Annotated in this window: 108 protein-coding genes and 1 tRNA gene (2 of these 109 cut by a window edge); 39 read left to right on the plus strand and 70 right to left on the minus strand. The window is 58.7% G+C overall.

The genetic code is table 11. The annotated features are described in order from the left end of the window. The 15 genes from HB633_RS20850 to HB633_RS20920 form a co-directional block, all read right to left on the minus strand. On the minus strand, positions 1-501 hold the 5' portion of the coding sequence (locus tag HB633_RS20850; protein ID WP_213780241.1) for a ParB/RepB/Spo0J family partition protein. It extends 429 nt beyond the left edge of the window; 501 of the gene's 930 nt are visible here — the first part of the coding sequence; the start codon lies at positions 499-501; its stop codon lies beyond the left edge, outside the window. Positions 502-538: 37 nt separating this feature from the next. After that, positions 539-1,309, minus strand: coding sequence for an AAA family ATPase (locus HB633_RS20855; protein ID WP_213780059.1), 771 nt, complete (start codon positions 1,307-1,309; stop codon positions 539-541). Between the two features lie 62 nt (positions 1,310-1,371). Continuing rightward, on the minus strand, positions 1,372-2,052 hold the full coding sequence (gene rsmG / locus HB633_RS20860) for a 16S rRNA (guanine(527)-N(7))-methyltransferase RsmG (protein WP_213780060.1): 681 nt from the start codon (positions 2,050-2,052) through the stop codon (positions 1,372-1,374). Further along, a complete protein-coding gene (gene mnmG, locus HB633_RS20865) occupies positions 2,052-4,016 on the minus strand; it encodes a tRNA uridine-5-carboxymethylaminomethyl(34) synthesis enzyme MnmG (RefSeq protein ID WP_213780061.1) in 1,965 nt (654 codons plus the stop codon). The genes rsmG and mnmG overlap by 1 nt, the downstream gene beginning before the upstream one ends. A gap of 150 nt (positions 4,017-4,166) precedes the next feature. Further along, the gene (locus HB633_RS20870) at positions 4,167-4,913 is read right to left on the minus strand and encodes an ABC transporter ATP-binding protein (RefSeq protein ID WP_213780062.1); all 747 of its coding nucleotides are present in this window, start codon (positions 4,911-4,913) and stop codon (positions 4,167-4,169) included. Continuing rightward, positions 4,913-6,697, minus strand: a complete 1,785-nt coding sequence (locus HB633_RS20875; RefSeq protein WP_213780063.1) for a branched-chain amino acid ABC transporter ATP-binding protein/permease — start codon at positions 6,695-6,697, stop codon at positions 4,913-4,915. Before HB633_RS20875 ends, HB633_RS20870 begins: the two co-directional genes overlap by 1 nt. A gap of 4 nt (positions 6,698-6,701) precedes the next feature. After that, entirely contained in the window at positions 6,702-7,757 is a 1,056-nt protein-coding gene (locus tag HB633_RS20880) for a branched-chain amino acid ABC transporter permease (protein ID WP_213780064.1), read from the minus strand. A gap of 111 nt (positions 7,758-7,868) precedes the next feature. Next, positions 7,869-9,032 carry an ABC transporter substrate-binding protein gene (locus tag HB633_RS20885; protein WP_213780065.1) on the minus strand — a complete coding sequence of 388 codons (1,164 nt, stop codon included), beginning with the start codon at positions 9,030-9,032 and terminating at the stop codon, positions 7,869-7,871. A 163-nt stretch (positions 9,033-9,195) separates the two neighbouring features. Further along, positions 9,196-10,362 (minus strand): ABC transporter substrate-binding protein, encoded by a 1,167-nt coding sequence (locus HB633_RS20890; protein WP_213780066.1) that lies wholly within the window; start codon positions 10,360-10,362, stop codon positions 9,196-9,198. A gap of 517 nt (positions 10,363-10,879) precedes the next feature. Further along, positions 10,880-11,851 carry a branched-chain amino acid ABC transporter permease gene (locus HB633_RS20895; protein WP_213780067.1) on the minus strand — a complete coding sequence of 324 codons (972 nt, stop codon included), beginning with the start codon at positions 11,849-11,851 and terminating at the stop codon, positions 10,880-10,882. Next, the gene (locus HB633_RS20900) at positions 11,851-12,735 is read right to left on the minus strand and encodes a branched-chain amino acid ABC transporter permease (protein ID WP_056356347.1); all 885 of its coding nucleotides are present in this window, start codon (positions 12,733-12,735) and stop codon (positions 11,851-11,853) included. The genes HB633_RS20895 and HB633_RS20900 overlap by 1 nt, the downstream gene beginning before the upstream one ends. A 114-nt stretch (positions 12,736-12,849) precedes the next feature. Beyond that, positions 12,850-14,073: an ABC transporter substrate-binding protein gene (locus tag HB633_RS20905; protein WP_213780068.1), complete on the minus strand. Its 1,224-nt coding sequence runs from the start codon at positions 14,071-14,073 to the stop codon at positions 12,850-12,852. A 53-nt stretch (positions 14,074-14,126) separates the two neighbouring features. Next, positions 14,127-14,888: an ABC transporter ATP-binding protein gene (locus HB633_RS20910; RefSeq protein WP_213780069.1), complete on the minus strand. Its 762-nt coding sequence runs from the start codon at positions 14,886-14,888 to the stop codon at positions 14,127-14,129. Continuing rightward, positions 14,885-15,664 carry an ABC transporter ATP-binding protein gene (locus HB633_RS20915; RefSeq protein ID WP_213780070.1) on the minus strand — a complete coding sequence of 260 codons (780 nt, stop codon included), beginning with the start codon at positions 15,662-15,664 and terminating at the stop codon, positions 14,885-14,887. Before HB633_RS20915 ends, HB633_RS20910 begins: the two co-directional genes overlap by 4 nt. A 345-nt stretch (positions 15,665-16,009) precedes the next feature. Continuing rightward, on the minus strand, positions 16,010-17,689 hold the full coding sequence (locus HB633_RS20920; protein ID WP_213780071.1) for a GMC family oxidoreductase N-terminal domain-containing protein: 1,680 nt from the start codon (positions 17,687-17,689) through the stop codon (positions 16,010-16,012). 145 nt (positions 17,690-17,834) lie between these two features. Between HB633_RS20920 and HB633_RS20925 the strand changes: the two genes are divergently transcribed. Both HB633_RS20925 and HB633_RS20930 read left to right on the plus strand, forming a co-directional pair. After that, entirely contained in the window at positions 17,835-18,755 is a 921-nt protein-coding gene (locus tag HB633_RS20925; protein ID WP_213780072.1) for a LysR family transcriptional regulator, read from the plus strand. Between the two features lie 85 nt (positions 18,756-18,840). Continuing rightward, positions 18,841-19,359, plus strand: a complete 519-nt coding sequence (locus tag HB633_RS20930) for a class IV adenylate cyclase (protein ID WP_213780073.1) — start codon at positions 18,841-18,843, stop codon at positions 19,357-19,359. Positions 19,360-19,365: 6 nt separating this feature from the next. On the opposite strand, the gene HB633_RS20935 is transcribed toward HB633_RS20930, so the two are convergent. Next, positions 19,366-19,854 (minus strand): Lrp/AsnC family transcriptional regulator, encoded by a 489-nt coding sequence (locus HB633_RS20935; RefSeq protein ID WP_213780074.1) that lies wholly within the window; start codon positions 19,852-19,854, stop codon positions 19,366-19,368. Positions 19,855-19,932: 78 nt separating this feature from the next. Between HB633_RS20935 and HB633_RS20940 the strand changes: the two genes are divergently transcribed. The 3 genes from HB633_RS20940 to HB633_RS20950 all read left to right on the plus strand — a co-directional run bounded on the left by HB633_RS20940 (position 19,933) and on the right by HB633_RS20950 (position 23,045). Further along, positions 19,933-20,238, plus strand: a complete 306-nt coding sequence (locus tag HB633_RS20940) for a 4a-hydroxytetrahydrobiopterin dehydratase (protein WP_213780075.1) — start codon at positions 19,933-19,935, stop codon at positions 20,236-20,238. Positions 20,239-20,805: 567 nt separating this feature from the next. Further along, positions 20,806-21,492: a response regulator transcription factor gene (locus tag HB633_RS20945; protein WP_056356328.1), complete on the plus strand. Its 687-nt coding sequence runs from the start codon at positions 20,806-20,808 to the stop codon at positions 21,490-21,492. 107 nt (positions 21,493-21,599) lie between these two features. Beyond that, on the plus strand, positions 21,600-23,045 hold the full coding sequence (locus HB633_RS20950; protein WP_255581053.1) for a sensor histidine kinase: 1,446 nt from the start codon (positions 21,600-21,602) through the stop codon (positions 23,043-23,045). Positions 23,046-23,097: 52 nt separating this feature from the next. Here HB633_RS20950 and HB633_RS20955 read toward each other — a convergent pair whose 3' ends face one another. From HB633_RS20955 to mnmC, 8 genes are all read right to left on the minus strand, one after another. Next, the gene (locus HB633_RS20955) at positions 23,098-23,547 is read right to left on the minus strand and encodes an SET domain-containing protein-lysine N-methyltransferase (protein ID WP_062168475.1); all 450 of its coding nucleotides are present in this window, start codon (positions 23,545-23,547) and stop codon (positions 23,098-23,100) included. Positions 23,548-23,769: 222 nt separating this feature from the next. Next, positions 23,770-24,882 (minus strand): NADH:flavin oxidoreductase/NADH oxidase, encoded by a 1,113-nt coding sequence (locus HB633_RS20960; RefSeq protein ID WP_213780077.1) that lies wholly within the window; start codon positions 24,880-24,882, stop codon positions 23,770-23,772. Between the two features lie 416 nt (positions 24,883-25,298). Beyond that, positions 25,299-26,024 (minus strand): MOSC domain-containing protein, encoded by a 726-nt coding sequence (locus HB633_RS20965; protein ID WP_213780078.1) that lies wholly within the window; start codon positions 26,022-26,024, stop codon positions 25,299-25,301. Between the two features lie 17 nt (positions 26,025-26,041). After that, a complete protein-coding gene (locus HB633_RS20970) occupies positions 26,042-26,761 on the minus strand; it encodes a glutamine amidotransferase (RefSeq protein ID WP_213780079.1) in 720 nt (239 codons plus the stop codon). 235 nt (positions 26,762-26,996) lie between these two features. Beyond that, positions 26,997-27,641 (minus strand): MarR family winged helix-turn-helix transcriptional regulator, encoded by a 645-nt coding sequence (locus tag HB633_RS20975; RefSeq protein ID WP_213780080.1) that lies wholly within the window; start codon positions 27,639-27,641, stop codon positions 26,997-26,999. A 706-nt stretch (positions 27,642-28,347) separates the two neighbouring features. After that, positions 28,348-29,463 (minus strand): YbdK family carboxylate-amine ligase, encoded by a 1,116-nt coding sequence (locus HB633_RS20980; protein WP_213780081.1) that lies wholly within the window; start codon positions 29,461-29,463, stop codon positions 28,348-28,350. 48 nt (positions 29,464-29,511) lie between these two features. Beyond that, positions 29,512-30,714 carry a cation:proton antiporter gene (locus HB633_RS20985; protein ID WP_213780082.1) on the minus strand — a complete coding sequence of 401 codons (1,203 nt, stop codon included), beginning with the start codon at positions 30,712-30,714 and terminating at the stop codon, positions 29,512-29,514. 704 nt (positions 30,715-31,418) lie between these two features. Then, entirely contained in the window at positions 31,419-33,233 is a 1,815-nt protein-coding gene (mnmC, locus tag HB633_RS20990; RefSeq protein WP_213780083.1) for a bifunctional tRNA (5-methylaminomethyl-2-thiouridine)(34)-methyltransferase MnmD/FAD-dependent 5-carboxymethylaminomethyl-2-thiouridine(34) oxidoreductase MnmC, read from the minus strand. Positions 33,234-33,697: 464 nt separating this feature from the next. Between mnmC and HB633_RS20995 the strand changes: the two genes are divergently transcribed. Then, a complete protein-coding gene (locus HB633_RS20995; RefSeq protein ID WP_031364544.1) occupies positions 33,698-33,976 on the plus strand; it encodes an HU family DNA-binding protein in 279 nt (92 codons plus the stop codon). Between the two features lie 97 nt (positions 33,977-34,073). On the opposite strand, the gene HB633_RS21000 is transcribed toward HB633_RS20995, so the two are convergent. Further along, positions 34,074-35,234 carry a GTP-binding protein gene (locus HB633_RS21000; RefSeq protein ID WP_213780084.1) on the minus strand — a complete coding sequence of 387 codons (1,161 nt, stop codon included), beginning with the start codon at positions 35,232-35,234 and terminating at the stop codon, positions 34,074-34,076. A gap of 180 nt (positions 35,235-35,414) precedes the next feature. Continuing rightward, complete coding sequence (locus tag HB633_RS21005) at positions 35,415-35,861, minus strand: lytic transglycosylase domain-containing protein (protein WP_056358949.1); 447 nt, start codon at positions 35,859-35,861, stop codon at positions 35,415-35,417. Positions 35,862-36,551: 690 nt separating this feature from the next. Between HB633_RS21005 and gspD the strand changes: the two genes are divergently transcribed. The 12 genes from gspD to HB633_RS21065 all read left to right on the plus strand — a co-directional run bounded on the left by gspD (position 36,552) and on the right by HB633_RS21065 (position 48,126). Further along, positions 36,552-38,963, plus strand: a complete 2,412-nt coding sequence (gene gspD / locus HB633_RS21010) for a type II secretion system secretin GspD (protein WP_213780085.1) — start codon at positions 36,552-36,554, stop codon at positions 38,961-38,963. Then, positions 38,960-40,447, plus strand: a complete 1,488-nt coding sequence (gene gspE, locus HB633_RS21015; RefSeq protein WP_346730344.1) for a type II secretion system ATPase GspE — start codon at positions 38,960-38,962, stop codon at positions 40,445-40,447. The genes gspD and gspE overlap by 4 nt, the downstream gene beginning before the upstream one ends. Before the next feature lie 6 nt (positions 40,448-40,453). Beyond that, positions 40,454-41,671, plus strand: coding sequence for a type II secretion system inner membrane protein GspF (gene gspF, locus HB633_RS21020; protein ID WP_213780086.1), 1,218 nt, complete (start codon positions 40,454-40,456; stop codon positions 41,669-41,671). Between the two features lie 13 nt (positions 41,672-41,684). Continuing rightward, positions 41,685-42,098, plus strand: a complete 414-nt coding sequence (locus tag HB633_RS21025; protein ID WP_056358771.1) for a type II secretion system protein N — start codon at positions 41,685-41,687, stop codon at positions 42,096-42,098. A 201-nt stretch (positions 42,099-42,299) separates the two neighbouring features. Further along, positions 42,300-42,761 carry a type II secretion system major pseudopilin GspG gene (gspG, locus tag HB633_RS21030; RefSeq protein WP_086380880.1) on the plus strand — a complete coding sequence of 154 codons (462 nt, stop codon included), beginning with the start codon at positions 42,300-42,302 and terminating at the stop codon, positions 42,759-42,761. Between the two features lie 114 nt (positions 42,762-42,875). Beyond that, positions 42,876-43,298, plus strand: a complete 423-nt coding sequence (locus HB633_RS21035; protein WP_235527560.1) for a GspH/FimT family pseudopilin — start codon at positions 42,876-42,878, stop codon at positions 43,296-43,298. Continuing rightward, complete coding sequence (gspI, locus tag HB633_RS21040; RefSeq protein WP_213780087.1) at positions 43,298-43,693, plus strand: type II secretion system minor pseudopilin GspI; 396 nt, start codon at positions 43,298-43,300, stop codon at positions 43,691-43,693. The genes HB633_RS21035 and gspI overlap by 1 nt, the downstream gene beginning before the upstream one ends. Beyond that, positions 43,671-44,357, plus strand: coding sequence for a prepilin-type N-terminal cleavage/methylation domain-containing protein (locus HB633_RS21045; RefSeq protein WP_213780088.1), 687 nt, complete (start codon positions 43,671-43,673; stop codon positions 44,355-44,357). Before gspI ends, HB633_RS21045 begins: the two co-directional genes overlap by 23 nt. A gap of 2 nt (positions 44,358-44,359) precedes the next feature. After that, positions 44,360-45,466 (plus strand): type II secretion system minor pseudopilin GspK, encoded by a 1,107-nt coding sequence (gene gspK, locus HB633_RS21050; RefSeq protein ID WP_346730345.1) that lies wholly within the window; start codon positions 44,360-44,362, stop codon positions 45,464-45,466. A gap of 64 nt (positions 45,467-45,530) precedes the next feature. Beyond that, positions 45,531-46,838 carry a type II secretion system protein GspL gene (gspL, locus tag HB633_RS21055; protein WP_213780090.1) on the plus strand — a complete coding sequence of 436 codons (1,308 nt, stop codon included), beginning with the start codon at positions 45,531-45,533 and terminating at the stop codon, positions 46,836-46,838. Continuing rightward, a complete protein-coding gene (locus HB633_RS21060; protein ID WP_213780091.1) occupies positions 46,835-47,338 on the plus strand; it encodes a type II secretion system protein M in 504 nt (167 codons plus the stop codon). Before gspL ends, HB633_RS21060 begins: the two co-directional genes overlap by 4 nt. Continuing rightward, positions 47,335-48,126 (plus strand): type II secretion system protein N, encoded by a 792-nt coding sequence (locus tag HB633_RS21065; RefSeq protein ID WP_213780092.1) that lies wholly within the window; start codon positions 47,335-47,337, stop codon positions 48,124-48,126. The genes HB633_RS21060 and HB633_RS21065 overlap by 4 nt, the downstream gene beginning before the upstream one ends. Here HB633_RS21065 and HB633_RS21070 read toward each other — a convergent pair whose 3' ends face one another. From HB633_RS21070 to ada, 6 genes are all read right to left on the minus strand, one after another. Continuing rightward, a complete protein-coding gene (locus HB633_RS21070) occupies positions 48,127-49,647 on the minus strand; it encodes an efflux transporter outer membrane subunit (RefSeq protein ID WP_213780093.1) in 1,521 nt (506 codons plus the stop codon). A 199-nt stretch (positions 49,648-49,846) separates the two neighbouring features. Further along, positions 49,847-50,107: a hypothetical protein gene (locus HB633_RS21075; protein WP_213780094.1), complete on the minus strand. Its 261-nt coding sequence runs from the start codon at positions 50,105-50,107 to the stop codon at positions 49,847-49,849. A 450-nt stretch (positions 50,108-50,557) separates the two neighbouring features. Beyond that, a complete protein-coding gene (locus HB633_RS21080; RefSeq protein WP_213780244.1) occupies positions 50,558-51,118 on the minus strand; it encodes a hypothetical protein in 561 nt (186 codons plus the stop codon). A 217-nt stretch (positions 51,119-51,335) separates the two neighbouring features. After that, a complete protein-coding gene (gshA, locus tag HB633_RS21085; RefSeq protein WP_213780095.1) occupies positions 51,336-52,955 on the minus strand; it encodes a glutamate--cysteine ligase in 1,620 nt (539 codons plus the stop codon). Positions 52,956-53,210: 255 nt separating this feature from the next. Then, positions 53,211-54,143 (minus strand): AlkA N-terminal domain-containing protein, encoded by a 933-nt coding sequence (locus HB633_RS21090; RefSeq protein ID WP_213780096.1) that lies wholly within the window; start codon positions 54,141-54,143, stop codon positions 53,211-53,213. Further along, entirely contained in the window at positions 54,144-55,244 is a 1,101-nt protein-coding gene (gene ada, locus HB633_RS21095; RefSeq protein ID WP_213780097.1) for a bifunctional DNA-binding transcriptional regulator/O6-methylguanine-DNA methyltransferase Ada, read from the minus strand. It lies immediately after the preceding gene. 336 nt (positions 55,245-55,580) lie between these two features. On the opposite strand from ada, the gene HB633_RS21100 reads away from it, so the two are divergent. Continuing rightward, a complete protein-coding gene (locus HB633_RS21100) occupies positions 55,581-55,988 on the plus strand; it encodes a VOC family protein (RefSeq protein WP_213780098.1) in 408 nt (135 codons plus the stop codon). A gap of 14 nt (positions 55,989-56,002) precedes the next feature. On the opposite strand, the gene HB633_RS21105 is transcribed toward HB633_RS21100, so the two are convergent. Next, complete coding sequence (locus HB633_RS21105; protein WP_213780099.1) at positions 56,003-56,554, minus strand: YaeQ family protein; 552 nt, start codon at positions 56,552-56,554, stop codon at positions 56,003-56,005. Between the two features lie 248 nt (positions 56,555-56,802). Further along, the gene (locus HB633_RS21110) at positions 56,803-57,147 is read right to left on the minus strand and encodes a hypothetical protein (protein WP_213780100.1); all 345 of its coding nucleotides are present in this window, start codon (positions 57,145-57,147) and stop codon (positions 56,803-56,805) included. A gap of 516 nt (positions 57,148-57,663) precedes the next feature. Between HB633_RS21110 and HB633_RS21115 the strand changes: the two genes are divergently transcribed. Further along, positions 57,664-58,290, plus strand: a complete 627-nt coding sequence (locus HB633_RS21115) for a LysE family translocator (protein ID WP_213780101.1) — start codon at positions 57,664-57,666, stop codon at positions 58,288-58,290. Between the two features lie 67 nt (positions 58,291-58,357). Here HB633_RS21115 and dinD read toward each other — a convergent pair whose 3' ends face one another. The 6 genes from dinD to HB633_RS21145 form a co-directional block, all read right to left on the minus strand. Then, positions 58,358-59,200: a DNA damage-inducible protein D gene (gene dinD, locus HB633_RS21120; RefSeq protein ID WP_213780102.1), complete on the minus strand. Its 843-nt coding sequence runs from the start codon at positions 59,198-59,200 to the stop codon at positions 58,358-58,360. A gap of 204 nt (positions 59,201-59,404) precedes the next feature. After that, entirely contained in the window at positions 59,405-60,307 is a 903-nt protein-coding gene (locus tag HB633_RS21125) for a hypothetical protein (protein ID WP_213780103.1), read from the minus strand. Continuing rightward, positions 60,294-60,965 carry a hypothetical protein gene (locus tag HB633_RS21130; RefSeq protein ID WP_213780104.1) on the minus strand — a complete coding sequence of 224 codons (672 nt, stop codon included), beginning with the start codon at positions 60,963-60,965 and terminating at the stop codon, positions 60,294-60,296. Before HB633_RS21130 ends, HB633_RS21125 begins: the two co-directional genes overlap by 14 nt. Beyond that, complete coding sequence (locus HB633_RS21135) at positions 60,955-61,776, minus strand: TIGR04255 family protein (RefSeq protein ID WP_213780105.1); 822 nt, start codon at positions 61,774-61,776, stop codon at positions 60,955-60,957. Before HB633_RS21135 ends, HB633_RS21130 begins: the two co-directional genes overlap by 11 nt. Positions 61,777-62,268: 492 nt before the next feature. After that, on the minus strand, positions 62,269-63,318 hold the full coding sequence (locus HB633_RS21140; protein ID WP_255581045.1) for an integrase domain-containing protein: 1,050 nt from the start codon (positions 63,316-63,318) through the stop codon (positions 62,269-62,271). A gap of 717 nt (positions 63,319-64,035) precedes the next feature. Further along, complete coding sequence (locus HB633_RS21145) at positions 64,036-64,572, minus strand: hypothetical protein (protein ID WP_213780106.1); 537 nt, start codon at positions 64,570-64,572, stop codon at positions 64,036-64,038. Positions 64,573-64,673: 101 nt separating this feature from the next. Here HB633_RS21145 and HB633_RS21150 point away from each other — a divergent pair, with 101 nt between their 5' ends. Then, complete coding sequence (locus HB633_RS21150; protein WP_213780107.1) at positions 64,674-65,579, plus strand: DUF2971 domain-containing protein; 906 nt, start codon at positions 64,674-64,676, stop codon at positions 65,577-65,579. Between the two features lie 206 nt (positions 65,580-65,785). After that, positions 65,786-66,277 carry a hypothetical protein gene (locus tag HB633_RS21155; protein ID WP_213780108.1) on the plus strand — a complete coding sequence of 164 codons (492 nt, stop codon included), beginning with the start codon at positions 65,786-65,788 and terminating at the stop codon, positions 66,275-66,277. 554 nt (positions 66,278-66,831) lie between these two features. On the opposite strand, the gene HB633_RS21160 is transcribed toward HB633_RS21155, so the two are convergent. From HB633_RS21160 to mnmE, 15 genes are all read right to left on the minus strand, one after another. Continuing rightward, positions 66,832-67,713, minus strand: coding sequence for a hypothetical protein (locus HB633_RS21160; protein WP_213780109.1), 882 nt, complete (start codon positions 67,711-67,713; stop codon positions 66,832-66,834). A 188-nt stretch (positions 67,714-67,901) separates the two neighbouring features. Then, positions 67,902-68,537, minus strand: coding sequence for a hypothetical protein (locus tag HB633_RS21165; RefSeq protein ID WP_213780110.1), 636 nt, complete (start codon positions 68,535-68,537; stop codon positions 67,902-67,904). A 1-nt stretch (position 68,538) separates the two neighbouring features. Further along, on the minus strand, positions 68,539-68,967 hold the full coding sequence (locus HB633_RS21170) for a single-stranded DNA-binding protein (protein ID WP_213780111.1): 429 nt from the start codon (positions 68,965-68,967) through the stop codon (positions 68,539-68,541). Positions 68,968-69,129: 162 nt separating this feature from the next. Then, a complete protein-coding gene (locus HB633_RS21175) occupies positions 69,130-70,263 on the minus strand; it encodes a helicase RepA family protein (protein WP_213780112.1) in 1,134 nt (377 codons plus the stop codon). Then, entirely contained in the window at positions 70,260-71,183 is a 924-nt protein-coding gene (locus HB633_RS21180) for a toprim domain-containing protein (protein ID WP_255581046.1), read from the minus strand. The genes HB633_RS21175 and HB633_RS21180 overlap by 4 nt, the downstream gene beginning before the upstream one ends. Then, positions 71,173-71,490, minus strand: a complete 318-nt coding sequence (locus tag HB633_RS21190) for a helix-turn-helix domain-containing protein (protein WP_213780113.1) — start codon at positions 71,488-71,490, stop codon at positions 71,173-71,175. Before HB633_RS21190 ends, HB633_RS21180 begins: the two co-directional genes overlap by 11 nt. A 12-nt stretch (positions 71,491-71,502) precedes the next feature. Next, positions 71,503-71,712, minus strand: coding sequence for an AlpA family phage regulatory protein (locus HB633_RS21195; RefSeq protein WP_213780114.1), 210 nt, complete (start codon positions 71,710-71,712; stop codon positions 71,503-71,505). Between the two features lie 95 nt (positions 71,713-71,807). Continuing rightward, positions 71,808-72,185 carry a hypothetical protein gene (locus HB633_RS21200; protein ID WP_213780115.1) on the minus strand — a complete coding sequence of 126 codons (378 nt, stop codon included), beginning with the start codon at positions 72,183-72,185 and terminating at the stop codon, positions 71,808-71,810. Between the two features lie 94 nt (positions 72,186-72,279). Continuing rightward, positions 72,280-72,684, minus strand: coding sequence for a hypothetical protein (locus HB633_RS21205; protein ID WP_213780116.1), 405 nt, complete (start codon positions 72,682-72,684; stop codon positions 72,280-72,282). Positions 72,685-72,693: 9 nt separating this feature from the next. Next, a complete protein-coding gene (locus HB633_RS21210; RefSeq protein ID WP_213780117.1) occupies positions 72,694-73,161 on the minus strand; it encodes a hypothetical protein in 468 nt (155 codons plus the stop codon). A gap of 51 nt (positions 73,162-73,212) precedes the next feature. Then, positions 73,213-73,467, minus strand: coding sequence for a hypothetical protein (locus HB633_RS21215; RefSeq protein WP_213780118.1), 255 nt, complete (start codon positions 73,465-73,467; stop codon positions 73,213-73,215). Continuing rightward, a complete protein-coding gene (locus tag HB633_RS21220) occupies positions 73,460-73,768 on the minus strand; it encodes a hypothetical protein (protein WP_213780119.1) in 309 nt (102 codons plus the stop codon). The genes HB633_RS21215 and HB633_RS21220 overlap by 8 nt, the downstream gene beginning before the upstream one ends. 76 nt (positions 73,769-73,844) lie before the next feature. Continuing rightward, entirely contained in the window at positions 73,845-74,123 is a 279-nt protein-coding gene (locus tag HB633_RS21225) for a hypothetical protein (RefSeq protein WP_213780120.1), read from the minus strand. A gap of 100 nt (positions 74,124-74,223) precedes the next feature. After that, entirely contained in the window at positions 74,224-75,459 is a 1,236-nt protein-coding gene (locus tag HB633_RS21230) for a tyrosine-type recombinase/integrase (protein ID WP_213780121.1), read from the minus strand. 166 nt (positions 75,460-75,625) lie between these two features. Then, entirely contained in the window at positions 75,626-77,014 is a 1,389-nt protein-coding gene (gene mnmE, locus HB633_RS21235; protein ID WP_213780122.1) for a tRNA uridine-5-carboxymethylaminomethyl(34) synthesis GTPase MnmE, read from the minus strand. A 315-nt stretch (positions 77,015-77,329) separates the two neighbouring features. Here mnmE and HB633_RS21240 point away from each other — a divergent pair, with 315 nt between their 5' ends. Beyond that, positions 77,330-77,749: a transcriptional regulator gene (locus HB633_RS21240; RefSeq protein ID WP_213780123.1), complete on the plus strand. Its 420-nt coding sequence runs from the start codon at positions 77,330-77,332 to the stop codon at positions 77,747-77,749. A gap of 81 nt (positions 77,750-77,830) precedes the next feature. Here the strand turns inward: HB633_RS21240 and yidC are convergent, their stop codons facing one another. The 4 genes from yidC to rpmH all read right to left on the minus strand — a co-directional run bounded on the left by yidC (position 77,831) and on the right by rpmH (position 80,706). Continuing rightward, positions 77,831-79,522 carry a membrane protein insertase YidC gene (gene yidC / locus HB633_RS21245; RefSeq protein WP_213780124.1) on the minus strand — a complete coding sequence of 564 codons (1,692 nt, stop codon included), beginning with the start codon at positions 79,520-79,522 and terminating at the stop codon, positions 77,831-77,833. A gap of 8 nt (positions 79,523-79,530) precedes the next feature. Continuing rightward, a complete protein-coding gene (gene yidD / locus HB633_RS21250) occupies positions 79,531-79,941 on the minus strand; it encodes a membrane protein insertion efficiency factor YidD (protein WP_213780125.1) in 411 nt (136 codons plus the stop codon). A 53-nt stretch (positions 79,942-79,994) separates the two neighbouring features. After that, complete coding sequence (gene rnpA / locus HB633_RS21255) at positions 79,995-80,492, minus strand: ribonuclease P protein component (RefSeq protein ID WP_213780247.1); 498 nt, start codon at positions 80,490-80,492, stop codon at positions 79,995-79,997. A gap of 79 nt (positions 80,493-80,571) precedes the next feature. Next, entirely contained in the window at positions 80,572-80,706 is a 135-nt protein-coding gene (gene rpmH, locus HB633_RS21260; protein WP_006998755.1) for a 50S ribosomal protein L34, read from the minus strand. Between the two features lie 418 nt (positions 80,707-81,124). Between rpmH and dnaA the strand changes: the two genes are divergently transcribed. The 4 genes from dnaA (at position 81,125) to HB633_RS21280 (ending at position 88,086) form a co-directional block, all read left to right on the plus strand. Then, positions 81,125-82,708 carry a chromosomal replication initiator protein DnaA gene (gene dnaA / locus HB633_RS21265; protein ID WP_213780126.1) on the plus strand — a complete coding sequence of 528 codons (1,584 nt, stop codon included), beginning with the start codon at positions 81,125-81,127 and terminating at the stop codon, positions 82,706-82,708. 270 nt (positions 82,709-82,978) lie between these two features. Further along, positions 82,979-84,085 (plus strand): DNA polymerase III subunit beta, encoded by a 1,107-nt coding sequence (dnaN, locus tag HB633_RS21270; RefSeq protein WP_062168517.1) that lies wholly within the window; start codon positions 82,979-82,981, stop codon positions 84,083-84,085. 170 nt (positions 84,086-84,255) lie between these two features. Continuing rightward, positions 84,256-86,727 carry a DNA topoisomerase (ATP-hydrolyzing) subunit B gene (gene gyrB / locus HB633_RS21275; RefSeq protein ID WP_213780127.1) on the plus strand — a complete coding sequence of 824 codons (2,472 nt, stop codon included), beginning with the start codon at positions 84,256-84,258 and terminating at the stop codon, positions 86,725-86,727. Between the two features lie 243 nt (positions 86,728-86,970). Further along, positions 86,971-88,086, plus strand: a complete 1,116-nt coding sequence (locus tag HB633_RS21280) for a type I restriction endonuclease (RefSeq protein ID WP_213780128.1) — start codon at positions 86,971-86,973, stop codon at positions 88,084-88,086. A 61-nt stretch (positions 88,087-88,147) separates the two neighbouring features. Here HB633_RS21280 and HB633_RS21285 read toward each other — a convergent pair whose 3' ends face one another. Beyond that, positions 88,148-89,677: a cryptochrome/photolyase family protein gene (locus tag HB633_RS21285; RefSeq protein WP_213780129.1), complete on the minus strand. Its 1,530-nt coding sequence runs from the start codon at positions 89,675-89,677 to the stop codon at positions 88,148-88,150. Positions 89,678-89,844: 167 nt separating this feature from the next. On the opposite strand from HB633_RS21285, the gene HB633_RS21290 reads away from it, so the two are divergent. Then, positions 89,845-91,134 carry a tetratricopeptide repeat protein gene (locus HB633_RS21290; RefSeq protein WP_213780130.1) on the plus strand — a complete coding sequence of 430 codons (1,290 nt, stop codon included), beginning with the start codon at positions 89,845-89,847 and terminating at the stop codon, positions 91,132-91,134. Here the strand turns inward: HB633_RS21290 and HB633_RS21295 are convergent. Both HB633_RS21295 and sbcD read right to left on the minus strand, forming a co-directional pair. Beyond that, positions 91,131-94,568: an AAA family ATPase gene (locus HB633_RS21295; RefSeq protein ID WP_213780131.1), complete on the minus strand. Its 3,438-nt coding sequence runs from the start codon at positions 94,566-94,568 to the stop codon at positions 91,131-91,133. The genes HB633_RS21290 and HB633_RS21295 overlap by 4 nt on opposite strands. Continuing rightward, on the minus strand, positions 94,565-95,785 hold the full coding sequence (sbcD, locus tag HB633_RS21300; protein ID WP_213780132.1) for an exonuclease subunit SbcD: 1,221 nt from the start codon (positions 95,783-95,785) through the stop codon (positions 94,565-94,567). The genes HB633_RS21295 and sbcD overlap by 4 nt, the downstream gene beginning before the upstream one ends. 210 nt (positions 95,786-95,995) lie before the next feature. Between sbcD and HB633_RS21305 the strand changes: the two genes are divergently transcribed. The 4 genes from HB633_RS21305 to HB633_RS21320 all read left to right on the plus strand — a co-directional run bounded on the left by HB633_RS21305 (position 95,996) and on the right by HB633_RS21320 (position 100,175). Next, positions 95,996-96,193 (plus strand): hypothetical protein, encoded by a 198-nt coding sequence (locus HB633_RS21305; RefSeq protein WP_047895277.1) that lies wholly within the window; start codon positions 95,996-95,998, stop codon positions 96,191-96,193. A gap of 12 nt (positions 96,194-96,205) precedes the next feature. Then, the gene (gene dbpA / locus HB633_RS21310; RefSeq protein ID WP_213780133.1) at positions 96,206-97,588 is read left to right on the plus strand and encodes an ATP-dependent RNA helicase DbpA; all 1,383 of its coding nucleotides are present in this window, start codon (positions 96,206-96,208) and stop codon (positions 97,586-97,588) included. A gap of 110 nt (positions 97,589-97,698) precedes the next feature. Further along, positions 97,699-98,301 (plus strand): lipocalin family protein, encoded by a 603-nt coding sequence (locus HB633_RS21315; protein WP_213780134.1) that lies wholly within the window; start codon positions 97,699-97,701, stop codon positions 98,299-98,301. A gap of 86 nt (positions 98,302-98,387) precedes the next feature. After that, positions 98,388-100,175 (plus strand): tetratricopeptide repeat protein, encoded by a 1,788-nt coding sequence (locus HB633_RS21320; RefSeq protein WP_213780135.1) that lies wholly within the window; start codon positions 98,388-98,390, stop codon positions 100,173-100,175. A 3-nt stretch (positions 100,176-100,178) separates the two neighbouring features. Here the strand turns inward: HB633_RS21320 and HB633_RS21325 are convergent, their stop codons facing one another. Together HB633_RS21325 and HB633_RS21330 are read right to left on the minus strand one after the other, a co-directional pair. After that, positions 100,179-101,543, minus strand: coding sequence for an MFS transporter (locus tag HB633_RS21325; protein WP_213780136.1), 1,365 nt, complete (start codon positions 101,541-101,543; stop codon positions 100,179-100,181). A gap of 121 nt (positions 101,544-101,664) precedes the next feature. Beyond that, positions 101,665-102,597 carry a 2-hydroxyacid dehydrogenase gene (locus tag HB633_RS21330; RefSeq protein ID WP_213780137.1) on the minus strand — a complete coding sequence of 311 codons (933 nt, stop codon included), beginning with the start codon at positions 102,595-102,597 and terminating at the stop codon, positions 101,665-101,667. Positions 102,598-102,883: 286 nt separating this feature from the next. On the opposite strand from HB633_RS21330, the gene HB633_RS21335 reads away from it, so the two are divergent. Then, the gene (locus tag HB633_RS21335) at positions 102,884-103,201 is read left to right on the plus strand and encodes a DUF4148 domain-containing protein (RefSeq protein WP_213780138.1); all 318 of its coding nucleotides are present in this window, start codon (positions 102,884-102,886) and stop codon (positions 103,199-103,201) included. 210 nt (positions 103,202-103,411) lie between these two features. Then, the gene (locus HB633_RS21340; RefSeq protein ID WP_213780139.1) at positions 103,412-103,582 is read left to right on the plus strand and encodes an LPXTG cell wall anchor domain-containing protein; all 171 of its coding nucleotides are present in this window, start codon (positions 103,412-103,414) and stop codon (positions 103,580-103,582) included. A gap of 52 nt (positions 103,583-103,634) precedes the next feature. On the opposite strand, the gene HB633_RS21345 is transcribed toward HB633_RS21340, so the two are convergent. Together HB633_RS21345 and HB633_RS21350 are read right to left on the minus strand one after the other, a co-directional pair. Then, positions 103,635-103,856, minus strand: a complete 222-nt coding sequence (locus HB633_RS21345; protein WP_213780140.1) for a hypothetical protein — start codon at positions 103,854-103,856, stop codon at positions 103,635-103,637. 182 nt (positions 103,857-104,038) lie between these two features. After that, a tRNA-Lys gene (locus HB633_RS21350) sits at positions 104,039-104,114 on the minus strand. 204 nt (positions 104,115-104,318) lie between these two features. Here HB633_RS21350 and HB633_RS21355 point away from each other — a divergent pair. From HB633_RS21355 to HB633_RS21365, 3 genes are read left to right on the plus strand one after another with little or no spacing between them, the layout of a single operon-like run. Then, entirely contained in the window at positions 104,319-104,723 is a 405-nt protein-coding gene (locus HB633_RS21355) for a PaaI family thioesterase (RefSeq protein WP_213780141.1), read from the plus strand. 7 nt (positions 104,724-104,730) lie between these two features. Then, on the plus strand, positions 104,731-105,606 hold the full coding sequence (locus HB633_RS21360; protein ID WP_213780142.1) for a patatin-like phospholipase family protein: 876 nt from the start codon (positions 104,731-104,733) through the stop codon (positions 105,604-105,606). A 16-nt stretch (positions 105,607-105,622) separates the two neighbouring features. Continuing rightward, a complete protein-coding gene (locus tag HB633_RS21365; protein ID WP_213780143.1) occupies positions 105,623-106,099 on the plus strand; it encodes an OsmC family protein in 477 nt (158 codons plus the stop codon). Between the two features lies 1 nt (position 106,100). Here HB633_RS21365 and HB633_RS21370 read toward each other — a convergent pair whose 3' ends face one another. After that, positions 106,101-107,114, minus strand: a complete 1,014-nt coding sequence (locus HB633_RS21370; protein ID WP_056358926.1) for a D-2-hydroxyacid dehydrogenase family protein — start codon at positions 107,112-107,114, stop codon at positions 106,101-106,103. Between the two features lie 510 nt (positions 107,115-107,624). Here HB633_RS21370 and HB633_RS21375 point away from each other — a divergent pair. After that, positions 107,625-109,475, plus strand: a complete 1,851-nt coding sequence (locus HB633_RS21375; protein WP_213780144.1) for a phosphoenolpyruvate carboxykinase (GTP) — start codon at positions 107,625-107,627, stop codon at positions 109,473-109,475. 326 nt (positions 109,476-109,801) lie between these two features. Further along, positions 109,802-110,923, plus strand: a complete 1,122-nt coding sequence (locus HB633_RS21380; RefSeq protein ID WP_213780145.1) for a LysR family transcriptional regulator — start codon at positions 109,802-109,804, stop codon at positions 110,921-110,923. An 89-nt stretch (positions 110,924-111,012) separates the two neighbouring features. Here the strand turns inward: HB633_RS21380 and HB633_RS21385 are convergent, their stop codons facing one another. From HB633_RS21385 to dprA, 3 genes are all read right to left on the minus strand, one after another. Beyond that, positions 111,013-113,658 (minus strand): DNA topoisomerase III, encoded by a 2,646-nt coding sequence (locus tag HB633_RS21385; RefSeq protein WP_213780146.1) that lies wholly within the window; start codon positions 113,656-113,658, stop codon positions 111,013-111,015. 214 nt (positions 113,659-113,872) lie between these two features. Further along, the gene (locus HB633_RS21390) at positions 113,873-114,250 is read right to left on the minus strand and encodes a thioredoxin family protein (protein WP_213780147.1); all 378 of its coding nucleotides are present in this window, start codon (positions 114,248-114,250) and stop codon (positions 113,873-113,875) included. Between the two features lie 92 nt (positions 114,251-114,342). Beyond that, on the minus strand, positions 114,343-115,343 hold the 3' portion of the coding sequence (dprA, locus tag HB633_RS21395; RefSeq protein ID WP_213780148.1) for a DNA-processing protein DprA. The gene runs 286 nt beyond the window's last position; 1,001 of the gene's 1,287 nt are visible here — the last part of the coding sequence; the start codon falls outside the window, past its right edge; its stop codon occupies positions 114,343-114,345.

Consider the following 115,343-nt stretch of genomic DNA (forward strand, 5'->3'; position numbering starts at 1 on the left):
CAGGTTCGATACTGCGCTACGTGAGCGCCCGACCGACTCAGCGGCCTGTTCGTGCGTGAAATTGAAGTCATCGAGAAGACGCTGTATGCCTTGCGCCTCTTCCAGCGGGTTCAAATCTTCGCGCTGGATGTTTTCGATCAAGGCCATGGCTGCGGCGGCCTGATCTGGCACGTTTTTCACGAGCACTGGCACTTCTTCTAATCCGGCCAGCTTCGCCGCGCGGAATCGTCTTTCGCCCGCGATGATTTCGTACCGGTCGTCCCCGATGGAACGCACGAGGATTGGCTGCATTACCCCCTGCGAGCGTATGCTCGACGCGAGTTCCTGCAGCGCGCCCTCGTCCATGCGCGTACGCGGCTGATACTTGCCGGCCTGCATGGAATCAAGGCGCAGCACGCTCGGCAGGCCCTCGCTGCGCACGGCTTCGGTAATGTCCGAACTGCCGCCCAGCAGAGCTTCAAGCCCGCGTCCCAGACCTTTCTTCTTCATCGTCGCGTTCATCTTGCTTCCTCGTTCTGCCATCTTGCCAATCCGTCCATTAAAGCGCGCGTACGCGCTCGATCATTTCCGTGCCGAACTGGATGTACGCCTGCGCACCGCGCGATGCCCGGTCGAATACAACGCCCGGCAACCCGTAGCTCGGCGCTTCGGCCAGACGAACATTTCGCGGGATGACAACGTCAAAAAGCTTGTCGCCGAAATGCTGTTTCAGTTGATCCGATACCTGTTGCTGCAACGTGATCCGCGGATCGAACATCACACGCAACAATCCGATGACTTTCAGATCACGATTCAGATTTGCGTGTACCTGTTTGATCGTATTGACCAGGTCCGACAATCCTTCGAGAGCGAAGTATTCGCATTGCATCGGGATGACGACACCGTGCGCCGCGCACAAACCGTTGAGCGTCAGCAACGACAAAGCCGGCGGGCAATCGATCAGGATGAAGTCGTAATCGGCTTCGACATCGGCCAGCGCGTGTCGCAGCACGCGTTCGCGATTTTCGACACCAACCAGCTCCACTTCCGCGCCCGCCAGTTCGCGATTCGCGGGCAAGACATCGTATTTGACGGCATCGGTACGCGTGCGCGCTTCTCGCACCGTGACGCCGTTCACGAGCACTTCGTAGACCGTGTTTTCCACTGCGGCTTTGTCGATTCCGCTCCCCATCGTGGCGTTACCCTGCGGATCGAGATCGATGAGCAAAACCCGCTGATCGAGCGCCGCCAGGCTTGCAGCGAGATTGACCGCAGTGGTCGTCTTTCCAACGCCGCCCTTCTGATTCGCGACGCAGAATATCTTCGCCATTGTGATATGTCCCTTCTTCTCTAACTGGACTTCGGGCTCACTTGAGATGTCGACAACAGTGTTCAATGTTGGGCCGCTCCGATTTCGATTTCGATCAAGTGGCGCTCGGCGTCGAGCATGGGCACGCGCAGGCGTTCAATACAGTGGACTGCGGCATCGGCAGGAAGACGCTCGATCTCGCCATCCGGACGGATGCCCTTCATCGCCCAGATGCGACCGTCGTCGGCCACGAGATGACGCGCAAGTGTAACGAAGTCGGAGAGCTCTGCGAACGCGCGCGACACGATTACATCGAAAAGACCTGAGACTTCGACTCCTGGCCGGAGGTTTTCCACGCGCCCCGTCACCACGGACAAGTTGTTAAGCCCGAGTTGAAGTTTGGCCTGTGATTGGAACGCGGTTTTTTTGTGCACGATGTCGTTCAGCGTGACTTGCCAGTCAGGCAGCACGATCGCCATCACGATACCCGGCAAACCGCCACCTGATCCAACATCCAGCGCCGTCTGCGCGACGCCGCGTTGCGTGATGTACGGAATGATCGCGAGCGAATCCAGAATGTGTTGAATCAACATCTGGCGCGGGTCCCGGATAGCGGTGAGGTTGTACACCGCATTCCATTTGCCGAGCAGCGCCACATAATCCAGTAACTTTTGACGTTGCGCTTCAGTGACGCTGATCGCGAGTTGCTCAATACCTTCGTTCAAAAGTGCGCTGAGTCCGGCTTCGCCGGTGTCTCGCTTCATCACGACGCGGAGCGGGCATCGCTCCGCCCTGCCCGGTTGTTTCCCGTGGAATCGTCTCGGCGCCCGAACGTGCGCTTCAAATGAACCATCAGTAAAGAGATAGTCGCGGGTGTGATTCCGGAGATGCGCGATGCCTGCCCGATCGTTTCCGGCCGATGCTGAATCAACTTCTGACGCGCCTCGAACGAAAGTCCACGCACCTCGGCGTAGTCAAATCCTTCTGGAAGACGCGTGTTTTCATGCGACCCGTTGCGCTCGATCTCGCCCGCTTGGCGATCGATGTAGCCTTGGTACTTCACCGCGATCTCAATTTGCTCTTCGATCTGACCCAGCAGGATCGGATCTTCGGCCAACGGCGTTTCCGGCCCTGAGGTGTTCCCACGCAGCGAACACACGTCGGCATACGAAACACCCGGACGACGTAGCAACTCCGCAAGGCTGTACTCGTGATCGATGGCTTTGCCCAGCAAGGCTGTGGCTTCGTCAATCGGCAGTGTTTTTGGCGTGACCCACGTTGTCTTCAGGCGCTGTGTTTCACGTGAAACAGCATCGCGCTTGGCATTGAAGACGTTCCAGCGGCGGTCATCGACAACACCAAGTGTCCGGCCAATCTCGGTCAGGCGCATATCAGCGTTGTCTTCGCGCAGCGAAAGGCGATATTCCGCACGGCTGGTGAACATCCGATATGGCTCAGACACGCCTTGCGTGACAAGGTCATCGACCAAGACACCGAGGTAGGCCTCGTCACGGCGTGGGCACCACGCGTCCCGCCCACTAACCTGCAGCGCGGCATTGATGCCCGCCAACAAGCCCTGTGCGCCCGCTTCTTCGTAACCTGTGGTGCCGTTGATCTGGCCGGCGAAGAACAAACCGCCTATCACCTTGGTTTCCAGCGACGCCTTTAATCCACGCGGATCAAAGTAGTCGTATTCAATCGCGTAACCCGGACGCAGAATGTGCGCGTGCTCAAGGCCTTTCATCGAACGGACGAGTTCCAGTTGGATATCGAAAGGCAAACTGGTCGAGATGCCATTCGGATAGAACTCGTTCGTTGTCAACCCTTCCGGTTCGAGGAAGATTTGATGCGAATCCTTCGATGCAAACCGATGGATCTTGTCCTCAATCGACGGGCAGTACCGCGGGCCAACGCCTTCGATCACGCCGGTGTACATCGGCGAACGGTCCAACCCTGAGCGAATGATGTCGTGCGTCCGCTCATTGGTATGTGTTACCCAGCAAGGCACTTGGCGTGGGTGTTGTTCTACGCGGCCGAGAAATGAGAACACCGGGACTGGATCAAGATCGCCCGGTTGTTCTTCGAGCTTGGAATAATCGATGGTCCGGCCGTCAATACGCGGCGGCGTCCCCGTTTTCAACCGTCCTTGGGGCAGCTTGAGTTCCTTCAATCGTGCCGACAACGACACAGCAGCCGGGTCGCCTGCCCGTCCGCCAGTGTAGTTGTTCAGTCCCACGTGAATCTTTCCATCGAGGAATGTACCGGCCGTCAATACCACCGCTTTCGCCCGGAACTTCACCCCAACCTGAGTCACGGCACCAACAACGCGATCACCTTCGACCATCAAGTCTTCCACCGCTTGCTGAAACAGCCACAAATTAGGCTGATTCTCAAGCCGATGCCGGATCGCTTGCTTATACAGCACCCGATCTGCCTGAGCACGCGTCGCGCGGACTGCCGGGCCTTTGGACGAGTTCAGGATCCGAAACTGAATGCCCGCCTCATCAGTCGCAGCGGCCATTGCGCCGCCAAGCGCATCGATTTCCTTGACCAAATGGCCCTTGCCAATCCCACCAATCGACGGATTGCAGCTCATCTGGCCGAGCGTTTCGATGTTATGAGTAAGCAAAAGCGTGCTCGCGCCCATGCGGGCTGAGGCCAAAGCCGCTTCAGTTCCAGCGTGACCGCCGCCAACGACGATCACATCGAATTCAGTTGGATAAAGCATGGATTCCCGCGCGAGGTGGCGGACCTTCGAAAGAGATATCGAAGAATTATACCGGTTAGCTTTTGTCTCGATTCGGCCCTAAACGATGTAGGCAAAAAAATGGCGTGTTTCACGTGAAACACGCCGCTTCCAACTGGCAAAAAACGACAGCTACGCCACCTTCTTCGTCAGGCCAAGGTAGGTCTCGACGACTTTTGGATCGTGCGCTAATGCCGTTGCCGCTCCTTCCATCGCGAACTCACCGGTTTCGAGCACGTATCCGTAGTCCGAGATTTGAAGAGCCGCGCGCGCGTTTTGCTCGATAAGCAACGTCGCGACGCCGGTCTGACGAAGCGCACTGATGATGTGGAAAATCTCCTTCACGATCAACGGCGCCAGGCCAAGGCTCGGTTCATCGAGCATGAGCAAGTCGGGTTTTCCCATCAAAGCACGGCCGACTGCCAACATTTGCCGCTCGCCGCCAGACAAGGTTCCCGCCGCCTGCTTGCGTCTCTCCTTCAGGCGTGGAAATAAATCGAATACGTGATCGAGCTGGTCGAGAAAATTGCGCTCGCCCGCCCGCTTCCGCCGGTAAGCTCCTAGCACCAAATTGTCCTCAACCGTCATGCTGGCGAAGAGTTCGCGCTTCTCAGGGACGAGGCACATTCCACGTGAAACACGCTTTTCGATGGGAAGCGTTGAAACATCCTCATCGCGATACCGAATCATGCCGTTGGCATAACCCGTTGATGGCAACGCACCCATGATCGCGTTGAGCAATGTCGACTTGCCGGCGCCATTTGGCCCGATCACCGATACGATCTGCCCGGCACCGACCGTCAGTTTTCCGTCGTGCAGTGCTTCGACTTTGCCGTATCGGACGGAGAGCCCTTTTACTTCAAGAATTGCATCGGCCATCAATCCACCCCGCCCAAGTAAGCTTCCAACACTGCTGGATCCTTCTGTACGTCCTGCGGCAAACCTTCCGCGATTCGCGTGCCGAACTCCATCACAACAAGCCGATCCGTGAGGTTCATCACGAAATCCATGTCGTGCTCAACAAGCAGAATGCTCATGCCCTCGCCTTTCAAGCGCCGCAGGAGTTCGGCGAGCTGCTGCTTCTCTTGATAGCGCAAACCAGCAGCGGGTTCATCGAGCAATAGCAAATTCGGATCGCAGCACAACGCACGTGCGATTTCGAGAATCCGTTGCTGACCGAGCGCCAAGCTGCCGGCTTCATCGTAGAGATGCTTTTCCAGCCCGACTCGTTTGATTTGCTTCGCTGCTTCGCCCATCAGCCGGGCCTCTTCCGCTGCGTTCAGTCGAACCACGCTACGCCACACGCCCGTCTTGCCGCGCAAATGCGCACCAATCGCGACGTTCTCCAACACCGTCATACCCGATAGCAATCTCACGTGCTGGAACGTCCGCCCGATACCCCGTTTGACGATTTCACGTGAAGTCAGTGTATCGATGCGCTCGCCCTGGAACGTGATCGATCCGCTCGTGGCTTGCAGCACGCCGGTCACAAGATTGAATGTCGTGGATTTCCCCGCGCCGTTCGGCCCGATCAGGCCAATGATCTCGCCTGCCTTCACCTGAAAACTGACATCGTTGACGGCAACTAGGCCGCCGAACTGCTTGCGGGCTTTATCGACGATAAGCAACGGCTCGCCCGCCACCGGCCTTGCGCGCTGGGGCAATGCATCGGCATGATCGGGAACGCGGGCGCGCGGACCGCTCGGAAACAGCCGCGCCACAAATGGCCAGACGCCTTGCCGCGCATATTGCAGCAACAGGACCATCAGCACGCCGAAGACGATGATTTCAAAGTTCCCGTTCGATCCCAGCAACTTCGGTAGCAGCGTCTGCAAATAGTCTTGCAGAACGGTGAGGATAGTCGCGCCCAGAACCGCACCCCAGACGTGCGATACGCCGCCCACGACTGCCATGAACAGGAACTCGATGCCGTGGTTCAAGCCGAACGGCGTCGGGTTCACCGCGCGCTGCAAATGTGCATAGAGGAAGCCCGAAATGGCCGCGAGCACGGCGGCGTAGACGAAGATCACCACGCGCATCCACGCGGTATTCACGCCCATGGCTTCGGCCATTGTGCCGCCGCCGCGCAACGCCCTGATTGCCCGACCCGGACGGCTGTTGAGCAGGTTCTGAACGGAGATAACCGCCAGCAGCACCACAACCCAGATTAGGTAATAGATCGAGCGGCCCGACTCCAGATGCCAGCCGAAAAGATTGAGGATGGGAATGCCGTTGATGCCGTCGTACTTGCCGAGGAATTCGAGATTCCCGAACAGGAAGAACAACGACAAACCCCACGCAATGGTCCCAAGTGGCAGGAAGTGCCCGGACAGCCGCATGGTCACCATGCCGAGCAGCAATGCGATCAACGCGGTCAACACGACGCCCACGATCAACGCCAGCCACGGCGAGACACCGAACTGCGTGGTGAGATACGCAGTCGAGTACGCGCCTACGCCAACAAACGCCGCCTGCCCGAAGCTCGTCATCCCGCCAATGCCCGTCAGCAACACGAGCCCGATAGCAACGATCGAATACAAGCCGATGTAGTTCAGCAGCGTGATCCAGTACTCAGGCATGCGAACCGGCTGCGGCAGTACAGGCAACGCAAATACCAGCACCAGGAACACGACGAACACTTTTTTATGCATCAGGAATTTCATCGCGTCACTCCTCTTCTTCATCCGAATGCGGGCTTGCGAGACTCCGCCACAACAGCACCGGAATGATCAGCGTGAACACGATCACCTCTTTATAAGCGCTCGCCCAGAACGACGAATACGATTCCAGCAATCCAACCAGCAGCGACCCGGCTGCCGCGAGCGGATAACTCACCAGCCCGCCCACGATTGCACCCACGAACCCCTTCAGGCCGATGAGAAACCCCGAGTCGTAATAGATGGTCGTAATGGGCGCAACGAGGATGCCGCAAAGCGCGCCCAGGCCGGCCGCGAGCGTGAAGGCAAGCCTTCCAGCCTGGGTCGTGCCGATGCCCACCAGGCGGGCGCCAAGGCGGTTCACGGAGGTTGCGCGCAGCGCCTTGCCGGAGATGGTTTTATCGAAGTAAAAGTACAGCGCGACGATCAGCACGAATGCCGTGCCGACTACCCAGACGCTCTGCCCGGAGACGGAAACGCTGCCGAGATTGAAGGTGGCATCGGAAAAAGCGGTCGTGCGCGAACCTTCCGCGCCGAACATGACGAGGCCCAGGCCGACCATCGCGAAATGCACGGCGACCGCCACGATCAACAGCAACAACGTGCTGGCTTCGGCGATCGGCTCATAGGCCAGCCGATACACAAACGGTCCCATCGGAATCACGATCAGCAAGGTCAACACGATTTGCGCCAACATGGGCAAGGGCTGGGCCGCGACGCTTCGCGTGAGCGCATACACGGCGATCGGAAACAACAAGTACTTGCCCGCGAGAATCGCAAGCGTGCGCGCGATCCGCCTGTGCCGGGAAGGATGCCGCGCAATACCCGCGATCTCCGCGACGAAGCACCCCACGCCCACTGCGATAAGCAACCAGCACGTGGCCGGCAGCTTCTGCGTTTGCAATGCCGCGAGCGTCAACGCGCCGTACGCGACGAACTCGCCTTGCGGGATGAAGATGACACGCGTCACCGAAAACACCAGGACCAGCGCGAGCGCGAGCAACGCGTAGATTGCGCCCGTGGTGATGCCGTCTTGCGCGAGGATCGCCGCAATCGATAAGTCCATACTTCCTCTTTGAGAACATTCTTAAATCAGGCCACCGGGTCGACCCATTGAACCGTAAAAACTCCGGAACGCTAACGCGCCAAATTACCGGCGCGCAAGCCCTCGACGGCGTCAGTCGTTCTGCACTTTCCACTTGCCATCGACGATCTGCACCATCACGCGCGCGCGATTGTCGAGGCCGTTGTGATCGGCAGGCGTGGTGTTCATCACGCCATGCGCGAGCGGCAAATCCTTGAGGTTTTCCAGCGCATTGCGCAACGCCACCCGGAACGCCTCGGTGCCCGGCTGAGCGGTCTTGAGCGCTTCGCCGATAGCCCGTTGCAGCATCTGCCCGGCGTCCCACGCATGACCGCCAAACGTCGATACCGACCCCACGCCATAGGCCTTTTCATAAGCCGCCTTGTACGCAAGCGCGGACTTCTTCACGGGGTTGCTATCGGGCAACTGATCAGCCACGAGAATCGGCCCGGCGGGCAGCAGTTCGCCATCGCAATCCTTGCCGCACACACGCAGGAAGTCGTTGTTCGCCACGCCATGCGTCTGATAAACCTTGCCCTTGTAGCCGCGCTCTTTCAGCGCTTTCGCCGGCAACGCCGACGGCGTTCCCGCACCCGCGATCAGGACCGCGTCGGGATTCGCGCTGAGCGTCTTGAGCACCTGTCCCGTGACAGAAGTATCGGTACGGGCGAAGCGCTCGTTCGCGACGATCTTCAATTTATGCGCGGCCGCAGCCGTGTTGAACACGCTGTACCAGCCGTCGCCATAAGCATCCGCGAAGCCGATGAAACCCACCGTCTTCACCCCGTGCTTTTCCATATAGTCGGCGATGGCATCGGCCATCAGGCTATCGTTTTGCGGCGTCTTGAATGCCCATGTGCGCTTGGCGTCCATCGGCGAAATGATCGCAGCCGATGCCGCCATTGAGATCATCGGCGTCTTGCTCTGGCTCGCGGGATCGAGCATGGCGAGCGAGTTCGGCGTGACTGTCGAACCGACGATCGCATCGACATGATCTTCATCGATCAGCTTGCGCGTGTTCTGCACGGCACGGCTGGTATCCGATCCATCATCGAGAATGATGTACTCCACCGACTTGCCGCCAATCTCCTTCGGCCACAACGCGACGGTATTTTTCTCCGGAATTCCGAGCGATGCCGCCGGCCCCGTCGCCGATAACGTCACGCCGATCTTCACCTGCGCGACGGCCGCGTTTGCGCCCAACGCGAACGCAACACTGAGCGCCGCGCTCGTGAGCTGACCTTTGAACTTTTTCATTGCATCGTCTCCAGACGCTATGCCGTCGCGCACGCCTTGTGCGTCCTGGCGAGTTGTTATCAATCGTTGAGCGATCTTTGACTAACCGCCGCTCAATCCACAAAAAAAGGCGCGTTCGAAGCAACGCGCCTTTAATCGGTTCTTATGGTCGTGTTGGCTACCGTCAGTCTTTGACGAGCTTCCACTGACCACCCACGATCTCGACCATCACGCGCGCGCGTTGATCGAGTCCCGAGTGATCCGCTGCGCTCATGTTGAAGATACCGTGCGATCCGGCCAGGTCCTTCGTGCTTTCGATTGCCGCGCGCAATGCTTCACGGAAGGCTTGCGAACCCGGCCGCCCCGCTTTCAACGCGATAGGAATAGCCCGCTGCAACAACAGGCCGGCGTCCCACGCGTGACCGCCGAACGTGGATACAGACCCCGCGCCATTAGCGCCTTCATACGCTTGCTTATAAGTCAGCGCGGACTTCTTCACGGGGTTCGAATCAGGCAATTGCGATGCAACCAGCAAAGGCCCGGCAGGCAGGAACGTGCCTTCGCAATCCTTGCCGCACACACGCAGGAAATCATTGTTCGCCACGCCGTGCGTCTGATAAATCTTGCCCTTGTAGCCCCGCTCTTTCAGCGTCTTTTGCGGCAATGCGGCCGGCGTACCCGCGCCCGCAATCAACACCGCATCCGGGTTCTGCGACATCGCCTTCAGGACCTGTCCTGTCACCGATGCGTCGTTGCGAGCAAACCGTTCATTCGCCACGACCTTGATCTTCGCGAGATCAGCGGCCTTCGTGAATTCCTTGAACCAGCTTTCGCCATAAGCGTCGCTAAAACCAATGAACGCGACGGACTTCACGCCGTGATTCGACATATGCGTGGCAATCGCGGTCGCCATCAGGATGTCGTTTTGCGGCGTCTTGAATACCCATGCGCGCTTGGCGTCCATGGGTTCCACGATGGTCGCGGCAGCCGCCATCGAGATCATCGGCGTACTCGTTTCCGATGCCACGTCGATCATGGCGAGCGAATTAGGGACTACGGTAGAGCCAATCAATGCGTCGACGTGATCTTCACTCGTCAGCTTGCGTGCGTTCTTTACGGCTTGCGTGGAATCCGTCGCGTCGTCCAGCACGATGTACTGCATTTTCTGTCCGGCAATCTCTTTCGGCAGTAATGCGATGGTGTTCTTTTCCGGAATTCCCAGCGATGCAGCCGGGCCGGTTGCGGACAGCGTCACCCCGATTTTTACGTCTGCGAAAGCTTGCGTGCTAATAGCTGCGGATGCGCTCGCGGCGAATAACGCCGTCGAGATCCAGCGTAAAGCCAACTTCATTGATACACCCCGTAATATGTTTGTTCACAGCCCGCGATTTTACGGTTTTTATATCCCGACCACGCGGTCGGTTATTGCGAGTGTATCGGACTGAGGCCCCATGGAGCAAGGGTTTTGAAGGGTATGAAGCTGGCAAACGTGTGCTCTTCCGCGCAATAGAAAATGCGCGGGAAAACCCGAATGAAATCCAATAAATAAATGGGGAAACCGAGAATGGACTACAAGCGGAAGGTAAGTCGATATAAACGCGAAGCACAAATAAAAAGCGCTGTTGGAATCATCCAACAGCGCTTTCGGTCGGGCACTTGATGCCTCGTTGTCTCCTCGTTCTCCACCTCAAAAATTCGGGTGCTGCAGAACTGAAACGGATATTAGATTGCGCAACGAATACCGACAACCTAGCATTTACCCTAGTGGTGCACAAAAGCACCTTAATTGGGCGTCAATCGATCCAGGCCCAGTTTAATCGCGAGAAAACCTAAGGGTTAGTTCGGATCACCAACTAATGTCCATCGCTCTATCCGCGCAGTGGACGAACTCTTGCGATTATCTCGCCCACAATTCCACGCCTGAAGAGCAGCACACACGCTATAAATATCAGCCCGGTCACGATCGTCACCGACTCGCCAAGTGAGTTGAACCAGTCGATGCCGGTAAGCCGCGTCAAACCACTGCCGATATCGCCGAGACGATTTTCAAGCGCCACGATAATGAACGCGCCGAGTAACGGCCCGAACATCGTGCTCATACCGCCGACGAGCGTCATTAACACCACGAGACCCGACATGGTCCAATAGGCATCGCCGAGGGTTTCGAAACCGAGTATCAGCGTTTGCAGCGCGCCGGCCAGCCCGGCGAGCCCCGCCGACAACACGAACGCCAGCAACTTGAAGCGCGACGTGTCATAACCCAGCGAGATTGCGCGCGGTTCGTTCTCCTTGATCGCAATCAGCACCTGCCCGAACGGCGAATGCACGATCCGCACGATAAACCCGAACGCCAGCACCATCACAACCAGCACGATGTAATAGAGCGTCAGGTCGGAGCTGAGGCTGATCGCGCCGAACAGCTTGCCGCGCGGCACGCCTTGAAGGCCGTCTTCACCATGCGTGAACGGCGCCTGCAGGAACACGAAGTAGACCATCTGCGCGAGGGCGAGCGTGACCATCGCGAAGTAGATGCCTTGGCGGCGGATCGCAAACAGGCCCACGATCAAACCCAGCAACGTCGCAACCGCCGTCCCCGCAATCACGCCGAGTTCCGGCGTGAAGCCAAGCGTCTGGATGGCGTAACCCGCCGTATAACCTGCGCTCGCGAGGAACATCGCGTGGCCGAACGAGAGCAAGCCCGTATAGCCGATCAACAAGTTGAACGCCGCCGCGAACAACGCGAAGCACAGCACCTTCATCATGAAGACGGGATAAACGCCCAGGAACGGCGCCGCGATCAGGCCGGCAAGCAATACGCCGTAGAGTACTTTTCTCAACATCATTTTTCCTTGCCGAAAAGTCCCGCCGGGCGCACGAGCAGCACCAGCGCCATGATGACGAAGACGACCGTCGCGGACGCTTCCGGATAGAACACGCGCGTGAGGCCCTCGATCACGCCGAGGCCGAGGCCGGTGAGTATCGACCCCATGATGGAACCCATCCCGCCGATAACCACGACCGCGAAAACGGTAATGATCATCGACTGGCCCATCAGCGGCGAGACTTGGATCACGGGCGCGGCAAGCACGCCGGCGAACGCGGCGAGCGCGACGCCGAAACCGTAGGTGAGCGTCACCATCAAGGGCACGTTGACGCCGAACGCTTCGACCATCTTCGGGTTCTCGGTGCCCGCGCGCAAATAAGCACCCAGCCGCGTTTTCTCGATGACGAACCATGTCGCAAAACACACGACGAGCGATGCAACCACGACCCACGCGCGATAGTTCGGCAGATACATGAACCCAAGGTTCGTCGCGCCCGCGAGCAATGAAGGGACGTCGTAGGGCTGCCCCGATGATCCGTACACCGAACGAAACACGCCTTCAATCACCAGCGTCAGGCCGAACGTGAGCAAAAGACCGTAGAGATGGTCGAGCTTGTAGAGCCAGCGCAGCATCGTGCGCTCAATCACGATACCGAATACGCCGACTATCACCGGCGCGAGCACGAGCATCGCCCAGTACGGCACATTGAAATAGGAGAAGCCCATCCAGGTGAGCATTGCACCCAGCATGAACAACGCGCCGTGCGCAAAGTTGATCACGTTGAGCAGGCCGAAGATCACCGCGAGGCCCAGACTCAGGATGGCGTAGAAGGAACCGTTCACCAGTCCGAGCAGCAACTGGCTCATCATCGCCGCGAGCGGAATGCCAAAAATTTCCATTGAACCTGCCGTCAAAGGTGTCTCGACGCATGCCGCCCCGCAGGACACCATGCGTCGATCGATCATGCGGATTCACGCCATACGCAAATCCGCAAAGCGGTCATTGCCGCCCGCTTATTTCCACAACGCGCAGCGCGATTCAGCTTTGGTCGCGAACGCCTGGTCACCCGGAATGGTCGCGGTGATCTTGTAGTAATCCCACGGTTCCTTCGATTCCGACGGCTTCTTCACTTCCATCAAATACATGTCGTGAATCATGCTGCCATCGGCGCGGATATAGCCATTTTGCGTGTAGAAGTCGTTGATCTTCGCTTTGTGCAACTGATCCATGACTTTGTCGCTATCCGTCGATCCCGCCGCCTGTACCGCCTTCAGGTACGTGGTCACCGCCGAGTAGTCCGCGGCATGAAGGCTCGTCGGCATCTTCTTCATCTTCGCGAAGTAGCGTTGCGCCCATTTGCGCGTCTCTGCGTCCTTGTTCCAGTACCAGCTATCGGTTGCCACCAGACCTTGCGTGGTTTCGAGACCCAGGCTGTGGATGTCGGTCAGGAAAATCAGCAGCGCAGCGATCTTCATCTGCTTGGTGATGCCGAATTCCTTCGCGGCCTTGATCGAGTTGATGGTGTCGCCGCCAGCGTTGGCCAGGCCCAGCACCTGCGCCTTCGATCCCTGCGCCTGCAACAGGAACGAAGAGAAGTCCGACGCCGACAACGGATGACGCACCGTGCCCAGCACTTGGCCGCCATTCGCCTTCACAACGTCGGACGTGTTCTTTTCCAGCGCCTTGCCAAATGCATAATCCGCTGTGAGGAAGTACCACGTCTTGCCGCCCTGCTTGGTCACGGCCGAGCCGGTGCCCTTCGCGAGCGCCATGGTGTCGTACGCGTAGTGAACCGTGTACGGCGTGCATTGTTCGTTCGTGAGGTTATCGGCGCCTGCACCAATGTTGATGTACGGAATCTTCTTCTCGCCGGCGACCTGGTTAGTCGATAACGCCGTCGCCGAATTCGTCCCGCCGATAATCACGTTCACGCCATCGCGATCGATCCATTCGCGCGCGCGCGACGCTGCAATGTCCGCCTTGTTCTGGTGATCCGCATAGACCAGTTCGATGGGCTTGCCGTTCACCTTGCCGCCAAAATCCGCGATCGCCATGCGGATCGACTCGAGACCGCCCTGCCCGTCGATGTCCGCATAAAGGCCCGAAAGGTCCGTGATATAGCCGATCTTCACCGTGTCGCCAGGTGCTGCCTGAGCGTTGCCCGCCATGAGCGACGCCGTAGCTGCTGCAACGGCCATGCAAATGCCCGAGAGGCGCGAGAGGGTCTTCTTCTTCATTACAGTCTCCGTTGAGTTGTTTTTCTTGCTGCTGGCCGCGTGCTGAACCCGGGTCATACCCCGAGCAGTTCGTGCAGCACCGGCATTTTCGTTTCGAGTTCCCCGGCATTGAAGTGCTCGACAATCTTCCCGTGCTCCATGACATAGAAGCGATCGGCGAGCGGCGCCGCGAAGCGAAAATTCTGTTCGACCATCACGATCGTATAACCCCGTCCCTTGAGCATCAGGATCATTCGCGCAAGCGTCTGCACGATCACCGGCGCGAGCCCTTCCGAAATCTCATCGAGCAAAAGCAGGTTTGCACCCGTGCGCAGGATGCGCGCGACGGCAAGCATTTGCTGTTCGCCACCGGAAAGCCGCGTGCCTTGGCTATGACGGCGCTCCTTGAGATTGGGGAACATCGAATAAATCTCTTCGATGGACATTGCTTCCTTCGGATTCCCGACGACCGGGGGAAGCATCAGGTTTTCTTCGCACGACAAGCTCGAGAAAATGCCGCGTTCTTCCGGGCAATAACCCACGCCGTAATGCGCGATCTTGTGCGTCGACATGCCGACTGTTTCATGCCCGCCGATCCGAATCGATCCCGTGCGCCGTCCAGTCAGGCCCATGATCGCGCGCAATGTGGTTGTGCGGCCCGCGCCGTTGCGCCCGAGCAGTGTGACGACTTCGCCGCGGTTCACCTTCAAATCCACGCCGTGCAGAATATGCGACTCGCCGTACCACGCCTGCGCGCCGACGAGTTCAAGCGCGGGTTCCCCCGCCGATGCATCGCGCGACTGTTGCGCGCGCCGTTCTTCCACGATCGTGCTCATGCGTGCGCTCCGGCAAGGGCGGCATCGGCGCTGCCCATGTAGGCTTCCATCACGAGCGCATTCTTCGATACCTCCGAGTAGCTGCCCTCGGCCAGCACTTCGCCGCGTTGCAGGACCGTGATAGTGTCCGAGATCCCGGCGATCACGTTCATGTTGTGCTCGACCATCAAGATGGTGCGTCCCACCGATACTTTTTTGATCAGCGCCGTCACGCGGTCCACGTCTTCGTGACCCATGCCTTGCGTGGGTTCATCGAGGAGCATGAGTTCGGGTTCCATCGAAAGCGTGGTGGCTATTTCCAGCGCGCGCTTGCGGCCGTAGGAAAGCTCGACCGTGGTGGTATCGGCGAAATCGGTCAGGCCGACTTGCGTGAGCAGGTCCATGGCGCGGTCGTTGAGTTCGTTGAGCACGCGCTCGCTTTTCCAGAACTTGAACGATGTCCCAAGCGATCGCTGCAAACCGATACGCACGTTCTGCATGACCGTCAGATGCGGAAATACAGCAGAAATCTGAAACGACCGGATCACGCCACGGCGTGCAATCTGTGCAGGACGTTCACGCGTGATGTCGGCACCATTGAATACGATCTGGCCCGCAGTCGGTTCGAGAAATTTGGTGAGCAGGTTGAAGCACGTGGTTTTGCCGGCGCCGTTGGGGCCAATCAATGCATGGATCGAACCCCGGCGCACACGCAGGTTCACATCGTTCACGGCGGTGAAGCCTTTGAATTCTTTTGTCAGGCCGCGGGTTTCCAGAATCGTGTCGCCGAGAATCATGTCCCCTTCCGTGCTTGGTTTGAGCCTCTTCAGTCCGGCCTTTGTTTCAGCCTCAACAGAGCGCGCTTTTGGCGCATGCCATTGGTGCTCGCTTTCGTTCGCGCGGGTGCTTTAACCTGGATAAGTGCTGCAGTGCTGGCGTTGTGCCGGCTCGCATCCGCTGCACTTTTTGCGTGCCGCACAACGCTCGTGCAGACGTGCGGCGCATCAAAGACGTCGGGGGTATTGTCGCGCCAATGATGCAGCGCAATCATCGGGATTTGCACTTAGTTTGGCGCTTTGTTTTTTCAGCAGGGCCGGTCAATCGTTCCGTCAATGCGCGTTACTGAACATTGGAGGCCGCATTCAAGCAACGCTCGAGGCCAGCGTGCGGACTTGCGATCCCAGGAACCGGCGGTCCGCACGAATCATTTCGCTGGCCCTTTCGGCGATCATCAATGTAGGCGAATTGGTATTGCCCGACGTAATGGTCGGCATGACGGACGCATCGACCACGCGCAAGCCTTCGACGCCAATGACACGCAAACGGCTATCGACAACCGCGGCGGGATCGTTGTCTGTTCCCATCCGGCATGTGCCTACCGGATGAAAAATGGTCGTGCCGATTTTTCCCGCAGCCGCGGCCAGCTCGGCATCGGTTTGAAACGATGCGCCCGGCAAGATCTCCTCCGGTGAATACTTTGCGAGCGCGGGCGCAGTCGCAATGCGCCGCGTCAACCGCAAAGCGTTGATGGCGACCTCGCGATCGCGATCTGTCGATAAATAATTGGGTGCGATCAACGGCGCAACTTTCGCATCGGGCGAAGCAATATGAACGCTGCCGCGCGATGTAGGCCGCAGCGGGCACACCGAAGCCGTGAACGCATTGAACGCATGCAAGGGCTCGCCGAACCGGTCCAGCGATAAAGGCTGCACGTGATACTCCACGTCGGGCCGGGTGATGGTTGGATCGTCGGGATTGGATTTGGCGAACGCACCGAGTTGCGACGGCGCCATGGACATGGGTCCGCTGCGCATCACCGCGTACTGCAGGCCGATCCACGCCTTGCCCCACCATTTCGCCGAAAGCGTGTTCAACGTGCGCACGCCGCGAACTTTGTAAGCCATCCTAAGCTGCAGATGATCCTGCAGATTTTCGCCGACGCCGCGCAGATCCTGAACGACATCGATACCCAATTTCTGCAACCGCGCGCCATTGCCGATGCCGGACAGCTCCAGCAATTGCGGCGAGTTCACCGCGCCCGCGCTGACAATCACTTCGAAGCGCGCCTTCGCGAGATAGTCGGTATCGCCGCCGCGATATTCCACGCCAACGCAGCGTTTGCCTTCCATCACCAGACGCTGGGTATGCGCGCCCGTGATGATGGTGAGATTGGGACGCTTCATCGCGGGCCGCAAGAATGCCTTCGATGCATTCCAGCGAATGCCGCTGCGCTGGTTGACATCGAAATAGCCTACGCCGGTGTTGTCGCCGCGATTGAAGTCATCGGTGGCGGGAAGGCCTGTTTGCTGCGCGGCTTGCGCGAAGGTTTCCAGTACTTTCCACTTGAGGCGCTGTTTTTCGACCCGCCACTCGCCACCCGATCCGTGCCATTCGTTTGCGCCACCGTGATGGTCTTCGCTGCGCTTGAACACGGGCAGCACCGAATCCCACGACCAGTCGCGATCGCCGGTGATCGCCGCCCAGTCGTCGTAATCCTCGCGCTGGCCGCGCATGTAGATCATGCCGTTGATCGATGAACATCCGCCCAGCACGCGGCCGCGCGGATAGGAAAGCGAGCGGCCATCGAGTCCGGCTTCTGCCTGTGTCTTGTACAGCCAGTCCGTGCGCGGATTGCCGATGCAATACAAATAACCGACCGGCACGTGGATCCAGTGGTAGTTGTCGCGGCCTCCCGCTTCGAGCAGAAGGACGTTTATATCGGCGTCTTCGGTCAGGCGGTTGGCGAGCACGCAACCTGCCGTCCCCGCACCCACGATGATGTAGTCGAATTCGCCCTCGAGCTTACGTGCATCCTGTTTCATCTGCGTCTCCTGCGCGGCTCGCCTTGGGGCCGTCGATCAGATTCAAAGTTCTTTTGGAGCTTGTTTTCCACACCCTACTGCGCTCGCAGTGCAGCAATCCAATCAGATATCTTCAATACCTTTATAAGCCGCGCTAATATCAGGCATGGACCTGACTCTGCTTCGCGCCTTTGTGACCGTCGCCCGTGAGGGGAATCTCACGCGGGCGGCCGCGCTGTTACATGTATCGCAACCTGCGGTCAGCTTGCAGATCAAGAATCTGCAGGAAGCGCTGGGCGTGACCGTGTTCGTGCGGACTTCACATGGATTAGTCCTCACCCGCGACGGAGAAACGCTCCTGCCGCACGCCGAGCGCGCACTGAATGCCGCCGGCGAGGTACGGCGCGTCGCCGCCGCGTTGCGCCATGAGATCGGCGGCCGGCTGACTATTGGTACGATTCTCGATCCCGAATTCTTGCGGCTAGGCGGTTTCCTGCGCGCGTTGGTGGAGACGTATCCTCGGATTGAAACGGCGCTCAGGCACGGCATGTCGGGCTGGGTGCTGGAACGCCTGAAGGCGCGCGATCTTGATGTGGGGTTTTACATCGGCGATCCGGCAATCGATGAACCCCGCGACGCCACGCGGTTTCACGTCGTGCAACTGAAGCCCTATTTGTATCGTGTTCTCGCGCCGGCCGGCTGGAAAGACCGCGTGAACCGCACAACGCATCCAAAGACCGGCGCGCCCGACTGGGCCGCGCTTGCCCGTCTGCCGTGGATCTGGACGCCGGCGGAATCGGCGCATAACCGTTTGCTGACCCGTCTCTTCGATGCCCACGGCGTCCAGCCCATGAAAGTCGCCGAAGTCGACCAGGAGCCCTCCATGCTCGACCTCGTCAAATCGGGCGTGGGACTGACGTTGGTCCGGGATTCGATTGCACTCGCTGAGGCGCATGCGCATGCGCTGACTATTGTGGAAGGCGTCACGGTGCCGACGCAGTTGTCGTTCATCGTGTTGGCGGAACGCCGCGAGGAGCAGGGCATTGCCGCGGCGTTACGTCTGATCGAAGACCAGTGGGCGACGTAACCGCGAAGATCAATCGCTCGGCCGCCAAACTTTGTTAGTCTGAGGCTCGCGCTTCTCGCGCCCACGTGAACAGGAATACGCAAACATGGCACGAAACATTGAAATCAAGGCTCGCGCGCATCAGTTCGACCAGCTTCTGACGCGCGCGGCTGCGCTCGCGACGGAGCCGCCGTTGATCTATCGCCAGCAAGATTTTTTCTACGATGTGCCAAACGGCCGCCTCAAATTGCGTCAATTCGATGACAACACGCCCGCCGAACTGATTTTCTATCAGCGCGATGACCGCGATGGCCCGAAGGTTTCCTATTACTCGCGCAGTCCGGTGACGAATCCCGAGGCCATGCACGCGCTGCTTGCGCAGGCGCTGAACACGCGCGGAATCGTGAACAAGGAACGGCATGTCTATAACGTCGGGCGCACGCGCATTCACCTGGATCGCGTGGATGGACTCGGCGATTTCATCGAGCTGGAAGTTCTGCTCGGTCAGGACGACGACGAAGCAAGCGGCGAAAAGGAAGCAGAGGAATTGTTCGCGAAGCTGGGGGTATCGAGCGCGGATCTGGTGCCGGTTGCGTACGTTGATTTGCTTAGCGAACCGGCTTGATTGCGCTCATTCAAGGTCTTTCACCGCGAGATGTCCGAGCGGCAAGGGTCCATTGCGCTTGAACGTGGTCAGCACGATGTTCGACCGCACGCTGTCCACGCCCGGCACGCGCATCAGTTTCTTCATCACGAACGTGGACAGCGCATTCAGATCGGGCGCGACGATGCGCAGCAGATAATCGGCGTCGCCCACGGTTGCATGACATTCGAGCACCTCGGGTAAGGTTTCGATCTGCTGCTGAAACTGGTCGATGACCGTATCCCCGTGATGCTTCAGCTTGAGGCTCGTGAACGCGGTCACGCCGAGCCCGAGCTTTTCCGGCCGCAGCACCACGCGATATCCATCGATCACGCCGGTCGCTTCCAGCCGCTGCAGCCGCCGCCCGATCTGCGACGGCGACAGCGGCACTTCCTCACCGAGTTGCTGATGCGTGGCGCGGCCAAAGCGCTGCAGGACGTCGAGCAGCGCGAGATCGAAGTGATCGAGGTCGATCATGGCAAAAACCTGCGTTCGTCTGAAAGGACGCAGCTTACCGCGCCAGGGCGCATATAACCGGCAACCAGAGACCACCAGATGATCGAAAAACTCACATCGGACGAACTGAAGGCGCTTCTGGCTGAACTGCCCGGCTGGAAAACCGACGCCTCGGGAACATCCATTCAGGGCAGCTTCAAATTCGCCGACTTCAACGAAGCATTCGGCTTCATGACCCGTGTTGCCATCAAGGCGCAGGAGATGGACCACCATCCTGAATGGTCGAACGTCTATAGCAAGGTCGAAATAACGCTGTCCACGCACGAGGCAAAAGGCCTGACATCACGTGACGCGACGCTGGCGAGGTTCATCAGTTCAATCGCGGAAAACTCGGGCAGCGCATAAGACGGCACATAAATCGAATTATTTGCGACAAATCCATAACCTGCGTATTACAAACAATGACATTCAAAATCCGCAATATTGAGCCGTAAAAAGCGCTCCGCTCGCTGATTCGAAAGGGAAAAAGAAGCCACTTGCAAGCCTTTGCTAACCGAGCCTTTCATTCGGAAAGTTGGAGCATAATCAATACGTAAGCTTTCGAAGCGATGCCGCGACTTCGAAAGCTTCACTTCGTTGGCAGCACAGAGCGACCCTGTACAATCTCCACGCATACGGTTTTGGCAAGTGAATTTGGCTTTTGGAAGAGGTCCGACCGGGCGCTTTGGAAAGCATGAAAGCGCGCCAAAACCCAAGGCGGCTTATCCGACGCAAATGGGAAACTGGCGAGTGTCGAGCCGCAATTAACCCGCTGCAAGGCAATTTGCAATGCAGCATTTGGCGTAATAAGAAAGGATTGCTGAACTGCCCCGGACGGCGCCGCCGTTTGCAACAAAGGCATCAAAAGCGAATTCCGGCTGGCGGCTGCAGCGTGCAATCGAGCCTAACCCATATCGTATAAGAGCGACTTCCATGCGAATCCTTCTGATTGAAGATGACCGCCCTATCGCACGCGGCATTCAAAGCAGTCTCGAACAAGCCGGTTTTACCGTCGATATGGTTCACGACGGCATTTTCGCCGAGCAAGCACTTACCCAAAATCGTCACGAGCTGGTGATTCTCGATCTCGGCTTGCCGGGTATCGACGGAATGACGTTGTTATCGCGCTTCCGCCAGGGCAATCGTCACACGCCAGTGATCATCCTGACCGCGCGCGACGAGCTGCATGACCGCGTGCAAGGCCTGAACAGCGGCGCTGACGACTACATGCTCAAGCCGTTCGAACCCGCCGAACTCGAAGCGCGTATTCGCGCCGTGATGCGCCGTAGCGGCCCGCACGGCGATGTGCCGCGTCCGGAAGTATCGCTGGGTGGTCTGCGTTTGTCGGGCGTGGATCGCCGCATTTTCAACGACGAAAAGCCGCTCGAACTGTCGCCGCGCGAATTCGCCGTGCTGGAAATGCTGTTGCTGCGCCATGGCCGCGTGGTCAGCAAGGCCCAGTTGCAGGATCACCTGACGCATTTCGGCGGTGATCTTGGAGACACCGCCATCGAAGTCTACGTGCACCGGGTTCGCAAAAAGCTCGAAAACTGCCGCGTGGAAATCGTGACGGTGCGTGGTTTCGGCTATTTGCTGCAGGAAATCCGGCCGGCCGCGTAAGCGGATTGTCCGAGGCCCAACAGCCAGACGAGTAAAGACTCAGCATCTTGCGATTCCCTCCCCGGCGCACCGCCGACGAACGTTTCGACCGCGCCGACTGGCTGCATCTGGCGCAGTCGAAAACCACGTCCTCGAGCCAGCCGCCAAGCCTGCGGCGCTCGCTGCTGCGCCGCCTTGCCGCGCCGCTGTCCCTGCTCGCGCTGATGAGCGGCCTGATGGCGTACTGGCTCGCGTGGCAGTACACGCAACACGTGGTCGATCGTTCGTTGGCGGATCTCGCCACGGCTATCTCGAAGCAAATCCAGCTTGCCGGCGTCGATGCCCCTTTGACGGTGCCGCCGCTCGCCCGCGCAATGTTCTCCGATCCCGTGGAGCAGTTGATCTACCGGATCAGCGACGGCGAAAACGAAATCGCCGGCGAAACCGATCTGCCGCTGACCGGCACGAACGTGCGCCGGATCCACTACGCATACGTCTTCGAGACGACCTATCAGGGCACGAGCGTGCGCGCGGCGCAGGTGCGCGTCGACCAGCCACACGGCAATCCGATCGTGGTTGAGGTCGCGCAACGCGTAGGCTCGCGTTACCGCATAGCCGTCGAATTCATGGTCGCGATCATGATGCCGCTGCTGCTCTTGCTGCTGGCTGGCTGGGTGATCGTCTGGCGGGTGGTGAACCAGCAGCTCAACCCGTTGACCGATCTCGCCGATACCCTCAACCGGCAGACGCATACATCGCTGGAACCGGTCGATGAATCGTTCGTACCCATCGAAATCCGGCCGCTGACGAGCGCCATGAACGGCTTGCTCGATCGTCTGAAGACGGCGCTGGACGCACAACGCAAATTTATCGCCGATGCCGCCCATCAACTGCGTACGCCTTTGACCGCCGTGAAGCTGCACGCTGAGCAAGCCGCGATCGCGAAGGACCCGGCCAAGGTGCTGGAAGCAGTGAAGGAGCTGCGGGCATCAGCGGATCGCGCTGTCCGGTTATCGAATCAATTGCTTTCGTTGGCGCGCGCCGAGCCGGGCGAACAGGCCGCGCGTTTCACCGACTTCGACTACGCCGCGCTCGCATTCGAAACCGGCGCCGAATGGGTGCCGCGCGCGTTGACCGCGCATGTCGATTTGGGCTTCCAGCGTCTTGACGACCCCGAAAACGAACATCCGCTGACCGTGCGCGGCAATCTGGTGCTGGTACGCGAGGTGATCGCCAACCTGATCGATAACGCGTTGAAATACGTGCCCACGTCTCGTGCGGAAGGTGCGCGCGTGACGGTCACGGTGACGCAAACCATCGATGAAAAAGGCCGGAAGGTCGGGGAAATCGTGGTGGAAGACAATGGCCCGGGCGTGCCGGTGGAACAGCAGCCGGATCTTTTCAAGCGCTTTTTTCGCGGCGATGGACACGGCGTGGAAGGGGGCGCCGGACTCGGCCTCGCGATCGTCCACGACATCATGGTCCTGCACGACGGCAGCGTGCATTACGAAAACGCGCCCGCGCCGGAAGGCGGTGCGCGGTTTATCGTGCGGATGCCTTTGAAGCCGGCATAAAAAAATGCCACGGCGAACAAGGCCGTGGCATTTTCGTCTCAGCGCGGAAATCTTACTTCTTCAACGCCAGCATTGTCCCGCGGCACTTCTTGGCACCGCAGCGGCATTCGTATTCCTTCTTCAGCTTCTTCGTGATGCGACCATCGATGACGAGACCGTAGTCGTAGTACAGCTCTTCATCTTCCTTGATCGCACGCAGCGCGTGGATGAACACGCGCCCTTCCTTCTCTTCAGCTTCGCAGTTCGGCGCGCACGAGTGGTTGATGTAGCGTGCGCTATTGCCGTCCACCTTGCCGTCGATCACCTTGCCGTTTTCGAGCGCGAAATAGAACGTATGGTTCGGCTCGTCCGGGTTGTGCGGATGACGGCGCAACGCCTCTTTCCACGAAATGCGTTCGCCCTTGTATTCGATAATCAGCTCGCCCTTGGCAAGTGGCGCAGCGGCGAACACGCCCTTGCCATGTATGCCTGAACGGCGGACAACGACCCTCCGTGAACTCATCGACTGGATCCTTTAAAACGAATCGGTTTGGCTTAGCAGACGCTTGAACTTCGCCCCGCCCCGGCTTCACGCGAACGGTGACACACCGGAACGTGGATTAAAAAAACGCGGCGGCCTGAATGCGAGGCGCCGCGTTGCTTTCCTTGCATGGTTGAACGCATGCAGGTGAACACCGGCATCGTACACGCTAGGCGCGCACGAGTTCAACCGCTCCATAATTTCTTACCGCTGTCCGAACGAGATATCGCCGAACAGCGCCTTCTGGTCACGCGGCTGCGAACGCCAGTATTGCGGCGGCGCTTCAACGGTCGCACCAAGCTGCGCGGCCGCATGCCACGGCCAGCGCGGATTGTAGAGCAGCCCGCGAGCAAGCGCGACCAGATCCGCCTGACCCGACTCGATGATCTCTTCGGCATGCTGCGGATCGGTGATCAAACCGACGCCCATGGTGTTCACGCCAGTTGCTTCTTTGATGGCCTTGGCAAACGGTAATTGATAACCCGGCGACAGCGGAATCTTCTGCAACGGCGATACGCCGCCCGACGATACGTCGATCCAGTCCACGTTGTGCTTCTGCAATTCCTTCACGAACGCGATGGTCTGCTCCAGATCCCAGCCGCCCTCCACCCAGTCCGATGCCGATACACGCAAGCCCACGGGTTTATCGGCAGGGAACGCGGCGCGCACGGCGTCGAATACTTCGAGTGGGAAACGCATGCGGTTCTCGAGTGAACCACCGTATTTGTCGGTTCGATGATTCGAGAGCGGCGACAGGAACTGATGTAACAGGTAGCCGTGCGCGGCATGTACTTCGAGCCCATCGAGGCCCAGACGCGCGGCGCGCTTCGCCGTTGCCACGAAAGCGTCACGAATGCGGATGAGGCCGGCGGCGTCGAGTGCGAGCGGCGGCGTCTCGCCTTCGTTGTGCGGAATCGCCGATGGCGCCGATGGCAACCAGCCTCCCTCCGATACCGGGATCAACTGGCCGCCGTCCCACGGCGCCGCGCTGGATGCCTTGCGGCCCGCGTGGCCGAGTTGCATCGTGATGGCGATGTGCGAGTGCTTGCGAATGGCATCGATAACCGGTTTCAGCGCTGCTTCGGTTACGTCATCCCAGAGGCCGAGATCGCCCGGGGTGATGCGGCCATCGGGTTCGACAGCGGTTGCTTCCAGGCACAACATGCCCGCACCCGATAGCGCCAGACTGCCGAGGTGGATCATGTGCCATGCGGTTGCCTCACCACGCTCAGCGGAGTACTGGCACATGGGAGACACAACGATGCGGTTCGGAAGCGTCACGCTCCGCAACGTGAATGGTGAAAACAATGCACTCATGGGAGGGATCCGAAGGTGGGATTGAAGGCGTTTTAGAATAGCACTTCGGTTTTTTCCATGCACAAGGGGGGGGCGCTGGCGCTTGGGGTTTGGTTGGTGGTGGTCGGGGTGTTTGCCGGGTTGCTGCTTTTTAGGCTTTCGCGCGTTCTGTCTTATCTGTTCTTTTTCGCACTATTGGCCACTGTGCGTGGCGGCACTTCATTTCTTTGTCCAACGGCGACAAAGAAACGAAGCAAAGAAAACGCCTTTCCACAATCGGCACATAAGTGTCCAAAGCGTGCAGTTTTGGACTTTTTGGTACCCCAAAAGCACGCTCGGCGCATAACCGCGTCTTGCTGAAACCCTCCCCCTCCGAACACAGATACCCACACGCTTCGCCACCAGTGTGGGTAGCCGTTAATACGGAAACCATCCTCCTAGTTTGCGCCAGCGGGGGTGTCCAGGCGCATCGACCAGGATTCGGTTTTGCCACTCTCCAAACGCTTCGCCGCCGTGCTTCGCCACGATGGAGTCAAGGCCTCCAATGTAGCCATTTCTTCTAACGCCGCGCGGTCGTCGCGGTCTACATAGAAGACGCGCAGCAGTCGTTCGATGCTCCATTCCGCATGGGGTCGCGCTAGCCTTTCCACGGCGTCGCCCGCCGCTACTTCGCCAGGTTCCAGCACGCGGTAGTACCAGCCAGTGCGACGCGTGTCCTGCACGCGTCTCGACATGTCATCGCGGGAAAAATGCAGGTTGAGCTTCCAGCACGGCTGGCGCGGCTGCGATACCTGAACGATCACCGTGCCCATCCGATACACATCGCCAACACACACATCACTCTCGTTCATGCCGATCGTCGATATGTTCTCGCCAAATGCGCCCGGGGTATCGAAACGCAATAATCCCGCCGTTCCCGCCGATGCCTCCGATGCCTCCGGCCATTCTTCTCGCCATAGGGCGTAGTGGTCGCGGCTGTAGTGATGCAGCGCTTTTTCCGGGCCGCCATGATGCCTGCGTTCGTATTGATGGTCGCCTTCAAGGCCGGTTTCGCCAACGCGAACACGCGCCGCAAGCGCCACCTTGTGTATTGCGCTGCGCTTTCCTTGCGTGCCAAGCGGCGCAATCTTGCCGGCAAGAACTGCATCGATAACCGGATTCATCAGTCAACTCCCCCACTTCACTTGGCAGACTCGAAGCCGTCGAGCCATTCGCCGAACATCTTGCGCGCCGCACGTTCGAGCACGGGGCCGTACCGCGCGGTATCGGCGCGAAGGGTTATTACGTCAGTGCCACTTTCTGCCACTTCGCCCGGGTACGCGACAAGCCAGCTTTCGAACCGGTCCACGAGAACCTCAGGATGACATTGCAAACCGAGAACGTGATCGCCCCAACTGAATGCCTGGTTTTGGCAAACATCGGTCGATGCCAGCAATGTCGCGCCTTGAGGAAGATCAAATGTGTCGCCGTGCCAGTGAAGAACAGGCGTGGATTCGCCGTCGACCTCGAAGTGGCGCAAGGCCGACGCCCGGCCAGCATCGGTCAATGTGAGCGGCTTCCAGCCAAGTTCCTTCTGCGCCGCCGGATAAACCTTCGCGCCCAGCGCCCGTGCAATCAATTGCGCACCAAGACAAATGCCGATAGTCGGCAATCCCGCCTCGATGCGCTTTTTCAGCATTGTGAGCAACGGGTTCAGATGGGGGAAAAGCGCGTCGTCGTATGCACCGATAGGTCCACCGAGCACGACCATCAACGACGTATCGAGCGGATCCGGCGCTTCGATGCGGGCGCGGCCGACATCGAGATAACGCACGAGTTGACCGCGATCGCCCAGCACCAGTTCCAGACTGCCGAGATCTTCGAAATAGACGTGGCGTATCGCCAGGACTTCACGTTTCATCGGCGGTCATCCAGGATAAGCCGGCAAGCGGGGATCGGAACGGGCGTGCCACGCGGTGCACGTGCGGAAAATCAGGTCGAGCGTCGAGCGCTCCGATCAAGCGCGTCGAAATAGTCTAACCGAGACTCGATTGCTCCGCGCTCAACGCGAGATGCAAGGCGGCGAGCAAGAATGACAAAAGACGGCTCGCAAAAGGGAGCCGTCTCGTCGAACTGGTCTGGTCAAGCAGGGACGATTACGCGACCTGCGCGAAAATCTTCCAGTTCTTCTTCTGCTTGGAAAGATCGCCTTCTTCATAAACCGAACAATCCAGACGCAGGTCGGTATCGCCCATGTCGATGTTCAGCAGATTGCAGTGATGCGGCGTCTTCTTGGGATTCTTGCTCGCTTCGAGGTGCGTGCAGCTCAGGCACATGCGGTGCGGCGGAATTTGCTGCACGACTTCGAGCTGTCGAATGGTCTTGAGCAAGCTCCTGTACAGCTGCGTCTGCTCATCGGCTTTCAGCGTGCCGACGGCTTTCGTCAGGAACTCAGGCCAGACCAGCGCCTTCTTCGCAGCAGTACGGCCGCGCGCGGTCAGGCGCACGGCAAGCGCGCGGCCATCGTCGAGCGCACGGCGCTTTTCAACCAGGCCCTTGCTTTCCAGCGTGCTGACAGCGTCGCTGGTGGTCGCCGCGGTCAGCGCCGTTTCCCGTGCAATCTCGCCAAGCCGCATTGGCCCGCGCCGCTGCATCAGCAGCACGAGAATCTCACCCTGGGTCGGCGTGAGTCCCGCGCCTTCGGCCCATTCCCATGCCTGGCTGCGCATTGCCGTGCTCAACCGCAGCAAGCCGTGGGTCACCCGCCCTGTGGCCTGCTCTCCGTATACGCCTTCGCTCATAGTCGTTCGCTTCGTCTTTCTTGATGCTTATCTGATGTTCGGCAGCAACTTTGTACACCGGCAAAACGTCAGACCCCGCTCGTTTTGCCAAAGCCGCTGCTGGCTCGATCGCCGGCTAGTCCGACCGGCGAATCCTATCTTATCTACCACCGTCTCAAAATTCGGACGAAGCAAGCGATGCTACTCGTTCGTCGTCCGGATCATGCTTCATGCTTTTTGGCGGCGCCTCTTCGACAACCTCGAACGCCATTTTGTTTTTACCGGCTAACTACCCCCGCCGGTATGACCCGCCCCAAAACCGACATTCTAAGCGAGGCGGAACAAACGTACACCTTAGTTATTCATGAAAGCGTGTGGATAAGGCAGTGGATAACCGCATTATCCGATGTGCGCCGATTCTTGATAACCCGGCGTCCGTCAAAAACGGCTTGCGTGTTATCCCGTTTTCCCCGCGTTCGTGCAGACGTTGGCCCTACAGTTATGCGCACTCCAAACTGTTGAGTAAACGACGTTTTTGACGGTTGTCCACAGAATCAGGCCTTGCTTGTTAACTACTATTACGTATGTATACGACTTCACGACAGTAAACCTTAGAGGCGCGCTGCCGGTTTGAAGATCGCCTGGAAAATGATTATTCGCTGTAACTAAAACAACGAAAAAAAACCCGCCAGTCGGCGGGTTTGTACAGAAGCCTTGCAGATCTCCTTCATTCGCGCCACTGCAAGCATTGCTGACGAACGGCTTCGTGCAGCGAGCGTTCCCGATCGAAAACGCCACGCAGCCAGGTTGCATCGTTCATGTTGCTGCGGGCGATATCGCCCACCTGACGGAGCGCCTCGTTCGAACCGAGGGCATCGGCGTGAGGCGCGATGACATCGAGCGTCGCGAGAATGTCTTCTGCGATCGTGCGTCGTTCGCCCGTTTGTGGATCGATGCAACTGCCTTCCAGACCAAAGCGGCACGCCTCGAAACGGTTAAACGTGTAGACGAGGTAATCGTCTTCTTTCAACGTCAACGGCTTGTCGAGCAGAAGGTATCGGGCGAGCGTCTGGATGTAGCAGGCAATCGCCGCAGCACGATCCACGGACAACGGCGTGTCCATCACACGCACTTCGATGGTCCCGAAACCCGGCTTCGGGCGGATATCCCAATAAAAATCTTTCATGCTGTTGACCACGCCGGTGCTGACCATCTTCGAGAAATATTCCTCGAAGCTGTCCCAGGTCAGCGTGAACGGCGCGCGGCCCGACAGCGGAAACGCAAACACGGAATTCAGGCGCGCGGAATGAAAGCCGGTATCGACGCCTTGCACATACGGCGACGAAGCCGATAACGCGATGAAATGCGGAATGAAGCGCGACATGGAATGCAGCAGGAACAGCGCGCTGTCCGGATCCGGGCAACCAATGTGCACGTGCTGCCCGAACACCGTGAACTGCTTCGCGAGATAACCGTAGAGCTCGGAAAGATACTGGAACCGCGGTGTATCGAAGATCTGGCGGTCGCTCCACTGCTGGAAGGCGTGCGTGCCACCGCCACACAGCCCGACGTTCAGGTGGTCAGCGGCGGCCACGAGCGTGTCGCGGATCTTGTGAAGGTCCGTTACGGCCTGTTCGTGCGTCGTACAGATGCCCGTGGACAGCTCGATCATGCTTTCCGTGATCTCCGGCGTGATGCTGCCGGGGATTTTTTCGTCCTTGACGAGGCGCATCAGGTCGGACGCGGCCTTGGTCAGGTCGTAGTCGTGCGTGTTGACGACCTGGATCTCGAGTTCGACGCCAAACGTAAACGGCTCCGAATTGATGAAAGGTTCGAGTGACATGGTGCCTCTTGATTGACAAAGCCTTGTTAAAGCAACTTACCCGGCGACTTACTCGCGCCGCTCACCGACTGCCGACAGGCTTCGATACACCAGAAACGGCGTAACGATCTGCAATATGACGATCGAACACATGACGATCGCGCGCAATGTCGGGTCGTAATCGGGATACAGCACGTACATATCGTCCACGAGAAGATAGGCGAGCGCCGACATGGGCGTGAGCGCCACGCCGAGCGCCGCGCCCTGCTTCCAGTTCAGCCCGCTCGGCTTCGCGAAAATCAGCACACCGGCCAGCTTGCCGATAAACCGCGCAACGATCAGCGCCAGCGCCGCGACGCCGCCAAGCGCGATATCGCGCCATTCGAACGCGGTCAGCGTCAATGCGAACAGGATCACAGTCAGCAGCCAGCCGGCGGTGCCGAAATGGGTCGGCCAGAGCTGCGGCCGGTCATTCGAATTCTTCACGATAATGCCGGCCGCGAGCAGCGCGAGAATCGTCGACAGCTTGAACACGTGCGCAATTGCAATCGCCAGCAGCACGAGGCCAAACAGCGCGACGAAGGAATGTTCGTCGTTCGTATTGAGCCGCCGGTACAACAGGTTGCACGCAAGCGCGAGACCGAGCGCGAGCACGAGCGAACCGAGCAGCAAATAAAGCGGCTGCACGATGGTCGCCAGCGTATTGCCGTAAATCTCCTGATGCAGGACGCCGGCGGCGAGCTTTTCGACGACCACGGCGTACATGCTGTTGAGCGCGGTCAGCGTCAGAAGGCGCTGCGTGACCTGACCTTCGGCGCGCAGTTCGGTGCGAAGCTGGATCACCATCGCCGGCGACGTGGCCATGGCAATCGCGGCGATCACGACGGACGGCATGGTCGGAACCTTGCACAAGGTCAGCGCGATCAGGACGAAGCCGAATGTCAGCGTGCTTTCCGCAATGCTCGACAAGATCAGATACGGATTACGGCGAATCCACTTCAAATCGAGCCGGCTGCCGAGTTCGAACAGAAGCAGGCCGAGCGCTACATCGAGCAATGGTCGTGAAAGACCTGCAGAACTGACATCGATAACACCAAAGCCCGCATTGCCTGCAATCAGGCCGATGACGGCATATCCGGTAATTCGCGGCAAACGCCAGGCGCGCCATAGCAATTCACCACAGAGGCCAGCCGCCAGCAACGCAAGCCCGGCCCAGAAAATGGCATCGGGTGTGAGCGGCCAGGCGGGTAGAAATGAAAAGGCCGACTTCATCGTGAGGACTTCTCCTTTGCAGCTAGTGCGGATGGGCGGTAAAGGGACGTTTCGTCCGCAGCCGGCGATACCTGATGCGCAACCAGTTCCCGGACCGCGATTCGTTGCGTTTGATGTTGCGTGTGGCCGGCTCGACACGTTGGTCAAATGGCTCGGCTGCTGAGTTCACAGCGTGTGTGACCGCTGCGCGCGTTGGCGCGCCATGCAGCAAAAAAGCGATAAGCCGGCAAGGCGGCCAAACGAAAGAACGGCGATTGTGCCATAGCTCTTGGCCTCGACTGCACCCGCTCAGCGAGCGCTGAAGTGAAGCGGTAACAATGAATTTTTACATTTCGGAAGAAGGAAATTTATACCGTAAGAATCCCATGTTCGATTGGCGAAACCGGTGTTTTCCAACTTTGGACCTCGCCGATGACCCTTGTTTTAAGGTTTACAAGTTTTGTTTATATATAAGTAGTAGTAGTTAACAAGGCCGGCGATTTTCTGTGGATAACCTGCTTTTCGTGTTTGTTAACAATCGGTTGGAGGGCGAATAAGCGCGCCGTGAAGATGTGCGTCCTGGAGGGCGAACTCCGAACAACTTTCCGGCTTTTACGCTCGCAGCCGAGTTGTCCCGTTTACGCCCACAGCGAGTACACAGCTCATTCGCGCGAAATTCGATGACTTATCCACAGGCTACGGTGGATAAGGGGTGTGACGTGGTCTTAGACTATTTCGCCTTGCCGCAATGCGCGGAGAAAGAAGCGCGCCGGATCGATGGCTTCGGCAAGTTCACGCTCGATTGGCCAAGGTTCGCCTTCCAGTTGCGCCGCGATCAGTTCGGCGGCAAGTGCGGCCCAGATCAGGCCGCGCGATCCAAAAGCGAATGCGCCGTACAAACCCGGCATGCGCGGCAAGTCGAGCGGCCACGCGCCGGAAAGACGGGCGGCGTCGGCTCGGGCGGCGGGTTCGTCGACGAGAGAACCGATCATCGGCATGCGGTCGCTCGTGACCGAGCGGAATGCGACACGGCCTTCCAGCGTGGCCGTGCCGGGCGCGAAACCGTTCAGCGCCGGCAGCATCCTGCCCACGCGTTTCAGGTTTTCGATATGACCCGAAGGTTCGATACGCGGGTTGGTATCGTCGATATCGTAGGTCGCACCCGTCAGGGTCTTGTGCTGATCGAGCGGCACGGCGTAACCGTCGCCGACCATCGGGACGCGCAAGCCGTCGAGCGGACTTGCGTCCAGCACAGTGAGCTGCCCACGGACCCCGCGCGTCGGTTGGCCGTATAAACCGGCGAGGCGTTGCGCATCGCCGGCGTTTGCGAGGATCACAACCGGTGCTTCGGCGATGAACCGTCCGGTTGCATCGAAGGCCGTCCATACGCCGTTCTTGTGTTCGATGCGATCAATTTGCAGGCCAAAGTGCGACGTCAGCCGATCGCCGGCAACCGCGCATTGCGCCACGCACACGGCGCCTGGCGAAATCGAGCCACCTTGGGGAAAAAACCATCCCGCACGCGAGACCGGCTGGCCGGCAAGGCGGCTGGCTTCGTGTTCATCGACCGCGTTTATGTAGGCGCGCGGCAGGCCGAAGCGCGTGATCGCCGACGCGATGGCAAGCGCGTCTTCCGCCGAGTCGGCAATTTGCAGAAGGCCGTCGCGGCTGCGTCTGAGGTCGTGGCCATTTTGTTCGAGCACGGACCATCGATGCAGCGCGTAGAGGAATCCGGCGCGCGTGAGGCGGGCGGCGATGCTGTCGTCGCGCCAGACGATCGGGTGAAATACGCCGGCGGGGTTGCCGGACGCATCGCGGGCAGGGCTTGCGTGCCGGTCGATCAGCGTGACCCGCCATCCGCGCGATGCCAGTCGCTCCGTGATCGCGCAACCACCCAGCCCGGCGCCGATGACCATCGCGTGCCGTGTGGCTTTGTTTTCGGCTGGCGGGAACGCCGTGGGCGGTTTATGCCGCCGCACACGCCAGCGCGGCGCAAACCGGGCGTTCACATAGTGGGAGCTTTCATCGATTTTGAAGCCCGCGTCGTTCAAAGCTTTGGGCAATTCTGGATGAGCATCCGCGCAAAGGGTGGCGTTGTCGCCGGCAATGCGCGCCAAAGCCTTCGCAACAAACGGCAGCGTTTCCCCGAACGCAGCGCTATGTAGATAGAACGAATCCGCGCGCATCCATAGTTTCTGCAACATGCTTTGCGCGTCGCCGGCAGCGAGGGTCAGCACGACGTGCCCATCATCGAATTCCAGCCGATGAACCCCTGCAACGGGCATTGGCCACGCATCGGCCAGAAGCTTCGATAACGCCGGCTGATCGGCCATCACGGGAGGCGTGGTCATCGAATCCAGCGCCGCAACTGCTACAAAATGCAGGCGCTCGCAACGCTGCGGATCGTCGCGCCAGGCGCTCCATGTGTCGATAAACCGCCGGCCTGCATCGAATTGCGTATGGAGAACGGTGAAATTGCGCCGTCCGGCCCAGCGAGAACGGTCGAGGAGAAGGGGCGCGTTGCGTACAGAATCGATCATGCGTCAGCTTGAAAACCCAACTAATGAGATGAACCCGATAAATGACGCGCGAAGCGACCCCTTTCCGTATGTTTCCGGGATGTTTGTTCGCGCCCCGGAAACCCAATAGGGGCAAGGCTTTGCGTACAATCAGGCCGAACATTTACGTAAGCGTTGGCAAAAACCAACGACGGCCATGGCCCGCCGAGCAAAATCATTGCTTGCGGATGCAAATTCATAGCAAAGGTTTGCGACCCTGCCGGATCATGCGTAAATCTTCGAAACCCTTGTCCTGATTGGGTTTGCGCTGCGTTATGATAACAACCGCCGAGTACGGAGGCGGCCAGGCTGCCGGGGGTTGAGGGTTTGCCGGAACAGCGGGCCAGGAGGCTCGACCCGCGCCAGTACTCGACTGCAAGGCCCGCGCACGTATAATCGGCGCGTTCGCGCTGTTCGTGTCAACCTAAACTGATAAAGGAACCTTAATGAATAAACAGGAACTGATCGACGCCGTGGCCGCTCAGACCGGCGCCAGCAAGGCTCAAACCGGCGAAACGCTGGACACGTTGCTCGAAGTGGTCAAAAAGGCTGTCTCGAAGGGCGACGCCGTGCAGTTGATTGGCTTCGGCAGCTTCGGCTCGGGCAAGCGCGCAGCGCGCACCGGCCGCAATCCGAAGACCGGCGAATCCATCAAGATTCCGGCAGCCAAGACCGTGAAGTTCACGGCTGGCAAAGCATTCAAGGACGCAGTGAACAAGCGGTAAGTTGCAGCCGATTGTCCGCGCCGAACCGTAGTTCAGCGCACGTAACCCGCCCGGGCATCAGCCGCCGGCGGGTTTTTTTTCGTCCTTTGCTTTTGCGTCACTGATGATGTCCGTGCGCGCCGCAATCGCAGTCGTCGCCGTGATCGTGTTCGTGGTCGTGCTCATGATCGTGATCGTCGTCATCCATTTCCCACGATGGGAACGGATCGCTGAACGCAAGCCACGCTTGTGCGCCTTGTGACCATTCTTGGTCGGTGAGCAGGCAGGCATCGAAGGCGCCGCGCCAGTGCTTTTCATCCAGCTCCTTGCCGATGATCGCCAGTTCCTGGCGGCGATCGCCAACGCTCATGTCGTCGGCGTCTCCAAACCAGTCAGCCGCGATTTCGGCTTCGAGTTCGGCGTCGCCGGTCGGCCACTCGCTGCGGTCCTGAGCTGCCCACCACATGCCCGCCGGGCCATGCCGCAGCGCGCTGCCCGCTTGCGAAAGCGATCCGCCGATGTCGCTGCGCGTCGCGAGCCAGAAAAAGCCCTTGGACCGCAGGACGCCGGTCCATTCCTGATGCAGGAGCGACCAGAGCCGCTCGGGATGAAATGGCCGCCGCGCCCGATACACAAAACCGCCGATTCCCGATTCGTTCGCTGCAACGAGCGGCGCGGCGTCGGGTTCTGCGTTCAGCATTTCCAGCCAGCCGGGTGCGCTCGATGTCGCATCGAAGTCGAAACGGTCGGTATTCACGACGTCTTTCAACGGCACGACGCCAAAGCTTGCATCGATCAAATCGGCGCGCGGATTGAGCGCGTGGAGAATGTCGCGAAGCTCGACCAACGCAGGCGCGCTGATGAGATCGGTTTTGTTGATCACGATGACATCGCAGAATTCGATTTGCGCGACCAGCGTTTCCACAACCGTGCGGTCGCCTTCCTCGTCGTGGCCGAGTACGTCGGTCGAAGCGTAATCGCGCGGGAAGTTCTGCGCGTCGATCACGGTCACGATGGTGTCGAGGTAGGCAATGTCGTTATCGAAGACGAGATTTTCCGCGATCGTCTGCGGATCGTCGTGACCTGAGGCCTCGACCACGATTGCATCGAAATTCTGTTCGGCCGCGACGCGCGCGATCTCGTTCGAAAGATCGCCCGTCTCACTCGATACCACCGCGATGCGCAAGGCAACGCGGTCCGCGAGGATGTGATTGACGAGCGTGGTCTTGCCTGCACCCGGCAGACCGGCGAGTACGGTGACTGGCAATGGTTGGTTCATCGGGTTGGCATCGAAAGAAAGGCGCTGATTCGCGCGCGCGGCCACGTTTCACGCGGTGCGCTTTGGAGGAAATCGCCTCTTCGGACGGCGAGCTGGAACGCGGAATTGTGCATCAAACGCGGCTGGAACGCCGCGCCATGCGATGAAATACGATTGAACCGAAACGGAAATTCAGAAGGATCAGCGCGACGCCGTCAGCAGTTTCCACTTACCGAGGATGGCGATGATCTGCTTGGAGTACTGATCGCGCAACGCCGGCGTTTCCGAGTGATACGCGCCGACCGCCTGCCACGTGTTGCCATATTTGTTCATTTTCTGGCGCAGATGCCACGCCGCGACGTACACCGACTTGCACGGTTCCATCAGCGTAGTGGTGGAAATGCCGTACTGCGCGAGCTGACCCAGATGGATGGAATTGATCTGCATCAGGCCGTAATCGATCGAACCATTCGCGTTCTTGTTCATGGCGTCGGGCTGGTTATGCGACTCCTGCCACGCGATCGCCCGCAAGATCAGCGGGTTCACTTTCTGGTACTTGGCGGCTTCGTCAAAGCAGTCCGCGTGCGCAGGCGCGGCCACTAGCAGACCGCCAAATCCAAGCGCAAAAAGTTGCAACACGAGTTTCATCATCTTTAGGTCCACTCAATCAACCGCATGCCCAAATTGGGCACGCCGTTTCGTTTCGCGAGGCTCGGGACACAACGGCCCTCACGCCCCGGCAAAACCGGGTAAGGCGGGGTAATACGAGGTAAGGCATTGAAAACACGGGAAAACCCACCCGCACGAAGCGAATCCAACAGGCCAATCCGCCCGTATCATACCGGCAGACTATTGCGTTTTAAATTCAGCCGTCCGACATAGGCCAGCCATGTAACGCCATAACTCACAAAGTTTTTTGCAAGCAAAGGTTTCATGTGATCTTTGCTTTATATGCCGGTTCGGTCCGCGGACGTCGCCCGGACGGGGGAAGCGGCATAAATATGACAATTCCTAGACACCTTGCTGGGGAAAGGATGACCAAAAAGGGGTTGGAAAGCTCAGGAAAAATTTACTTTGTTCCGATGGAATTGTTTGAATCTTCAGGTGTTTTTAAAAATTATGTGCCGTCAGCCAATTGATAGCGCTTTTGTGACAAAACCGACATCAAAAGCTGCTATGGTTCACGTTTTTGGGATATGGCATTGCCCGGGCATCGGCCCTGGAAACGTTCGCATCGGATCATCGTGGCGGTAAAAGTGTCGAATTGACGCTAAAAACGGTGCGCCGGACGTGCGTTATCAGCAGGTCTAGACATCACACTCCATGAGAAGAAAACGTATGGCATTGCGTCGCGCCGCGACGGCCTTGCTGGTGGCTGGTCTTGTCACCACGCAACTTGCGCACGCACAGGTGACGCTGAATTTCGTCAACGCGGACATCGATCAGGTCGCGAAGGCGATCGGCGCCGCGACGGGAAAAACGATCATCGTCGATCCTCGGGTCAAAGGGCAATTGAATCTGGTATCGGAAAATCCGGTCCCGGAGGACCAGGCCTTGAAGACGCTCCAGTCCGCATTGCGGATGCAAGGTTTTTCGCTCGTGCAGGATCACGGAGTGCTCAAGGTCGTGCCTGAAGCCGATGCCAAGCTGCAGGGCGTCCCGACCTACGTAGGCAACGCGCCGACCGCGCGGGGCGACCAGGTCATCACGCAAGTCTTCGAGCTGCATAACGAGTCGGCCAACAACGTGTTGCCGGTGCTGCGTCCGCTGATCTCGCCGAACAACACCATCGCCGCTTATCCGGCGAACAACACGCTGGTCGTGACCGATTACGCCGACAACGTGCGGCGTATCGGCAGCATCATCGCGGGTATCGATACAGCGGCGGGACGTCAGGTCGATGTCGTCACGCTGAAGAACGCGAACGCGCTCGACGTCGCCGAACAGATGAGCAAGTTGCTTGATCCGGGTTCGATCGGCAGCACCGACGCCACACTGAAAGTTACCGTTACCGCCGATTCGCGCACGAACTCGCTGTTGCTGCGCGCCTCCAGCGGAGCACGGCTCGCCGCGGCCAAGCAACTGGCGAAAAAGCTCGACTCCGCGACCACGCAGCCCGGCAACATGCACGTCGTCACGTTGCGCAACGCTGACGCCTCACGCCTCGCCAAGACCTTGCGCGCGATGATGGGCAAGGGCGGCGACAGCTCGTCATCTTCTTCGGGATCGGGTTCGTCGAGCAACTCAGGCGGGTCGTTTGGCCAGAGCGGCCTCGGGTCGAATTCATCCACTGGCACGAACGGCTTGCCGCCGTTGCCGGGCGGCCTGGGCGGCAGCAGCTCGGCATCCAGCAGCAATCCAATGGGCGGCGGCGGCCAGAGCAGCGACAAGGGTTTCGGCAACAACAACGACAGCAACAGCAGCAACGATCAGCCCGGCAACGGCATGATCCAGGCCGATACATCCACGAACTCGCTGATCATCACGGCGTCGGACCCGGTGTATCGCAACTTGCGCGCGGTCATCGATCAACTCGATGCACGCCGTCCGCAGGTTTATATCGAAGCGCTGATCGTGGAGCTTTCTGCGACCACGGGCGCGAATCTCGGGATTCAGTGGCAGGGCGCGTTGCTCTCGAAGGGCGGCAACAACGCCATTTACGGCGGCTCGAACTTCGGCACGGGCTCGAGCAACATTGTCGACCTGACCGCCGCCGGGTACGCGGCCGGGAGCAATCCTTCAGCGCTGGCAGGACAAACCGGGCTGCTCGCCCAGGGCCTGAACATCGGCTTGCTGCACAAGTTCGGTAACTTCTTTGGCCTCGGCGGCTTGCTCCAGGCGCTGTCGACATCGGCGGATGCAAACATTCTTTCAACGCCTAACCTCATTACGCTCGACAACGAGGAAGCGAAGATCGTGGTCGGGCAGAACGTGCCGGTCGTGACCGGTTCGTACGCCACGCCGACGGCGAACACGGGCACGTCGGTGTCCGCATTCAACACGTTCGACCGGCGCGACGTGGGTGTGACGCTGCACGTGAAACCGCAGATCACGCAGGACGGCATCCTGAAGCTTCAGCTGTACCAGGAAGATTCGAGTGTCGATAACACCACGACCAACAATCCGGGCGGCGTGACCATCAACACGCGTTCCATTCAGTCGACCATTCTTGCCGACGACGGCGAGATTGTGGTGCTGGGCGGCTTGATGCAGGACCAGTACAACACGAGCAACAGCAAGATCCCGTTGCTCGGCGATATTCCGTGGGTCGGGCAGTTGTTCCGCAGCGAGCAGAAGACGCGGACGAAAACCAACCTGATGGTGTTCCTGCGTCCGGTGATCGTGCGCGATCAGGCGACCAGTTCGCAGATCTCGAACGATCGCTACGATTATCTGCGTCAGCAACAATACAACTCGATATCCGATAACCGTATCGAGAAGGATCGCGATGTTCCGGTCCTGCCGCCGGCGCCGATCGGCCCGAGTCAGGGCGGCGTGCCGTCGCAGAACCTGTTCGACTGGAACAACATGACGCGCTCGCCGTCGCAAGGCGGCAGCTCGACATTGCCGCAAGCAAAGCCGCCGAGAGGCCAGCAGCAGTCGCTCGAGCAACAAATCGAAGGACCGCAGCAGCCGTATCAGCAGCCTCCTCAGCCGCAGCAGCCCGCGAACGTGAACAACTACGCCGTGCCGAACAACAATCCGGCGCCGGGCGTGCCGCTGAATGGCGATGCGGGAGCCAAGCCGTGAGTACGTTGAACCTGTCCGCATCGAATGTCGCCACGAGTGTTCCGTCGCCGCTTGCGGCCCGGCTGATTCCGTACGCGTTCGCGCGCACGGGGCAGATTCTCGTCGCGCATCAGCACGCGGACAGCATCGAAGTGTGGATCAGCGATAAAACCAGCGACGCCGCACTTGCCGAAGTCGCGCGCAATTTTGGCGCGGTATCGATTGTGCGTTTGCCGGTGGACGAGCTTTCCGCCGCGATCAACTCGGCGTATGCGCGCAACGACGGCAGCGCGGCGCAAGTCGTCGGTGAAGTGGAAGGCGAAGTCGATCTCTCGCGTTTGATGCAGGACATTCCCGAGATCGAGGATTTGCTCGAATCGGAAGACGACGCGCCGATCATCCGCATGATCAACGCGTTGCTGACGCAGGCGGCGCGCGAACAGGCATCGGATATTCATATCGAACCGTTCGAGACGTCGTCCGTTGTGCGCTTTCGTGTCGATGGCACTTTGCGCGACGTCGTGCGCCCGAAGAAAGCGTTGCACGGCGCGCTGATCTCGCGGATCAAGATCATGGCGCAGCTCGACATTGCCGAAAAACGCCTGCCGCAAGATGGACGGATCACGCTGCGCGTGGGCGGCCGTCCCGTCGATGTGCGCGTTTCCACATTGCCGACCGGTCACGGCGAACGCGCTGTGCTGCGTTTGCTGGAAAAAGACGCGCAACGCCTGAATCTCGAAACGCTTGGCATGGCGCGCGATACGCTGGTTCACTTCGACAAGCTGATCGGCCGTCCGCACGGCATCGTGCTTGTGACGGGCCCGACGGGTTCCGGCAAGACAACCACGCTCTACGCCGCGATGTCGCGCCTCGAAACGGCGACCACCAATATCATGACGGTGGAAGATCCTATCGAATACGACCTGGGCGGGATCGGTCAGACCCAGGTGAACGAGCGCATTGGGATGACCTTCGCGCGCGCGTTGCGATCGATTCTGCGGCAGGACCCGGACATCATCATGATCGGGGAAATCCGCGATCTGGAAACGGCGCAGATTGCGGTGCAGGCGTCGCTGACGGGCCACCTCGTGCTCGCGACGCTGCACACGAACGACGCGGCATCGGCGGTGACACGTCTTACCGATATGGGCGTCGAACCGTATTTGCTGGCTTCGTCGCTGCTTGGCGTTCTGGCGCAGCGGCTCGTGCGCCAGTTGTGTCCGGTGTGCAAGGAACAGCGCACGGAGAATGGCCATATGCATTGGCATGCGGTCGGCTGCGATAAATGCGGCCACTCGGGCTATGCAGGGCGGCGCGGCGTGTACGAGCTACTGCTGCTCGACGATCCGATCCGCGCGCTGATTCACCGCAATGCATCGGATGCCGAAATTTTGACCGCTGGCCGCGAACAAGGCATGCGCACGCTGCGCGAGGACGCCAACCGGTGGCTGGCGACTGGCGCGACTTCGCTGGAAGAAGTGCTGCGCGTGACGGGCGGAGATTAAACATCCATGCCGGCGTTTCGTTTTGAAGCAATCGATCAGGCGGGCAAGTCGCAAACAGGCGTACTCGATGCCGACAGCGCCCGTTCCGCGCGCAGCCAGCTCAGAACGCAGGGGCTGACGCCGCTTGTCGTAGAAGCGGCAGGGTCGCGTACGCGCGGTGAGCGCAAACAGCGGTTATCGCTGGGAAAACGTCTGTCGCAGCGCGAGCAGGCCATTCTCACGCGGCAACTTGCCAGCTTGTTGATCGCGGGCTTGCCGCTCGGCGAGACCCTCTCGGTTTTGACCGAACAATCGGAGCGCGATTACATCCGCGAACTGATGGCCGCGATTCGCGCCGAAGTGCTCGGCGGCCATTCGTTCGCCAATGCGCTCGCCGAACATCCGCGCGACTTTCCGGAGATTTATCGGGCGCTCGTGGCGGCGGGCGAACATACCGGCAAGCTCGGCCTCGTGTTGTCGCGGCTTGCGGATTACATCGAGCAACGCAATGCGCTCAAGCAGAAGATCGTGCTCGCGTTCACGTATCCGGCGATCGTCACGTTGATCGCGTTCGGGATCGTGACGTTCTTGCTGAGCTACGTCGTGCCGCAAGTGGTGAACGTGTTCGCAAGCACCAAACAATCGCTGCCGTTTCTCACCATCGCGATGATGGCGCTTTCCGGTTTCGTCCGGAATTACTGGTGGGCGATGCTGATTGGCGTGATCGCTATCAGCTGGTTCATCAGGCAACTGCTCGCGCGGCCTGGTCCACGCATGGCGTTCGACCGATGGCTTTTGACCGCGCCGCTACTTGGCAAACTCGTGCGCGGCTATAACACCGTGCGTTTCGCCAGCACGCTTGCCATCCTGACAGCGGCCGGCGTGCCGATCCTGCGTGCGCTGCAAGCCGCCGGCGAAACGCTGAGCAACCGCGCGATGAGCGAAAACGTCGAAGACGCGATCATTCGTGTGCGCGAAGGCACGTCGCTGTCGCGCGCGCTTGGCAATACGAAGACGTTTCCGCCGGTGCTCGTGCATTTGATCCGCTCAGGCGAAGCGACCGGCGACGTGACGACCATGCTCGACCGCGCGTCCGAGGGCGAAGCGCGTGAACTCGAACGCCGCACCATGTTCCTGACAAGCCTGCTCGAACCGCTCCTGATCCTCGCGATGGGCGGCGTCGTTCTCGTGATCGTGCTGGCGGTGATGTTGCCGATCATCGAATTGAATAATCTGGTGCAGTGAAGAAGTCGACCCTATGAACGCCCTCCAAACCCGCCTTCTTACGCTCGTCGCGCTCGCCGTTTTCTGCGCGACGCTGACCTGGTGGATCGTCACGCTGACATCGCATCAGAGTGCGCCGTTGCCGGCGGCGGCGGCAGGGCGCGCGCCATCGACGGAACTTGCGGCCACCTTGTTCGGCGGCCAGTTGAAGCGCCAGGAAAACCAGGACGTGCACTTGTTCGGGATTCTTTCGCTGCAGCACGGCGCGGCGGCGATCGTCAGTTACGGCGGCGAACCGGCGAAGGCCATTTCGCTCGGCGGACCGCTTACCCAAGGCGTGACGATCAAGGAAGTGCGGGCGCGCTCGATCATCATCGATAGAAAAGGCGCGCTCTCCGAAGTGTTCCTGCCGCCGAACGCGCCGGGACCGACAATTTACGTGCGTTGATATCGCGCGAGATCAAAGGGATCGAACAAGGCGGGCGTCGAGGCGAAATCACCTTACGCCAGACCTATAGAATGCTTTCCTGTCCGCAACAACCGCGCGTTGTCAGCTGGACAGACAGTGAAATCCCGGCGCGGGCAGCTGATACGCGAGCGCCGTGAACGACATCAAATTGGAAAGGAAGATCAAGTCATGCAAATGTTGATGAAGCGCCGCGACGCACTCCAGACGGCGCAAGGCACGCAGAAAAAACGTCAGCGCGGTTTTACGCTGATCGAAATCATGGTGGTGATCGCCATCCTCGGGATTCTCGCGGCGCTGATCGTGCCGAAGATCATGAGCCGTCCGGACGAGGCGCGCCGCGTGGCGGCGAAGCAGGATATCGGCACGATCATGCAGGCGATGAAGTTGTACAGGCTCGACAACGGCCGCTACCCGACGCAAGAGCAAGGTTTGCGCGCGCTGATCGAAAAGCCGACCAACGATCCGATCCCGAACAACTGGAAGGACGGCGGTTATCTCGAACGCCTGCCGAATGACCCGTGGGGCGCGCAATACCAGTATCTGAACCCGGGCGTGCACGGCGAAGTGGACGTGTTCAGCTACGGCGCGGATAACAAGCCGGGCGGCGAGGGCAATGATGCCGACGTCGGCTCGTGGCAATAAGCCTCTTTTATAGAAATAACCGACGTGAACCAGCAGCACGAGCCGGATCGTTCAGCCTTCAAGCCGCAGCGCGCGGCGAAGGCGCGGCCGCAAGCGGGTTTCACGTTGCTGGAAATGCTGGTGGTGCTGGTGATCGCGGGATTGCTGGTATCGCTGGCCTCGCTGCAGTTGACGCGCAACCCGCGCACCGACCTGAACGAAGAAGCGCAGCGGCTCGCGCTTTTGTTTGAATCGGCGGGCGACGAGGCGCAAGTGCGCGCGCGGCCGATCGCGTGGCAGCCGCTCGACGGCGGTTTTCGTTTCGATGTCCGTACCGAGGACGGCTGGCGGCCGTTGCGCGACGACTTGCTGCGACCGCGCCGCTGGGAAGGCGGCGTGACCGGCGTGACGATTCAGTATCTGGGCTCGGATCAGGAAGCGAACCGGCTGGTGTTCGGCACGGAAGCCATCGATACCCCCATGGAAGTGACCATCGTCTCGGCGGTCGGACGCGCGACGATCGTGGGTACGGGCAACGGCCGGTATCGGGTGCGGTGATGGCGAAGTTTTCACGCACAAAACGCGCACGCGGTTTCACGATGATCGAAGTGCTCGTCGCGCTGGCGATCATCGCGGTGGCGCTGGCGGCATCGCTTCGGGCGGTGGGTTCTCTCGCCACCGGCGAGGCCGATCTGCACAACAGGCTGCTCGCCGGATGGAGCGCCGACAACGAGCTCGCGCAGTTGCGGCTGACGCATGTGTGGCCGGAAATCGGCACGAAGACATTTGATTGTTCGCAGGGGAATTTGAAGCTGGTTTGCACGGATCGCGTGACGTCCACGCCGAATCCGATCTTCAGGAAAGTGGAAGTGTTCGTCACGTCGCCCGGCCGGCCCGGCAATCTCGCGCAAATGGTCATGGTGGTGGCGAATGAAACCAATCGTTCGCTCTAAGCGGCCTGTTCGCGGCGCGCGCGGCGATCGTGGCTTCACGCTGATCGAGATGCTGGTCGCAATCGCGATCCTGGCGGTGATCGCAGTGCTGTCGTGGCGCGGTCTCGACCAGATCATGCGCGGCCGCACGACCATCACGAACGCGATGGAAGACGAGCGCGTGGTGCAGCAACTGTTCGACCAGATGCGCATAGACGCCCGCCAGGCCGCAACCGACGACGAAGCCGGCCAGGCGGCGGTATCGATTGGCGGGAATTCGCTGCAGATCGTGCGCGGCGTGTACGCGGCGGGCTCGGCGCCGCGTTTGCAAGTGATTCGATACCGGCTGAGCAATGGGCTGGTCGTGCGGTTTGCATCGCCGCCGCTTGGGAATATTGGCGAAGTGCGGCGGGCTTTGTCGGCGGGAGACGGGGCGGACGGCTGGTCATCGATTCCGCTGATGGCCGGCGTCACGACCTTCGCCACGCGCGCATACGTGCCCAAAACCGGCTGGACGATGAGGATGGCGGACGTGACCTCGCAGATCACGCAAAACGACAACAACCTGAAAGTGCCGCAACTTGGCAACGCGCCATTGCCGCGCGCCGTGACCGGCATTCAGATTGCGGTCGGCGCGCACAATCTTGCGGCGCCGATCACGCGCGTTTTCCTGGTCGGAGAATGATGATGACGCGCGTTTCGTCGATGAAGGCTGCACGCAAGGAACAAGGCGTTGCGATCATCAGCGCGCTTCTGGTGGTGGCGTTGTCGGCGATCATCGTGTCCGGGTTGTTGTGGCGGCAGGAAGTGCAGATCCGCCGCATCGAGAACCAGCGGCTGCTTTCGCAGGCGCAATGGATTTCGCGCAGCGCGCTCGACTGGACGCGCCTGATCCTGCGCTCGGAAGCCGATACCGCGCCGAACGTCACGTATCTCGGCGGCGTGTGGGGCGTGCCGATCGCGAAGACACGCTTGTCGGATTTCCTCGGGCAGATTGGCGAGGTGCGGGCGCAGCAGGGGGCATCGACGTATTTGTCGGGATCGATTGAAGACGCGCAGGCCAAGTTCAACCTGCGCAATCTCGTTTCCACGCCAACGCCGGGTTTGCTGACCATCAACGTGGAAGAGATCCAGTCGTTTCAGCGGTTGTTGACGCTGCTGGGGCTCAACGGATCGCTCGCGAAAACCGTGGCCTTGCAGTTGCGCGCGGGGCTGGCGCAATCGGCGACGCGGTTTCAGACGCAAGGCACGTCCGCGGCCACTTCGCAGCAGGCGGCGGTCCAGGGACTTGCCGCGGGCGGCGGTACAGGCGGCGGCAATTTCACCGACGACCCGGGCCTCGCCGACGCCGACAGCAACGCGCCCGTGGCGCCGCTGCAGATGATCAACGTGGAGTCCCTGCTCGACGTGCCGGGTTTCTCGCCGGAAATCGTGGATAAATTGCGGCCGTTCGTGACCGTGCTGCCGACCACGACGTCGGTGAACATGAACACCGCGACCGCCGAAGTGGTCGCGGCGACGGTGCCGGGCATGTCGCTTTCGCAGGCGCAGGCGTTCGTGGCGCGGCGCGAGACTGTGTTTTTCCACGATGTCGGCAACGTGCAACTCGCGCTGACCGGCGCGGGCGTGAAGTCGGATGGCATCGATATGAACCAGATGGACGTGACAACGAAGTACTTCCTGATCCATGGCCGCGTTGAGCACGAGCGCGCGGAAGTGGACCGGACCACATTGCTGTATCGGGATCCGGCGACGCACACAACGCGTATCGTTTATGTGCGCGACCAGCTTTGATGCGAAGTACAGTGAATATCCTTCAAGCACTGAACACCCATACCCGAAGAGAAGAGAGCGGCCTTTGAGCACATTGATCGTCCTACTGCCGCCGCGCGATCCGGCGGTGCGCTCCGAAGAATGGCATTTGCCGGAGCTGCCGTTTTTGCTGCTGGACAAGCGCAACGTCACGCAACGCGCCGGTCGCGCCGCGCTCGGGCTCTTGCCGCGTGCAAGCGCCACGGTGCTGATCGTCGCTGCGCGCGACCTGTTGCTGACCGCCGCGTTATTGCCCCCGCTGAAAGGGCCGCGTCTGCGCCAGGCCTTGCCGAACGTGGTCGAGGATCAGCTGATCCAGGACCCGCAGACGTGTCACATCGCCGTCGATCCCGTTGCGCTGGCAAGCGGGCGGCGCGTGATGGCGGTCATCGATCGCGGCTGGTTCCGGTTCTTGATGGAAGCGTTCGCGAACGGCGGGCATCGGAATGTGAAAGCCGTGCCGGCAATGCGTTGCCTGCCGCTGCATGAAAGCGATCCCGACGTGCCCAATCCGTTCGTTGCGGGCGTTCTGGGCGAGGTGATTCCGACCGCGCCCGCATTGCTCGGCGGCGATGCGCTGGCGCCGCCGCCGAACGCCGCGCCGCGCGTGGAGATTGCGATTGCGCGCGGTGAACACGCCGCGCTCGGCGAAGGTCTCGCGATTCCCGCCGATGCCGTCTCCACAACGCTCGGCGCACTCGCCGGCGCGCAGCCCATGACGCTGTACGCCCTGCGCGATGTACCCGGTGCGGAGCCACGGCTTGCATCGGTTTCTTCGCGCGTCGCGATTCCGGACGCCGAACCGCTGCCCTTTGAAGTGCTCGCGCGCAACGCGCTCACGAACCGCTTCGACCTGTGCCAGTTCGAGTTCGCCGCCCAGCCGTGGCGCCTCGACCGCGCGACCATGCGCCGCTTGAAAGTGCCGGTGGCGCTTCTCGCCGGGGCGCTGATCGTGTCGATGATCGGCATCAACATCCAGTGGATCCAGCTCGCCCGGCAACGCGACGCGATCAACGCGCAGATGACCGAATTGCTGCTGAACACGTTCCCGAAAACCACCGTCGTGCTCGACGCACCCGACCAGATGGCGCGCCAGCTGGACCGGTTGCGGCTGGCATCGGGGCAATTGTCGCCATCGGATTTCCTCTCGATCGCCGATGCCTTCGCGCGCGCGCTCGGACCGATTCCGGTCAATGGCATTGCGGCGCTCGATTATCGCGACAGGAAACTCGACGTGACCTTCAAGCCTGAAACCAAGGTCGATCCCGGCCTGCAACGGCGTCTGATTGCAAACGGACTGACCGGCGCGATCGATACCAACACGGGCAAGTGGTCCGTCAGGAGCGGCCAATGAAACAGGCAATCACCGATACCGCCAACGAATTCTGGTCCGCCCGGACCCAGCGCGAAAAGACCATCCTGATGTGGGGCGGGGCGGCGCTGGCTATTGTCATCGTGTATCTCGTTTTGTGGGCGCCTGCGTACGAAGGCCGTGCGCGGCTGCGCGAATCGCTGCCGCGCATGCAGGCGCAGCTCGCCCAGATGACGGCGCAAGCCAACGAAGCGCGCTCGCTGACCGGCAGCGCGCAAGGCGCCACGCCGACCGGCGGCGCGCTGCGCGACGCGCTGACCAAGTCTCTCGCCGACAACAGCATGCCCGCGACACAGGTCCAGGTCGTCGGCGCGGCCGTGCAGTTCCAGTTGAAGAACGTGTCGTTTCCCGAGTGGACCGTCTGGCTCGACGATGTCCGCAAGCAGTACAAAGTGCAGGTCAACGAGGCGCATATCACGGCGCAAAAACCCGATGGCCAAGTGGATCTGACGGCATCGTTGCAACCGGCCCAGGGACAATGAACTACGGAACACGACGGCTTCTTGCCGCCTGGCCGTGGGTCGCGGTGGCGGTTGTATCGGTGATCGTCACGTTATTTGTCATGCTGCCTGCCGCGTGGATCGTGCCGCAGTTCGGCAAGAACACGGGCGGTCACGTCAATCTCGTCGATCCGGCCGGTTCGCTCTGGAAAGGCTCGGCTACCTTGATGCTCGCCACCGGCGGCGGGGGCGAAGGGGCGACCTTGTTGCCGGGACGCGTTGAATGGCGTACGGCGTTCTGGCCGCTGTTCACCGGTCACGTGCGCATGCAGATGGGCCAGACGGAAGCCATGCCGGACCCGGTTTTCGTCGATGCAAGCCCGAAAGGGTCGACATTATCGTCGGGGTCCATTGCGGTGCCGGCGAGTTTGCTCAGCGGTTTGGGCGCGCCGTTCAATACGCTCGATCCGGACGGCAACGTGCGTCTGACGTGGACCGATTGGCGCGTGCTTGGCCGCAATACGTACGGCCAGGTGATCGTGACGCTCGACGATATGTCTTCGCGCGTGTCGCGCGTGAAGCCGCTCGGGTCATATCGGGTGGTGTTTCAGGCGGAAGGGCAGTCGGGCACGATCAACCTGACGACCGCGCGCGGGCCGTTGATGCTGACCGGGCAAGGGGCGGTATCGCAGGGTTCGAGTTCGTTCAGCGGCGTGGCGACGTCGGCGCCGGAAGCGCGCGAGAACCTGGCAGGGTTGCTGAACCTGCTCGGCCGGCATACTGGACCGGATACCGTCGAGCTGACGCTCAACCGGTCAGGCGCACCTTGATTACTGCTTGGCCAAAACCGGACCGGATGTAAGCGCTGAGCTTGAGCTTGCCGCCGCAGCGGGCGCTGCCGCCGTCCCGGTTTCCTCGTTCATTTGTGCGGTTTCCCAGCCGCCGCCAAGCGCCTTGATCAATCCCACCGAAGACACCATCCGCTGACCGGCGATACTCGCGAGCTTTTGCTGCGCGGTGAATGCCGTGGTCTGCGCGGTCAGCACGTTGATGAACCCGACTGTGCCCGACTTGTACTGATTGGTGACGATGTCCAGCGCCTGCTGCGCCGACGCGACCGCCTGCTGCTGAACCACGATCTCGTTGGCAAGAATGCGGATGGACGCGAGATTGTCCTCGACGTCCTGGAACGCCGTCAGCACCGCCAGACGATACGACGCGACCGACGCGTCGTACGCCGCGCGCGCGGCTTCTGTACGGGCGGCGCGCAAACCGCCATCGAAGAGCGTCGCGGCAATGCTTGGTCCGAGCGTCCAGAATTGCGAAGGTGCGCGCAGCAATTGCGAGAACACCGAACTCTGGAACCCGCCCGATGCCGACAGCGTCAACGTCGGGAAAAACGCTGCAATCTCCACGCCGATCTGCTCGTTCGCCGCCGCCGCCTTGCGCTCGGCTGAAGCAATGTCAGGCCGTCGCTCCAGAATGGACGATGGCAGATCCGACGGAATGGTGGGCGGCGTTGCATCGAGCGGAGATGACGCGATGCTGAACGTGGATGCCGGCTCGCCCACCAGCACGGCAATCGCGTGTTCGAATTGCGCGCGCGACACACCGTTGTCGATAGCCGACGCCTGCGCCGATTGCAATTGCGTCTGCGCCTGAATCACGTCCGAGCGCGCGATCGTGCCCTGCGCGTATTGATTTTGCGTGAGTTGCAGCGTGCGTTGGTAGGCGGCGACGGTATCGTCGAGAAGCTTTTGCTGCGCGTCGAGCGAGCGCAACTGGAAGTACGTCTGCGCGAGTGTGGCCTGCGCCGAGAGCCGCGCGTTGGCGAGGTCGGCGGCGGCGCTTTGCTCGCCGGCACGCTGCGCATTCACCGTGCGGCTGACGGTACCCCAAAGATCCGGTTCCCACGATGCATCCAGCCCAAGGTTGTACGAATTGCTCACGCCGTTACTGGAAAACTGCGAGTTCGTGGACCGGCTGCCCGACCCCGACCGCGTTCCTGACGCGGACAATCCCACCGTCGGGAAATACGCCGAACGTGCTTCTGACACGAGCGCACGCGCTTGCCGATACGTCGCCGCAAACTGCTCGATCGTCTGATTCGATGTATTCAGCCGCCCTTCGAGTTCGTTGAGTTGGGCGTCGTCAAAGATGGTCCACCAGTTTCCCCGATCGATGCGGTCAGCCGGTTGCGCGACCTTCCAGCCTTCGGGCGCTTCTTTATAAGCGGCGGGGATGGGGGCATCGGGCCGTTTGTAATCGGGGCCGACGGCACAGCCGGCAAGCGCCAACACCACGACAAGCGCGGATCGTCGATAAAAAACGGGGATTCGGGTGTGCGGCATCTGCTCTGGATTCCTGTCGGAGGCTGCGCGTTTCCGGCGCCAATGGCGCCCAAGCGAAACGGGTCCGAAATGGTAACTGAATGCGCGCGCAAGGCGCGCATATGGGCAGACGTAAGGGTAACGGCTTGAAAGGAAACTGGGTTTACGCGCGTGGAAGATTCGGTTACGAGCCGTTACGCCACGCAAACATCAGCTGTTGTCAGGCGTCGCAGCGTTTAGGGCTGCACAGCAGCGGCTTCGTGGCAACCGCTGCTGGCTTCGCCGACTTGCGGGTCTTCCGGTTCTCAAACCATGCCGCGCCCAACACCACAAACGAACCACCCGGCAACAAGAACACAATCACGTAAAGCGCAAGTTTCCACGAACTGAGGTTCGGCGGAAGGATGTGTAGCAACGCGGACGTGACGGAGTGGCCGAAGCGTCGGCCGAGGAGGCGGGTGGTTTGGGCAGCGCGGTTCATCGGTAAATCCATATACGCGCCGAAGGTTTTCAGCGCTTTCAGTCGGTCAGAACATAGTCTCGGGTGGCGCCTTGGCGCGTAACTCGGTCATTAGAATAATATTGACTATGCAATCGATTTTCAAGATGCATAGCTTGCCATTTTTTCCGATGTTGTTTTTCGGCCGCAGCAACGTGGTGCAGCGCCGCCGTTATGTACAGCGGCAGGGATTACGCTTTTATCCTTGTAGTTGGCCCGGTTTGCGAAAATGGTTGACGGACGAGAAGGCGTCGATAAAAGCATTAATCCGCCATTGAACCGACAAAAACCGCTCCGAGAGAAAAGAATGCCTAAGCAAGTGTTTTATCTATGATGCTGATAGGGTTGTCCCGGACGCGTTCTGCGTCCTCAATGGAAAGGGCCGCATTCGTGAACGAACGCGGCCCCCTCGTTGCTTTACGCAACGCTGGTTTATTCCGGTGTCTGGCTCTGGCCTGACTGACCTGGCTGATTGTCGAGCGTAGGCGGCATCTGCTGGACGGGCGTGGCGGGTGGTATGGGCCTGGCCGGTGCCGCCGGCGAAACGGGCGGCAATGCGTTGGTTCTGGCCGTGGCGCCCGCCGGCGTGCCCATCTGCGAAGGGCCGCCGCGCACGAACTGTTTGAAATCCGCACCGGCCTTCCACGGATTCGGCTCACAGCCGAGCATGTTGTCGCAATGCGCAGCGAAGCCGATGGTCGCCGTGCCCTCGTTGCTCGGTGTTTTGGTGATCTGGTAGGCAAGGGCGCGTTTTCCGCCCGATGGACCCGCCGTCTGGATGATCGAATCGGTAACCGTTTGCAGCTTGTATTCCGAATGGTTGGTCACCCAGACCTGAGCCCGGCCCCACCATGCGTCACACTCGGCCCTGTTGGTACAGGTGAGCGGCGCGGTGGCCTGCTCCATGGTCTCACCGGCGATCTGGCCGTTCGTCGAACAACCTGCGAGCAGCGCGAATGCCGCCGCGGCCGTGGCCAGTCCCGTGTTTTTCATCAAACTCGATTTCATTTTCCCCGCTCCTTTATTAGCGTTTGGCCGATCGGTCGCGCTCGTGCGATCGCGGAAACGGCCAAATCTGATTCGTCGCTAATTTCAGACCCGACGCAAGCACGAGCGTTTCCGTGCGTTGCGTCCTGTTGCAAAACCAGTAAGGGTTGCCGCTGCTGAAGGCGCGCGGCGCGGGAAAAGCTGCTTGAGGTGGCGACCGGGGTTAAACGCTGATTCGATTAAGCGTATATGCGCGGTACGCGCCGACAAATGCATCGAAGGAGCCGATTTCATCGCGTTCGATCCTTGCCTGATCGTCCAGCGATTTTGTTGCGAGCGCTTCCAGCTTGCGTTCGACTTCCGGCTCGAGCGGACGGCTGCGGAAATGATCCGCGTGCCGTTCGCTGATTTCGAGCGCGAAGGCGTCGAAGCTCTGGCCGCGTTCGCGCATGGTGGAAAGCACCTGGGCAGACGGCGTCAGCGATACATCCGCCAGGCGCGCGCGCTGGACCTTGAGGGCGAGGATGTGTTCATCGATGCCATGCAGTTCATCCAGCGCGCGCGCCACCGGCTCGATCGCGTCGAGCAGTTCGCCGGCCCAGCCTTGCATGGGCACTTCCCGGCCTTCACGAGCCAGCGTCAGGCCCGGCTTGCGCCCTTCCTTCGTGATGCGCGCAAAGTTTTCGTTGGCTTCCTCGTTGGCCGGGCGCGGCAACAACGGGCTGTCTTCGAGCGCGCAATACAACAAATACGCGTCCATGAAACGCGATGTCTGCAGCGAAATGCCAGTCGGCTCGAACGGATCGATATCGAGGCAGCGCACTTCGATGTACTGCACCCCGCGCGATGACAACGCGTGCAACGGCCGTTCGCCCGGCTGCGTGACGCGCTTTGGCCGGATGGTCGAATAGAACTCGTTTTCGATCTGGAGTACGTTGGTGTTGATCTGTACCCACTCGCCGTCGCGCTGCGTGCCGATCGCTTCATACGGCGGATGCGGCTCGCTGACAGCTTTGGCCAGGACATCCAGATAACCGTCGAGCGTGTCATAGCTCGGAAGCAGCGCGGCTTGCGCCGGGTTGTTCGTGTAGCCCAGATCGCTCATGCGCAGACTCGTCGCGTAAGGCAGGTAGAGCGTGGTGGCATCGAGCGTTTCGAGCGTATTCGGGCGGTCACGCAAGAACTGGCGGTTGAGCGCCGGGGATGCGCCGAACAAGTACATCAGCAGCCAGCTCGTGCGGCGGAAGTTGCGGATCAGCGCGAAATATCGCTCGGACTGGAAGTCCACCATGCGCGCGGTGCTTCGGCCGTCGAGCGCGGCCCACGCACGCCACACGTCTTCATGCAGCGAGTAGTTGTAGTGGATGCCGGCAATACATTGCATCGTGCGGCCGTATCGAAGCGACAAACCGCGGCGATACACATGCTTCAACATGCCGATATTCGATGTCCCGTAGTTCCCGATCGGAATTTCCTGGTCGGCGGGAAGTTGGCCGGGCATGGAGTCGTTCCACAGGAGTTCGTCGCCGAGGTGCGCATAAGCGAACCTGTGCAGCTCGTCCAGTTTGTCCAGCGTGATCGCCACGTCGTGATCAGCGGGCGTGATCAGTTCGATCAACGCCTCGGAGTAGTCAGTCGTGATGAGCGGATGCGTGAGCGCGGAACCGAACGCGCGCGGATGCGGCGTCGCCGCGAGCGCGCCGTTGCGCGTAACGCGCAGACTCTCCTTCTCGATGCCGCGCAGTCCCTGACGCAAGGCGGCGCCGGACGAACCGGCTGTCAGCGCCGAGAGACGCTCCAGGAAGGCGCTGCGGGAGGAGGATGAAGAATTCGTATTTGCCATTGCTGCGACATTTGCGCTCGGCGCGAAACTGCACGCGCCAAATCGGATTTTTGGGTAGCGGGCACTTTAACATCTCAGTGTAAGCCGTGCTTGAAGCCTTGCCGGGTAAGGGTTTGCGCGAATTTGGCAAGTTTCGCGCAGGCCTTTCGCGGCATGGCATTTTTCCGATCGACGCCGCGTTTGCGGTTCGGCTGCGCCAGCATGGGAGCGTTGCCGGATGTTGCGCGTGGTTATCGGCTGATCGTGGATGTTAGGTCAGCCGCCCTTGGCCGATCCCGCCCGATCCGCTATCTCGTTCCAGACATGCAGCGCGGCGTACGCGCGATACGGCCGCCAGGCCTCGGCACGGGCGCGAAGGGCGGCGGCTTTTGCCATCGATGGATCTCGCGCTGCGAGTGCCTGCATCAGGATCAGGTCGGTACCCGGCCACGCGTCGGCATCGCGCAGAGCACGCATTGCCACGTATTCGACCGTCCATGGCCCGATACCCGGCATTGCGAGCAAGGCGGCCCGGAGTTCGTCGCGATCCGCGCGAGGGTCGTCGAGCGGCAATGCGCCCGTCGCGACTTCGCGCGCGAAACCCTGCAGCGCCGCCACGCGCTTGCCGGGCATGCCGATCTTGTCGAGATCGACGTCGGCCAGCGCGGCGGGCGTGGGAAAACGCCAGGCGGTATCGGGATGAGGATGATCGGGAACGGGCGTGCCGGCGCGCTGGACGAGCCGGCCAATAATTGTCGATGCCGCCTTCACGCTGACCTGCTGTCCGACGATCGCGCGCACGACCAGCTCGAATCCGGACCACGCGCCTGGGACACGCAGGCCGGGCGCGGCTTGTGTGAGCGGTGCGAACCACGGATCGCGGGCGAGGTGCGCGGCGATGGTGGGGGCATCGGCGTGAAGATCGAACATGCGCGTCAAATGGTCGCCGATCGGCTTCGCATGGCGGCTCGCGGCGCCTTCGATCGTAGCAATAAGACACGGTTTCGTTGCGTGACGCGTGACGCTGAGCGTGCCCGGATCGCCCAGCCATTCGATCGCGCGTTTGTACGCGCCGTTCTCGACCGTTTCGACGCCCAACGTCGCGCGGCCCGAGAAAAAACGCAGGACGCGCGGCCAGTCATAAGGCTCGACGAAGGAAAGCTGCAGGCGAACAGGCTTGATTGCTGACAAATTGAGGGCGGTTTTCAATCAGGACGTCTCCGCCGTCTCGCGCGCGGCCTCATCGCGCCGCTCCTTTTCCGCCGATAACAACGCGACCTTGCGCGCCGTTCCCCATCGATACCCCGCGAGCGCCCCGTCCTTATGCACCACACGGTGACACGGGATCGCGAGCGCCACCGGATTCGATGCACACGCGCTCGCCACCGCCCTTACCGCGCGCGGCGAGCCGACGGCTTCGGCAATCTCGGAATAACTGCGCGTCTGGCCGTACGGAATTCGCTGCAACGCGTCCCATACGCGCTGCTGGAACGCGGTTGCGCTGATATCGAGCGGCAGGTCGAAGTGCGCGCGCGTGCCGCGCAAATAGGCATCGATTTGTTCGATAAACGGCGCCAGCCTTGCCTGATCCTCGATGCGCTCGGCTTCAGACAGTTCCAGTGCAAGGTCGGCTTTGAGCACCGTGGCGTCATCGCCGAAAGCAATTTTGCAGATGCCTTTTCCGGTCGCGGCGACCAGCACCGTGCCCAGCGCCGACTGCGCGGTCGCGAAATGTACGACTAGCCCCGCCCCCTTACGCCGATAAACCGAAGGCGTCATGCCAAGCTCGGCCGGCGCGGCGCCGTACATGCGCGATGTCGAGCCGAAACCGGCGTCTTGCGTGGCGCGGGTGACAGCGTCGCCGCGCTGCAGGGCGCCGCGCAGCGCATCGGCGCGCCGGGCCGCCTGATATTGCCGCGGCGACACGCCGACAACCCGCGAAAACAAGCGTTGCAGATGAAACGGGCTGACATGCACGGCATCGCTTAGCTGGGCGAGTGTCAGGCGTTCTTGCGGATCGGCATCGAGCACTTTGCACGCGCGCTCCACGATTGCCAGTTCCCGTGACAATCCGCCCGGCTGACACCGCTTGCACGCGCGATAACCGGCCGCTTCCGCTTGCTGCGTGTTTTCGAAGAACTCGACGTTCTCCCGGCGCGGCGGCCGCGACGCACACGATGGCCTGCAGAAAACGCCGGTCGTGCGCACGGCGTAGAAAAACGCGCCGTCAGCGCTGGAATCGCGGCTGGACATGGCGTTCCAGCGGGATTCGGTGTCGGTGAACGCGGCAGTGTTTTGATTGGCTTTCATCACATTCCTCACTAGACGAAGGGTACGTGATTACTGTACTGACGGGCGTTTTACGGGGCGCGCCGGTTCTTGCGCTGTCATTCCTGGTGGCCGTTGATAGGCCGCCAAGCGCCTGGACAAATGACGCGCAGATGCGACACTTCGGCACCATAGGGGTTTTTACTACGATAAGTGTTGCAACGTACGAACCCACTGTGTAATATCGGAACTGTCTCCTCCATGTCTCCTCCTGATATGGATTCAGCCCGCTCCGCAACGAGTGGGCTTTTTTTCGTCCGTACCTTTCGTGTTGAGGTTTTCATCAGGCAGAATTTCCGGACAAACCGGAGATTTCCGATGCAAATCCACATCCGCGAGATCGATCATGTCGTGATTCGGTGCGCTAACCTCGACGCCATGGTCCAGTTCTACGCCACCGTGCTTGGATGTCCGGTCGAGAAGGAGCAGCGCGAACTCGGGCTGATCCAGATGCGCGCGGGGCGTTCGCTGATCGACTTGCTGGCGGTCGGCGCCAGGATCGACCGGCCGGAAAGCGGTACGCCGGGCGCGGGCAACAACATGGATCACGTGTGCTTGCGCGTCGATCCGTTCGATGCCGCCGCCCTGCGCGCGCATCTAATGGAGAACGGCGTGCGCCTGGGCGAAGAAGCCCGTCGATACGGCGCGGAGGGTTTCGGCCCATCGCTGTACTTCTTTGATCCGGAGGGCAATCTCATCGAATTGAAGGGACCGCCCGAGGCGTAAAAGCGCCGCTGAGATCAGCGCGGCGCGCCCTTGAATACCGTCCAGTCGATGGCAACCGGGTCCACGCTCGCGCTTCCCAGCGACGCCTCACCGTCCTGCACCGTGCATTGAAGCCGCATCGTCCGTTCCGCCAACGCGCCGAGCGCTGCGGCGACGCCATCGGTGAGCGACCAGACGGTCACATTCTGCATCCGCTCGACCTTGGCTTTCACGCCTTGCCACCAGATTTCCGACGTCCGGCCGCCGTACGCAATCACAATGACTTTGTCAGCGCGCCCGCTCGCCTTCGCGATGCGCCGTTCTTCCGGCTGACCTACTTCGATCCACGTCTCGATTTGCCCCGTCAGATCCTTTTGCCAGAGATCGGGTTCGTCGGTGTCCGAGAGGCCTTTGGTGAATTCCAGGCGCTCGCTCGCGAATAACGCAAAGGCGGCGACGCGCACCATCATCCGGTCGTCGGTTTCGGACGGATGCCGGGCAATGGTCAGCGCGTGGTCGCCGTAGTAATGCCGATCCATGTCGGCGATTTGCAGTTCAGCTTTATAGATTGTGGATTTGAGGGCCATGCAACACCGAAAAGCCTCGGGTGAGAGGCCGTAAAAGGGATTTGCTACAGATTTGGCGATGAACGCAGCCGATGGCGCGTGCGCCGACGCGTGATGATACCGAACGCGTGCGCTGGTTGCGGAGATTAGCGTGAAGGGAATGTCGTGCCGGACGATGCGTCAGAACCGGCACAGGTTGTTGCCTGACGTTGTGTGCTGAAACGCAAATCGGCGCCAGGCGCCGCCGATCTCGTCACGAGCTTAAAAGTTTATTGCTTGATAAACCGGTCAGCAGTCCATAAGCCTTGAGTATCGCTATTCGAGGCATTCACGAATTCAACGTCATGACCGACTACGCGCACCACGCGGAAATGTGCGTCTTCCGGCGTTGCCAAACATTGAAAGCCCGAGAAGAATTCCTGCATTTTCTGTTGCTCGCCGGCCTGGGCATGTTGATCGGCGGAATCAAATTTATCCTTCGATAAACACCCGTACGAATTAGGCAAGAAACTGAATGTTTGTTGCGGCTGGATTACTGTGTCCTGGGCTTGGACTGACGTAATAGCGGCGAATGCACAGATCACCGCGGCACCTGCGACAGCGCTTTTTCTCATTTATCGCCTCCTTGAAACTATTTCTCGGGACGTAGCTGTGTATTCAGCGGCTAGTTATTAATATGCAGCGTTATCCTAGACCAGGAATTTGAAAGAGCAAGCACGAGTTGTGTGCGCTCGCAACACGGCAAATTGCCGCAGTTTCATCTGCCGTCCGTTTTAAGACGCCCGTTAGCAAATGATGCGGTGCAATTAGCTTGCCGATAAAAAATGCCCGGTCCACGAGAACCGGGCATTAAACCTCACGAATGAGGGAGGAGACACTTCGCATTAGCGGACCTGATCGCTGGTCAAAGTCCGGTTATTGTTAAGCATTTTATGTGCCGGTAATCAAGCGCCAGACGAGGCAACCAATCGTCAGATGAAAAGCCTTTAGTCTCAGGCACTTGGCTTGACGCAAGGTGCGCACGACTCGCACGACAAGACTGAGCGCCTTCCATTTCCACGTTTTTTTGTACAAATTGTTGTCAGGAACGCGCCGTCATGGATTAATCAGCGCTTCTTTCAGGAGCTCACATGACACTTACTCAATGGCTGCCGTTCGCGATTGCATCGGCGATTCTCGTCGCAATACCCGGACCGACCGTGCTGCTCGTGGTGTCCTACGCGCTGGGACACGGCCGGAAATACGCGTTTGCGACTACCGCCGGGGTCGCGCTCGGTGATCTCACATCCATGACGGCGTCCATGCTCGGGCTTGGCGTGCTGCTGGCGGCATCGGCGGAAATGTTCATGGTGGTCAAATGGATCGGCGCGGCTTATCTCATCTATCTGGGTATCAAGCTTTGGCGCGCGCCCGTGATCGATACCGACGCGGTGCAGACCCCCGCCGAATTGCGCACGGGACGGATTGTCGCGCATGCGTACGCGGTGACTGTGCTGAACCCGAAGAGCATCATTTTCTTTGTCGCGTTCCTGCCGCAATTCATCGATCCACATGTGGCCAGCATCTCGCAAATCGCGATCATGGAGGCGACGTTCGTTGGTCTCGCGGCCGCGAATGCGTTTGGGTACGCGATGCTGGCATCGGTGGCGCGGCGGGCAATCAGGCGTCCGAGCGTGCAGCGTGGGGTCAACCGGACGGGCGGCGCGCTGCTGATGGGCGCGGGGGTGTTTGCGGCGGTTTGGAAGAAGGCGGGGTAGGGAAAGTCAGTGAGTCGGATTGCGTCCGGTCTCCAAAGGGCGGCCGAACAGCGAGTTGACTAATTAACTATCCGTTCAGCTTGTTTCTTTGCCGTTCGAGTTGTTGGACGCTGACTTCTGGCGTAGGTAACGACTCGGGCATTGTTCCGCCCAGTTCGCGGATTGTCTGGCGCACTTTGCTTCCCACATCGAAATGAGTTTGGTTCGCTTGTCTCTTACCGGACACCTCATCTCTGCGAAGTTTTTCTTCGGTCTGCGTTGCTCGAAACAGATTGGCAGCGAGTTCGGTGCTGCCCATGTGATCCAGGATTTTTTGGCTCCTTTTCAGCCCCTTGTGCGCGTGAATATCCTTCGCGTCCAAGCCGCCATATAAGCCTTTATAGCCGTGATTCTGAAAGACCGCGTAGTCCAAAGTTGTCTCAACGCCGGCCTGGCGCGCGGTGGCGCTCAGCGCCTTGTTGTGATGCGTCAACTCGTCGCGAAGCATAAGACGCCGCTGGTCTTCCGACATGCCGGCGAACGCCTTGTTATCTTGAAGCTCCTGACGACGAGTCTGCAGGGCAAAGTACGTTTGACCGTTCGCGATAACCGGCTTCGAGGGGTCGCCGTTCTGAACGATCAAATAGCAGGCGTACCGTGAAAGCTTATAGTCGGTGATCGCGCGCTTTGCTCCAGAGCCAAGAACGACCATTTTGGTGACTTCACCGAAATGGTCGGCAGTCATGTGGTACGAGCGTTCGCATGCAACTTTGGCTTTCTCGACTACCTGCACGAAATTGCGCCAATCTTGATAGTCGAGCAACGGGGCCAGGTCGCGTGCGTACCAAAATTCCGACTTGTCTTCGTTCAGCTGCTTGATGCTCTCGAAGGTCTGGTGATGCAGCGCCGTGATGGACTTGTCATTTGGCATTGCGCCTCCCAAGGTTGATCGCCCTACTGCCGATGTTCTGGACGATTGTACTGTGTTTTTGTACAGGTTTGCCATCGCCCCACACAGTCACTTCAATACAAAACCTTGATAAGACCGTGAGTTGCAAGCCAGTGGCTCATCTAATGCGTGGTACCCATAATTGTGTACCTTAGTGTGTACCAAAAGCCTGCGTCGCTACGCATCTTATGCAGCAAAAGAAGAGTCTGATAGATGGTCAACCATCGAATATCGCACCAATGAACGAAGCTGGCTTAACGTCGTACCGCTTTCGGTTCTGGCATCGATCCCCGAGGCCACGATCCGAATTCCAAAGCGCTTGGCAAGCTCGGCGCGTGTGACTTTCGTTTCGCTATCCGACGGGTCGGGCACCTTGTCTTCAAATAAATGCTTCACCAACGTATTCCGGACATCCGCTGGAGACTTATCGTCGTGCGTAACCAGCGTGAATTCGAGGTTATACGGCGGCGGCATTAACCCGAGCGTACCGGTCCATGGTTCTTCATCGTCCCGTTCGAGAGAGAAGTAGATGCCGTAGAGCGAGTCGGACTCTCGGACCAATTTCTCCTCAAGAACTTGTTTCACCTTGGATTTTGCAAGCGCGTCAGCAAATTCGTCTGGCAGCGCGACACGGGTATAACTTCTGCCAAGCCAACCCGCAAGATTGTCCAGCCAAAGGGCCCGAGTGTTGTGGGGCTCGCTCACAACGTCCTTAATGCTGTAAAGCGGCGCTGGAATACGCGCTAAGATTTTCCGCGGCAGCCACCGACGTTTTTGAATGTCGATTGCAAGCGCCATGACAACTTCGACCGCATGAGCTTCGACGTGTATTACTCGGGGTTCATTACCTTTAACAAACCTGGGACTGCAAGCCTCGACGCATGTCGCTCCGACTATTTCAAATACTGGAACCTTCTCGAAGGAGTGGTTCTGAAGATTGCAAGTCTGGGACGCGATAACCCACCAGTCTGCTTCATCGCACGCGAAGCCGACTTTCGCGAGGTCACCGCTCGATATAACTGCCCCTTGCCACCACTCAGCCTCTTTGATTTTCTGAAGAATGGCGGGAAAATCTTCAGCCAGCGTCACTTCTGCGGTCAATATCGGCGAGATTTGAGTTGCCGATGAAGACGCCGGTTCGGCGCACCGGATTCGCCATGGCAGCCATTTCGACAGAAAGCCCATTCAATTTAGCCGCAAGGGCGTCTGTGAGATCAGAGCCGACAAGCGTATCACTTTGCAGCGTCGACAGGAATGAGCCACCAGGCAGTGCAATGTTCCAAACTGCCTTTAGCCTTTTGAGGTCAGCCTCACCTGAATTATTAAGCAGTTCAGCCAGCACTCTAATTTTGTCGCCCTTCTTTGCGTTGCGCGGACTTTGTCCCTCGTACCAGTCGTAGACTGTCTTTCTTGTCACAGAGAAGAGCTCCGCCAACTGAGTGACTGAGATATCTAGTCGCGATTTGATCGCATCTAGTTGTTCCGGCACGGTCCATTCAGCGGAAGCTGTCTCCGTCGATTGAGGCGGCGAGAACGTTTGGGGTGTGACGAGGAAGGGCACTCCGTCTACGAAAAATGCCATTCCCTTAGCTTTAAGCAAGCTACCCGGTGTCCCAAATGCCGTTACTGTCGGCAACCAAACGATAGCTCCGGCGGAGCTCGCATCAGGCGCCGTGTATTCGTAGTAAGCCGGTGTCTGAATTGGCATAGACGTTGCCGACGGGGAGGGCGGAAGATCAGGCCACATTGTTTTCTCCTTTCCATACAGCGAAAGCATGATCCGTGCAGACATTTGCGTCCCTAAAAAACGCGTTGGCCCGCTGATGCAAGCCATCTAAAAATTGCTCAATTTCCTGACAAGAGGTTGTCCGGTGAGGCACGGGAAAACTCCTGCTCGCATCAATATCAAGCATTAGCTGATCCGGCCCAAGCGGTGGAATCTGCAGAGGTTGAGCCGGGCCTTGCACAGCGCCAAAAAGACCTATCAAATCGATTGGTATCGAAGGCATTTCTGCTGTGTAAGCAATGCGTGCTGCTAACTTTTCCTCTCCGAAGCTGTAGCCATATTGGGACAGCCCACCTGTGGCTTTGAAAGGCACGACCTGAGGAGTTAAAAATCCGGCAGCCATATAGTCCGACAGAGTTTCGCCACCCCGTGTTTTGAATCGATCGACGTATCGAACGCCGACCGCGGTTATATCCAAAAACTTCATCAGATCAAACAACACTGCAAGGCATCGGTGGATTTCGGCCCGAAAATCAGAAAATCGTTTGTACTTAGTCGTGAAGAAAAGAATTTGTTCGGTGCCAATTTGGGCGCCGAGTGACCGATCGCTCGACATGATCTGCCACGCCACAGTGGTCTGTGGAAAGTTCATCGCGCCGGGAACAACGAATTGCACCTGTTGCTGAACCTGCTGCATGAGAGGCATTGACTCGCGTAACCGACCATGAATTTGCGGCATAACCTCTGGCAGTTGCGCAAGCGGCGCAAACCGCACCGAGGCGATTGCATAAATCAGTGGCGAGTTTTTTAGGATTCCGCCGCGATCGCTCATCTCACCCTTGCCTTTTCGTGTAGTTCGGAGTAAACCGCGAAACTATACATCAAACTATACACGGTCGGGTTAGTGTTCAACAGAAAAATGTGTTAGCTAAGTCGCAATTTGCTACGTTGGATCTGTCAAATGCTGGTCTGTGGCGGTACTGTCCATCAATAAACTGACGTCACTTGGAATGTTGCTAGCCTCATAAGAGAGGAGCCCATTCACCTTATGAGAGGCGAATGAAAGGTGCCATGAAGCCGCAGTTTAGGCGCGTCCCTCAACGCTGCTCTCGCCTTACCGTACTGAACAGGGTCACTCAGATACAGATGGACCTCGCTGTTCATCCACACCGTACATCGTGCAGATAATTGAATTGGTGGCGGGGCCAGCCCAGCAAGGCAGCGTTGGCGCCAACTCTCGCGGCACATTCCAACAAATGGCTCGATCTGCTTCCAACGGGAATGCCCAACAAGCGGCAATGTGTTGATGTGCTTGTGCATGTTATCAGCCTCCCTCACACACAACTTGACGGCCATAAACCTGTTCTACCCACGTCCCGCGCCCGTCACCGTGCCCGAGAAACGTTGATACGCCGGCAGCAGCCTCGCGCTTTGAGACGCCGGCCTCTTTCATCCTCTGCAAATGCTCGGTCGCATACCTGTAGCGCAGGCTGTGTGGCGCCTGCTCGCCAACCATGCCGACCCGTCGGACAACATAGTGGTAACGGTCCATCGCCTGCTTAAGCGTTTGCTTGCGGATCAGCCGGCCACCGGCTTGCTTTGATAGGTCTAGGGCATGTCGCACCGTGTCCGTCGCTCGCACGCGATCCAGTGAAGGGCTGCGGCGCGTTTTGCCGCCCTTGGTGCCATGAATCACCGTGACGAAACCATCGGTGACTGGATTGGATAGCGCGCGGAGCCAGTCAGCTAGCGACTTCACACTGCGTACGCTCTCCTCTGCGCGTAATCCGAATTCGAGCTGGAGTTCCAGCGCCATTGCGATACCGGGGTCGATCGCATCGACCGCGACACGGAATTGCGCGAACACTTCGCGCGACATCGGTCGCTTGGTGCCGGCGCGGCTGCTTCCCGAAACGCCCAGCGTGTCGTTGCTAAGCTTGTCGGCGAACGAGCGGCGCTTGATACCTTCGAGCGCGGTGCGGACATGCGCCAGGTTGTTGGCGATGGTTCGCTTGGAACAGTTCCGCGACATCATATCGTCGACCCAAGCCACGACGTGCTTCTCCTTGACCTGTGCCACGGTGTGGACCTGATACCCGGCGCGCCAGAGAAAACGGGCAAAACGGTCGAGCGACTGCTCCCGACCTTTGAAGGTCAGGTTGGCCTGTTTGCCACGCGCTTTGCGCGCAGCGCGGCACAGGTCGGCCGCTAGTGATTGGTGAGACATCCGCTGCTCCACGATTCGGGTTGAAGAGGCTCGAACTCCGTGGTCTTCCGGATCGACACGAAAGAGACGGCACAGCACCGTCAGGAAGACAGCAATGGAGAGCACGAGCCCCGGCCCGGTGAGGTCAGGAGTGTTCTGCGGCAGCAAGCCGACGCAGCCTATTGCGTGACATCGATCCACTAGGATCGGACGTCGCGCGCCAAGAGGTCACTTCTCTCCGTTTGCTCTCGTGTTTTGGCTGTCGACCGATCGGGAGCGCCAATGCCCGACCGCGAATAGGAAGAGGACGTCGTTCGACGTCAGAGCGAATGCCAGGGCGCCGGTACTGTGTCCGATGCTTCTACATGGAAGCGATGGACAACAGGAGCCGGCGCATGGCGGTGGCGCGGGTTGCGCGCATATCTCGGAAGATGGACCGCGTGTGTGATCTGGAAGGGTGCCGCTGTATAAGCGACTTCAGCAAGCCATGCAAATGGCTGCGAAGGTGGTAGGCGAAAACGGATGCAGGGAAGAACAGAAGGGTTCGCGGAATGCACGAAGAAGATAAGCGACACGCGAAACCGATGGGCGGATTTTGGGTATCGTTTTTGGAGCCTCGAAAATTTTCAGGTCAGGGCGAAGTGCTCGCCAATTCGCAGATTGTTGATTGCGAACTGTGAGGCCTCGATAACCCAACTTCCCAAGACATCCGGTCGATGCGCAAGAGCGCGGTTTTGTCGAAGATTAAACGCCATAGAAACGTCTTGCAAGCGAATTTTTGCGGTGCGAGTTTTGGCACGTTGAGAGGTTCCAGAGTGACGCAAGGCAACAATGATTCAATGCAATGCCGAGCCCGCCGAATCACAAAGTGACAGCGTCTGCGAATCAATTTGTGGGTTTCGGAGTATTGTCGAGATCCACCGAAACAAAGATGTTTGCAAGGGGTGAGTAATATGTAACGCCGTCTTTTTCCAACTTGTCTGAGGCGGCGCGTCGTACCAACTCTCTTTCCGAGCTAACCGCTGCTGCCAAACTCCCTACATCTCGCCGAGTCCAATTTGGGCCCGAGTGGCTGAACGACTTCTCGGAATAGCGGAATTGATAGTCTTCGTGGCCGGACGCGAGATTTATGATTAGCGTGTCGAATTGATGTGGTTGCGCAAGTGCGATTCCCTGCGCTTTTGCTGCGGCCCACAATCGCTTAAGATCGTGTCCCCATGGTTTTTTTTCCCGGTAACCTTTGAGTCGAAGATATTCTTTTAGAAAAAGCTCGACACAGTGAGAGTAAAGAAACATCGTAGGGAATATTTTGTGCCCCGCCACGCTTTTTCCCGCTGATATCTGATCGACGAGAAGATCGGCCGATTCTCGATACGACACGGCAAGTTCGTAGGTCGATGTTTGAATGTCCGCTTTCGCCATCGTATTTATGTCCGCAAAATAGGTTAAGAGTTATCGCCTGCAAATGTCGTATAGTCTCAGCCAACCGCTGTATGCGGCGGCGGTTAGTTTCGGAGTGAAATATGCTAGCAAATACAAGAGGGGAAAACTCCCTCTACAAATACTACTCGGCATCGACAGCTCTTTCGGTGCTAAGGGCGGGCAAGTTCCGATGGGGATCTCCGGCAAGCTTCAATGACCCATTCGATCACTCTTTCGCAATGCATATGACTGGAGATAAAGATCGTGCAATGCATCGACTTGTGGAGGGCGCGGCCGATATCATCTTCTCGTCACAACCGCCAGTCATCAAACAACCAAATGATTTCACAGCGCTCCTGATGTTAGTCAGATCCGGCCCATCGGGCAAACTGACTCGCGAAACATGGACGCGTGATGTTTGGCCAGCCCTACAGGCGGGGCAAGCAAATGCTCTTTCGTATCTAGCCGAACAGAATGAAATGTGGAAGCGGCAATCAGAAACGGCTCGGATCTTCTGTCTGTCCGAAGTTCAAGACAGCATGCCTATGTGGGCTCATTACGGCGCCAATCATGGCGGTGTCGTTATGGAGATCCGTGGTCTAGCTACTCTCGATTCCTCGTTTCTGGTAGCGCGTCCAGTCGAGTATAGTCAAACAATGCCTGCTCTTGGAGACTACGATGAAATGATCGAAGGATATTTGGGAAACAGATCGTGGATGGAGAGCGAAAATCTGTTCCACAAACTTGCCTTTGTGAAGGCTGAGCAATGGCGTTATGAACAAGAGTGGCGAGTCGTCACTTATGCAGCTCAAGCAGAAGCCTACAACGATTATAAATTTAGTCCGTTGGAGTTGCCGTGTCTTTACATGGGTGTCAAATGCACAAAATCCGACCAGAACGGCCTGATCGCCCAAGTTAAGGCCGCTTATCCTTTTACGAAAATCTTTCAGATGGAAGTGCATCCGACACAGTTTTCGCTGGTGCCTAAATTGGTCTACGAACCATAGTTACGCCGTCATATCCGTACCACCCTTCTATATTCTTGTGAGAATGTTAATCGGCAACATCGAGTGAGCAGCGATGCAGTGAACAGGTTCATTTCAATCAAATCAAGACGTGCCTGAACTCAAGCCTCGCGAGTTTCTGCCGATATCCGGTCTAGGCCGGTACCTAACACCGCCCCAACAAAACGACAACTATCCGGGGTTTTCTCATGTTCATTCCAAAAACTGCCGTCGTGCTTTGCGCAGTGACGATGTTCTCTGGCTGCGCGTCCATTATCGGCGGATCGTCGCAATCCGTCTCAGTTCAAACCACCAAAGGTGAAACGATGGTCGCGGGCGCGATGTGCACTCTCACCAACGATAAAGGGACCTGGTTTGTCACGTCGCCGGGTACGGTCTCGATTCATCGCGCTTACGACGACTTGAGCGTGGTGTGCAAGAAAGACGGTGAAGAGCCAGGCGCGATGACGATCAAGTCGAGTACCAAGGGCATGGCATACGGCAACATTCTCGCAGGCGGCATTATCGGCGCCGCAGTAGATATGGGCACTGGCGCCGCATACGACTATCCATCGCTAATAACGGTTTCGATGGGGCTGACGACCATTATTTCGCCGCCCAAGCCAATGCAGCCAACTCCAGGACCGACAAACGCGGCCGCGGCTCAGACGGCAGCTTTGCCAGCAGTTGCCACCAAATAATTGATCGAGAAAGAACCCGCCGGAGACTGGCGGGAGCGCATGAGGCCGGTAAGAGAGGCCATTGCAAAGGACGAAGCGAGTTTACGTCCGCAAAGTCGAGAAGCATAGCCTTCGGCGCGAAACGCAGAATTTCGCAGACGGTTGTAAACCCACGGGTTTCAGCCTAAGCTTGTGGGGATAAGAACCGATCCAAAAGACGCACCTGAGGGAAAGATGAATATCCAGCTAGCCATTTGCGCAATCGGACCGGTCATGTGCATCGGTATTTACACGCTTTTAAAAAAGTGCGCGGCGTCACTTCGCCGGCGGGACGAACTTAGAAAGCGCATCAGCCAAGAGGCGTGGATCAATCGGCACCGTGGGATTTGATGCGTTCTTGAGCGACGTACCAAGGGCTTTGCTGACGAACATTCGGTTCTGAGCGTTGTCGAGCAAGCCGCCAACGTATGGAACCCGCTTCAGCCCTGACCCGATCGACACGAAGCGCGATTGCTTTCACCGCTTGCTTTGGATGAAATTTAGTCGGCGCTCGTGTTTTGATCGCGGGGGCGGACTTATCGGATCTCCGTCCAAATGTTCAGGGCAAACGTCCCCGTCGAAATCGTGAGGTTGTAATTTGCCCCAGGCGGAACAAGGAATGTGAATGTATCGAAGCTACCATTCGGTACCGACTTCACACCGCATTGAGCCGAGTTTAATTGGTAGGTTATTAGGCCGCTCGACGTCGCGCTAAACGAAACGCTCACGAAAATGGGTTTCGTCGTTGTGTTGGAATACGTTGTGCCGATACCGCGTGATCCAGTCACATTCGTTATGGCCTGGTTCGTTCCGCCTACGCCAGCTGTGTTGTTGTATGTGACGGACGAATTTTGCTGCAACTCGCCCGAAATAACGTACCAGTTTGTTCCGCCGTTAGATTCAAGCGTTGCCGTGTCGAAACCCGACATACTGAAGCTAGTTGCAGTCGAGGATGCAGGCGTGCTGATCGTGTCCGTTCCTTGCCGTTGGATTGTGGCAATACCGTTTGCAGCGATAAGAATGGAAATTCGCGAGCCGGCAGGAACTGATGCCGCCAACGGAAGAACCTGTGTCGTGGCCGTGGGCGAATTGATATAAACACTTGCTCCCCCATACGTAGACGGCCATGTTGAACTGACAGCAACTGCGATCGTAGAGGCAGCGTTGATCCCGCGTGCGACAAGTTGAGATAGCGCAACGGCATCTTGCGGGTTCGTCGCGTTGGCAAGTCCAGTCAGTTTATTGTTGCCCAGCGGAATATTGTTCGTGGGTGTGCTCTGGCCGTCTTTAGTAATGCAGTTGGTCAGCCCGTTCGACAAGTCGGTAATCGTATTGTTCTGCGTTGTAGACGAAATCACGGTGCCGGTGACCACAGGATTGCCCTGGGGGGTCAAAAATACGCCTGCGCCATTAAACATTTTCATTCTCCATTAATTAAAACCAACGATAGGATCAAACTTGCAGCGGTTAGCTGACTGCATACTGGTACTGCAATTGCCGAATATCCTGGAATGCTTGCTTTAAAAGCCGTTTTTCAGCCGTCCATTCCGATGAGCGTTGCCCATGCTTCAATGCGTTCTTCGACGCCGCCTTTTTTCCTTCATCGCTAATCGGCCCGGTCGATTTCTGCCATGGCTGCCATTGCCGGATCAACTCCGCTTGTCGAGCCTTGCGCTCTGGTGTCCATCCATTCGCCATGACTGGCCTCCAAAAGTTCGTTCGTCGGTTTTTGCGTTTGCTCGGACGCACGCGAGGGTTTGCCGTTATTAACCTGCTGCGGCCCGTTCGATACGTTGGCCTGCTGGATAAACGCAACCGATCGCGGCGCCTTTAAATCGCCCAAGGTTTGAAGCGTTGCGCGGCACTGGCCTTGAGCCTTCAATGCCATGCGCAAATATGTCTCTGCTGCTTGCGGATAACTCGGCATGTTCAGCGCCGCACGACGTGCCATTTCGTTGAATACCGCGTCCAGCGTGTGCGCCTGGCTCAGCAGCATCGATTCGGCGCGCGTCATATCACCGTCAGCCAGCTTCGCGGTCTGCGCGTTCATTTCTGCGACTAGGTGGTTGACGTCCGCGCCCTTGGTCAGAGCACTGAACATCTGCGCGGTCGCTGCAGCGGAAACTTCCGGTTTCGTCGCAAACTTAGAGAGCGTCACCGCGTGGTCTTCGCCGGCCACCTCAACCACCTTGAGCATGGTGACCTTCGTTTCCGGCTGTTCGGATGTGGGTTTGTTCGCCATCTCAGAACGTCACGTCGTCGAGCGATTCGTTCATCACGTCGTGCTTTCCATACAACTGCTCGGCTTGTCTGACGCCTGCATGGACAGGCATAGGCGCGTCAGACGGTTCCGCAACGGCTTTGCGCTTGCGAGATACCTGATAGGCCGTCATGACCTGCTGCGCGACCATGCTTACGCTCGGTTTTGTCGTTCCGTGGCGATCTTCGTAGGTGCTGATTTTCAATGGACCGGTGAGCGAAACGCTGTCGCCCTCGTCCATAGCGAGCAGATTAGTTTTGACGGTGTCTCGAAATGCGACGACCTGGACGAAGAACCATTCGCCATCAGTCGCGCATACGTTGAGGTTTGCGACCACGAACGATTTCCCTGAACCAGAGCGCCGTTCTTCGGGTTTCTTGAATAGCTTTCCACCTACCAATGCGTCAATCATGCTTTGCTCCGTTGTTTGCCAAAGTTCGTTCCAGTGACACAGCGCCCGTCGAAACCTGATCACACTCAAAATCACGCACAAACAACACTCCCTTATAGGGAGTTGTGTGTGTTGTGCGCACAGCCCGCACAAATGAGTGGTTTGTGCGATTTGTGCGGATGATCAGTTGGCCCATATCCACCCCTGCGACGCCCGATAAATTTCGCGATCACCGACCATGGAAGTAAGTGCGCGGCGCGCTTGAAATAGCCGCTGATCTGGCCTACACACGAGGCGGTCTGCAATGACCGGGATGGCTGCTTCAATTTCTACGCATGGACGACCGACCGGCGCTCCAGCTTGGGCGAAGGTTTTCGACTCGCTCAGAATTGCTTTCATGGCGGAATAGACGACGCTTTGTGTTTTCCCTCGTGGCATCGGGCGGGTCATAGATGGCCCGTCGTCGCCGGTCTCAACAACGCAGCTCGTGACCTGCTCGCCGTCCTCGTCCTCACCGAGTTCAACCACAGCGAGCTTGAATGGCTGGCTTTCGCCGTCCACGTCATCTTTCGACTTGGCGACTGACCACGCGCGCCGGCTGTCGTCACGGGTGACTTCAATTGCACCGTCGAGCGCCGCGTAAAGGCTGGAATGACCCCGCAGTCCTTTTGTTGCGTCCTTTCCGGTGTGATGGACTAACAGGACGAGGCACCCCGTCAGGCGCTGCAATTCCTTGCAGGCTTCGATCAGTTCGCCCATATCCTTCGAACTGTTTTCGTCAGTGCCAGGGGCGGCGCGATTCAAGGTGTCGATGACGAGCAGGCCAGACGCACAATTGCCGTTGTTGACTGCTTGTGCGATCGCTTCGACGTCGTCGCGAAAACGCAAGTCGAGCGCTTCGGTCACGAAATGCAGGTTAGCGGGCAGTAAGCGTTTATTCCGAACGCTCCACGCCTTAACGCGATTTGATAAACCGCCTTCGCCTTCCAGGCAAACATAGGTGACAGGAGCAGCGCAGACGCGCCGGCCGAACCACTCGGCACCGTCCGCAACAGCTGCGCACAAGTCGAGCGTCAGGAACGACTTGCCGGAACCAGAGGGGCCATATACCGCGGCTAGGCCAGAAACAGGCAATACCCCACGAACCAGCCAACGAAGCGGCGGCGCGTTGCAAAGGTCGTCGGCAGACTGCAAACGGTATTGCTTCGCAACTTTGGGAGTCACCGACACATGTTCGGTTTCCCGTGCGTCGCGGTAGTCATCAAGCGAAAACACAGGCGCGTTTTCTATAAACGTCTGAAATTCTTCGCGGGTCATGCAGCCATCCGCAGAAGGTCGTTCAGGTCGTAACCTTGATTCGGTGCCTGGGCGATTCGGACTTCGCGACCTGCAAGCGCCCAATGCTCTGCGCACTGAATCGCTGCTTTACCACCGGCTTCGTCGTGGTCGGCTGCGATCAATAACGACTCGATACCGCCGAGCGTTGGAAACTTGGCAAGATTGCCGGCATCAATGAGCGCCCACGCAGGCTTGTAAGCGTTGGCGAGACTCAGGGCTGTTTCGATACCTTCAGCTATCCCAAGGCCTCCAGTGACGGCTTCATGCGGCCAGAGACGGATTACGCCACCCGATTTGCGATGACCACCTAACAGCATCCGGGGCGGCGCAACATCAGCTTTGCTACCGTCTGCGTTAATCCACGTGCGATGCAGGCTGATCGCTTCGCCCGAAATGGCGTCGGACACAAGCGCGACAAGACCCGGCCCGACATGACCTGTAGGATGCTTAAGCGTGGCGGTATAACGAAGGTCGCCATCGGACGGGGGTATTACGCAGCAACGCGCGTTCAGATATTCGGCCCCGATGCCATGAACAGGTGCAAGCGACTCCCAAAATGCGAGCCAGTTCGGCGCTAGGTTGTCGCGAACGTTTGTTTCTGGTTCTGGCGGTCGCACGATCGGATGAACGATGCGGCGCGGGCTTCTGTCTGTCCAACCTGACTCCATCGCCATGCGAAACAGCGAACCTTCACCGATGCCGCCATTCGTTTTGAATGAGCGCCAAACGGATCTGCATTGACGTTCGCCGCCGTAATTGCCGCCGGTCGCGCACCAGTCGAGCCAACCAGTTTCATCAACGCCCGCAGCTTTGGCGGCCATGCCAATGCGGACCCAATCGAAACGGGAGCAACCAGCGTCAAGATGGGAAAGCGCGGAATACGCGCGATCACCGTGCATGGCCTGCTTCCGACATGAGGTAATAGAGCGCTACGCGATGACGACCGCCTTCAGGTGTTTCCTGGCGCTGCCATACGGTTTGGATATCGAAGCCGTTATCACGCAGCTCCAAAACTCGCGCCGCCGGGTGCATCACGTCAAGAATATGCCGTGCGTCGATCGTGCTCATACCGGCGCCGCGCCGCAGAAATCCGAGAATGCGATCTCGTTGAGCTTCGGCAGTATTTGAATTATGATTGTCGTGAAAGATGTCTTGAGCCGTGCCTTCCGTGATAAGGGGCGCGGCTTTTTTATATGTGTTCTCCATTTGCCGGCTCCCTTATGCTGCGACCAGCTTTCGGGAACGTTCAACACGCTTTTGTACCCACGCGTCTAACTCGGCTTCAATGAAAATCGTGGTGCCCGGTCCGAGCTTCACGGGCTTCGGAAAATCGGGATCGGTCTTCGCTTTTGCCCAAAGGCTGGACAGGCCGATATCGAGTTTTTCGGCGGCTTTTGATGGGCGCAGGCCCTTGTAGCTAACGGACATTTAATTCTCCGGTGGGTGTCTTAACGCGTCGCTATGAGAGCGATGCTGTGCACATCCACACAGTAGTTAAATGTCTATCCCGTAAATATCCCCGATTAATTATTGGGATCAGTAAGATTTTTTTTGCGAAAAGCCGAAAGCCTGTTTTGTCGGGTTTTCAGTTCTTGCTGCTCCTTCACCCCGTGCGCGCGATATTTTTTACCAGCAGCTTCATACTCGGCCTCCAGCCAGACGGCTAGTGCCTCTTTGTCCGTCATTTCGATGCCGTACCGTCTCCTGCGCTGATCTTTCAAGATGTCGACCAGTTTCATTTGCATCTCACGGTCGAATACCGACTTAATGGGTCTCCCAGGTCGTTTCCTCATTGGTTTCCTTAGAAGCGCAAGCGCAAGGTGAAGTCGCCCATTTTCATCTCGCAAGCGTTCTATCTCTTCTTGCGCTTGCGCCAGCAGTTTGGCGGTGTCTGCGTTCATCAAGCGATCCCTGACGCTCCCTAAATGAGAACCACGCCAACGGAGTAGGGTGCTCCGTTTTCACCCCGTCGGGCTAGGCGCGGCTGTAAGCCGGTCAAGCGCGCTTCATTGCAAAGCCGGTCACAATCCAACCGAATATTGCGAGGACTGCATATCCAACTAAAGCGAAGCCGATGCACAACATGGCCGCGTTCCACTCGTGACGCCGATATACAAGTGGACGCTTGGCGAAGTGCTCGGCGAGAAGCTTCTCTCGCGCTGGCATCGCTTCGATGAGTGCGAGTAACGGATCGGGTTTTCCTGTCGGCCAAGAAGTGTGTGCCTCTGCCTCGGCTTCGAGATTATTGCCGGTATCGCTTTCATAAATTGCGGCTTTGTCCTGATCGGAGATCGGAATCTCGTCTCCCACTGCGTTATATCCGGCGGCAAATAGCAAGGCAAGAAGCCAGACAAAACCCAAGGCTTTAAGTGTTACTCCAATTCGACGAATGCCTTCCATGGTCGCCCCTTAATATTGGTCATCGTTCATGGCCGGCATATCGACAAAGCGGTTTAACTGCCACGCGCGGATTTGAACGAGCGCAGTCGCCCACTCGGTAGGCGACAAGATCCGCCACGATGATTCTGGTCGAGGCCAAAGCCGCTTGACGCGAAAACTTTGGATATCGGACCAATTTGGAGCGGTGGGATTGATTGCCGCTGCCGGCGTGTACAGAGCGATGTAGGCAGGAAGATCAGCGCGCTCCGCAAGCTGCTGCATGACCTCGGCTGTTTTTTCTTGCCCTACATCAAGCGCGACTTCAACCAGTGCCAAGGGCAGCTTGCCGCCATAGTCGTATTCGGTGTAAAGCACCGAGTCCAGATCGGCCATCGTCATGGACTCGGCTTGATCGCTGGGGAGATAGCGGCTTATTGACGGTGCACGATGCCACACGCCATAGGCACGATCCCGCGTTTCATAGCGCTCGGTCCGCATGTGCGGCTCCTTTAGGGCCGCGATGAATGCGACTCGCGGCGAAGTGTTATGTTATTTGTCGCTTTCGGCGGCCAGGATCTTTGCGGCTTGCAATAGGTGCCATGAGATAACGTCGAACTTATTTTCTAAGTCCCGAGCTCTCTCCTCCCAGCTTTCCTGGGTCTGAATCGTTGCGGCACAGACAAGCTTCGATTTTTTCTCCCGGCGATAGAGCCTGAGGTTGGCAACCTCTTTTGGATAGTTCCCGCGATGTGTGTAGACAACTGGGTCGCGATCAAATTTTGGGTGACCAATGACGTTATCCATGACCGACATTCTCCTCCAAGCAGCGGTAGAGATCATCAACGCCTTGTTCAAAAGCGCTGGCAACTCGATCAAGTGCCGCGCCGTATTGTTCGTCGGACATACCGCACGGCTCAGGCATATGCGAATCCAACCAAAGTTCGCGCGCCGTTACCCAGTTTCGGTTAATAGCTTCGATAGTTGGGAGAAACAGCGCATTTCGGCCCGCCTCGCGCGCCGCCAGACAAATATCGGCAAGCGACTTAGCGCGTGCTGCTGCGTTCTGCCGCGGAATGGCCGTGCCGTTACAATTGTTGTCAGTCATGGTGCTCACCTGTTCTGTAGGTAGCGTTATGGTCAGGCGGCCTTGGTGCTCTAACACCCTGGCCGCCGCTTATTAATCAGATTGCTCCGAAATGATCCTCGAAGTACCCGATCGTGTTCCGGTTGCCAGATAGAGCAACGGCACAGTTTTCAGCATCGCGCGCTGTGGATCTCAGGAAATCGCGCAATACAACTAAAAATGCGCCATTGCCGGGATGCCCTTTTGCGATCTCTTCCATGCACAAATCGTCCATGGCGCAGCAAGAAAGTAGAACTTGCTCCATTCGCGCTGTTACGTTTCCAGGGACATCTTTTTCGGTTACCGCTTCGGTGGAATTACAATCTTGTTTAGCCATAGCGACCTCCTATCTAGGTCAATTGGTTAGGCGATGGTTTGTGCTGAAACACATCCATCGCCGCTTTTGCTTGAAACTGTCCAGGCGACGGTAAATGAAGTTATGCCGCAGTTCGCCCAAAAGTACCGAGAACAACTTTTCGCTTTCCTTCAACCTGTGCTTCTACGAAATCTGACCAGAGTTGCAAGATTTTGATGCGCTCGTCGGCATATTCGGCGCGGTTATAAACGCCCTTGATGCCTTTTATCGAATGAGCAAGCGCCTTCTCGATCGCGTCCGATGACATCCCCATCTCGTGCAGATGCGTCGATGCCGTCCGTCGGAAGTCGTGCAGTACGAAATGCTGAACATCGATGCTGAGCGCGCGAATGGCTTGATTGAGTGTGCTCTTAGAAATGGGCCTATCGCCGGCGCCGCGTGATGACGGAAAGAGAAAATCGCCGTCACCGGTCAGCTCGTGTAGTTCCCGCAACATTGCGACCGCCTGCGAGGACAAATAAACCCAGTGTTCCTTTTCTTTCTTCATGCGATCGGCCGGAATACGCCAAACGCCGGCGTCAAGATCAAATTCCGTCCATTTGGCTTCAGTCAACTCAGCTTTGCGCACCATCGTCAAAACAAGAAGATGAAGCGCGATCTTCAGCGGACGACGAATATCGGACGAGTAGACGGCACGCAGAACAGTTCCAATCTCATCAGGGGATAGAACCCGCGTGCGGCTGTCCTGGGTGGCGATAAACCGTGCAACAACGGCTTGAGCGGGATTGGTCGGCGCTAACTGGCGCGCGACTGCGTATTCAAACAGACGCTTAATCACATTTCGGGTGGAGAGCGCCATTTTTGGGGCGCCTCGCGCTTTAATCTTGTCGCAGATTGCCAGCACATCGCCTGGCGTAACGGCTTCGAGCGATTTATTCCCGATCGCTGGATATACGTCTTTCTCCAGCGCCCGTTTAATTGTGCGTTGGTATTCGGTCGACATTGGCTCCACCTGAGATGTGTACCAATTTTCTCCAAAAGCCTTCACGGTATCGAAACGCTTATCGGCTCCGCGATCCTTGCGAGCATCGGCAACTGGGGAGATCCCCTTCGCAACAATTTCGGCGTATTTCCGCGCTTTCTCTCTGGCGTCTTGCAGGCTGATTGCCGGGTAATCGCCAATCGTTACCATTGGCTGGCGCTCGCCATGCAGCGAATACCTGTAACGCCAGACCTTCGAGCCGGACGCCATGACTTCCAGCACCAGGCCGCCGCCGTCTGAAACGCGAAAACGCGCCGCCTTCGGTTTGAGGGCCCTGATACGAGTGTCATTCAGTGGTGTCGCTATTTTTGGCATCGATCGGTACACATTGATTGGGACACAACGCCGTGTGTCCCTTACTGTGTACCTTCCTCAGATAGATGTCAATAGACGACATTGGGCAACCTGAGGCAATGTGTTGTACAGGCCACAAGGGTTTGAGCTATTGCTTAGACAAGACTAGACGTATCTGGGCAATGCGCTACTTTCCAATACAAAACCGGCTGAAAATCACCCCCAGCAAATCATCCGAGCTGAACTCACCAGTAATCGAATTCAATTGATCCTGCGCGAGCCTCAACTCCTCCGCAAACAGATCCAGCGCCTGGGAATTCTGCTCGGCATGATCCGCCGCCGTCGCGAGATGCTCGCGCGCCGCACGCAGCGCAATCAAATGTCTTTCGCGCGCCAAATAGATGCTTTCAGCACCCGCCTGCCACCCTGCGATCTTCAGTAATTCGTCGCGCAACAACGCGATCCCATCGCCCGTTTTCGCCGATAACCGCACCTCGCGGATTTCATCGCCGGCGATCGATGCCGATGCCTCCACGCCCGCCAGATCCGCCTTGTTCAACACGCGCACGACCGGCACGCCCGCAGGAAAACGCGCCGATATGGCGGCGTCATCCGTGGTCAGCTTTTCCCGTGCATCGAGCAAATGCAGCACGACATCCGCGCGGCCAATCTCCCCCCACGTCCTTTCGATACCAATGCGCTCCACCTCGTCCTGCGTTTCGCGCAAGCCGGCTGTATCGATGACATGAATCGGAATGCCTTCTATCTGAATAGTCTGCGTGACCTTGTCGCGCGTCGTGCCGGCGATCGGCGTAACGATGGCCAGCTCCGCGCCCGCCAACGCATTCAAAAGCGACGACTTGCCGACGTTCGGCTGCCCCGCAAGCACCACCGACAACCCCTCACGCAGGAGCGCGCCCTGGCGAGCATCGGCTAGCACCTTGTCGAGCAACGCGCGGATGCGTGCGAGCTTGCCGCGGGCGTCCGCGGCTTCAAGAAAATCAATTTCCTCCTCGGGGAAATCGAGCGTCGCTTCGACCAGCATCCGCAACGTGATGACGTCTTCCACGAGCGCGTGGATCTGCCGGGAAAACGCGCCATCGAGCGAACGGCCGGCCGAACGCGCGGCGGCTTCCGTACTTGCTTCGATCAGGTCGGCGACGGCTTCAGCTTGCGCAAGATCGAGCTTGTCGTTGAGAAACGCGCGACGCGTGAACTCGCCCGGCTCGGCGAGGCGCAGACCGAAGTCACGGCCGGTATCGACAGCGCGCTGCAAAAGCAATTGCAGCACGATTGGACCGCCATGCCCCTGCAGCTCGAGCACATGTTCGCCGGTGTACGAATAGGGTGCCGGAAAGTACATCGCAATGCCGCGATCGATCGCTTCACCGTTTGTATCGATGAACGGCGTATAGGTTGCGTGACGCGCGTCGAGAAGCTTGCCGCACAGCGCGAGCATGGCGTGCTTCGCGGCCGTTTCGCCCGTGCGCCCGAACGACAGCCGCACCACGCCGATACCGCCGCGACCCGGCGCGGTAGCAATCGCGACGATCGGATCGGAGTCGTTGTTGGACATGATTTTCTCGATTGAAACGGCGGTAAATGAGTCGCGGCATTGTAGCGCGGCGACTTGGTTTCGCTCCGCTAAGCAAGTCCGCTAAGACAATTCTTAATCTATCTTATGTGGGCTATGATTGATTGGAGGATGAGTCGGAGATGGACATCGTTTCGGTGTACGCAAATCTCTCGGGTAAGGGGTTTGCATGGATTGGCGAATGAACCCTGAAATTGTGATTGTTTTTCCCGTGCACGATAAAAATGCGGAACTTGCGCCATATCTAGCGCAGACGGTTGACTTAGCCGGTGCGTTTGCCTCGCACAATCGCGACCTATGCCAACACCCCAAGAGAAAGCCGATTTTTCGGATCGGCTCAAATTTTCGATGACCCGCGCGCCCGAGAAGATGCGCGGCGCAACTGATCTCGCTCTGCATTTCAATTTGCGATACCACGGTGAACCCGTTTCGGCTCAGACAACACACAAGTGGCTGACCGCGCGTTCGATTCCCACCGCCGACAAACTGGCCACGCTCGCGGCGTGGTTCAAGGTCGAGCAACATTGGTTGCATTACGGTCCGCCGCCGAGCGGCAATCCACAGGGCGCGCCAAAGCCAATTGCCCACGATGAGAAGTATCCGGCGTCGGAGGAAACGCTGGAACTTGCTTCGAAGATCGAAGCGCTATCGCCACATCACCGGTATCTGCTCGAAGAGCTTATCGACCAGTTTTATGGGCAGGGTAGCAAGCGCTAAAACCCTTTGAAGTGCTTCGTAAACAAGAAACGCCCGGCTTTGGCCGGGCGTTTTTCATTTCGAACCATTCAGCTTAATTGCTCAAGCCTTCGCAACTTTCTTCTGGCCCATCATTCGCGTGATGTAGTACTGCTGGGCGATGGAAAGCACGTTGTTCACTACATAGTACAAAACAAGTCCTGACGGGAAGAAGAAGAACATGACCGAGAAAGCCAGCGGCATGAACATCATCATCTTGGCCTGAACCGGATCCGGCGGCGTGGGATTCAACCGCGTTTGCAGGAACATCGATACAGCCATCAGCACCGGCAGGATAAAGAACGGATCAGCCTGCGACAAATCGTGAATCCAGCCAATCCACGGCGCGCCGCGCATTTCCACCGACGACAGCAACACCCAATACAGCGAGATAAACACCGGAATCTGCACCACGACCGGCAGACATCCGCCGAATGGATTCACCTTCTCGGTTTTATAAAGCGCCATCAATTCCGCGTTCATCTTCTGCGGGTCGCCCTTATAGCGCTCGCGGATTTGCGTCATGCGCGGCGTAATGGTCTTCATGCGCGCCATCGACTTGTAGCTTGCCGCCGACAACGGGAAGAACACGGCCTTGATCAACAGCGTGAGCAGGATAATTGCCCAGCCCCAGTTGCCAACGTAGCTATGGATCTTTTCCAGCAGCCAGAACAGCGGCTTGGCGATGATCGTCACCATGCCGTAGTCCTTCACCAGCTCCAGACCCGGCGCGATGCCTTCCAGCATCCGCTCTTCCTCAGGACCGGCGAAGAGGCGTGCTTGCACATCGACGGTCTGTCCCGGCGCAATGGTCTGCAGCGGCTGCTGCACGCCCACGCGATACAACGCCGGATCGATCTTCTGCACGTAGATATCGCGCTTCACGCCCTGCTGCGGAATCCACGCCGACGCGAAGTAATGCTGCACCATCGCGATCCAGCCGTTATCGGCGGACGGCGTAAACGTTGCCTTGTCCTTGTCGATATCGCTGAAATCGATCTTCTGGAAGTGATGCTGGTCAGAATAAACAGCCGGCCCAATAAACGTATGCGAGAAGCGCGGCGTTTCCACCGGCGAGCTGTCGCGCACGAGTTCCATATAGAGACGCGGCGTGACCGGCGCGGTGCCGACGTTCTGCACCTTGGTGTCGACGTTGATCACGTAGCTGCCGCGCGTGAACGTATAGGTCTTGATGACCTTCACGCCACCCTTGACCGGCGATTCGAACGCGAGCGACAACGTGTTGCCGTTGCCCATCGACGTCTGGCCGCCGGGAACCAGTGTGAAGACGTCGTTGTGGTTCGGGAAATCGCCGCCGAGCAGGCCCGTGCGCGCAAGATACGTGTGCGTTGCGGTGTGATCGAAGAGCGTGATGTACAGGTCGGGCTGCTTGCCGTCGCCTTCTTTCACTAGCGAAAGCTTCGAGAGCGTGCCGCCGCGTGTGTCGATGTCGCCGGAATACACGTCCGTCGTGAACTTCACCAGTTGCGCGGCGTCCGCGGCCGGCGCGTTCGCACCAGGAACCGCTGCGGCGCCGGGAGCCGCGGGCGAACCCGGAGCGCCGGCCGTGGCGGGCAGGTCGGAGGCGTGCGTGCCCGGCGTCGTGGTTCCCGGCGCTGCTGTGCCGGCCGTCTTGGTCGGGACGGCGCTCGGGAAGAACATCGACTGACGCCCATGGTCACGTTGCCAGTTGTCGAACAGCATGACAGCCGACATGAAAAAGATGACCCATAGGACGGTACGTTTGATATCCATGCGTTGTCTCAGTGTCGATCGAAGAGCGCGTTATTGGCGCCGTTTGGGTTTGAACTCACCGGGTTGGCCTTGTCCGTCGGTAAAGAGGGATCAGGCGGATTCGATGGGCTCGGGGCAGAGTCGTCGACCGGGCCGGCCGCTGACACGCCATCCTGCTGAACGCAGCGGGCGGCGGACGGGGGCACGGGAACCAGATCGATGCCGCCAGCCGAAAACGGATGGCAGCGGCACAGACGTTTTGCTGCGAGGAATGATCCACGCGCGGCGCCATGATACTGGATTGCTTCGCGCGCGTAGTCAGAACACGATGGGTAAAAGCGGCACCGGTTGCCGAGCATGGGGCTCACAGCAACCTTGTAAAAGCGCAATAAGGCGATCAACGCCGTTTTTGCCGATTTTTCAAACAGTGCCGTTTGCATGGATTTAGCACCCGGGAGTTTGTCCGGCGGACCGGTTTTCCGTCTGGCGCTGCTCAAGGGCCCGCAGGCGTGGGTGGAACAGTAGGATCAGTGACAACAGGTAGTGCACTTTGCTCCGCCATGCGTCGCGCGGCTTCACGCACGGCACGGTCGAGCAGACCGTCGATCTCCTCGCGACACAACGCGCGCAGCGGCGGCGATTTTGCGCTCGGCATGGCCTTGCGGTCGATCTTCGCATGCATGCGCAGCAGGATGTCCCAGCCGCCGAGCTCCGCGCGTCGAAGCCTGAATGCTTCACGCGCAAGCCGCTTGATCAGATTACGCGTGACCGCGCGCGGCGCATACTTCTTGCCGATAACCAGTCCAAGCCGCGCCTCATTGCCTGTCGGCTTGCCGTACAGGACGAAATGCGGGGACCGGCGCCAAGGGCGCAAACGAAAAACGGATGAATATTCATCCGTTTTCAGCAGCCTTGCGGCTTTGGGGAACGCGGCTCGTGCTTGCAACTGACCGATTTCCTGTCCGGAGCCCGTCGCACTGCGCGTCTCCAGGTCATCGCTCGTTTCAGGGCGAGTGCCGGTGGGCGCTGACGCTACCAATAGCGACCTCGGCAACCTGAATCCGGCGACCTTAAACTGCCAGGCGCTTGCGGCCCTTTGCACGGCGAGCGTTGATGACCTTGCGGCCACCCGCGGTCTTCATGCGGACGCGAAAGCCATGGGTACGCTTGCGGCGGGTTACGGAAGGTTGGTAAGTGCGTTTCATGTTGGTCTCACTTGGGTAAAAACGGACCGCGCGGCATGACGAAGCGACATAAAAATTGACGCACCGGCCGGTGGTACAGGAATTCGGGTTTTGCGGAACCCGCTATTTAAACCGTTTTCCTATTGACCGTCAATAGGTTACGGTGTTTGGCGGCCGTTTTCGGGAGAAGTCCACAGGTCAGTTGATTCGCTGACTGAGACGGTCCGTCCCTGTGGATAACTCGCTTCGCGGTTGCATTTGGCGTTAGAATCTCCCCTCAATCCGACGCAACCGCACGTAGTCCCGGTCCGCTGTACCGCCTGCAAATGCAGGCTGGACAAGGCTTCGGGGCACGCTTCGCCCTCGCGTCCCGGCTTCGTTGCCGGGCGGCGTCGCGAGCGGCGAGAGGACTCGCGGATAACCCTAACGACTGCACTCGATGACAGATTTTTGGCAACACTGTTCCGCATTGCTGGAGCGCGAACTTACGCCGCAGCAGTACGTCACGTGGATCAAACCGTTGGCCCTCGTCGATTTCGACGCCGATGCGAGCACGCTGCGCATCGCCGCGCCCAACCGGTTCAAGCTCGACTGGGTGAAAAGCCAGTTTTCGGGCCGTATCGCTGATTTAGCGAGGGATTTCTGGAAGGCCCCCGTCGACATCCAGTTCGTCCTGGACCCCAAGGCCACCGCACGCAAGGCGATGGGCGGTGCGCCCGCGCCTGTGCCGGCGCCATCGTCGCCGGCGCAGCCGCCGCGTGCCCAGGTCGAAGTCTCTTCGTCTGACAGGCCGAATGGCGGTCACGCGAACGCCAGCGCCCATATCAACGCGCTCGCCGCCGAAGCCGCACAGGACGCGCAATCGCGTCAACACAACGACCAATCGGACAACGGCGATCTCGACCTGCCGAGCCTCGACGCCAACGAAGCCGCCGCTGCGCGCCGCACATGGCGGCCGGGCGGAACGGCGTCGTCGAATGGAGAAAACGATTCGGCGTACGAGCGCTCGAAGCTCAACCCCGTGCTCACCTTCGACAATTTCGTGACGGGTAAGGCGAACCAGCTCGCGCGTGCAGCCGCAATCCAAGTCGCCGATAACCCCGGCATCTCGTATAACCCGCTCTTCCTGTATGGCGGCGTGGGCCTGGGCAAGACGCACCTGATTCACGCCATCGGCAATCAGTTGTTGCAGGACAAGGCCGGCGCGCGGATCCGCTACATCCACGCGGAGCAATATGTTTCGGACGTGGTGAAAGCCTATCAGCGCAAGGCTTTCGACGACTTCAAGCGTTATTACCATTCGCTCGACCTTCTGCTGATCGACGATATTCAATTCTTCTCGGGCAAATCGCGCACGCAGGAAGAGTTTTTCTACGCGTTCGAGGCGCTGGTTGCGAACAAGGCGCAGGTGATCATCACCAGCGACACGTATCCGAAGGAGATTTCGGGTATCGATGACCGCCTGATTTCGCGCTTCGATTCCGGCCTGACGGTCGCCATCGAACCGCCGGAACTCGAAATGCGCGTCGCCATCCTGATGCGCAAGGCGCAGTCGGAAGGCGTGAGTTTGTCCGAGGATGTGGCATTTTTTGTTGCAAAACATCTGCGTTCAAACGTGCGCGAACTTGAAGGCGCGCTGCGCAAGATCCTCGCTTTTTCGCGGTTTCATGGACGCGAGATTTCCATCGAATTGACGAAAGAAGCGCTGAAAGACCTGCTGACGGTGCAAAACCGGCAGATTTCGGTGGAAAACATCCAGAAGACGGCGGCGGACTTCTACAACATCAAAGTCGCGGACATGTACTCGAAGAAGCGCCCGGCGAATATCGCGCGGCCGCGTCAGATTGCGATGTACCTGGCGAAGGAACTCACGCAGAAAAGCCTGCCGGAAATTGGCGAATTGTTCGGCGGACGCGATCACACCACTGTGCTCCACGCCGTCCGAAAAATCTCCGCAGAGCGCGGCACGGATGCCCAGTTGAACCACGAATTGCACGTGCTCGAGCAGACGCTCAAAGGCTAGCCGGACGGCCCGGAATTCATACCGGAAAACGCACCTGTTTATTGACGAAATTGCCCCCATTTTCGGGGTGCGGGCAGGTTTTGAGGCACAATATGGGTTTGACCGTCCAGCGGCGCTGGGCGGCGTTTTGGCGTAAGCCTGGAACGTGCGGGTGGAGTGACCGCAGGCACGTGACACGAGACCGTCCCGAAGCAATCCATGCGGTGGCAAGGCTCCCATGAAAGTGGTGGCAAAAACGGCGGACGGCCGACACATCAACGAAGGAACTCTATGCAACTGGTCAAGACCGAACGAGATAATCTCCTAAGGCCGCTGCAAACCGTGAGCGGAATCGTCGAGCGCCGTCATACGTTGCCGATCCTCGCCAATTTGCTGATCACCAAGACTGGCGCCGACGTGTCGTTCCTCTCGACCGATCTCGAACTTCAGATCACCACGCGTGCCGACTTCGGCACCGGCAGCGACCAGGTTGCGACCACCGTCGCCGCGCGCAAGCTCCTCGACATCCTGCGCGCCATGCCGCCGGGAGAAGTGTCGCTGGATCTCACCGACAAGAAGCTGACCGTGCGCTCCGGCAAAAGCCGCTTCGCGCTCCAGACGCTTGCTGCCGACGAGTTCCCGACCGTCAACCAGGCGACAGAATTCGGCGCAAGCCTGTCAGTTCCGCAAAAGACCTTCCGGCAATTGCTCGGCATGGTCCACTTCGCCATGGCGCAGCAGGACATTCGCTATTACCTGAACGGCATGTTGCTGGTGGTCGACGGCGACCAGTTGATGGCGGTTGCAACGGATGGCCACCGGCTTGCGTTTTCATCCATGAAGATTGAAGGCGGCACGTATGCACGCCAGGAAGTGATCATCCCGCGCAAGACCATTCTGGAATTGCAGCGCTTGCTGGAAGACATCGACGACTCGCTCGTGATCGACATTGCCGCGAGCCAGGTCAAGTTCACGTTCGGCCAGGTCGAACTCGTGTCGAAGCTCGTGGAAGGCAAGTTCCCCGACTTCCAGCGCGTGATCCCGAAGTCGCACAAGAACACGTTCCTGATCGGCCGCGAAGAATTGCAGCGTTCGCTGCAGCGCGCCGCGATCTTGACATCGGACAAGTTCAAGGGCGTGCGCTGCCTGATCGAGCCGGGCCAGTTGAAGATCATGTCGACCAACGCCGACCAGGAAGAAGCGCAGGAAGAACTGGAAATCGCGTATCAGGGCGACAGCGTGGACATTGGTTTCAACGTCACGTACCTGCTCGACGTGCTCGCGAACCTGAAGATCGACATGCTGCAAGTGAGCCTTGGCGACGCAAGCTCGAGCGCCCTGATCACGATTCCCGAGAATGACGAATTCAAATATGTGGTGATGCCGATGCGCATCTGACGCGGCCAAAACTAAAAACTTTCCAAGGGGCGCACTGCCCCTTTGGCATTTTTAAGGTGTTTCGAAAAGTCTCGTGCAGCGACCGCGCAGCATCCCCCGCAGTGACCGCCCAGCGACCCAGTACTGACCCAGTAGCGACCCTGTAGTGACGCAGAACCGGAAAAAAACCCATGACTGAAAACCCAATTTCGCAACCCGACAACGCTTATGGCGCATCCTCCATTCAGATCCTCGAAGGTCTGGAGGCGGTCCGCAAGAGGCCGGGTATGTATATCGGCGATACGTCTGATGGCACGGGTTTGCATCACCTCGTTTTCGAAGTGCTGGACAACTCGATCGACGAAGCGCTCGCCGGACATTGCAACGATATCCACGTCACCATTCACGCGGACAACTCCATCTCCGTGACCGACAACGGCCGCGGCGTCCCGACCGGCCTGAAGCTCGACGACAAGCACGATCCACGGCGCAGCGCCGCTGAAATCGTGATGACCGAGCTGCACGCAGGCGGCAAGTTCGACCAGAACAGCTACAAGGTATCGGGCGGCTTGCACGGTGTGGGCGTGTCCTGCGTGAACGGCCTGTCCGAATGGCTGCGCCTGACCGTGCGCCGCGACGGCAAGAAGCACTTCATGGAGTTTCGCCAAGGCGTGGTGCAGAACCGCGAACTCGTGACCGAAGACGGCGTTACGTACTCACCTATGCCCGTAGTCGGCGACACCGAAAACCGCGGCACGGAAGTGCATTTCATGCCCGACGTCACCATCTTCGGCAACGTCGAATTCCACTACGACATCCTTGCGAAGCGCATGCGCGAATTGTCGTTCCTGAATAACGGCGTGCGGATTCGCCTGACCGATCAGCGCAGCGGCAAGGAAGACGATTTCGCGTTTGTCGGCGGTGTGAAGGGCTTTGTTGACTACATCAACAAGACCAAGCAAGTGCTGCATCCGACCGTGTTCCACGCGACCGGCGAGAAAGACAACGTCACGGTCGAAGTGGCCATGCAGTGGAACGACAGCTACAACGAAAGCGTGCTGTGCTTCACGAACAACATTCCACAACGCGACGGCGGCACTCACCTGACCGGCTTGCGCGCCGCGATGACGCGCGTGCTGAACAAGTACATCACGGATCACGATATCGCGAAGAAAGCGAAGATCGAGACGAGCGGCGACGACATGCGGGAAGGTTTGTCGTGCGTGCTGTCGGTGAAAGTGCCTGAGCCGAAATTCAGCTCGCAGACGAAGGACAAGCTGGTTTCGTCGGAAGTGCGCGCGCCGGTTGAAGAGGTCGTTGCCAAGGCGCTCGAGGAGTTTCTGCAGGAAACGCCGAACGACGCAAAGATCATCACGAACAAGATTATCGATGCAGCCCGTGCTCGCGATGCCGCCCGCAAGGCGCGTGAAATGACGCGTCGTAAAGGCGTGCTCGACGGCGTTGGTTTGCCAGGCAAGCTGGCCGATTGCCAGGAGAAAGATCCGGCGAAGTCGGAAATCTACATTGTCGAGGGAGACTCGGCAGGCGGATCGGCGAAGCAAGGGCGGGACCGGAAATTCCAGGCCATTCTGCCGCTGCGTGGGAAGGTGTTGAACGTGGAGCGGGCGCGTTTCGACAAGTTGATTTCGTCGGAGCAGATCGTGACGCTGGTGACCGCGCTTGGAACCGGGCTCGGCAAGGACGATTACAACCTCGAGAAGCTGCGCTATCACCGCATCATCATCATGACCGACGCGGACGTGGACGGTGCGCACATCCGGACGCTGTTGCTGACGTTCTTCTACCGGCAGATGCCGGAGATCGTCGAGCGCGGGTTTATCTATATCGCGCAGCCGCCGCTTTACAAGATCAAGGCCGGCAAGGACGAGCGCTATCTGAAAGATACGCACGAGCTGAACCAGCATATGTTGAAGCTGGCGCTGCAGGGCTCGGAGCTGATTCCGAGCGAAGGCGCGACGCCGATTACCGGCGACGCGCTGGGCGAACTCGCGCGTGCTTATCTGCTCGCGCAGGCGGTGGTGGATCGCGTAAGCCGGTTCTACGACGTGAACGCGCTCGAAGCGGTGATGGATGGCATCGTGCTGGATCTATCGACGCAGGAATCGACGGTTGCTTCCGCGGCAGCTTTGCAGGACGCATTACGTGCCGATCCGCTGAAGCCGGAAGTGACGGTCGAGCCGGCGTATGACGCGGTGCGCGAGATCCGGTCACTGCATATCAATCGCCGGCATCACGGGAACGTGAAGGTATCGGTGATCGATGAAGACTTCCAGTTGACCGCCGACTACAAGCAATTGCAGACGACGGCGAACACGTTCAAGGGTTTGATCGGCGCGGGCGCGTTGATCAAGCGTGGCGAGCGCTCGATGGCCGTTACCGACTTCAAGAGCGCGATGAAATGGCTGATCGCCGATGCGGAACGCAACGTGACCAAGCAGCGGTACAAGGGCCTGGGTGAGATGAACCCGTCGCAGTTGTGGGAAACGACGATGGACCCGACTGTGCGGCGTTTGTTGCGCGTTCAGATCGAAGATGCGATCGCGGCCGATGGCATCTTCACCACGCTGATGGGCGACGACGTTGAACCGCGCCGCGCGTTTATTGAATCGAATGCGTTGAGGGCGGGGAATATTGACGTTTGAGGTTCTGACCAACCTTCACGTTGTTGGAAAAGCCAGTCACGTTTTTTGTGACTGGCTTTTTTGTTTGTGCGCCCACTGAGCAGACACAGAGTTCGGCGAGTGATCTCGTTTTCTTCACTCAAAAGTAAAAAAATTTGCCGATCGATATGGATTCCGAATTTATTGTTGCAAACATCTATCTCGAAAATCAGAATGCCTATTCGTAGCGATGGTTGTCGCTAGATCACAATGGGACATTAAAAAGTGGATTTTATCGACGAAGTCAGGGCGCTCGCATCTCGTGTGGCAACGACCAAAGATTTGCTGCAAACGGAGGAGGCCACAAAGAATGCGATGGTGATGCCGTTTATTCAGCTGTTGGGATACAACGTTTTCGATCCATTGGAAGTGACGCCTGAGCTTATCGCCGACGTTGGAACCAAGAAAGGAGAGAAGGTCGACTACGCCATATTGAAAGATGGCCAACCCATCATGCTGTTCGAATGCAAAAAGAGTGGCGGCGATCTGCACATCAATCACGCGAGTCAACTGTTTCGATATTTCCATTCGACTGAAGCGCGGTTTGGCGTCTTGACCAACGGCATCGTGTACAAGTTCTTCACCGACCTCGAAAAGCCGAACATGATGGACGATAAGCCGTTTTTCGAATTCAACATGCTTGAATTTCGGGATCAGGATGTCGATGAACTCAAAAAATTCGCGAAGACCGTATTCGACCTCGAAACCATCCTCACAACAGCAAACCAGCTCAAGTACACGCGCGCGATTCAGAACACATTAGGCAACTGGATGAATGATCCGCCCGAAGAGTTTGTTCGGTTGGCATCAGCAGAGTTTCTGGTCGGTAAGCACTTTAAAAACGCAGTCAAGGACCTCTTCACAGAGGTAACCAAACAGGCGTTCAAGCAGCTGGTGCGCGACAAGATCAATGAACGGCTCAAAGGCGCAATGACCCCCGAGTTGTCGGTTGCTCCAGCGTTGCAGGCGCACATTTCCGACGCCCAGATCGAACAAGATGAAACCTATTCAGCTTCTGATCTTGAACTTGAGGCATTCCAGATTGTGCGGGCGATTCTGCGGCCAATATCAAAGCCGGCGCGAATTTTCATTAGGCCGTCCGCGAGTTACTGCGCAATACTTTTCGACGACAACAATCGCAAGCCTGTTTGCAGGCTGAGATTCAATAATGAAAATCGTCTCGTTGTGGGACTGTTTAATGAAAACAAGGAAGAAGACAAAATATTGATCTCGGATCTCGATCAACTTTTTGACTTTGGGGACCGTCTCAAGGCGTGTGTTGCTTCGTACTTGAAATTGGCGCCATCCAAAGAAGCAATTGATGAAGCTTCGAGTGTTTGAACAGGATGCTCATTTCCCGGGTTGGGGATAGATGGATCTCTGACCCGGCTTTTGGATCGTCTCACAACTCATCCAGCCTCCCCCGAAGCTCTCCAGCCCTTTCTTCAAGCCCGGCCTTCGCGTCCCCATCCATCCTGTCCAGCTGCTTATAAACCATAGCCAGCCTTGGATTCCCTTTCAACCGCCCGGCATTGCGCTCAAAGAAATCCCAATACAGTGCGTTAAACGGACAAGCCGTTTCCCCCAAACGTGCTTTCCGGTCGTAATGACATCCTTTACAGTAATCGCTCATCCTGTCGATATAAGCCGCGCTCGATGCATACGGTTTCGTCGCCAATCCACCGCCATCGGCGAATTGGCTCATCCCGAGCACATTCGGCATCTCGACCCATTCGTATGCATCCACGTACACGCCCAGATACCACTCGTGCACCTCAGCAGGATTTACCCCTGCGATGAGCGCAAAGTTGCCGATCACCATCAGCCGTTGAATGTGATGCGCGTGCGCATTCTCGAGCGATTGCCCGATCGAATGCTTCAGGCATCGCATCTTCGTCTCGCCATTCCAAAACCAAATCGGCAACGGAAGCGTATTGCCGAACACATTCGATTCACGGTAATCCGGCATCCGGGCCCAATACACGCCACGCATAAACTCGCGCCAACCGATAATCTGGCGGATAAATCCTTCAACCGCCGGAAGCGATGCGCGTCCATCGCGATACGCACGCTCGGCCCGAGTGACCACCTCGCGTGGATTCAACATCTTCACATTGAGCGAGAACGACAGCAGCGAGTGAAATAGACGCGGCGCCTGTGTGTTCATCGCGTCCTGATAGTCGCCGAAATCGGGAAGCGCATATTCGATAAACGAATCGAGTTGCATCAACGCTTCGTCGCGATTCAACGGCCACGGCAAATGATCTTCACAAGGCGTTCCAAAACTCTTCACGCCGGCATCCGCAATGGTCTTCCACAGCGCCGAATGATCATGCGCGATGCGTGGATCATGAGGCTGAGAAGGTTTCCCGTGCCACGACTTTCGATTGTCGTGATCGAAATTCCATCGGCCGCCGGAGGGTGTTTCATCTGCGTTCATCAGGACATGATGCTTCACCCGCATCCGCCGATAAAAATTCTCCATCAGCCATTGCTTCTTATCGGCGAAATATTCGGCGGCTTCTTCACGGCGTGTATAGAAATGTTCTGTGTCTCTCATCCAGCATGGAATGTCCAATTGCTCCGCGTATTGAGCCAGTTGCCGGTCGAGCCGCCATTCATCCGGCGCCAGACATTCGAATGTGGTCACCTTGTATTGCGCGATCATCGAATCCAGATTGGCGGGCACGCTGTGCCGATTATTTGAATCGTCGATTGCGAGGTAATGCACGCGATGCCCAGCCGTTTTCAACTGATGCGCGAAGTCGCGCATCGCGGCGAATATCGCGAGGATCTTTTGTGCGTGATGCAGCACGTAATCCGTTTCCTGACGTACTTCCATGAGCACGTAGATGACATCGGTGTCGACCTCCGAAAACCAGCTATGTAGCGGGTTCAGTTGGTCACCGAGAATCAGTCGAAGCGTCGTCATGCTTTATATCCCCGATGCTAGGTTACGCAACGTGAAATTGTGAAAATCGGTCTGTATCGTCGGCAAGGTGCGTTGGCGCGTTTAAAGTTGCCGGTTACCTGACGCCTCGGCACTGCTTGTCGAGAGTGCACGAACAATGCCCGATTGCCGGACAGCTTAGAAAACCCATGAACCGATCCAACGTACGTCACGTAAGACAAGCAGGCGGCATGCGCGCGCCAAGCGCAGCCAATCAAGCACGCCTTGGCCAAATCGCCGAGGCATTTCGCGCGGCATATGCTGCTGGCGATTTTGGAAGCGGCGCGACTCTTGCGGCCGAGGCGCTCCGCCTCACCCCGGGAAACATGACGATCCTGCCGGACTATGCGTTGTGCCTGATGCGGATCAACGCGTTCGACCAGGCGTACAAGGTGTACAAGAGCATCCACGACGCGCCGGCCAGCCAGCGCAAGCTTGCCGCGCCAACCTGGCTGGATGGCCTGGTGGAAGTATGCGGCTGGCTGGGAAAGACCGACGAGATGCGCGAGTACGGCTTGCGCTCGCTGCGCGCTTCCGATGTCCAATGCGGCGCAAATCCCAGCGAACCGATTCCCGAGCATGCGCCGCCCGCATTCAACGCGGCGAACCCGGCTGAAAACGTCATCGCGTATTCGTTGTTCGGCGCAAATCCGCGATATTGCGAACCGGCGGTCCTGAACGCCGAACTGACGCGAGACCTGTTCAAAGGCTGGACGTGCCGCGTGTATCTGGACGCAAGCGTCCCCGCGCACGTGCAACAACGGCTGAAAGATGCGGGCGCGGACGTCGTATTCATGAGTGCGGATTCGGGCGTGCATCCGCTGATGTGGCGCTTTCTTGTCATCGACGATCCAACCGTCAAGCGTTTCCTGCTTCGCGATGCCGACGCGTTGCTTTCCGAGCGCGAAGCGGCCGCCGTGCAGGAATGGGTTGAAAGCCCGTATTATTTTCACGTCATTCGCGATTACTTCACGCATACCGAATTGATCCTCGCCGGACTCTGGGGCGGATGTTCGGGCGTACTGAAAAACGCGGTTCAATCGATGCAACGATTCGCTGCAACCAATGCTAATAGCGGCCGGTTTATCGACCAGCATTATTTACGCACCAACGTATGGCCAACGCTGCGTAAAAGCGTCCTCACCCACGACGATATTTTCGGTTTCCACGACGCCAAACCGTTCCCGCCGCACGCGGCGAATCGATGGAAAATCGAGAAGTTTCACGTCGGCAGCAATACGAGTTATCAGGCAATTGGCGGCGCGAGCGGGCTTGCCGATGGCGCCACGCAGAAACTCATTTTCCATTCCGCCGATGGCAAGCCCGTGTTCGACTACGACACGGTCGTGAAGAACGGCGAATGGCGTCTGGATGTACCGTTCTTCATTGTTGAAAAGCTTGCGGCAAACGAACTCGCGGTGAATATCGTGAAGTCTTAAGCGCCCACGACTTCGACTGTCGAAAAACCGATTCCCACGCTTTTCGCCACTTTGATCTGCAGTGGAATGCGCTCCTTGAGCGCTTCCACATGACTGATTACGCCAATCATTTTGCCGCTCGCATTCAGTGAATCGAGCGCATTGAGCGCAATCTCCAGCGTTTCGCCATCGAGCGTGCCGAATCCTTCATCGAGAAATAATGAATCGATGGATGTCTTGAAACTCACCAGATCCGATAAAGCCAGCGCGAGCGCGAGACTCACCAGGAAGCTTTCGCCGCCCGATAACGTGCGTGTATCGCGGGCAATATCGCCTTGCCACATATCGAGTACTTCCATCTCGAGTTCGCCGGCAAGCTTCCGATTCAGCTGATAACGCCCGTGCAATTGCATGAGCTGCCGGTTCGCGAGATAGATCAGATGATCGAGCGTGAGACCTTGAGCGAACTTCCGATACTTCGCGCCATCGGCCGAACCGATCAAACTGCTCAGGCGCTGCCACAAGTCGTATTGCGTGCGTTGTGTATCGATTTGCTGATAGAGCGCCTGCTTTTCGATGCGCAGTTTGTCATCGCTTTGGAGCGTCGCGCGAAGACCGCCTTGTTGTTCACTTAGCGTTTTCAAGGCTGCGGCCAGATCATCCAATGCACGTTGCAATGCTTCGGCGTCTTGATCCGTCTTTGGCTCTTTCAGCAATTTGGCGCGCCGGGTTTCCGCGGTCGTGCGCAGGGTTTGGACTCGCGTAGATAGTTGCTCGAGTTCGCGCTTCTGGATCTGTAACTGGTCGCGTTCATCGTGGGGTAACAGTGCGGACAGGAACAATTGTTCATCGGCGAAGACGCTGTTGGTCAATGCATTCATCCACGCAGCCGATGTTTTTTCCGCGTGCGCTTTCTCTTCGCTCAAGCGCGTTGTCAGCGCGCGCTCGGTGCCGGCGAGTGAGTTGGTTTTATCGCGCGCGGTGTCGTAGCGTTGTTTCGCCGATGTGAAAGCCGCGTCCGGATTGTCGATCGCAGGGATCGCTTCAACCTCAAGCCCGGCGAAATCCTTCTCGCAAGCGGTCCAGCGCGCGGCCCAATCATCAGCTTCAATCGATGCCGTTTCGAGCGCGTGTTTCGCGCGGTCGGATTGCTGGTTCAACGCGCTGACGCGCTCCGTTGCTTTCTGCCAAGCCTTCCATTCGCCGGTGCGTTCAGCCAGCCACGACTGCCATTGCGTCCAGGTTTCAGGGCATGAATATCCGACGGAAACCACCGATTCATTCAGCGTTTGTTCCCGCTTCAGCAACGCGTTTTGCAGGACCTGAACGTGCTCGGAGATTTCCTTGAAGGATTTTTCATCCGCGTTCTGCTGCTGTTCGCTCAACTTCAGCGCGGCTTGTTTTTCAAGCGCAAGCCGCTCCGCCGCATTCGCGGCGTTCGCGTGCTGTTGAATCACCGTCTTTTGCTGATCCACCGCCGCAAGCGTGTCCTGCGTCAACTTCAACTTGGCCGCATGTTGCTGCACCAGCGCATCAAGCGCATCGCGATCGACGGCTTCGAGTTCAAGTTGCGCGCATATCGTTCGCCAACTATCGGCGTGGCGCGTTTCATCTTCGAGCCATGTATCGATACGCTTTTTCAGCGCGCTGATATCCGCATTCGATTCAGCAATTGCCACGTTCGCGGCATGAAGCTCCTTGCTTTTGTCACGCAACGCGAGCTCTTTGTCCTTCAACGCATGCTCGGTTGATGACACGTCCAGCGCCTGATACGCGCCAATGGAAGGATGCTCCGTCGAGCCGCACAACGGACACGCTTCGCCGGGCTGCAACGCTGCACGATGCCCGGCGAGGTCGAGAATGCGCCGTTCCTGGTCGAGCAGTTTACGTTTGTCGCTGACGTGTTCGGTCAGCGTTTCGATGTCTTTCACAAGACGCTCATGCTGTTCGGCAAGCAAAGCGCCCAATGCATTTCGCTTCGCGAGGGCTTCAACATCGTGCGCGTTTTGCCGGGCTCCGCGAGCGATCGTTTCACCGATATCAACCAGTTTTACGAATAGATGATGCTGGTCCTGAAGCCGCTGGCATCGTGTCTTCACATCTGCTTCATTCTCTCCGTCAAGCGTGATCGAAAGCTTCTCGATCTGCTCGCGTTCGGTTTTCCGTGCGTGTTCGGTTGCGGCCAATGCGGTGGTCACCGCGAGACGCTGAGCGCCGATATCGAGCGATCGCTTGTCCATCAGCGCGCGCAAATTCGAAAGCTTTTTGCCCGTCGCGTCGATGTCATTCAGCGTCTGCTGACGCGCATCGAATTGATGCTGCCAAAGCACGATCTGCTCGCCGAGTCTGCTGCGATGCGGATGTTCATCGAGTGCGGATTGGACCGTTTTGATATCCGCCAAGAGCGTGTTCAGCGCTTGTTGACGAAGCTCTGCAACGCGCGCGCCCATCACGGACGCGAGGCGCAAGCTACGGGCGGCATCGAGTGACGCGGCTTGCTTTTCGTCCCGGGCAATCGCCGATTGACGCGATGTTTCCGCGTGTCGTTCACGCGCTGAAAGCATTGCGTTGTGATCGGCACGAAGCTTTTCGGCAGGCTCGCTTGCGGCGAGACGATCGAGTGAAGGCTTGGCGGCGGCGATCTTCGCGTCGGCCTGTTGCTGGTCGAGCAACGCCTGTTCAACCTGTTTTTCCGCGTCCGATAACGCCACTCGCCACGCGTGCATCGCGCGAGTGGATTCCGCTTGTTTGTTCAGCGTGACTTCCTGCGCCGCGAGCGCGATGCATTCCTGCAACTTGGCGTTACGCTCCTCTTCCGACAACAACTGGACGCCATCGGCGCGGGCCAAAAGCGTATCGAGTGCGAGCTTTTCATCGCGCGTGCGCTCGAAGACGTTTTGCGAGATCGTGCCGTAGATATCCGTGCCGGTCAGTTCTTCGAGCAACTCGGCGCGCTCGTTGGCCTTCGCTTCCAGGAACGCAGCGAAACCGCCCTGGGCGAGCATCATCGATTTGGTGAAGCGGCCGAAATCCAGCCCCGTGATCTCTTCGACCTTGCGCAATTTATCCGCGATGCGCTCAGTCAAAATCGTTCCGTCGAGCCGAGCAAGTTCGACTTTTGGCGCTTGCAGGTTGCCGTCGGTTTTATCGCGTGCGCGACGCTGGCTCCAGAACGCGCGATACCCTTCGCCCTTCACCTCGAACTCGACTTCCGCGAGACATTCGAACGTGTGGCGCGTCATCAGCTCGTTCGTACCTTGCGAAACCGTGTCCATGCGCGGCGTGCGGTGATAGAGCGCGAGACAGATGGCATCCAGCAAAGTGGTCTTGCCCGCGCCGGTCGGGCCGGTGATCGCGAACAGGCCGTTATCGCGAAACGGCGGCTGGCTGAAGTCGATCTTCCATTCGCCCTTCAGCGAGTTCAGATTGCGCAAACGCAACGACAGGATCTTCATGCGTCTGCCTCGCCAATCCGAGCGACGACTTCGCGATACATCGTTAGAAGTTGCGCACGGGTGTCTTCATCGATTGTTTCCGATTGCAGGCGGCGCGCGAAGACATCGTCGGGCGTGAGTTCGTTCAAGGTTTCCTTCGCCTGGGATTGCAGCGCGCTGGATGCCGACGAGCGCTCGCGACGTACACGCAACACTTCCACAGGCATGTTTTCGATCATCTTCTGGATGCGCGTTTGCAAATCGCTGAGATAGTCATCGGCGGACACGACGATTTCGAGCCATATCGTTTCGCCTTCGGACGCCTGGGACGCGACCGCTGAAACCGCCGCCTCAAGCTCTTTCAACGATCCTTTGACTGACAAAAGCTGCTGAAAGCACGGAACGTGAAGCGCGGCGACGCTTTTGAGTCCTTCGCTGGAAACATCCACAAGCAACATCTCTTTCTGCTGCCGCGCTTCATCGAAGCTCAATGCAATCGGCGATCCGCTATAACGAATGTGCTCGAACCCGCCAACCTTTTGCGGCCGATGAATATGCCCCAGCGCAATGTAATCGGCGGCGGGAAACGCGGCGGTCGGAAACGCTTCGAGTGCGCCGACATAAATCTCACGCACCGATTCGCTCGCGCTCGCGCCGACAGTCGTCAAATGCCCGGTCGCGATAATCGGTAAATGTGCGCCGAGTTCCACGCGCTTTTGTTCGGCCAACGCGAACAGCGCCTGATAATGGGCATGAATCGCGTCTTGCAGCGACTGCTGTTTCTCGCGCGCGCTTTGTCCCGCGATGCTCTGCAGGACATCGCGAGGACGGATGAACGGGATCGCGCAGACAATCGCGCCGGGATCGCCATTGCGCGTAAGGAGCACGCGGACCTGTTCATTCGGGTCGTCCTGCACGGACGGAATCACAACGGTGTTCAACGCCGTCAGCAAGTTGCGCGATTCCTCGAGCACGGCGACGGAATCATGATTGCCCGCGAGCAATGTCAAGCCGACGCCTGCGTCGCGCAACGCGAGGATCAGCGAGTAATACAGCTCACGGGCGTAGCTTGGCGGCGCGCCGGTATCGAAGATATCGCCTGCTATCAGCACCGAATCCACCGCATGCAGCTGCGTCTGCTCGATCAGCCACGCAATCAGCTTCTGGTGTTCGGCTTGTCGTGAATGCCCGAGAAAATACTGGCCGAGGTGCCAGTCCGAGGTGTGCAGGATTCGCATCGATGGCGTGGTTTTGGGCTTTGTTTTAGTGAATGTCAGTTTAACGGATCGATTCGCACGGGTAAGCGAAGCGCCGTTAAAACGCCGTAAACCGAGGCAATCGCACCGTGTACGCGTACACTTCGCCTTCTATTGCGCGAAAACAGCGCGCGTTGGCCACGCTGACGCCCTTTTCAGGCCGCAACCCCATCCATTACGCTCAATTCAATCATGTTTATCTGCCGAAATCAGCCGTGCGGCGCCGAATGGCAACTCGCCGACGTGCTTATCAAGAACGAAGGCCAGGGCCTGATGTTCCGCTGCCCCATGTGCGGCGCGCGCAACAAGGTGCTTCGCCACGATGCGCCCGACGGCACCATCACGTACGAGCAGGACAATTCGGTCCCGCCGAAACCTGCCGCGAAGTAACCAGACACGCTCATGACCACGCCAACTTCATTCAGCGCCTTGCCGCTGTCGCCGGCAATGCTGGCGAACCTCGAGCAACTCGGTTATTTCACGATGACCCCGATCCAGGCCGCAAGCCTGCCGCTCGCGCTCGCGGGCCACGATCTGATCGCGCAGGCCAAGACGGGTAGCGGCAAGACCGCCGCGTTCGCGTTGCCCTTGCTCGCGAAAATCGACCCGAAGCTTTTCTCCGTGCAGGCGCTCGTGCTGTGCCCGACGCGCGAACTCGCCGATCAGGTCACGCAGGAAATTCGCCGGATCGCGCGCGCGGAGGACAACATCAAGATCCTGACGCTGTGCGGCGGCTCGCCAATGCGCCCGCAGATCGCGAGTCTCGAACACGGTTGCCATATCGCCGTGGGCACGCCGGGACGCCTCATGGATCACCTGGAGCGCGGCACGCTGGAACTGAGCGCGCTGAAAACGCTCGTGCTCGATGAAGCCGACCGCATGCTCGACATGGGTTTCTTCGATGACATCGTCGCGGTCGCCAAGCAATGTCCGAAGGATCGCCAGACCTTGCTTTTCTCCGCGACATATCCGGAAGGCATCGCAAAGCTGAGCCAGCAATTCCTGCGCAAACCGCAGGAAGTCAAACTCACCGAACAGCACACGAATTCGAAGATCAAACAACGTTTCTACGAAGTCGACGACAACGAACGTCTGCACGCCGTCGGCCTGTTGCTCGATCACTATCAGCCGGTGAGCACGCTTGCGTTCTGCAACACGAAGCAGCAATGCCGCGATCTCCTCGATGTGCTCGTCGCCCAGGGTTTTCATGCTTTGGCGCTGCATGGTGAACTCGAACAACGCGAGCGCGATCAGGTCCTTGTGCAGTTCGCCAATCGAAGCTGTTCGGTTCTGGTCGCAACCGATGTCGCCGCCCGCGGGCTCGACATCACGCAACTTGAAGCCGTGATCAACGTCGACGTTACGCAAGATCCCGAGATCCACGTTCATCGGATTGGACGTACGGGCCGCGCGGATCAGGAAGGCTGGGCGCTGAGCCTCGCGAGCATGAATGAAATGGCGCGCGTGAGTTCGATCGAACAGGCACAGAAAAAGGAAGTGGAGTGGCACAAGCTGAGCGAACTGACGCCGGCGACGCCCGGACATCTTCAGCCGCCCATGGCCACGCTGCAAATTCTTGGCGGACGCAAGGAGAAGATCCGTCCCGGCGATGTCCTCGGCGCGCTCACCGGCGACGCCGGTTTCGAAGGCTCGCAGATCGGCAAGATCAACGTGACGGACATGGTCACGTACGTGGCGGTATCGCGGGATATTGCGGACAAGGCGGTGAGCCGGTTGTCTTCGGGCAAGGTGAAGGGAAAGAAGGTCAAGGTCCGGCGCATTTAAAGCGCGCATAAAGCTTCGGGTCTGTAATTTGCGCCATTGTTGATCCCGTGAAACCGGTCAGGGCGGATATGCGTATGAATGCATGTCCGCCTCAACACTTTGGTGCGCCCATGTCCCGTCCTCTCCGAGTTGTTCTTGTTTTGTCCGCGGTGGCGCTCGTACTCAGCGCGTGCATTTCCTCACCGAAAAATCCCAACCCGCGCGCTCAAGGCGAACTAAAACTCGCGCCGACAGTTGATCTGCCGCGTTATATGGGTCGCTGGTATATCGTCGCGAACATTCCGTATTTTGCCGAGAAGGATTTTGTTGGCAGCTACGCCGAATGGAAGTTGCGCGATGACGGCAAAATCGACGACTCGTATTACGCGCACAAGAACACGTTCGATAGTCCGTTGAAGCATTATCAATTTACGGACTCGGTCGTCCCCGGCACCAATAACGCCGAATGGAGCGTGCGAATATTCTGGCCGATTTACGCGAGCCAGAAGACGCTATACGTGGATGACGATTACCAGTACACGCTCATCGGATATACGGATCGCAAACTCGGCTGGATCTTCGCGCGCTCTCCGAATATCAGCGATGCGAAATATCGAGAGCTGCTTGGCCGCCTTGAAGAGATGGGTTACGACACCTCGCGATTCCGCCGCGTGCCGCAAACACCGGATCAGATCGGCAAGCCGGGCTTCCATTCCCCGGGCCAAAAGGAATGATCGCGCCTGTGCGAAACGCTTAACTTCAATTTGGACAACAAGGGATAGGACTAATCCGATAGCTGGCCGGTAAGGCGCTGTTTAGCATGAACAGGTTATCCACTTCGCTGAATACGCCTGCCATGAATCAAGTCGCCGAACCGTTTGCCGCAGCATTCAGTCATCATCAGGCTGGTCATATGGCCGAGGCCGAAAGCGGCTATCGAGCGGTTCTGCAGGAGCGCCCGGATCACGTTGACGCACTGCATTACCTCGGTGTCCTGCTGCATCAACGCGGTGAGAACGAAGACGCGGCGAAGTTGCTGGATCGCGCGCTTGGCCTCGCGCTCGATGCATCGGCATGCTGGAGCAATCGTGGACTCGTGGCAGCGGCGCTCGGCGATCTTCCTTACGCGGTGGCGTGCTATGAGCGCGCGCTCGCCCTCGATCCAGGTTTCGCCAACGCACGCAGTAACCTTGGCGTCGCGCTACAGAAGCAAGGCCGCTTCGACGAATCCATAGAGCAGCACCAAACGCTGCTCGCCCAAGACCCCAATTTCTTCGATGCCCGCCTGAACCTCGGCGCCACGTTCGCCGCAGCGAAGCGCTATGACGAAGCGCTGGCGACTTATCGTGAGGCGCTTCGCCTCAACCCCAACAGCTTTGACGCACATTTCGGCGAAGGCAACGCGCTGCGTCAACTCAAACGTTTCGACGAGTCTGTCGCGAGCTTGCGTCGTGCGCTGGCGTTGTGGCCGGATCATTTCGAGGCGCGCGTCAACCTCGGCACGACGCTCGGGCTCCACGGGCGGTTTGTGGAGGCGGAAGCCGCGTATCGGTTTGCACTGACTTTACGCGATGACCCGCAGATTCACGTCTGCGTGGGCGCGTCGCTCGGCTCGCAAGGCCGGTTCGAGGAGGAGGAACCGCACTATCTGCGCGCGCTCGAAATCGACCCGGATCACGCCGATGCACAGCACAACCTCGCGCTGCTTCAACTCAGGCGCGGTAATTTCAAGGAAGGCTGGGCGCTTCACGAAGTCCGCTGGTGCTCAAGCAAATACACGCCGATGCATATCCCCGGCGTCCCCGAATGGCGCGGCGAACCGCTGCAAGGCAAGACGCTGCTGGTCGCGGGCGAACAGGGTCACGGCGACATGATCCAGTTCGCGCGTTACGTGAGCGTGCTTGAACAAATGGGCGCTACCGTCGATATGTGGGTGCCGCAGAATATCGTTGAACTGGTGCAGAGCGTGCGCGGCATTCGCCGGGCGCTCAATCGTGGTTCGACACATGAATACGACTATTGGACGCCGTCGATGAGCGTGCCGCATCGCGTCGGGCATCTCGTTATGGGCGCGCTCGCCGACATTCCATACCTGAGCCTGAGCGCGGAACGCATTGGCATGGGACCGACGCGCGTGGACATACTGGCCACCGGCCGCAAAAAGGTTGGCATCGTGTGGGCAGGCAGTCCGACCTTCGGCAACGATCAGTTCCGTTCCATGCCGTTTTCCGCGTTCTCGCCGTTGGCGGACGTGAAAAACGTCGCGTGGTTTTCGCTGCAAAAAGGCCCGGCACGCGATCAGCTTTCGAGCGGGGCTTGCGCGCTCAAACCCTACGACCTGACGGACACCCTCATCGATTTCGCCGATACCGCCGCGTTCATCAATCAACTTGATCTGGTGATCACCGTCGATACCTCTGTCGCGCATGTGGCGGGGGCGCTCGGCAAGCCCGTGTGGGTGTTCCTGCCGAAAAACAACGACTGGCGCTGGATGGCCAATCGTGATGACAGCGTGTGGTATCCCAGCGCGCGTCTATTCAAGCAGACCACGCTCGGCGACTGGACCGAACCGGTGGCGAAGGCAAAGGCCGCGCTGATGGCTGAGTAAACGCTATTTGGTCGCGGGTTGCATCGGCTCGGCAGGCTTGTCGCGGGTGATGAGGCGCAAGCCGCTCGCAATACTCGCCACGCCTGCGAACCCCGCGCCAAGCGCGAGCGCCAGCGCCGGACCGTGATGTCCCGCGATCCCGAAGCTCAACGCAACCAGCGCCGCGCCAGTCGCCTGGCCCACCAGCCGCGCTGTTGCGACTACGCCGCTTGCTCCGCCGCTCCGCTCGCGCGGCGCGCTCGCCATCAGCGCCTTCAGGTTCGGCGACTGGAAGAACCCAAAACCCGCGCCGCAGACGGCCATACGGATGCAGATATCGAGTGCATGCGGATGCGCCGGCAACAACGCCAGCGACGCCATCCCCGCACACATCACCGCCAGGCCCACGCCGCCAAGCAAACCAGGCGGATGCCGATCCGACAAACGCCCCGCCACCGGCGCGAGCAGCGCCACCATCACGGACCATGGCGTCATCAGGAAACCGGTTTCAACCTGGCTGCGACCGAGCACGCTTTCGAAATAAAACGGCAGCGACACGAACGCCAGCCCTTGCGCGGCGAACGAACAGACAGCGGTTGCCGTCGATAAAGCGAACATCGGCCGCTTGAAGAGATCGACGGGAAGCATCGGTGCCGGATGACCGCGTTCGCGACGCAGCATCAGGCCGCCCGCAACCAGGGTCACGCAGAGCGCTGTCAGCACGACATGCGCGGGCGCGCGCTGCGCCGCCTCGCCGAGTGCAAACACCAGCGCGGCGAAGGTGACCACGTTCAAACCCGCCGCCACGCGGTCAAACCCGTGCGTGCTGCGCGCCGTTTCCGGCAACGCGGACCAGCCGATAAACAGCGCCGTCAAGCCAATCGGCACATTTACCGCGAACAGCCAAGGCCACGTGCCAAGCGAAAGTACGATGGACGCGACCGTCGGACCGACCGCGAACGATATCCCCACAATCAGCGCATTGAGCCCAAGCCCGCGCCCAAGCCGGTGATGGGGATAAATCGCGCTGATCAGCGCCGTATTCACGCTCATGACCGCGCTCGCGCCAATCCCTTGCAGCAGCCGCGCGGCGGTGAGCGTAGGAAGCGACCACGACAGCGCGCAAGTCAGCGACGCCACCAGGAACAGGATCAACCCGCCAAGATAAATTTTCCGATGCCCGACAATCCCGCCGAGCGCCGCGAACGGCAGGAGCGTGGCGACCATCGCAAGCTGATACGCGTTGATGATCCAGACAGACGCGGCCGGCGCGGCATGAAGATCGTGGGCGATTGCGGGAAGCGCCGTGTTGGCGATGGCGGTATCGAGCGTGGCGAGGGAAACGGCCAGCAACATGGCCGCCATGCCGCGCTTCTGCAGCGCGGTCATCGGGGCGTCGGGGAGAAGCGCGAGTGGATCTGACACGGTTTTGAAATAGGAACGAGATCGGGCGTAGACCGACACAATACGGGATCGCGGCAAACCTCGCCGAGCCACCCCGTATAAGCTTTCAAACAGGTGTCAATACAGGGATGCCGGCGAAGTGGCAGGTGGTGTTATCGATGAACATTTGCACCGACGCCGCCACCGCCTCCGGCGACCGCCCGCCCACGTGCGGCGTCAGCACAACGCGCTGAGATTCGATCAGCAAGGCTGGCGGCGCGGGCTCGCCTTCGTACACGTCCAGCCCCGCGCCCGCGATCACGCCGCGTTCGAGGGCATCGGCGAGCGCGGCTGTATCGACAACGCTGCCGCGCGCCACGTTCACCAGATAACCATGCGAGCCGAGCGCGGCGAGCACGGCGGCGTTGATCAAATGTTTCGTCTCGGCGCCGCCGGGCGTCGCGACCACGAGGTAATCGGCCCATTCGGCGAGCGTGGTCACGGAATCGAAGTACGTATAAGGCGTGTCCGGGTTCGGCCGGCGATTGTGATAACCGATCTCGATATCAAACCCGAGCGCGCGCTTCGCAACCTTCTTGCCGATATTCCCCAGCCCGATCACGCCGAGCTTTTTGCCCGAAAAGTTCGGCTGGAACGGCAGGTCATCGCGCCAGACGCCTTGCCGGCAGGCGCGATCGAGCGCGGGGATCTGCCGGACCACGCCGAGCAGCAGCGCGAAGGCGTGATCGGCCACGCAGTCATCGTTCGTACCTGTGCCGTTCACGACCACGATCCCACGCGCCTTCGCGGCCTCCCGGTCGATGTTCTCGTAGCCCGCGCCCAATGCGCCAATCAATTCAAGCTTCGGCAACCGCCCGATAGTCGATGCATCGATACCAACCGTGCCGTTCGTCAGCACGGCGCGAATTCCATCGGCGTGACGGGTCAGGGCGTTATCGAGAGCGGATTGGTCGAGCGCGGTGATGACGTTGAAAGCCTTCGATACGGTGGCGTGGCTTTCAGGTTGAAGCGGGATCAATACGAGAACGGTTGGGAGCATGTTTATAGAGTCGTGGGAGCGAATGCCCAGTTTCCCATTTTCCGTTTTTTTTCGGGGGACGATGAATAGCCCTCGATTCTGTTGTAAGGCCAAAAGAAGATAATCGAAAGAAACTATTTGGTCGTATTAATTCAACCGATGGTTGGGCGATTTAGGGTTAACACCTAATTCAACAATAATCTCTTGCCAGCTTGATGCTTAATTTTCGGACAAGGCTTAACTAAACTCGTCTCATAGATCGCGATCAAGGTTGATCGCGGCAAAACAAAAGTTGGAGGTAAGCATCATGAAATCGCTCATCCAGGCAGTTGTAGTCGCCGCAGTACTCGCAGCTCCAGTCGCTTCGTTTGCTCAAACGAATCAGCCGCTTACACGTGCACAAGTAAAGGCCGAACTGGTTCAGATCGAAGCAGCCGGCTATAACCCGGCGACGGCAAATGACTACGATTACCCTGCAAATATTCAGGCTGCAGAAGCTCGTGTTGCCGCGCAAAATGCCGCGAAGACGGGTTATGGCGGTGTATTGAATGGCACTTCCGATTCCGGTTCCAATGTTCACACGGCAACCGGTGACAGCGTACGTTCAGTATATATGGGTCATTAAACCCGTCTGAGATCGCCGCGAAGCTTTCAATAGGATCTTTTTTCATATCGATTCCTGATTACGAAAGGTACGAATCTAGAACCTCCTCCAACGGGTGATCCCGGTGGATTTGCCCAGCTTAATCGGCTGGGCTTTTTTACGTCGGTCTCGCATTCCAGGGGGCGTGACCTAAACTGTATTTACGTCGCGACGTAATCAAAGGAGGCGGCCATGACTCAGTCGATGATTGGCTTCGTTATAGGACTGGCGGTCTTGATCGGTATTGCGGGAGTGCTCGGACGCCGGTACAGACGGGATCATCCGGAAAATTCGGGCAACGCGGTACGCATGCATGAGTGGCTCGACGCGCATCACATGAGCTGGCTGCATCACCGGCACTGACGTGCTCTGGCATAAGGAAAAGCCCGCTAGTCGCGGGCTTTTTCGTGTACGGTCATGCGTGCTTCGGCGGTCTTCGCCCGTCCGCCTCAGCCTTCCCATACTCAATGGCAAAGCGGCACGCATCGTCCGGTTCGTTGAAATAGCCGAGTACGCCCGACGCCCAGCGTGCACCGTCGGGCTTGGTGACGATGATCATCGATGCAAAACTTCCGCGCTCTCCCGCAGCGAGCGGCATCAGGACATGATCGTTGTAACTTATTGGAATGGCGTGCATGTGGCCTCCCGCGAACAGAACCGTGAAACTTCAGCGTGTAATTCTGGGCGCTATGACCAAACCCCATTGTGAGGAATTGCAAAAAAGCGAAACAAGGCGTGCGCGCTGATTATTCTTCTGATGGAAAAGCACCAACAACAAAAAAGCCGGCTAGCTTGCGCTAACCGGCTTTTTAGAATTTTTGGTGGGGCGTGACAGATTCGAACTGTCGACCTACGGATTAAGAGTCCGCTGCTCTACCAGCTGAGCTAACGCCCCGGAAAAACTGAATCCGAATTATAGCGACGTTTTCTCGGGTTACGCAACTATCCGCGCTGCAAAATCTGAAATTCTCTCTCGATGATGCTTGAACGCGCGGTCGAGCATGGCGCAACCGCCCATCGATCATCTCAAAAACGGGCGTCTGGAACGGCTATCATGGCGTTCCAACGGCGAACGGCCGTGCTTTAAAAAACCAAAATCATGGATGATTCCGCTATCCGCGCCTTGCTCGATTCCACTTTCGCGCCGTGGATCCGCGAACTGGGTTTATCGCCGGAAAGCGTCTCGGACGCGGGTGTCACGCTACGCCTGCCATACGCCGACAAACTGCGTCACGCGGGTGGCGTGATCTGCGGCCAGGTGTTCATGGCGGCGGCTGACACGGCCATGATCGTCGCCATTTCGCACGCACTCGGCGAGTTCCAGCCGATGACCACCGTTTCCCTGACCACAAGTTTCCTGCGCCCGGTCAAAGCTGGCGATGTCCTCGTTACCGCAACCATCTTGCGTCGCGGCCGCAATCTGGTCTTCGGTGAAATCGAACTCCACGATGAAACCGGCGCGCTCGCCGCGCACGCGACCACCACCGTCATGCTTCTCGCCTAAAAAACTTATGTTCGATCAAGTCGTGTTCGCCGGCGGCGGCAACCGCTGCTGGTGGCAAGCCGGTTTCTGGGACGTCATTCAGCCGGAATTGAAGCTGCGTCCGCGCGTCATCACGAGCATCTCGGCGGGCGCGGCGACCGCGTGCATGTTGTACACGAACCACTCGGAATGGGTGATGGACTACTACTCGCACGTGCTGCGCGACAACTCGAAGAACGCGTATTGGGGCAATTTGCTGCGCGGAGAATCGGTGTTTCCGCACTATCGGATTTATCGGCAGGCGTTGCTGGATATCTATGGCGCCGAGTTTGCCTCGCTGAAAGATGCGCCGGAGATTCGTATCGGCGTGTCGCATTTGCCACGCTGGCTCGGCGCACGCAGCGCGGTGGCGGCGGGATTGATCGCCTATAACATCGAAAAGTACGTGCGCAAGAACCTGCATCCCACGCTCGGGCAGGCGCTCGGGTTTCATCCGGAATTCGTCAAGGCGCAAGAGTGCGCGACGGTCGAGGATCTCGCCGACCTGATCCTGCAATCGTCGAGCACGCCGCCTTTCACGCCTGTTTTGCGCCGGAACGGCCGGCCTGTTCTCGACGGCGGCATGGTCGACAATGTGCCGGTGGGCGCGCTGGATGCATCGCCGGGACTGGTTCTGGTGATGGTGACGCGCGTGTATCCGCGCCCGCGCATGTTCGTGGTCGAGCACGGCGCAACGCGCGACCAGCGCCGCGTGTATGTGCAGCCGTCGCGAAAGGTGCCGATATCGGCGTGGGACTATACGAGTCCGGCGTTGATGAGGCCCGCATACGATCTGGGCCGGGCCGATGGCGAGCAATTTCTCATGCGTTTGCCCGAGGTGCTGGGCGCGGCGGCGCAACTCTGAACGGAGCTTCAATACGATGACCAAACAGCACAAGTACACGTTGCAAGTCGCCTGGACCGGCGATCAGGGTTCGGGCACGTCGAGTTACGACGCTTATTCCCGTAACCATCTGGTGCGTGCCGCGAACAAGCCTGCCATCGATGCATCGAGCGATCCGGCGTTTCGCGGCGACGCCACGCGCCACAATCCGGAGGAGCTGTTCGTGGCGTCGCTTTCGTCGTGCCACATGCTCTGGTATCTGCACTTGTGCGCCGTGAACGGCGTTGTGGTGACGGGCTACGTGGACGATCCCGTCGGGACAATGGAAGAAACGAAGCAGGGCAGCGGCCGTTTCACCGATGTCCTCCTTCGCCCGCAAGTGCTCATAGGTGCGGGCGGCGACGTGAAGCTGGCCGAGCGCCTGCACGAAGAAGCGCACGCGTTCTGCTTCATCGCAAACTCGGTGAACTTCCCCGTCCGATGCGAGCCGTCCACCGCCATTTCCACAATCTGATTTACCGCCGGCGTCCGCCAACCAGCGCTTCCGGATTGGCGACACTGGAGGTATCGCCGGCATCGAAGGCGAGAATGTTCTTGAACGCCGCCGAAAAATACAGCTCGTAGCTTTCGCGCTCCACGTAGCCAATGTGCGGCGTGCAAATCACGTTTTCCATGCGCAAAAGGCTGTAGCCCTGCAGGATCGGCTCGCTTTCATATACATCGATAGCGACCATCCCAGGCCGGTTGTGATGCAGTGCGTTGAGCAGCGCGTTTTCCTCGAGCAATTCGGCGCGGCTCGTGTTCACGAACAGCGCAGTCGGCTTCATGCGCATCAGGTCGGCTGCGGTGACAATGCCGCGGGTTTCATCGTTGAGACGCAGATGCAGCGACAGCACATCGCTTTGCTCGAACAACGCCTCCCGGCTTTCCGCGACATCGACACCGTCGGCACGCGCCGCCGCCTGCGAATTCTCGCGTCCCCAGACCACCACTTTCATGCCGAACGCTTTGCCATAACCAGCAAGCAACTGGCCGATCTTCCCGTATCCCCAAATGCCGAGCGTCTGACCGCGCAACACTTGTCCGAGCCCGAAATTAGGCGGTAAAGCCGAAGTCTTCAGGCCGGATTGCTGCCACGCGCCTTGCTTCAGGTTCGCGACGTACTGCGGAATGCGGCGCTGCGCCGCCATGATCAGCGCCCACGTGAGTTCGGCCGGAGCGATGGGTGAGCCACTGCCTTCCAGCACGGCAATGCCGCGCTCGGTACAGGCATCGAGTTCGATATGGCCGCCCGCCTTGCCGGTCTGGCTGATCATGCGCAACCGCGGCAATTTATCGAGCAATTGAGAACTGATACGCGTGCGTTCCCGGATCAAAACGAGGGCTTCGACTTCCGAGAGTCTGCTAGCCAACTGTCCGAGCCCGCGCACCGTGTTATTGAAGACTTTGACTTCGTGATCTGCAAGCAGATTGAAGCAATCAAGCTTACGAACGGCATCTTGGTAGTCGTCGAGGATGGCAATTTTAATTGGCATGGATTGGCTTTTGATAGGCATCAAACGTGCTGCAGAAATTCGAAGATGGACAGGAAACGACGAGCTAAGTTCGGGTAATTACGTATAAATTCGCCGAAATATGGGTATCGTGTCTTGCTAAGCTGCTGGTGATATCGCAATGATTACCGCTCGCCAGCAGGCGACTGGACCACAAATATTTAAAGCTTTGTTGAACGCGAAACGAGCAGTTTAGCTAACTTGGCCGACCGCACGTTTGCGCATTCACGCATCGCAAAAGCCGGAACACCGGCAATCGATGGAGACATTCCTATCTCTTTTTAACAGTTTGTTCCGTGCCGACGCAAGCCGCGATTCAGACGGCAGTCGCGGCCGGACCGTCAACTCCCCGACGCAAGCCTTGGTTTTGTGTCGCCGACTGTGCGTGAGTTCCGCCGCGCAGTTCATCGGTGACGTGAAATGCGCCTCTCGCGAGCAGCGCCGGCGGGTTGCAACCGTTTTCTCTTTCAGAACGGAGTGTGCTCGATGAACCAGCCCGCAGTAGTGGACCACAACCTCACCGGTCGTGATGCGCCGGCCTACGTCAATAACCGGAAACTCATCGATTGGGTGGAGCAGGTCGCCGTGCTCACCAAACCCGATCGGGTTGAATGGTGCGACGGGTCGGAGGCGGAATACGACCGGCTATCGCAACAAATGGTCGAAGCCGGCACGCTCAAGCGCTTGAATCCCGCGAAACGGCCGAACTCTTATCTGGCATGTTCCGATCCGTCCGATGTCGCGCGTGTCGAGGACCGCACGTACATCTGCTCGGCGCGCCCGGAGCAAGCTGGACCGACCAACAACTGGATCGACCCGAAGGAAATGCGCGGCACGCTGAACGGCCTGTTCGACGGCTGCATGCGTGGCCGCACGATGTACGTCGTACCGTTTTCGATGGGACCGCTCGGCTCGCCGATCGCGCATATTGGCGTGGAGCTCACGGACAGCCCGTACGTGGTCACGAACATGCGCATCATGACGCGCATGGGCAGCGCGGTGTATGAAGTGCTGGGCACGGACGGCGAGTTCGTGCCGTGCGTGCATTCTGTCGGCGCGCCGTTGCAAGCCGGACAAACGGACGTGCCGTGGCCTTGCAATGACACGAAGTACATCGTCCATTTTCCGGAAAGCCGCGAGATCTGGAGCTTTGGTTCGGGTTACGGCGGCAACGCGCTGCTGGGCAAGAAATGTTTCGCGCTGCGAATTGCATCGACGATGGGCCGCGACGAAGGCTGGCTCGCCGAGCATATGCTGATTCTCGGGGTGACATCGCCGGAAGGTCGCAAGTATCACGTCGCGGCGGCGTTTCCGTCGGCTTGCGGCAAGACCAACTTCGCCATGCTGATCCCGCCGGAGGATATGTCGGGCTGGAAGGTATCGACCATTGGCGACGACATTGCCTGGATCAAGCCCGGCCGCGACGGCCGTCTTTACGCGATCAACCCCGAAGCCGGCTACTTCGGCGTGGCACCGGGCACGAGCGAAAAGACCAACTTCAACGCCATGGCAATGCTGAAGGAGAACGTCATTTTCACGAACGTGGCGCTCACCGACGACGGCGATATCTGGTGGGAAGGCATGACGGACAAGCCGCCCGCACATTTGATCGACTGGCAGGGCAAGGACTGGACGCCGGAATCCGGCACGAAGGCCGCGCATCCAAACGCGCGCTTTACGGCGCCGGCGTCGCAGTGTCCATCGATTGACGCTGATTGGGAGAATCCGGCGGGCGTGGCGATCGATGCATTCATTTTCGGCGGACGCCGTTCGGACACGGTGCCGCTCGTGACCGAGGCGCGCAACTGGAACGAGGGCGTCTACATGGCCGCGACCATGGGCTCGGAGACCACGGCCGCCGCGGCCGGCCAGCAAGGCGTGGTGCGCCGCGATCCGTTCGCGATGCTGCCGTTTTGCGGCTACAACATGAGCGATTATTTCGGACACTGGCTCAAGATGGGCGAGCGCCTGGCGCAACTCGACGCAAAACTGCCGAAGTTTTTTTGCGTGAACTGGTTCAGAAAAGGCGCGGATGGCAAGTTCGTATGGCCGGGCTTCGGCGACAACATGCGCGTGCTGACGTGGATTATCGGGCGTATTGAAGGCACGGCCAAAGGTGAAGAACACGCGTTTGGACTTTCGCCGACGTATGAGGACATCGACTGGGGCAAGCTCGATTTTTCGCGTGAAGAATTCGAACGTGTGATCTCCGTGCAGGGCTCGGAGTGGCGCGAAGAGTTGCAGTTACACGACGAACTGTTCAAAAAACTGGCTCAAGGACTGCCTGGCGAACTTGCCGAAACCAAACTCAGCATCGAAAAACGCCTGTCGGAGTAATATTCTTCAGACTTGATTAGTGACGGAAGTCAACGTAATCGCCGACAACGCGCCGCATAGGCGGCGCGCTGTTGTTTTGCCGCTTTACACTGTCAAAATTGCCTGAGCCAGCTTTTCACAATTCCGGCGCATCCTATTCAGCAACGCCGAGCGTTCCGATTTCAGCAACAATCCATCTCCTTTCACCTTACTGCTTGGTAAAGTCGAAATCTTTTGTCGGAAAAAGTCAGATTTCCGGCAACTTCTGCACGAAAACGCGAGTCCTAGGATAATTCCGAATTGCTTCAGGAATTTAAAAGAGGCCGTCTAGCAGCAGGAGTAGTCTCATGGATCATTTGCAGTCGATGAAAGTATTCGTCCGAGTGGCGGATCTTGGCAGTTTTGCCCGCGCAGCCGGCGCAATGGATATCTCAAACGCCGTGGCAACGCGCCATATCGCGGACCTGGAAGGGCGCCTCGGCACGCGTCTGCTCAACCGGACAACGCGCAGCCTGTCGCTGACCGAGTCGGGTCAGGTCTATCTGGAACGTGCGCGGCAGATCCTCGATGAACTCGAAGACGTCGAGCAAATGGTCGTGGCGCGCAACCACGAGCCGGTTGGATCGCTACGGATTGTCGCACCCGTCGTGTTCGGCCTGCACAACCTTGCCCCAGTGCTGCAGACGTACGCACAACGCTATCCGAAGGTCGTGCCCGACGTGACCCTGGTCGACCGCCAGGTCGATCTGGTGGAAGAAGGTTTCGATGTCGGCATTGTGATCGCGCGCCAGATGCGCAGCGCGAGCATTGTCACGCGGCGCCTGACGACCGGCTGCCTGACTGTCTGCGCAACGCCCGCGTATCTCGAAAAGCACGGCGTGCCGACGCGGCCTGAGGACCTGGCCGAACATCCGTCGTTGAGTTTGCCATCGGAATATTTCGGCGATGAACGCGTATTCACCGGTCCGGAAGGCGAAGTGCGCGTACGGCCGACGAACGTGATCGTCGCGAACAATACCGAGATGCTGCGCCAGTTCGCGCTGCTCGGCATGGGCATCGCGATCCTGCCGAGCTACCTGATTGGCAACGACACCACGCGCGGCAAGCTGGTCAGGCTCCTGGGCGACTACAAGCTGCCGCAGGTCGAGATCAACGTCGCTTATCCCAGCCGTCGGCATTTGCCGGCGAAGGTGCGCACGTTCATCGATCACCTGGTCGAGTATTTCAGCAAGACGCCGAATCATCAGCTCGGCGAGCAATGGGCGAAAGACGGCGCGTTGCAGCCGGGTTCCCCCGCCATCAACGACGCCGACAGCGAACCCCTGGTCGCGCACGCGGCTTACGCTGAAGCCGAAGGCGGCGAACGTTTTGAATCCCGTCCCACGGCCCCAGCCGATGACAGCAAGCTCAATGGCAAGCCGGTCAAGTCACGCACGCGCTCGCCACTTTCGATGCCATCGCCGTTCTGATATGGCAAGAGCGATACGCACTTCAATGTCGGAACGTGAAAAAGCCCGCGATTGCGGGCTTTTCTTATTGCAGCGATCGATTTGAAAGCCTAACTCGCGGTTTTCTTTGCAGGCGCCTTCTTGGCTGCAACCTTCTTCGCAGGCGCTTTCTTCGCCGCAACCTTCACGGTCGTTTTCTTCGCTGCGACCGCCACGTCGCCATCGCCTTCGTCTTCCGCTTCAGGCGCCGCGGCAGCCGTCGCGCCACGTTTGACCGCCGTCTTCGCACCCGGCTTCGGCTCTTTCTTCTCGAACTCGAAGCCAATCTTGCCGTCCGGCTGCTTCACAAGGAACGCCTTGAAGTTGCGGCCTGTGCGCGACGACTTGAAGCCCGTCAGCAGATCCGTGCGTCCCTCTTCGAGCAACTTCGTCATTTGCTCCCGCGACATTTCCTGCTGCAAGATCACCTTGCCCGAACGGAAATCGCAGGTCTTGGGGTTTGCGACAGAGTTCTCGCAGATGTAGCTCATGCCGTGCTCGTACACCTTCGAGTGACATTTCGGGCAAGCACCAACCGGCGTTTGGTCCGAGAAATCCACAGGTTCGCCATCTTCGCCGCCCGAGTCCTGACCGAAGTCAAATTCGAGCTTCCAGTTCTTGATTTCATCGTCGAAAGCAAGCTTCAGGATTGCCGAGAACGGCCGTCCCATCTTGCTGCGAAAACCCGACAACGGCCCAATGGTCTTGTCCTTGATCAATTGCTCGACTTCCGGAATCTCGAACTGACGCCCGCCGGGAATCTTCGACATCGAGAATTCGCACTTCGTACAAGCGAATCGCCGATAGTTTTCCTTGATCTGACTGCCGCAATTCGGGCACGGCGTTTCGAGCGTCGCGTAGTCGCCCGGAATGGTGTCCGAGTCGTATTCCTTCGCGCGCTTCACGATGGTCTGCGTCATGCGCGCGATTTCCTGCATGAACTCGTCGCGCGGGAGATTGCCGCGTTCCATCTGCGACAGCTTGTGCTCCCATTCGCCGGTCAGCTCCGGCGCCGTCAATTCCTCAACGCCCAAACCGCGAAGCAAGGTCATCAACTGGAAAGCCTTGGCGGTCGGAATCAGCTCGCGGCCTTCCCGCACCATGTACTTCTCACCCAGCAATCCTTCGATGATCGCCGCCCGCGTGGCCGGTGTTCCCAGCCCCTTCGCTGCCATTGCTTCGCGCAGTTCTTCGTCTTCGACGAGCTTGCCCGCGCCTTCCATGGCCGAGAGCAGCGAAGCTTCGTTGTATCGGGCGGGCGGTTTGGTCACGAGACCGTGCGCCGCGACCTTTTCCACGTCGACCTTCTCGTCCTTCTGCACTTGCACGAGGTTGTCGTCGTCGCCGCTGACTTCCTTGCCATAGACCTGCAACCAGCCCGGTTCCACCAGCACCTTGCCTTCGGTCTTGAAATGATGCCCGGCGACTTCGGTGATCCGCGTGGTGACCAGATATTCGGCGGCCGGGAAAAACACTGCCAGGAAGCGCTTCACAACGAGGTCGTAAAGCTTCTGCTCCGGCTCCGACAACGCTTTAGGCGCCTGCAGCGTCGGGATAATGGCAAAGTGATCGCTGATCTTGGAGTTATCGAAGATGCGCTTGTTCGGCTTCACCCAGCCCTTGTCCAGCACCTGCTTTGCGTGCGGCAAGTAGTTGTTGCTTTCCTTCAGCATGGCGAGCGTGTCTTTCACCGTCGGAATGTAATCCTCGGGCAACGCGCGCGCGTCGGTACGCGGGTAGGTCAGCACCTTATGCTTTTCGTATAGCGCCTGCGCCAGGCCGAGCGTGTTCTTGGCCGAAAAGCCAAAGCGGCCGTTGGCCTCGCGCTGCAAGCTGGTCAGGTCGAACAGCAAGGGCGACATTTGCGTGGACGGCTTCGCTTCTTCCGTAACGGTGCCGGTCTTGCCGCGACAAGCCGCAACAATCGATTCCGCCGCGGGCAGCGCCCACAAACGCGAGTCGCGCTGCTCCGGGTCGCCTTCGACGCGCTTGAACTTCGGGTCGAACCAGCGGCCTTCGTAAATTCCTTTTGCCGCGATGAACTCGGCGCGCACTTCCCAATAATCGCGCGGCACAAAACGGCGAATCTTCTCTTCGCGTTCCACGACAATAGACAACGTTGGCGTCTGAACGCGGCCAACGGTCGTCAGGAAGAAACCGCCGCCCTTGCTGTTGAACGCGGTCATTGCACGCGTGCCGTTGATGCCGACCAGCCAGTCGGCTTCGGAACGGCAACGGGCGGCATCGGCTAGAGGCTGCATGTCGGCGTCGCTGCGCAGATTCGCGAAGCCATCGCGGATGGAACCAGCCGTCATGGACTGCAACCACAGGCGCTGAACCGGCTGCTTGGCCTTCGCGTGCTGCGCGATCAGGCGGAAAATCAGCTCGCCCTCGCGCCCCGCGTCACAGGCATTGATCAGGCGATCAATGTCCTTGCGCTTGAGCAGCTTGGTCAGCACCTTCAGCCGCGATTCGCTTTTCGCGATCGGATTCAGGTCGAAATGCGGCGGAATCACCGGCAGATTGGCGAAACTCCACTTACCGCGCTTGACTTCGTATTCCTCGGGCGCGGCGATTTCCAGCAGATGGCCCACCGCCGACGACAGCACATAGTCGTCGCTCTCGTAATATTCGTCATGCTTGGTGAAACCGCCCAAAGCGCGCGCGATGTCGTTCGCGACAGAAGGCTTTTCAGCAATGATCAGGGCTTTGGACATGACTCGATTCTAGTTAGGGACAGGCATGAGGCCGGGTGACGGTTGCTTGTGCGACCGGGGTTCGGGCTCGTTAACGTCCGCTTTATAGCATATGGCGTGCGGCGCGCGGTCTGGCATTTAGCGAAACGCGGGCTGCCGAACGGTGTTTGGGGGCGCTTTGTGAAGCAGCGGCCTGACGCGTTTCAGCTTGTGAATGCGCTGGTCTGGACGCGGTCTACGCGGCGACCAGTGCAGGCCGTATTTTCGGCGCGCCGACCATGCCCGGCAACGCGCTCAAATCCGTCAACATCCTTGCCACGATGGACGTTTGCGGCAAAACCGTGCCAAAAAACCGGGTCGTAAAAGCGTCCTCGATCAAGATGGTCGGGAAGTTTTCAACATCCAGATCATCGAAACGGTCGGCCTGATTTTCAATATCGATCCACGCAAAGCAGATGTCCGGATGGGTATCGGCAAGCTTGTCGAAACCATCCCGATAATCCCGGCACGTCCCGCACCACTCGGCGCACAGGCAGGCGACGAGCAGTGTGCCGGCGCTCGCCATGCGCTCGGCGATCTGGTCGGCGTCGGTGTCGAGGTTCAGCGCGGGCATGATTCCTTGCGGTCCTTTCTTGGGCGTCGTGACGATTGGTGCGGTGTAGCAAACGGCTGAGTTTGTGGCGAATGTAGCATGACGTCAGAAGATCAGCGTTCGAGGCGGGTAAATCGGCCGCCCGGCAACGCGCCGATTCGCCCCGACATTTCAAGTTGCAACAACAGGCTTTGTAAGGTTGCGCCATCCATGTCGGTGCGTTCGGCAAGGATTTCAAGCGTGGCCGGGGAGTGACCAAGGGCATCGAGCAGACGTGCTGCGTCCGGGTTTTCGATTTTCGCCGATGCCCAGGAGGCCGTCGCGGGCTTGCCGGCCGACCCGCTTTGCAATGCCAACGTGAACTCGCTTTCGGGCGATTCTTGAGTGTGTATGTCTTTTGTGACGCGCGCTTTGGCGCGTTTTCGCGGCGACGGTGCGACATCTGATTCGGTTTCGATCTTGAAACCAAACTCTTCCAGAATGTCATCCGGTGTTTCAACGAGCTTCGCCCCTTGCTTGATCATTCGATGACACCCGCGCGAAAGCGGCGCGTGAATTGATCCGGGTATTGCAAAGACGTCGCGTCCCATTTCGTTGGCGAGCCGCGCGGTGATCAGCGATCCGGAGCGCATGGCCGCTTCCACGATCAAAACGCCGCTGGAAAACCCGGCGATAAGCCGGTTGCGCTGCGGAAAATTGGCAGAACGTGCGGGCGTTCCCAGCGGCCATTCGGAGACAATCGTGCCGTTCGCCGCGATTTCATGCGCGAGCGCGTGATGCGGCGGCGGATAAACCAGGTCCGCGCCCGTGCCGATCACGGCAATCGTGCCGCCCGGCCCGCTCATGCCGCCGCGATGCGCCGCGCCATCGATTCCGAGCGCAAGTCCCGACACGACGGCAAGTCCCGCATTGGAAAGCGCATGCGCAAACCGCCTGGCGTCTTCAATGCCTTGGGGCGTTGCGCTCCGGCTGCCGACGATCGCTACCGCCCGCGATTGCAGCAGATCGAGCCGACCCTTTACATATAGCAGCGGCGGCGGATCGGGCATGGTCAGAAGCGCAGGTGGATAGGCGGTATCGGCGAGCGTGACGATCGAATTACCCGGCACGGAGG

Origin of the sequence: Caballeronia sp. dw_276 (assembly GCF_018449635.1) — a bacterium.
Taxonomy (GTDB): domain Bacteria; phylum Pseudomonadota; class Gammaproteobacteria; order Burkholderiales; family Burkholderiaceae; genus Caballeronia.

Bases quoted from the DNA above. Each gene is read 5' to 3' on its own strand.
- HB633_RS20855 (WP_213780059.1), bottom strand. From the start codon at position 1,309: ATGGCGAAGATATTCTGCGTCGCGAATCAGAAGGGCGGCGTTGGAAAG.
- rsmG (WP_213780060.1), bottom strand. From the start codon at position 2,052: ATGAAGCGAGACACCGGCGAAGCCGGACTCAGCGCACTTTTGAACGAA.
- mnmG (WP_213780061.1), bottom strand. From the start codon at position 4,016: ATGCTTTATCCAACTGAATTCGATGTGATCGTCGTTGGCGGCGGTCAC.
- HB633_RS20870 (WP_213780062.1), bottom strand. From the start codon at position 4,913: ATGGCCGATGCAATTCTTGAAGTAAAAGGGCTCTCCGTCCGATACGGC.
- HB633_RS20875 (WP_213780063.1), bottom strand. From the start codon at position 6,697: ATGAAATTCCTGATGCATAAAAAAGTGTTCGTCGTGTTCCTGGTGCTG.
- HB633_RS20880 (WP_213780064.1), bottom strand. From the start codon at position 7,757: ATGGACTTATCGATTGCGGCGATCCTCGCGCAAGACGGCATCACCACG.
- HB633_RS20885 (WP_213780065.1), bottom strand. From the start codon at position 9,032: ATGAAAAAGTTCAAAGGTCAGCTCACGAGCGCGGCGCTCAGTGTTGCG.
- HB633_RS20890 (WP_213780066.1), bottom strand. From the start codon at position 10,362: ATGAAGTTGGCTTTACGCTGGATCTCGACGGCGTTATTCGCCGCGAGC.
- HB633_RS20895 (WP_213780067.1), bottom strand. From the start codon at position 11,851: ATGTTGAGAAAAGTACTCTACGGCGTATTGCTTGCCGGCCTGATCGCG.
- HB633_RS20900 (WP_056356347.1), bottom strand. From the start codon at position 12,735: ATGGAAATTTTTGGCATTCCGCTCGCGGCGATGATGAGCCAGTTGCTG.
- HB633_RS20905 (WP_213780068.1), bottom strand. From the start codon at position 14,073: ATGAAGAAGAAGACCCTCTCGCGCCTCTCGGGCATTTGCATGGCCGTT.
- HB633_RS20910 (WP_213780069.1), bottom strand. From the start codon at position 14,888: ATGAGCACGATCGTGGAAGAACGGCGCGCGCAACAGTCGCGCGATGCA.
- HB633_RS20915 (WP_213780070.1), bottom strand. From the start codon at position 15,664: ATGATTCTCGGCGACACGATTCTGGAAACCCGCGGCCTGACAAAAGAA.
- HB633_RS20920 (WP_213780071.1), bottom strand. From the start codon at position 17,689: ATGAAACAGGATGCACGTAAGCTCGAGGGCGAATTCGACTACATCATC.
- HB633_RS20925 (WP_213780072.1), top strand. From the start codon at position 17,835: ATGGACCTGACTCTGCTTCGCGCCTTTGTGACCGTCGCCCGTGAGGGG.
- HB633_RS20930 (WP_213780073.1), top strand. From the start codon at position 18,841: ATGGCACGAAACATTGAAATCAAGGCTCGCGCGCATCAGTTCGACCAG.
- HB633_RS20935 (WP_213780074.1), bottom strand. From the start codon at position 19,854: ATGATCGACCTCGATCACTTCGATCTCGCGCTGCTCGACGTCCTGCAG.
- HB633_RS20940 (WP_213780075.1), top strand. From the start codon at position 19,933: ATGATCGAAAAACTCACATCGGACGAACTGAAGGCGCTTCTGGCTGAA.
- HB633_RS20945 (WP_056356328.1), top strand. From the start codon at position 20,806: ATGCGAATCCTTCTGATTGAAGATGACCGCCCTATCGCACGCGGCATT.
- HB633_RS20955 (WP_062168475.1), bottom strand. From the start codon at position 23,547: ATGAGTTCACGGAGGGTCGTTGTCCGCCGTTCAGGCATACATGGCAAG.
- HB633_RS20960 (WP_213780077.1), bottom strand. From the start codon at position 24,882: ATGAGTGCATTGTTTTCACCATTCACGTTGCGGAGCGTGACGCTTCCG.
- HB633_RS20965 (WP_213780078.1), bottom strand. From the start codon at position 26,024: ATGAATCCGGTTATCGATGCAGTTCTTGCCGGCAAGATTGCGCCGCTT.
- HB633_RS20970 (WP_213780079.1), bottom strand. From the start codon at position 26,761: ATGAAACGTGAAGTCCTGGCGATACGCCACGTCTATTTCGAAGATCTC.
- HB633_RS20975 (WP_213780080.1), bottom strand. From the start codon at position 27,641: ATGAGCGAAGGCGTATACGGAGAGCAGGCCACAGGGCGGGTGACCCAC.
- HB633_RS20980 (WP_213780081.1), bottom strand. From the start codon at position 29,463: ATGTCACTCGAACCTTTCATCAATTCGGAGCCGTTTACGTTTGGCGTC.
- HB633_RS20985 (WP_213780082.1), bottom strand. From the start codon at position 30,714: ATGAAGTCGGCCTTTTCATTTCTACCCGCCTGGCCGCTCACACCCGAT.
- mnmC (WP_213780083.1), bottom strand. From the start codon at position 33,233: ATGATCGATTCTGTACGCAACGCGCCCCTTCTCCTCGACCGTTCTCGC.
- HB633_RS20995 (WP_031364544.1), top strand. From the start codon at position 33,698: ATGAATAAACAGGAACTGATCGACGCCGTGGCCGCTCAGACCGGCGCC.
- HB633_RS21000 (WP_213780084.1), bottom strand. From the start codon at position 35,234: ATGAACCAACCATTGCCAGTCACCGTACTCGCCGGTCTGCCGGGTGCA.
- HB633_RS21005 (WP_056358949.1), bottom strand. From the start codon at position 35,861: ATGAAACTCGTGTTGCAACTTTTTGCGCTTGGATTTGGCGGTCTGCTA.
- gspD (WP_213780085.1), top strand. From the start codon at position 36,552: ATGGCATTGCGTCGCGCCGCGACGGCCTTGCTGGTGGCTGGTCTTGTC.
- gspF (WP_213780086.1), top strand. From the start codon at position 40,454: ATGCCGGCGTTTCGTTTTGAAGCAATCGATCAGGCGGGCAAGTCGCAA.
- HB633_RS21025 (WP_056358771.1), top strand. From the start codon at position 41,685: ATGAACGCCCTCCAAACCCGCCTTCTTACGCTCGTCGCGCTCGCCGTT.
- gspG (WP_086380880.1), top strand. From the start codon at position 42,300: ATGAAGCGCCGCGACGCACTCCAGACGGCGCAAGGCACGCAGAAAAAA.
- HB633_RS21035 (WP_235527560.1), top strand. From the start codon at position 42,876: ATGCTGGTGGTGCTGGTGATCGCGGGATTGCTGGTATCGCTGGCCTCG.
- gspI (WP_213780087.1), top strand. From the start codon at position 43,298: ATGGCGAAGTTTTCACGCACAAAACGCGCACGCGGTTTCACGATGATC.
- HB633_RS21045 (WP_213780088.1), top strand. From the start codon at position 43,671: ATGAAACCAATCGTTCGCTCTAAGCGGCCTGTTCGCGGCGCGCGCGGC.
- gspK (WP_346730345.1), top strand. From the start codon at position 44,360: ATGACGCGCGTTTCGTCGATGAAGGCTGCACGCAAGGAACAAGGCGTT.
- HB633_RS21060 (WP_213780091.1), top strand. From the start codon at position 46,835: ATGAAACAGGCAATCACCGATACCGCCAACGAATTCTGGTCCGCCCGG.
- HB633_RS21065 (WP_213780092.1), top strand. From the start codon at position 47,335: ATGAACTACGGAACACGACGGCTTCTTGCCGCCTGGCCGTGGGTCGCG.
- HB633_RS21070 (WP_213780093.1), bottom strand. From the start codon at position 49,647: ATGCCGCACACCCGAATCCCCGTTTTTTATCGACGATCCGCGCTTGTC.
- HB633_RS21075 (WP_213780094.1), bottom strand. From the start codon at position 50,107: ATGAACCGCGCTGCCCAAACCACCCGCCTCCTCGGCCGACGCTTCGGC.
- HB633_RS21080 (WP_213780244.1), bottom strand. From the start codon at position 51,118: ATGAAAAACACGGGACTGGCCACGGCCGCGGCGGCATTCGCGCTGCTC.
- gshA (WP_213780095.1), bottom strand. From the start codon at position 52,955: ATGGCAAATACGAATTCTTCATCCTCCTCCCGCAGCGCCTTCCTGGAG.
- ada (WP_213780097.1), bottom strand. From the start codon at position 55,244: ATGAAAGCCAATCAAAACACTGCCGCGTTCACCGACACCGAATCCCGC.
- HB633_RS21100 (WP_213780098.1), top strand. From the start codon at position 55,581: ATGCAAATCCACATCCGCGAGATCGATCATGTCGTGATTCGGTGCGCT.
- HB633_RS21105 (WP_213780099.1), bottom strand. From the start codon at position 56,554: ATGGCCCTCAAATCCACAATCTATAAAGCTGAACTGCAAATCGCCGAC.
- HB633_RS21110 (WP_213780100.1), bottom strand. From the start codon at position 57,147: ATGAGAAAAAGCGCTGTCGCAGGTGCCGCGGTGATCTGTGCATTCGCC.
- HB633_RS21115 (WP_213780101.1), top strand. From the start codon at position 57,664: ATGACACTTACTCAATGGCTGCCGTTCGCGATTGCATCGGCGATTCTC.
- dinD (WP_213780102.1), bottom strand. From the start codon at position 59,200: ATGCCAAATGACAAGTCCATCACGGCGCTGCATCACCAGACCTTCGAG.
- HB633_RS21130 (WP_213780104.1), bottom strand. From the start codon at position 60,965: ATGTGGCCTGATCTTCCGCCCTCCCCGTCGGCAACGTCTATGCCAATT.
- HB633_RS21135 (WP_213780105.1), bottom strand. From the start codon at position 61,776: ATGAGCGATCGCGGCGGAATCCTAAAAAACTCGCCACTGATTTATGCA.
- HB633_RS21145 (WP_213780106.1), bottom strand. From the start codon at position 64,572: ATGGCGAAAGCGGACATTCAAACATCGACCTACGAACTTGCCGTGTCG.
- HB633_RS21150 (WP_213780107.1), top strand. From the start codon at position 64,674: ATGCTAGCAAATACAAGAGGGGAAAACTCCCTCTACAAATACTACTCG.
- HB633_RS21155 (WP_213780108.1), top strand. From the start codon at position 65,786: ATGTTCATTCCAAAAACTGCCGTCGTGCTTTGCGCAGTGACGATGTTC.
- HB633_RS21160 (WP_213780109.1), bottom strand. From the start codon at position 67,713: ATGTTTAATGGCGCAGGCGTATTTTTGACCCCCCAGGGCAATCCTGTG.
- HB633_RS21165 (WP_213780110.1), bottom strand. From the start codon at position 68,537: ATGGCGAACAAACCCACATCCGAACAGCCGGAAACGAAGGTCACCATG.
- HB633_RS21170 (WP_213780111.1), bottom strand. From the start codon at position 68,967: ATGATTGACGCATTGGTAGGTGGAAAGCTATTCAAGAAACCCGAAGAA.
- HB633_RS21175 (WP_213780112.1), bottom strand. From the start codon at position 70,263: ATGACCCGCGAAGAATTTCAGACGTTTATAGAAAACGCGCCTGTGTTT.
- HB633_RS21180 (WP_255581046.1), bottom strand. From the start codon at position 71,183: ATGCACGGTGATCGCGCGTATTCCGCGCTTTCCCATCTTGACGCTGGT.
- HB633_RS21190 (WP_213780113.1), bottom strand. From the start codon at position 71,490: ATGGAGAACACATATAAAAAAGCCGCGCCCCTTATCACGGAAGGCACG.
- HB633_RS21195 (WP_213780114.1), bottom strand. From the start codon at position 71,712: ATGTCCGTTAGCTACAAGGGCCTGCGCCCATCAAAAGCCGCCGAAAAA.
- HB633_RS21200 (WP_213780115.1), bottom strand. From the start codon at position 72,185: ATGAACGCAGACACCGCCAAACTGCTGGCGCAAGCGCAAGAAGAGATA.
- HB633_RS21205 (WP_213780116.1), bottom strand. From the start codon at position 72,684: ATGGAAGGCATTCGTCGAATTGGAGTAACACTTAAAGCCTTGGGTTTT.
- HB633_RS21210 (WP_213780117.1), bottom strand. From the start codon at position 73,161: ATGCGGACCGAGCGCTATGAAACGCGGGATCGTGCCTATGGCGTGTGG.
- HB633_RS21215 (WP_213780118.1), bottom strand. From the start codon at position 73,467: ATGGATAACGTCATTGGTCACCCAAAATTTGATCGCGACCCAGTTGTC.
- HB633_RS21220 (WP_213780119.1), bottom strand. From the start codon at position 73,768: ATGACTGACAACAATTGTAACGGCACGGCCATTCCGCGGCAGAACGCA.
- HB633_RS21225 (WP_213780120.1), bottom strand. From the start codon at position 74,123: ATGGCTAAACAAGATTGTAATTCCACCGAAGCGGTAACCGAAAAAGAT.
- HB633_RS21230 (WP_213780121.1), bottom strand. From the start codon at position 75,459: ATGCCAAAAATAGCGACACCACTGAATGACACTCGTATCAGGGCCCTC.
- mnmE (WP_213780122.1), bottom strand. From the start codon at position 77,014: ATGTCCAACAACGACTCCGATCCGATCGTCGCGATTGCTACCGCGCCG.
- HB633_RS21240 (WP_213780123.1), top strand. From the start codon at position 77,330: ATGCCAACACCCCAAGAGAAAGCCGATTTTTCGGATCGGCTCAAATTT.
- yidC (WP_213780124.1), bottom strand. From the start codon at position 79,522: ATGGATATCAAACGTACCGTCCTATGGGTCATCTTTTTCATGTCGGCT.
- yidD (WP_213780125.1), bottom strand. From the start codon at position 79,941: ATGCAAACGGCACTGTTTGAAAAATCGGCAAAAACGGCGTTGATCGCC.
- rpmH (WP_006998755.1), bottom strand. From the start codon at position 80,706: ATGAAACGCACTTACCAACCTTCCGTAACCCGCCGCAAGCGTACCCAT.
- dnaA (WP_213780126.1), top strand. From the start codon at position 81,125: ATGACAGATTTTTGGCAACACTGTTCCGCATTGCTGGAGCGCGAACTT.
- dnaN (WP_062168517.1), top strand. From the start codon at position 82,979: ATGCAACTGGTCAAGACCGAACGAGATAATCTCCTAAGGCCGCTGCAA.
- gyrB (WP_213780127.1), top strand. From the start codon at position 84,256: ATGACTGAAAACCCAATTTCGCAACCCGACAACGCTTATGGCGCATCC.
- HB633_RS21285 (WP_213780129.1), bottom strand. From the start codon at position 89,677: ATGACGACGCTTCGACTGATTCTCGGTGACCAACTGAACCCGCTACAT.
- HB633_RS21290 (WP_213780130.1), top strand. From the start codon at position 89,845: ATGAACCGATCCAACGTACGTCACGTAAGACAAGCAGGCGGCATGCGC.
- HB633_RS21295 (WP_213780131.1), bottom strand. From the start codon at position 94,568: ATGAAGATCCTGTCGTTGCGTTTGCGCAATCTGAACTCGCTGAAGGGC.
- sbcD (WP_213780132.1), bottom strand. From the start codon at position 95,785: ATGCGAATCCTGCACACCTCGGACTGGCACCTCGGCCAGTATTTTCTC.
- HB633_RS21305 (WP_047895277.1), top strand. From the start codon at position 95,996: ATGTTTATCTGCCGAAATCAGCCGTGCGGCGCCGAATGGCAACTCGCC.
- dbpA (WP_213780133.1), top strand. From the start codon at position 96,206: ATGACCACGCCAACTTCATTCAGCGCCTTGCCGCTGTCGCCGGCAATG.
- HB633_RS21315 (WP_213780134.1), top strand. From the start codon at position 97,699: ATGTCCCGTCCTCTCCGAGTTGTTCTTGTTTTGTCCGCGGTGGCGCTC.
- HB633_RS21320 (WP_213780135.1), top strand. From the start codon at position 98,388: ATGAACAGGTTATCCACTTCGCTGAATACGCCTGCCATGAATCAAGTC.
- HB633_RS21325 (WP_213780136.1), bottom strand. From the start codon at position 101,543: ATGACCGCGCTGCAGAAGCGCGGCATGGCGGCCATGTTGCTGGCCGTT.
- HB633_RS21330 (WP_213780137.1), bottom strand. From the start codon at position 102,597: ATGCTCCCAACCGTTCTCGTATTGATCCCGCTTCAACCTGAAAGCCAC.
- HB633_RS21335 (WP_213780138.1), top strand. From the start codon at position 102,884: ATGAAATCGCTCATCCAGGCAGTTGTAGTCGCCGCAGTACTCGCAGCT.
- HB633_RS21340 (WP_213780139.1), top strand. From the start codon at position 103,412: ATGACTCAGTCGATGATTGGCTTCGTTATAGGACTGGCGGTCTTGATC.
- HB633_RS21345 (WP_213780140.1), bottom strand. From the start codon at position 103,856: ATGCACGCCATTCCAATAAGTTACAACGATCATGTCCTGATGCCGCTC.
- HB633_RS21355 (WP_213780141.1), top strand. From the start codon at position 104,319: ATGGATGATTCCGCTATCCGCGCCTTGCTCGATTCCACTTTCGCGCCG.
- HB633_RS21360 (WP_213780142.1), top strand. From the start codon at position 104,731: ATGTTCGATCAAGTCGTGTTCGCCGGCGGCGGCAACCGCTGCTGGTGG.
- HB633_RS21365 (WP_213780143.1), top strand. From the start codon at position 105,623: ATGACCAAACAGCACAAGTACACGTTGCAAGTCGCCTGGACCGGCGAT.
- HB633_RS21375 (WP_213780144.1), top strand. From the start codon at position 107,625: ATGAACCAGCCCGCAGTAGTGGACCACAACCTCACCGGTCGTGATGCG.
- HB633_RS21380 (WP_213780145.1), top strand. From the start codon at position 109,802: ATGGATCATTTGCAGTCGATGAAAGTATTCGTCCGAGTGGCGGATCTT.
- HB633_RS21385 (WP_213780146.1), bottom strand. From the start codon at position 113,658: ATGTCCAAAGCCCTGATCATTGCTGAAAAGCCTTCTGTCGCGAACGAC.
- HB633_RS21390 (WP_213780147.1), bottom strand. From the start codon at position 114,250: ATGCCCGCGCTGAACCTCGACACCGACGCCGACCAGATCGCCGAGCGC.